Genomic DNA, 94,968 nt, shown 5'->3' with positions numbered 1-94,968 from the left:
AGCGGATGAACCGACCGGTAATTTAGACAGGAAAAATTCTAAGGAAATTATAGAAATCTTTAAATATTTCAATAGAAGCTTAAAACAGACGATTATCCTAATCACCCATGATGAAGAAATAGCCTTACAAGCAAATCGTATTATTACCATTGTCGATGGAAAAATTGTAGGAGATGAAAGAAATGAATAAGAAGAATTTTCCTATTTTTATTTCCTTATTTATTGTAAGTTTATTTTTTACTGTGGTTTTTTATTATAGTTATACAATTGTTAAATATAATAATGAAAGTTTCATGACCGTAAATTTTTATGATGCAGAACTTGAAGGGAACTTAACAAGTAATGATATTGAAAAAATAAAAGATGTTAATAATATAGAATTTGTAGGTGAAATGTCCATAAACCCTGAATCGGCAAAGTACAAGAATGATTTGATTGCCGTAAATTATCAAGATAATGATATAAATAAAATGAGAGAGCATTCAGATTTACTTGAAGGACACTTTGCTAAAAGTGATGGAGAAATAGTATTATCGAAAAGTCTAGTCGAAAAAAATAAGCTAAAATTAGGAGATAAAATACAGCTTGATTTTGGGCATAGACTAATAGAGGGTAAAGAGATAGATGCCATAAGTACTTTTACTGATAAGGAGTCTTACAATCTTAGTTTTAGTAAAGACTTTGAGGTGGTTGGAATTTATGAAGATGTCTATAATAAATACAGTAGAGTTAATTATGCTTTAGCACTGAAAAATGAAAATGATCCTGGCAAAGTAGCATTAAAGTTTAATTCTTTTGAAAAGGCTTATGATAACAAAGTAAATCTACAAAATGAAATCAATAAAAAATTAGGTAGAGATGTTCCCTTAACTTTCAATTCTAATTTAATAGATTATTACGGTGTTGAGTATGACTTTCCCCATAATATTTTAACTGAATTAGGAATTATTCTTTCTGTAATAGGTGCTATATTACTATTTGTATTTTTTGTAAAAAATATATTCAAGGTGTGGGCGTTTAGGAAAATCAAGGAACTTTCTGTATATAAGTCTATAGGTACTACAGATTTTCAGATATACTTGTTGTTATTAAAAGAAGGTATTTTCCTATCTGTTCTACCTATATTAATTGGACATATCTTTGGATACTGTCTTATCTTAAAATTGTTTAGGCATCTTGAGATTGATCAAGGGGTCGAAAACTTGGTATCTAGTTATTTTAGTCCTCTACTTAGCCTAGCAATTGTCATAGTAGCTCTTTTAGTAGTAGTATTTTCTATTATTCAACCAGCAAAGAAAGTTTCAAAAATATCTATTATTGAAGGTATAAAGGGAAATTTAGACTTTGATAGTTTTAAGAAAAAAAGAACTAGGGATTTATGGAAAGAATTAAAATTAAACAATCTTGATAGTATTAAATCGCAGCGTTATATTTCTGCTATTGGTGTCATAACTATTTCTGTTTTAGTCATTATTATTACAGTGACTAAATATAACAGAGATTTTTCTTACTATGATGCAGGCTACAATGTAATAGCTAGTTATTATAGTGAAAATAAGAGAGTTCCTAAAGTTTTTAAAGAAATTCAGCGAGAAATTCCAAATGATAAGTCCTATATTTCAAAAGAAAGTTATATTCAGATAGATAATGATTTAGATTTGTCCAAAGAATCTATTAGTAAGTCTTTGGATCAAAAGTTAGAGTATGATTTGAAAAAGAGTCATTCAAGCCAGTTGAATGGGATGCTTATAGCTTTAGAAGATGAAGACTTTAGTAAATTGGGGGCAAGTAAGGGAGAATTTATTCTTTATAATATGGTACAAGAAAATCCAAACACTCCAGTAGCTAAAGCAAATAAAATACCATATTTTAATAATCCGAAAGATATAAACTTACAGATAGGGGAGAATTTTCAAAAAAGTATAAAAATTTCTAAAACTATAGATGATTTGGGAAACTATGATTCAATAACTTTACCATTTTATGTAAAAATCTACACAGATTTCGATACCTTCTTCCAACTTATGGATGAGTCAAAAGATGAAGAATTTATTAATGCTCCGTATGTATTAAATATGAATGTAAAAGACTCTGAGGTGAGAAGTGTAAAGGATTATTTGGATAATAAGATAAGAGAATCGATAATGCCAAATGAAAAGTACGATATTAACACAAAAGCAGATATTGAAATGAATCGAAAAAGTGATCTAGAATCTTTAAAGAAAGTCGCATTTGCGATGGCTTTCATTATTTTTATTCTCAATGTGACAAATGGTTATTCATCCATTAATTTAAGTCTTATGAGTAGAAAGAAGGAAATTGGCAGCCTTTATTCATGCGGTATGGACGTAGATGAGTTAAAGAATATTTATCGAAAAGAGTTTATAGAAGAGCAAATAAAATCATTTATTGTTGCGGGAATAACCACATTAGGAGTCATGCTTGTAATATCTCGTATAGCTCCTAATTTAAGTCTTAATATATTAATAAGATATTATGACTATAAATTATTTCTTGGATTTTCTATTGTGGTATACGCAATCAACTTACTAATCTATAATTTTTCACTAAAGAGAATTTTAGACAGACCAACAATTGATTTGATTAGAACAGAATAATTTCAAAGAAAGAGGAGTATTTATTAAATAGAAATTAAGCAAGAAGATATTTCTACTTGGACTTGTAATATTTGTTATTTCTTACCTACTTACAGTAGAAATATTTGAAAGCTATACAAGTCTTAGACCAACTAGACTCACTTTAATGTTTGTCTGCCCAATTATTGGACTAATAGGTTTAATATTTTGGGTAAAGGAAAAGGATAAGTTTTTTATGGCGTTAAATGTCCTTTTGATCTTATTACTTCCTATAGTAATGTTTGCTAGTCATCTAGTAGGATAAGTTTAGAGTAAAATTTTGTAAATAATCTTAAAAAAGCTATAGGCTTATCCGCTTATAGCTTTTTATCTCTCCACCTCCTTTCCATAATAATTTTCATAGTTTTTCCTATACTTAACTAGGTCAGAAAATTGTTCTTTATTCAAAGAATACTCTTGCATAAGGGTGTTCTTTTTTTCTTGCAATTCATCAAGTTTGGATAGTATTTCTTTTGTATTTGGTAGCTTTTTATAGTTTTCTAAAATTTCTTTAGCGGCTATTTTATAGACGGAAAGTTCGCTATAATACTCATCTGCAAACTGCTTATCTTCAGGATTTTTCTTGTGGTATTTATATATTTCACGATACTTATTTATAGTATTTATATTTTCCATATCCTGAGATAAACTCTTCATTTCAGTTTCAATTTTCTTTATTTCATCTAACAAGTCTTGTCTATCATCTGCAGATTTTTTAATAAGATCATCGAGTTGTGTAATTGATTTAATTCCTTGTTCTCTAAGCTTAATTATCGAGTCAGCCATTGTTTTTATATTATGTTTTCTTGCCCAAACTTCATAACCTTTAGAAGATTGTACTTTTTCATTAGTAGATATATCAATAACATTTCCTACACGTTTTTTAATAGGATTAGCTTTATTATTAATAGCTAAATCTATTCTTTCTTTGATTTTTTCTTCGGTATAATCTTCTCCGATAGTCTTTGCTCTTGTAAATCTTTGCTTATCTTTATGACGAAAAGCAATGTGCTTACCAAACTTAATTTCATAATCAAGAGATTTCATATTTTCTAAAAACTCTTCCCAAGAGTTAGATTTATTAATCATTCTATCTATATCAAATTGAAGTTTAGACTTCCAAGAATTTCCTTTCTTGTTTTGTTCATATTCATACCAGGATTTACCAGAAGTTTTATATTTTCTTTTGTAAGCTTCATAATATTCATCAATGACTGAAAGTTTATTTTCTTTACATAATTCATCACTTTGATACCTGATTTTATGGTAAGTTTTTTTGTTAGACTGGTAGCATTTACCAGTCTTGTAATTAACATTATTAAAAATAACATGGTTATGAATATGTCCTCTATCTATATGAGTTGCAAGAACAAATTCATAATCTTCCTTTAAAATTTTCTTGCATAATTCCATTCCTATCTCGTGAGCTTTTATAGGATCAACCTCTCCTGGTAGAAAAGATTGAATTAAATGTCTAGCCAAAACTGTACCTTTAGTATCATTGTCTTCTCGTGTTTTCATAAATTGAATATGGGCAGTAGAAGGATGACATTTGAATGAAGATACCAAGATTTTCTCATCAGTTTTTTCACTCTTGGTTATATAATCTATTGCTAAATTTAGAGTTGATTTTATAGGATGTATTTTTGTAATTGCCATACTAATCACCAGAACTTTCTTTTGATTTATTAAGAAGTAGGGAATGGATCTGCCATATTTCTCTTGATAATTTTTCTATCTGATTATTCATAGATTCAATTTCATTTTTGTAAATAACACCAGTTGTATTAGTTGCTTTTGCAATCTGGTTTATATTATTTGTTGCATTTGAAAGTAACCATTGTAGGTTTCTGAATGGTTCTAAATCTACTACATAAATATCTTTTTCTAATACGCACTTTCTAAGAAAGTGAGACATAGTTTTGCAATTAGCAAGTTTCATTTTCTTTTCAAAAACTTCCTTTTCTTCTTTAGTAAGTTTTATTTCTATTCTTTCATTTCTAAATCTATTTGCCATTTTATTCTCCTTTATAAAATATATTTCGGGGTATTAGGGCTCTCCCTAACAAGGTAAAAAATAAAAAAATGGAGCATTCCGTAAAGGGCTGCTCCATTAATTTTTTCGTAAGTGTCCGTACACTTACTGTGCTTGCTACAAAAGTCAAGCAAGCATTAAGCATTTTTCTAAAATTGTAAATATATTATACCATAAAATTCAAGAGAAATGAGAAAACGCAATTGACAAAATGTCAGTTGCGTGATATCCTTTAAATAGGAGGTATAAAATGAGAGATGTAAAAGAACCTGAAATACGACGTGCAGAGATTATGGATGCTGCAATGATACTCTTTATGGAGAAAGGATATACTAATACAACAACTCAGGATATAGTTGATAAAGTAAATATATCAAGAGGGTTGTTATATTATCACTTTAAGAATAAAGAGGATATCTTATATTGTCTTGTAGAACAATATTCAGATAGACTACTGAAAGATATTTATATTATTGCTTATGATGAAGATAAAACTGCCATAGAAAAAATCAGATCATTTATAGATGTTACAATTATATCTTCAGAAAATATTTCAGCAGAGGGTACAGTGCTACAAAAAACAATTGACCTTAAAGAAAATCAATATATGATAGATAAGTTATCCCACAAGCTTGTTGAAAAACTGACAATATATTTTGAAAAGATTATAAATCAAGGAATAATGGAAAGAGTTTTTTCTGTAAAATATCCATTAGAAACAGCAGAGTTGCTTATGACAGCTTATGTTTTTGTTTCAAATAACATAAGTATAAGATATTTAAAGGAAGAACCTGTTGATAACTACTTAAATGCATTTAAGATAATGCTTGAACAAAGCTTAAATACGAAAAAGCTCTTTAGTAATTAAAAAAGAATAGAATGTTTGCAAGGAGAATAATTTGCCGATAGCTACTGATACACAAGTTATCGGTTTTATTTCAAGGAATAACTGACAAATTGTCAATGGAGGTGGAAATTATGTTAGAGATAAAGAATTTTAGTAAATTCTATGGGAACAAAAAGGCTGTTGAAAACTTATCCATTTCAGTACAGTCTGGAGATATTTATGGATTCATTGGTGCAAATGGAGCCGGAAAAACTACAACGATAAAAGCGGTAGTTGGAATTCATGATTTTGAGAATGGAAGTATAACGATTGACGGGCATTCTATTAAAGAAGAGCCTGTTATTTGTAAGAAAATAATGGCATACATTCCGGATAATCCGGATTTATATGAACATCTGACAGGATTTCAGTACATCAATTTTATTGCTGATTTATTTGAAGTTTCTACTGAAATACGCAGAGAAAGAATTCAGAGATACGGCGATTTGTTTGAAATGACGAAACATCTTTCGGGAATGATATCTTCGTATTCACATGGCATGAAGCAAAGAACGGCGATTATTTCTGCACTGGTGCATTCTCCAAAGTTACTAATTTTAGATGAACCTTTTGTTGGACTTGATCCGAAAGCAACTTTTCTACTAAAGAAAATAATGCACGAATGCGTATCAGATGGAGGAGCTATTTTCTTTTCAACACATGTATTGGATGTTGCAGAAAAATTATGTAATAAAATTGCAATTATAAAAAATGGAAAGTTAATTGCGAGCGGAAATACAGAAGAAGTCAAAGGCAATAAATCTTTGGAAACTTTTTTCATGGAGGTGCAGGATAATGAGCAAAATTTGGATACTAATTAGAGCACAATTGATAAATTTCTTTCCGATCAACGAAATGAAAGAGCCGGGAAATAAAAAACAAAGTTCGATTGTTATTGCAAGTTTTGGAATAATAACTCTTGCTATATTTTTCTTTGTTTATAATATCATAACAGCCAAAACATTGGTACAACTGGGACAGCAGAAGTTGATACCGGCATATATGGTATCGGTATCAAGCTTTGCAATATTATTTTTGACAATATTTTATTCGAATGGGATTTTATTTGGCAGTCGTGATATGGAAAATCTTTTGTCATTGCCTGTAAAAAGTTCGGATATTATAAGCAGCAAGTTTATGTTTATGTATTTATTGAATTTTTTAATAGGATTGATGTTTATGCTTCCGGGGGGAATTGTTTGGGTGTTAAACGGAAGTTTAAATGCATTACAGATTATATTGTATTTTACTTCCATAATTTTTGTTCCGTTGATACCTATGTGTATAGCAGCATGTATGGGAATCATTATTGTTGTTGCTTCATCTTTCTTTAAGAGAAAAAATGTTATTGCTTTAATTTTTTCATTTGCAATGATAGGGATAATTGGATATATTGCAGTGTCAGCTATGAAATCAGGTAATGAAAATAGTATTGCGATTATGCTTTCTAAGCAAATTACCGGATTGTACCCGTTATCTAAGCTATTTATGGAATACTATAATTTTCCAATTTACATTGGAGTAGGATTATTTATTGTTCTTTCAATAGTATTTTTTTATATATTTGCCAAAGTGGTTTCATTGAAGTATGGGTTGCTTAATACTCTTGCTAAAACAACAACAAGATATTCTGACAACAAAAATTCGAATAATAGAAAATCAGTATTTTTTGCCCTATATAAAAAAGAAATGGGACTGTTTCTAAATTCATATATGGCAGTATTGAATGCAGGTCTTGGTGTAATACTTTTATGTGTTTTCAGCATATTTCTTCTTTTTAATTCTTTACAACAAATAGGGGAATATTCGGGAATCGAAAATGTTAATGAATATCTTTCAAATTTTGCTCCGATGTGTATTGCTTCAATGTTTTTACTTAGTTGTCCGGCAGCATTTTCCATATCTTTAGAAGGTAAAAATGTTTGGATTTTGCAAAGTTCTCCTATTAGGGTAAAAACGATTTTAAATTCTAAGATTGCAGTAAATCTTACGCTTCATTTAATTGGATATATTGTTTCTGTGTTTATATTTTTGCTAAAGCTTGATATGGACATTATTCAAACCATCAGCTTAATAATTGTTCCTATTTGTTATTCCGTTTTTATAACAGTGATTGGAATTTCTTTGAATAAAAAATTTCCCAACTTTGAATGGGAAAGTGAGATGATGATAGTAAAACAGAGTATGCCTGTTATTGTATCTGCAATTATTGGAATGGCTGCATTAGTTATACCAATTCTTTTTCATTGGTTTTTGCATTTTTCTATAGTACCTACATTATTGGTAGTAGCACTTATTTTGCTCGTTATTGCGGGTGGCGTTTATATAAAAACTTGTAGATTAAATTTTTAGTTTAAGGAGGAGATGTTCTATGAAAAAAATTTTTAAAAGATATAATGGTGTTTATTTCAATATTAAGTTTATTTGCAATATTTCAGGAATAAAAGATGATAGATTTAGTTAGAATATTTGATTCCCTATCAAATCCCATTAGAATGGATATTTTATTAATTATTTCTAATAAAAATTTAACTGCTGGAGAAATAGCAAGTCATTTTAAATTAGAAAAAGCAACTATATCTTATCATCTATCTTTATTAAAAAAGAGTAAATTAATTACCGACAGTAGATATAAAAATTATATCTATTATTCAATTAATAGGGATACATTTGTAGAAGTTATAAGGTGGTTAGATAAATTTTAGGAAAATAGAAAGCTATTGACAAATAGAAAGGAGATTTGCCATGAAAAAAAGATTTTTGAAAGATGTATTAGTGCTGATAGGAATGATGTTTGTAATATTTATTATTTGCATATTTCTCCCAGAGAAAATTCCTATTCATTTCAATGCAAAAGGAATCCCCGATATGTTTGCTAATAAATATTATCTTCTGTTTACTACGGTTATTCCGTATTCTGCTTATTGGAAATTCGTACGAGGAAGAAAAAATAAAAATAAATGAATGTATATCTATATTTGCAAATTGCTTCAGCGTTAAGAGTGTCTATTTTAAGAGGCGATTATGTTCCGGGACAACAGATGCCACCTATAAGGGCTTTAGTACAGAGGGAGGGATGTAATCCTGCAACAGTTCAAAAAGCTTTAAAAGTTCTTGAGAAACAGGGACTAATTGTTAGTCGTGGAAGTAAAGGATATTTTGTTATTGAAAGTGAGAAGAAAATAATTGAGTTAAGAAATCAGCATTTGAACAGGCTAACAAAAATATTGTTTGAAAAACTATATGTCTTAGGATTTTCTGATTCTGAGATTATCAAACTATTTGATAGAATAGAAACTAAAAAAATGAATAAAAATCAATTATGTATAAAGAAGATAAAAATACTGACTATTTAGATTATTGATAAAATGGAGGAAACAAATATGAAAGAATCTAAACATCTAATGTTAGAAATACCAAAGAAACAAAACATTCCTCTTTTTTATAATCTTTATAGCAGATTATTGTTTCATATGCAAACTGAAACAATCAAGTGCAGTTAGTAAAATACTTTTAATTTTCTGTTTTAGAGGACTTCGTATGCCTAAGTGTAGAAGTCCTCCTTTTTTTTGCCTGAAAAACAGTCAGTCAAAAGAAACGGAGGACTTCAAAATGAAAAAAGAATATTATCTATATGTAGGCGGACAAAAGGTCAAAGTCAGTGAGGATATTTACAAAGTCTACTGGCGGGAAAGAGAACATGAAAAGTATTTAGAGCAGGTGGACAGAAAAAACCACTTGCTCTTTTTTTTCGTCTCTAAATCACGATGGGAATTTTGTAGATAATCTAGAAGATAAAAATGTTGATGTTGAAAAAGTTGTAGCTACACAAATGATGATTGAAGCACTAAGAAATGCAATGTCAAAGTTAAATAATGATGAACGAGAAATAATTGAAAGATTATATTTCAATGATGAAACACTTCGTGCAGTAGCAAAGACTCAAAATATATCACATCCTGCTTTAATAAAAAGGCGAGATAAGATTTTAGAAAAACTAAAGAAATTTATAGAAGAAATATAGTTTCTGGTTACCAAAGAGGGCAAATTTTCCTTTATAAAGTGAGGGGAGTTTTGTCCTCTTTCTATTTTAAAAGAAATTTAAACAATATTTGAACCTTAACAATTGAATAGACCAAGACAAGACATTAATCATTTTTGGAGCGTAATAACCTATCCGCCAAGATCTTTCTGCTGAATAATTCGGCAAAACAAGTACTGCTAAGCCAAAAGCAAGGGAAGAAGAAAGGGAGCGATAAGTAAGAGTTTGAATATAGGGAGGGATACCCTATTCGCTATGAAGAAAATGAGGATAATGATACTTCTAAGGTTGAAGCCGGCTCATCCTGAACAGAGGCGGAGGTGAGATTCCTATGTTGCTAATCCAAGGCACTTGTCAATGTCAAAAAACTTTAAAAATATTAAAATAAATATTTTAAATATATTATTTGGAGGATTTATGATTAACGAAAATATAAAAGGTGTTCGTGTTTCTGAGAAAGCATTTCTAACATTAAAAGAAGCATCTGAATATTTTAATATTGGTCAAGATAAAGTTAGACAATTAACGGATGAAAATGATTGCGATTTTGTATTATTTAATGGTAGTAAGCGTCTTATTAAGAAAAAGTTAATGGAAGAATATTTAAATAGACAGTTCTCTATTTAATCTAAAACTATATATAAAACACGCTTAATGCGGTATAATAATTATAGCGTGTCTTTTATCAAAAAAGGAGAATTTTTATGGTAAAAAGACGCAAAGATAGTAAAGGGGTTGTTTTAAAAGACGGTGAATATCAAAGGTCAAATGGCACTTATGAATTTAAGTGGCAAGACAAAATAGGTCGTAGAAAATCTATCTATGCGAAAACTCTAAAAGAATTAAGAGAAAAGGAATTAGATATTTTACGCAATACTATAGATGGAATCAACAACGAAGGAAGTAGCTTATCTGTAAATGATACTTTTAAGCTATGGACAAAGGTTAAAAGAGGTTTAAAGGATAATACCTTTAAAAATTACATCTATATGTATCAACAATTTGTAGAACCGACTTTTGGTCGTATTAAACTATCTGATATTAAAAGATCTGATGTTAGAAGTTTTTATAACAGATTAAAGGAAGATCAAGGATTAATGGTTTCTACTATAGATTGTGTTCATACTGTCTTACATCAGGTATTAGAATTAGCAGTGGATGACGAATATATAAGATTTAATCCGTCTGACAATGCTTTGAAGGAATTGAAAGTAGCTTATCGAAATGAATCTCCGAAGAAAAAAGCCATGACAATAGAAGAACAGGTGATATTTGAAGAATATTTATCTAATAGTGATGAATATAAAAAATGGTATCCAATATTCATTGTTATGCTTTGGACGGGAATGAGAGTTGGAGAAGTCACAGGATTGCAATGGGACGATCTAGATTTTGATAATGGTCTTATAAATGTAAACAGGACTTTGGTATATTATAGTAAAGGTAAAGGATTAAACAATAGGTATGCTATTAATACACCGAAGACAGAATCAGGTAAGCGAAGTATTCCTATGGTTCAAAAAGTAAAAGATGCTTTTCTTATGGAAAGAGAGTTACAAAAGACTTTTGGAATCGAATGTTGTGATTCAATCGATGGATTTAAAGACTTTGTATTTTTAAATAGATTCGGAAAGGTTCACAATAATGGAACACTTAATAAAGCTTTGAGAAGAATTGTTAGAGATTGCAATTTAAGTATAATGGATAAAAATAAATCGAACTCTAATGATATTCTATTAGTTCCACATTTAAGCAATCACATTTTCAGACACACCTTTACTACAAGACTTAATGAACAAAATATAAATACAAAAGCAATGCAGTCTATTCTAGGTCATTCTGATATTAGTACAACAATGGATATATATGTAGATGCAACAGAAGATTTTAAGATAGAACAGATGGGAGAATTTGAAAAAGCGATGAAATTTATATTTTAGAATTTACGACAGCTTACGACAAATTTACGACAATTTGCTAGAAATCTATAGGCACTTATAGAGAGTTAGCAAATTGTCGTAAATGGAGAAGTACCATAAAATAGACTTTTATAGAGATTTAGACAATTATCTAAGGTAGAGGGGATTTTCCCAACCATGAAGCCATTGGAAGCAAGTAAAGATGCAGAAGGACAAGAAATCCTAGAACCAGAGACAGAAACAATAAAGATCGATCTATCAAAGGTTAAGGTCGAACCATTATTCGAAGACTGTGTAGACTTCGAAACATTTTCAAAATCAGATTTCAGAGTTGTAAAAGTTAAGGCTTGTGAAGAAGTGCCAAAATCTAAAAAACTATTGAAATTTACATTAGACGATGGATCCGGTAAAGATAGAACAATTCTTTCAGGAATAAAAGAATACTATAGCGCAGAATCTTTAGTTGGCAAGACTCTACTAGCTATCACAAACCTACCACCACGTAAGATGATGGGCATAGAATCAGAAGGTATGCTCCTATCAGCAATCTGCGAGTATGATGGAGAAGAGATGTTAAATCTTATAATGCTAAACAAAAACATACCAGCGGGAGCAAAATTATATTAAAATTAAAAGATCTTAGCGATTTAATCATTGCTAAGATTTTTTTTATGGATTTAAAAAGTCTTTAAAAATTGAAATTATATTTTCTTAAACGTATAATAAGAATAACAATAACAATAACAATAAATATTAGTAGATTAGTAGGTGACAAATGATTGAAAAATTAAAAGTTCTATATGATAACAATAGAAATATTATTAGAATTACAAGATATATTTTCTTATCTTTTATTCTTTTGCTTATAACTTGGTTTTTTGACTACAAAAACCCAGATTTAAAATTAAAATTACCTAATATATTGCTACTGTCTCCAGAAGTTACATCATCATTTTTATCTAACTTAACTGGAACATTTTTAACTGTATCAACTTTTACATTTACAACAATTTTAACAGTCTTAAACAAATATTCTGATTCATTTACTCCTAGGATAGTTCAAGACTTTATAGATAAACCAAATGTCTTAAGTCTTTTTGGAGTATTCATCGGAGGTTTTTTCTATACGGTTCTTTCATTATTTATGATTCAAAATATAGAAAGTGAACAGCCATTAATTTCTGGGACAATTGGAATATTTTATGCAATTGCTACTATGATATCCTTTATCCTCTTTGTAAAAAGAGTCTTGAAAGACATTAAAGTAGGCAATGTAATTGAAAACTTATATACAAATGCGTTGAGTCTTATAGAAAAAGAATCTGAAAGGAGACGAGTAGCAGAAAGATTTTCTATTGATAAGTGGGAGTCTTATAAAATTTATGCTAACAAGTCTGGTTACCTATACAGTATTAATGCAGACAAAATGATAAATATCATTGAAGACTCAAAGTATGAGATAATTATCAATAAGAGAATAGGAGACTATGTCTTAGAAAACATGTATATAGGAGATTTGAATGTCTTAGAAAAATTAGATATTGACAAAGAAGAAAAAGAAAAACTTTTAAAAAAAATATCAGACAACATTATTATCAATGTAAGAAAAAATGACACAAGAGACTACCACCATGAAATTACAAATATTGTAGAAATTGCTTTAAGAGCCCTTAGTCCAGGGATAAACGATCCAAACACAGCTTCAGAGTCTATTAATAAAATAGGTATTTTGCTAGGGAAACTATTTTCGTCTAAAAATTTTTACCAAATATTAAAAGAAGATGAAAATAGTAAGATAATATATAATAACTATTCAGCAAAAGAAGAACTAAGTTTGTCTTACAATCAAATTCTTCACTATGGAAAAGATGATCCTGAAGTAGCTAAGGCAATTTTATCAAGTATATTTATGATCTATTATGTATCAGATCAGTCAGTCCATGAAGAAATAGAAAAATTCTTTGTATATTGCTACGAAGAATGTAAGGGTGCTATGACAAGTAATGCCTATATAGACCAACTTGAAGAAATTTACAAAGAATTTAAAGAAAAAAGAGATGACTCGATGAACAAAGATACGAATGAAAATAAATAAGACAATAGTCTTTGATATGAACCCCAAAATCCAAAAAAAGGATGGAGGGGTTTTTTTAATACAAAACTTTTAGGATTAGAAAATAGAAATTGTAAATTGCAAACAATCGGCGCCATTAAGTCACGGATATTAAAGATTCCTTTTGACCGCATAAAAAACCGGTTAAACCAGTGGTTCTGATTTTTGAAAGAATTGAAGAAAGTAAAATATAATTAATAATTATTATCACGCTATACGTATCATGGTAATAATTATTTTAAATTCTAAATAAGATATGAGTTTAATAGGCTTAAAGATCCTCGTTAAATAAAATAAATTTAAATGCTATCCAGATAGCATCAAAAAAATAATATAATTACTAATAAAAATTAAACTTTAGTTAACCTGAGTTAACTAGAAAAATTTTATAAAACCGCTAAATTTACAGAGAATTTAAAAAATTTACTTTTATATTGAATAATAATTAATATCAAAATACTTTACATAAAAAATATACTTTGATAGTATAAAACATATTAATAATATTAATTATCAGGAGGTAGTATTGAAGTACATATTTTTAATTTTAGGATTTATATTTTTAGGAATAGGAATAGTTGGGATTTACCTACCACTTTTACCTGCAACTCCTTTTTTACTTTTAGCAACTGCTTGTTTTGCAAAAGGATCGGAAAGATTCCACAAATGGTTTATCTCAACCAATATTTACAAGAACAATATAGAACCTATAAAAGAAAAGAAAGGTTTAACTATGAAGAAAAAGGTAAAAATTTTGTCGATGATTACATTTTTTATAGCAATATCTTTTTATGTAGTTAAAATATCCCACGCGAGGATTTGTCTTGTATTAGTATTAATTTTTCACTACATATACTTTTTCGCTAAGATTAAGACTGTGCCGGAGGTAGAAAATGCTGAATAAAAATCTTTTGAGAGAAATCGGTAGAGAAAAAAACTCGTTATTAATTTTGATATTACTCAAGGTTTTTGAGCTATTTACTAATATAGCTCTTATATTTTCAATTGGGAATTTCTTAAATGAAATTGTAAAGGGAAATTATTTAGTTAAAGGGTTTATATTTCAAATTTTCGCAATTATTCTTATAAAAATAATTATTATAAAGTATAACTTTTATATTTCACATAAGATTTCTAATAGAATCAAGAAATCACTTCGACAGCGACTTTTCAAAAAGGTCTATGGATTTAAAATGGAATATGGAGAAAAGATTTCTATATCAGAAGTTATAAATCTCAGTGTAGAAGGAATAGAGCAACTAAATATCTTCTATGGAGAGCTGCTACCACAGCTTGTATTCTCTCTAATAGGACCAATTATGTTATTTATAATTATGTCCTTTGTAAATTTAAAGATTGCTCTTGTAGGACTTGTATTCTTGCCATTTATTCCAATAGCAATTTTTATGGTGCAGAAGTTAGCTAAGAGGGTGGTTAAATCTTATTGGAAGTCCTATGCAAACCTAGGTGAAGTGTTTATAGATTTTCTATACGGACTTACCACTTTAAAGATTTTCAATGCGGATGAAAAGTACAATGATAAATTAAATGAGATGGCTGAGGATTTCCGAGTTAAGACTATGAAACTTCTCATGGTTCAGCTAAACAATATAACTGTTATGGACCTAGTCTCATATACTGGAAGTGCAACTGTAATCTACATGACTCTAAAATATTTTTCTATGGGACAAATTTCCATATTTACAGGTTTTGTATTTATTCTTCTATCTCAAGAATTTTTCAATCCTTTAAGAAGACTAGGAGCATTGTTCCACGTTGCGATGAATGGGATATCTGCTGCTACAACTTTATTTGAAGTTTTAGAAATAGAAGAGCCTGTGGACGGTTCACAAGTAATAGATGAAGATAGGGTTAATATCGAACTTAAAAATCTAGATTTTTCTTATGATAAGGAAAAAGTGTTAGAGAATATAAATCTTACATGCAAAGAAAATGAAATAACCTGTTTAGTTGGTAAGAGTGGCTGCGGAAAATCCACAATCGCTAAATTGATCTGCGGCATGCTAGGAAGTAGTGGAAAAAATATTTTTTATAATGGTAAGAACGATATAAAATCTGACAGTATAATAGAAAATATCTGTATGATTGACAACAATCCATTTATTTTCAGCAACAGTTTAAGATATAATCTGCTTTTTGCAAATCCTACTGCAAGTGATGAAGAACTTATGGATAATTTAAAAATTGTTGGATTATATGAATATTTTGAAAATCAAGATGGTCTGGATACAATTATAGAAAGTCAAGGTAACAACTTATCTGGTGGTCAAAAACAGAGAATTTCTATTGCTAGAGCACTACTTAGAAAGCCAAAAGTCTTGATACTTGATGAGGCTATATCAAATATAGATATAGAATCTGAAGAAATTATTCTAGATATTTTATCTAAATTAAAAAAAGATATGACCATAGTGCTAATAACTCACAGACTTAGAAATACAGAAAGCGCGGACTATATATACTTCCTTAAAAATAGAAAAGTAATAGAAGAAGGAAGTTTTGTAGAGATGAAGGAAAAGGAAAACTTTGGAAATCTTTATAATTCACAGATGGATTTAGAAATGTGGGGTGTCAAATGAAAAATTTAAGAGAGAGAAAAGAATTATTAATAGATCTTTTAAATCTTGTAAAGCCTCTTAGTTTACAGATGATTTTTGCTGTATCATTCGGGCTACTAGGACATGTTTTTGCAACTTTGATACCTGGTCTTGGGGCATATTATTTTGGAAAGATCTATATAGGAGAAATAATAAATCTAAAAACGGTTTTAATTATTTTAATAACACTTGCGATTTTAAGGTCCTTATTCAAATATACGGAGCAGCTTTTTAACCACTATGTAGCTTTTAAAACTTTGGCAATAATAAGAGATTTGGTTTTCAAAAGTCTTAGAAGACTCTGCCCTGCAAAGATGGATACGAAGAATAAAGGTCAGCTCATCTCTATAATAACAGCAGATATTGAGCTTTTAGAAGTGTTCTATGCACATACGATATCACCAGTTTTAATTGCGTTTTTCCACACTCTAATATTTTTTATAATTCTATATAAAATTCATTGGAAGTATGCGCTATGCCTGTTGGTATTTCATATTGTTCTCGGTATAATTATACCTACACTAACTCAAAAAATTGGCGAAAGACTAGGAGATGATCAAAGAAAAAATTTATCAAATCTAAATCTTTCGATTCTTGAAAGTTTAAAAGGGATTAAAGAAGTAATAAACTTTTCTATGCAAGATGAAAGAATGGAGGAAGTGGATAGTTTGACCAGAGATTTAAATAGATCTTCTAAGAAACTATCAAACAATATGGGAAATAATTTTGCCACATCTTCAACTATAATTCTTATAGCGAATATAGTTTTCATATTAGTTGGAGCAAGACTTTACATGGCAGGAGAAGTGAATTTTTTAAACTTAATATTTCCAATAGCCATATTTATTTCATCCTTTGGCCCTACATCAGCACTTGCATCACTTGGTAATAACTTGGTTTTAACCTTTGCTTGTGGCAAAAGAGTTATGTCACTTTTAAGAGAAGCTCCTGCAGTAGATGAAGTTACAAATAAAAATGAAGTTAGTTATGAAAAAATTGATCTTACAGATGTGGAATTTTCATACGATGACACAGAATTAATAAAAGACTTTAATTTATCCTCTAGATTAAATCAAGTTGTAGGCTTAGAAGGCAAGAGTGGATGTGGAAAATCTACGGTTCTTAAACTAATAATGAGATTTTTCGATCCTATAAAAGGAAGTATTTCCTTAAACGAAATAAATTTAAAAGATATAAATAGTCGAAACCTTAGGGATAATATTTCATATGTGGCACAGGAGAGCCATTTATTCAAAGGGACAATAAGAGAAAATCTTTTGGTGGCAAATGAAAGTGCAACAGAAATTGATTTAATAGAAGCAACAAAAAAAGCAAATATCTATGATTTTATCATGTCTTTAGATCATGGATTTGACACAGAAATAGTAAAGGATAAGGCACTACTTTCAACAGGACAGATACAAAGACTTGCCCTTGCTAGGATGTTTTTAAGAGATTCAAAACTATATATTTTAGATGAACCGACAGCGAATATCGACGCATATAACGAAGGAATAATCTTAAAGTCCCTATACGAAGAAAAAGATGATAAGACTATCTTTATATCTTCTCATAGGAAGAGTACACTTAGAATATGTGATAAAGTAATTAATATGCAAAGGAGCATCAACTCATAATGACAGAGATGAAATTAACTAAGATGCAAATTGAGTATCTATTATTTTTAAATAACAATCCGAGAAAAAGAACGATAACCGATGCAAGTAAGTACTTTGATTGTTCAAAAGTAAACGCAAAAAAAATAATGGACAGGATGTTGGTACTAGGACTTCTTTATAAAGATACTAACGATTTTCATTTGACGATGATAGGAGAAAAATTTGCAAATGAATACAATGAAATACTGGAAGATTCCAAAACAATATTAAGATATACACTAAAGATGGATGATGAAGCAGTTTTAAAAGTATCAGATGAACTCATTCATTTAGAAAACATAAGAGAAATAATAAAAGATTATTCATCCCATATAAAAAAGATTGAGAAATTAAAAAAGAAGGTAAAAAATGAAGAACTGCTAAAAGTATATTCCAATACTTCTAGTGATATATACCTGACAGTTTATAAAGTCAGCGAAAATAATAAAAATTCATTTGTAGAAAATTCCATGGCAATGATGGGATTTGAAAAAGAAGTAGAAATAATAGTAGAAGATGAAGAGTATCTATGTTTAAAGACCAAGATGATAGAAAAAATACAAAATGGATTTAAGAAAAAATCTATGCCTATATTTTTGTTGTATGAAGATGAACATGGAGAACATACCATAGATGTAAAGGAAGGAATGTTTAGAATTCCTTTAAAAATTATAAAATTTTGGAACAATTTAGGTAGCGGAATCCTGCAAACATCTGTAAATTTAAAAATAAAAACTCAAATAGGATTTGCAGCCCATATAGGGAAAGCAAATTTTGTATTTTCTGTTAACCTATATTAATATCAAAATTATGATGAATATAAAATATAACAATTGTTAGAAAATAAACAAAAAAGGATTAAATAGAAAACATTATCAATAACATTAATTGAAAGCATAAAAAAGTTAACGCAGGTTAACTTTTTTTTATTGCAACAAACCATAGAAAAAATAAAAATAAGTTATATGATATTGATATAGTTTATCATCATGACAAGGAGGTTTTTAAAATTAAAAATAAAATTTTAATATACATACTTTTATTGCTGTTGCTTATTCCAAATAAAAACTATTGCGAAGAAAGCAATATTAAAACTAACAAAGAAAATTTAATTAATTTAGAAGATGGCTACTACAAAATACATGTTAAATTATGGCATGCTCATGAGGATAAAGAAAGCATGGGAAATAAAGCAATGGTGCAAGTAGCAGAATTAGAAGTTAAAGATAGTGAGAAATACTTATACATAGGCACCGAAAAAATGGATTATTTAAATATTACAGCTTCTCTTGTAAGTATTTTTTTTCAAAAGAACGATGGAAATTTCTATCCAGGTGAAGGTGGAGATTATGAAATGGAAATCCCAAATGAAAATGAGAAGCGACCAACAGTATTTAGAATTAAATTAGAAAATGTTCGTGAACTTATAAATGTATATGTAGATCCAAAAGTGGGTCCAATGGGAGACGAGCCCATAAGAGCAAGGATAAAACTTGACTATGATTCTATTGAAAAAATAGATAAAAATCAGGCAGAACTCATAAAAAAAATTCGAAACAGGACCTAAAAAGCCCGAGTTTGATAGTTCATCTTCTGGAGAAGCTGAAAATAAAAGTTTAATTGTAAATTATGAACCAGGAACTTTTGATGAAGAGTTTTCTTTCTATGGCAATAAGCTATCCGGAAAAAATGCGGAAGAATATTCTAAAGATTTCGATAAATTAGATCAGGTAAATATATTTAAAATTGAATTTCTTGGACCTTTAGATGAGATTAAGGAAGAAGATAAGAAAATACAAGACAAAAGGAAGAAGATAATTCCAAAAAAAGAAATGGAGCTTAGACTTCCTCTTTTAAAATTTACAAAAGAGGATAATTTGGCTTTGTATGATTTTACCAATGGAGAAAAAAAGAAACTAGAATTTACTTTTGACAAGGACCACGTAAAAGCAAAGGTTAAAAATCCTGGCGTATATGTATTGGTTAAGAGTGGTGATGCTTTGGTTCCAAATGCAAATACCGAATCATCAGAGAACAAATTGCCAATAGAAAAGAAGAATGAAAAGGCGGAGAAATTTTTAAAAACTGTTAAAAAGACAAAACCAAAACCGATAGGCAATAAAACAAATAGAACAACAGTTAATACTGAAAATACAAATAATATTAAGCTATCAAATCCACAGTCGAATGCGTCCAGTTCATTACAAAAACAGATGGATTTAGCAAATAAAGAAAATAAAACTCAAAACCAAAATAATAAAGCTGACACAATACAAGAGAGAGAATACAGTGGACTCATAATATTCATATTAATGGTTTTTTTGACGTTTAATATTCTTTCAATATATTTCATTAGAAAAAATTTTGACGCAATTCGAGATATGAGAGAAGAAATACTATTTATAGGAGGACTTAGAAAAGATGAGAAATAAAATGACAGCTTTTATCCTAAGTCTAATAATAGGAATTTCAATAGTAAGTAATGTGTACGCTTATACACAAGAAATCGCTAAGACAACACCGTATTATAGTCATCCGGTTTCAGGCGTTATAGAAGATCCAGGTAACAATCCTGGTATAGGCCAAGGTATGACAGAAAATGTAGTTTCACCACAAGCTCTTGTAGAAACCACAGACGACGGAAGAATATTTTTAACTGTTAGATACAACCTTGCAAACTATATAAAGAACGAAACTTTTGCAGTTCAAAATTACGGAGACCAAGACTTCTATTCTGTATCGGCTGAAATAACGGGACAGACAGAAGAAACAAGAGATTATAGATTTGAAATTCCAAGTAAAAATGTAGTAGTTAGAACATCACTATATGTAGCTCCAATGGGTAGAGATGTAATATTTTACTTTAAAATTTCGGATTTTGTGGAAGGAAATACAGATTTTGCGACACTTGAAAATGTAAATTCATCTTCAGCAGGTGGGACTAATGAAAAGGTGGAAGCTAATCAAGAAACTCAAATAAACAATGTTCCGCCTAAAGAAGCGAGTGCCAATCAATCTACAATGCCAAACTTAAAAGGTTTAAAACCGGTAGAAAATAATAGTCAAGTCGGACAGGTGCTCGGTCCACAGACTGAGGGAGAAAAGATAGAACAACATGTCGTAAATTCAAAACTATCAGCAGGAGACCTCGGTTATTCCCATGGACTTTTAACGAAAGATTCTGAAATTATAAAAAAATTATTTTACTCAGAAGACATCGAAGAAGAAACAAAACAAATAACAAAGCCCGGCAAGATAACAATGGCGTGCATCTATGGTCTAGTAGGACTACTCGTTATTATGACTTCGGCTCTTTTGATTATGGCAATTCTATCATTTATTTATAAAGCAAAAGTTGAAGAGGAATTAAATCAAAAAAGGAGTGAAAACTATGAAGAATAAAAAACTCCTAGCCATGCTATTGGCATTATTAATACTTACATCATGCGTAGACCAAAAACAAAGTACAAACTCCCAAAAAGGACAGTTAAGAATAGCTGCAACCTCAATTGCAACAGTCGACATAATGGAAAAATTAAACATAGACTTAGTAGCAGTTCCTGATTCTGATATAGAAAATATTCCAGAAAGATACAAGGACGTACCCAAAGTAGGAATGGCGATGACACCGGACATAGAAAAATTAAAACAACTACATCCAGACTATGTATTCTCGCCAGTATCATTAATATCTGACCTACTTCCTAAGTACAAAGCGGCAAACTTAGACTATGGCTTTTTAAATTTAAACAATATAGATGGGATGTATAAGTCCATTGAAGATTTGGGCAACCTTCTCGATAGAAAAAAAGAAGCCAAAGAACTTATAGAAGACTACAAAAAATTTATGGAAGACTACAAGGCAAAACACAAGGATAAAAAAGCACCAAAAGTATTGGTGCTTATGGGACTTCCTGGCTCATATGTAGTTGCAACAGAAAATTCATATGCGGGTAGCCTTATTAAATTAGCAGGTGCAGAAAATGTATATGAAGGAACGGACCAACAATTTATCACAATTAACACAGAGGACATGCTTAAAAAGGATCCGGATATGATTCTTCGAACTGCCCATGCAATGCCAGATGATGTAAAGGAAATGTTTAAAAAAGATTTTGCTGAAAATGATATCTGGAAACATTTTAGAGCCGTCAAAGAAAACAAAGTATATGATTTAGATTATAAAAAATTCGGAATGAGCGCAAAGTTTAACTACAAAGAAGCGCTAGATGATTTAGAAGACCTATTCTATAAAAACAATGATAAACAAAGCGCAGGTATAGGAGAAAATTCCAATGAAAAAAAGTAGAGTAGTTTTCATTTATACAGTATCAATAATCATATTGCTAGCTCTTACACTCTATTCTGCCAAGACAGGTTCCATAGAAATGACTTTTAGCAAGCTATTAAGAGGACTATTTATAGAATACGATGCAGATGTAGCAACAATATACGATTTGAGATTTCCAAGGATAATAATTGCAATACTAGCAGGAGCAGCCTTAGCCACATCGGGAGTACTTCTCCAAGCTGTTATGCAAAATCCACTGACAGATCCAGGAATAATCGGTATCTCCTCGGCGGCGAGTCTATCTGCAAGTCTAGTAATGATACTATTTCCAAAACTTTATTATTTAACTCCAGCATTTTCAGTTTTAGGAGGACTCCTTGCATATATTCTAATATATTCACTTGCATGGAATGGAGGATCAAACCCTATAAAACTAATTCTAGTCGGTGTCGCACTTAACATGACACTTATGGGAATAAACGAAGCCATTAAATCCATGATGGGTGGAAATTTAACCAATGTACAGTCGATTATCGAAGGAAATGTAGCACAAAAAACCTGGGCAGATGTGAAGATAATGGCAGTCTATGGAATAGTCTTCCTTGTCATATCAATATTCACAATAAGAACTGCAAACCTCCTTCAATTAGAAGACCAAACAGCAAAGTCCTTAGGCGTCAATGTAAACAGAGACAGATTTATATTGGCACTGATAGCAATAATTTTGGCGTCAGTCTCCACAGCAATAGTAGGAGTAATAGGCTTCTTGGGATTGGTAGTGCCCCATATATCAAGAATAATCTTAGGCTCAAACCACAAGAGACTCATACCATATTCAATGATACTAGGCGCTATAACATTACTATTATCAGATACATTAGGTAGAATAATAGCCTATCCATACGAAATAAACCCTTCGGTAGTCATGACAGTGGTGGGCGGAATATTCTTTATAACACTACTAAAAATAGGAGGGAAAAATTATGGAAATTAAACATCTATTTTTCTCCTATGGAAAAAATATGGTAATAAAAGATTTAAATTTAAAAATTGAAAAGGGAAAAATAACGACATTACTCGGTGCAAACGGCTGCGGCAAATCAACACTATTTAAATTAATAACAAGAGTAGAAAAACCAAAGATGGGACTGATAACCTTAGATGGCAAAAATATAAAAAATATAGAGAGAAAAGAATTTGCCAAGAAGGTAGCCATAGTTAGACAAAAGAATCAAATCTCTGGAGATATAAGAGTAGAAGAATTAGTCTCATATGGGAGAAACCCGTATCTTGGATTTATGCAAAAGCCAAGTAAAGATGACAAGGACAAGATAGAACAGGCGATAGAAGTATGCGGTCTAGAAAAAATAAGAAATGAAAAAGTAAACTCTCTATCGGGAGGCCAGGTTCAAAGAGCTTGGATAGCAATGGCAATAGCTCAGGATAGTGAAATATTACTACTAGATGAGCCTACAACATATCTAGACATAAAGTATCAAGTAGAAATTTTAAAACTAGTAAAAGATTTAAATAGAAATCTTGGAAAAACAATAATCATGGTACTTCACGACATCAACCAGTCCATAGAATATTCGGACACAATAGTAGGAATGATGAAAGGAAAAATTGAATTTCAAGGAAAAGCAAAAGAAGTGCTTACTGGAGAAAAAATAAGTAAAATTTACGATACAAAATTAAAAATCATAGATATAGAAGATAGAAAGTATGTATTGGCTGAAGAATAAAGGAGGAATAATGAAAGGAATAATAATTTATTCATCAAAGACAGACAACACAAAAAGGATGGCAGAAAAAATATATGAAGCCTTGAAAGATAAATATGAAATGACGATCAAAAACGTAAGAGATTCACCAGACATAGAAAGTTATGACTTTGTCCTCTTGGGAGGATGGGTAGATAGGGGAACCTTAGAAACACAAACCCGTAAATATTTAGAAAAAATAAAAAATAAAAAGTTGGGACTATTTGCAACACTAGGCGCCATGCCCGACTCAGAACATGGAAGAAAAGTCATTAAGAATTTAGAAGGTTTACTAAGAGGAAAAGAATCACTGGGTCAATACATATGCCCTGGTCTAGTAGACCCAAAGATGATAGAAAAATTAAAAGGAATAAAAGGAGTGATAGTACCAAAGAAGATTAAAGATAAAATGATACAAACAGGTCTTGAATCTAGAAAAGCAACAGAAGAAGAACTAGAAGAAGCAGCAAACTATTTTGCGGATAAAATAAATCAAATAGCTTAAAAATCAAAAAAAAGATTTTTAATATAAATAAATTATCAGAAAGGAATGATAAAATGAACAATAAAAAAGAAAAGCTAAACATTATTAGCTTACACAAGAAGGTAGCCTTAGGCTTATCAATAATAACAATGTTAGGAAGTGCACAACCAGTTTTTGCTTTTACACCAGCTAAAGATACAACAAAGAAAGAAATTATAAAGAAGGCTGATGAAATATTAAAGAATAAAGACGTTTTAAAGCACTTGCTGGGAACAAACTACCTAAGCGATAAAAATCCAACAGACTATAGACCAGGAATTGGCTTGGAAGATTATGAAGAAAATGATCCAAAAGATTCTCAGATTTTAAATGAATATACCATCGAATCGACTCCATGGTACGCAATTTATTCCTTAGCGTCAAGAATAAAAGAAATTGCAAATTCTGTGGATGAAGACACTGCACAATATTTACTAAATCAACTAGACGATGTGCTTGCATTATATGCAATATCAAGTGACAACAGCCTTCAAGAAGATGGAGATTATAGTCTTAAAAATAACTTCAAAGCTGTCAAGGTACAATTTTTGAGCAACGGAGATGGAAATCAAAATAAGTATCAAATGACGGGAGAAGATATTCCAGAAATAACAGATCTTTTAGGTGAAGGTGAACTAACAAAGTGGGGAAATGAACTAGAGCTGTTATTTGTTGCAAATAAAAATAAGGTATCTAATATTAAATCAATGCTTATTAATAAAGTTGCAGGCAAAGACATTATTGCTTCATTAGAAAGCGCAACAAATGATGTAAATCAAAAAAGATTAATTGCTATACCTATACCAGCAGAATTAAATGGATCAAGACTTGTAGTTGAAAATATGACATATGTTGATATTACGGGTACAGAAAAAAGGACGGGTCCATTTGGAATAGACATTAATTATAAAAATTTAAAAAAGACAAATGACAATACAAAGCTATATGGCGAAAAGACAAAAAGAAGGATTAAGTATTGGATCAAAAGAGGAGAAATACTTTTATCTTCAACACTAGATGCTGATGCACCAAAAGACCAAGAAAGGGCAGCAAAGATAAAAGAAAGTATTAATAAGTTACAAGAACTTAGAAATTCTGATAAGCCTTCTATGACTGAGGCGTTAAAATATGCTTTACCTATTTATGAAACAGAAAATATCTTTACACTTCTTGAAATCTTAAATATGAAAATTGCTGAAGCTAGAGATAGTCTTGACAGTGGTTTCTATACAAGTGAAAAATATACTAAAGAAAGTATTGATAAATATAGAGAATATTTAGATGAGCTTGAAAGAACAGCTGCTGATAAAGAACTCGTTGACATTGTTTCAGCAATTAAAAAAATCGAAACAGCAAGTAATAACGGAACACTAAAGTACAACACAGAAAAACTAGAAAAACTTGTTAAACTAGCTGAAAAGTACGATTCTAAATATTATACAGATGTAACTTATGGGGAACTGTTAACAGCTAAGGGAAAGGCAAATGAATGGATTGAAAGAAACAAATTGTCTACACCTTCTATTGATGAGACTTTAACTTATTTATCCGAACTACAAAAGGCGATTGATGGACTTCAAGCAAAACCAGGCATGACACCTCCTGCAATTAATGAAGAAAATGGAAACAATAAAGAAAAGGAAGAAGTTTACGAAGTTCAAGTTACAGATGTAAGCAATGCTAATTTAAGACCTTTACTTGATACAAAAGTTAAATACTATCCAAAGGAAAAGAAGTTCATATTAGGATTTAAAAAGGTTAATAACAACTTTGTTTGTGGCGTATCTTTTAGTGATGAAAACTTTAATCCGAAAAAAGGAGAAATAATTTCCACAGACGGAAAAGAAGATAATCAAGATATTATTAAAGAAGTAGCTATACATGGTCCAAGTGTTTTTAGTAATTCTATATATATTAGTACAAAGTACTATAATGCAAGCATGATGGGGGTTGAAGACTTAAATAATATACAGATTTCTTTAGACCTAAACAATAAAAAACTTATTTCTGGAGAAGCTGAGGAAAAAGAAGAGTTTTCAAAGGAACCATATGAAGTTAGCTTTGAATGTAAAAATCAAAACTCAAATGAAAAAACTTATATGGAAAAATATATTTCTCCAAAAGCCATTTACGATCCAGTTAATAAGAAAATCAAGTTTTTAGCAACACCTGAAATGGAAGGAAATATGGTAAAGTCTTACGTGAAAGATATTCAATCTGCAATCAAGGGAATCCTCGATTCCATTCCAAATAAAAAGGAAGAAATGACTATTCTAAATCCACAAGGAAATCAAGAAGTAGGATTTGTTCCAAAGGAATTTGAAATACCATTTGACATTGATAAGGATGAAAAAATAGTTGTAACAGCTGATGTTTATGATTCTGGTAGCAGCAAAAAGGATAAAATGGAACATGACTCTATTTGGATTTATGTTAAAAATTCAAGGAGAAAGACAACTAAGGAAGAACTTGCAGAAATTAAAAATTTATTAAAAGTTAGGGTTGACTACCTAAGAGAAGACTACAATAAAGTAAAAGGAATTTTACCAGAAAAATTACTAATCAATAAAAATATAGTTAGGGGAAATGATGAGATACTAACTAAGGATCAAAAAAATAATCCTACACCACAAGAAGAAAAAACAGTAAATATTAAAAATACAATTGAAGACTTACTAAATAAGGTAGGTACAGTTGACGAAAACACAAATATAAAAGCAGAGGATGCTAAGGCAAAAATTAAAGAATTAAGCACTTACGCTAGAGCAATTGAACCATGGGTTGATTTTAAAAATGCACTTGAGTTTGAAGATAGTATAAGTAAGTACGAAGCAACTGGTAAATTTACAACTGAATCTATTAATGAAGCTAAACAAATATTAAACAATTTAAAAGCAGACAAGCCAATGACTCTTGAAGAAGTAAACAAGGCTAGGACAGAAATAAATAGAATTTATGATAAGTTGAGATTAAGCCCTGCAAAACTTCAAGGTCTAGTAAATGATGCAGAAGCAAAGTTAAAAGAAAAAGATAAGTATAGCTCTAATTCTTTAAAGGCATTAGATGAAACTCTTAATGGTTATAAAGAAAAAGAATTAATTTACAAGGGACCAAATGGAATAGTTAAATACAAGGTATATAAGAGTGCAAAAGCCTTTTTAACTGATATGACAAAGAGTCCTGACTTAAAAAAATATAAGGAAAGTAATCTAAAACCATTTGAAGGAAATTTTGTAGAAGAAAATAGTGGCTTAAATTTAGATATTGCTATTTATGACTACTGGTGTGGAAGATTAGAAAGCGATATTAAAAATCTAAAAGCTAAAAGTGATGAAAAAGTTAATAGAGATGAGTTATTAGCAAAGATTGAAGAAGCTGAAAAATTAGAAAAAGGAAAAAAATCTAAGCTAGCTTTCCAAGAATTAAAAGATGCAATTGAAGATGCTAAGACTAAACAATTTTCAGAAAATCAAACAGAAATCAACAAGGCAAAAGATAAACTAGCAGATGCTATAAATAAATTTAAGAATTCTCCAGAAATTAGCGTTGACGAACTACAAGCCGTAATAAGTAAGGCTGAAAAAATAAACAAGAATAAAAAATCACAAGAAAACTTCCAAAAATTAATTGATGAAATAAATAAGGCTAAGGGAGCTTTAAAGAGTGAAAGCCAAGAAACAATAGATAATGCAAAAAATGCTTTAGAAAAAGCGATAAAAGATTTTGAAAATTCAGACGATGAAATTGATGCATCAGAAAGTGATTTAAGAACAGTTAATATAAAACTTATGAATGCCAAGGAAGAAAAAGAATCTATGGCTAAAGACGTTCTTTGGAATAAGGCTAAGCTTTCCAAAATTAATGGAAGAGATTATGTAGAAATGAAGTTTGTACCTATGATGAACTTCCCAAATATGCCACAAAGAAGTGCAGAAAATCGTCAACAAAATCTTCCAAGAGTTTTTGGGGCAGTTACAGAAGTTAAGTACGATGATAATGGACAAATGAAATTGGCTGAAGTTATTAAGTCCGAAAAAATTACTGTAGGAACTCGTGAAGTTAATTCGCCAACTCTTGTTAGAATTCCTGTTACTGAAGGTCAAAGAGATATAAAGTTAAATCTTAGGTACTATGCTGATTTAATGGGAAATGGGCAAGGAGCTGGCGAACATAACCCAGATGCTAGATTGAGAATAGATTGGAATTCTATCGTGGAAGGATTTAACAAAAATGAATACAATGTTGACAAGGGACAACTAATTGAATTGATTGAATCCTTAAATCCAACAACAAGCCTAGAAGGAATAAGCGATGCCCTAAAGAATAAGATGCAAGAAGAAATCAACAAGGCAAAAGCTGTTGAAAAAAATGGAGCATCTAGTCAAGATGATGTTAAAAAAGCTTATGAAAATTTAGCTAAGGCAGCAGAAGCTATTGTTATAGCAAACAATCTTATAAAAACAGAAATCGTACAAGCAGAGTATAATCTAAAATCTGATACAGAATCAAAAAAATATACTCCTGAATCCTTAAAGAAAGTTAAGGAACTTATAGAAAACACAAAATCCGCTCTTAAAGTAGAAAGTGATGTAGAAAAAATTAAAGAATTAGATAAGGGAATTAAAAATATTTCTGATCTTTTAAGATATGATATGACAGAACTTAATAATAAGATTTCTGAAGCTGAAGAAATGATTAAGAATAATAAAGTCAAAGCTGAAGAAAAAGGTTCTTTACAAGCAGCTATAAATGAAGCTAAATCCTATATCAAAGATCACGATAGTAAGGGAACTAGAGCAGGAGATAAGAGAGCAGAATTAACTTCAAAGATTGACAAACTAATTGCTAAATCAAAGAAAAACGAAGGAGAAGAAGTTCTTGACAAGTCTTCTTTAGACAAGAAATTAGCTGAAGCTAAAAAAATTCAAAAGGCTAATAAAAAACAAGAAGCTTTCGATAAACTCCAAAAAGCAATTTCTGAAATAGAAAGTTCAAAAGATTCCATTAATAGTAAAGAAGCACTAGAAGCAGCTATTGCTAAACTTGATTCAGCAATTAGTGAATTTAATAATAGTGAAGATGAAGTTAAATTAAATAAAGATGCACTACAAGAAAAGATAAGAGAGGCAGAAGGACTATCTAAAGAAGGTAAATCAGAAGATGCTATTTCAAATCTTGAAGCAGCAGTTAATATTGCTAAAGCCAAGATGAATGCAGCAATTACTCAAGAAGATATAACAAAAGCTCTTGATGACCTTAATAATGCAATAGAATCCTTTAATAATTCAAAAGCACCAGAAGCAAAGGTTGAAAAAGCTATATATAAAGTGCCTGTTAAATTTATAAGAACAAATGGTGAAAATTTACCAATGGGTGGAGATACTCTTGTAGAAACAGCTACTCTTGAAGTTAATGGAGATGTTAAAAAACTTAGAATAAAATTACAAGTATCTCCAACTTTGGATGCATATATAGAAAAATTGTCTGTTAGTAAAGCAGATGATACTGAAATTGGAGAATCTGTTCTTTCACCAGAAGGAAATAGACCAGCTGAATATTTAATAGATGTAAGCCATAAAGATACAGATTCTATCGAAAATATTCTAGTTGGAATAAAAGTTAATAAAATGCCTATGAAAGTTGAGGCTTATATAAATGCTGATTTTGCTAACAAAACTTTAGTTGAAGGTAGTCAAGAAGAAAGCAAGCCTCAAATTGATAAGTCTCAATTAAGAAATTTAGTTGCAGAAATTGCAGGCATGGATTTAGGAAAATATACTCAAGAATCCAAGACCAATTTATTAACAGCTTTGGATGCTGCAAATCAAGTTTTATTAGATGACAATGCTAAGGACACAGATGTAAATAGAGTACTAGAACAATTAAAACAAGCTAAGAATGCTTTAGTTGAAAATAAAACTAATCCTCAAGTAGAAATAGCTAATAAAGATGAATTAAGAGCAAAAATTAAAGAAGCAGAAGCGAAGAATGCTCAAGAATTTACGGAAGATTCCTTCAACAATCTTAAGACTAAATTAAATGAAGCTAAAAACATCCTAAATAAGACAGATGCAAAACAAGCGGAAGTAGACACAGCAAAAACTAACTTAGAAAATGCAATAAATGGTCTTAAGAAGAAGCAAACACCGGCTCCAAATCAAGTTGATAAATCAGGTTTACAAGATTTAATAAGTAAAGCTAACAAAATATCAACAATCCAATATACAGATGACAGTGTTGTAGCCTTTAAAGAAGCATTAAAAAATGCAAATAGAATCAACAAAGATTCTAATGCTAAGCAAGATGATGTAAATGCAGCTAAGAATAGACTTGAACTTGCTATGAACAACTTGAAGAAAAAAGTAAATAAAGTTGATTTAGGAAATCTAATTGCAGAATGTAATCGTATAAAAGAAGATGATTTTGAATATGATTTTAACATGAGAGTATTTAAAAATGCTCTTAGTGATGCAAAAGATGTTTATAATTCTTCTAATTCTACTCAAGATCAAGTTGATAATGCTCTAAGAAATCTATCCAAAGCAAAATCAAACTTAGTTGCTAAGAAGAAGGGTCATATACTTTACGAAGTGCCAGTAAGTGTTCAAAAACCAAGTGGTGGAGAATCTATGGCTAATAAGGTCATAAATCCAAGAGCAACTGTTGAAGAAAACAATGGTAGGTTCACTTATACTGTTCAATTCGGAAAGTTAACTATTGGAGATAAGACAGCTGGTGTTGATAGTTTATATATCTACGATGGAGGATCTAAGTTTGCAGCATCTAGGGGAGCAAATGGAACATTCTCTTGGACAATCAACTCAAAGGTCACTAGTCAAAGAGTGTCATTTAAAGTTAGTGCCATGCCATCAGATCAAGACGCAATTCTTATGTTCTCCTGGGGTGGAGCTAAAGAAACAAAGAATGGAGCAGGAAAATATTTATTTGGAGAAGCTCCACATAAAAAGATTGAACTAGATAAAAAAGATGATGAAAATAAAAAGATAGAAGAAAAGAAAAATATTAAAAATAAATTAAATAATCCTGCACAATTTAGAGATACTAATGGTCATTGGGCAAAAGTTGCAATAGATTATGTAGTTAATAAAGGATATTTCTATGGAACAAGTGAAACATCATTTTCTCCAAATAAACCTATTACAAGAGGTCAATTTGTAACCGTACTTGGCAGGATGCTAAATGTAAATACAAGTATTTACAGTGCACAAAACTTCAATGACGTTAAGTCTAGTATGTACTACAGTTCTTATATCGCATGGGCGAATAAGATGGGTATAGTTTCTGGAGTTGGTCAAGGTAGATTCGCACCGGACAAAGAACTTACTAGAGAAGAAATGGCTGTTATAATGAGTAAATTCTTGAAGGTTTCTAATAAGAGTCTAAATGCTAAGGGAAATAGCAATGGTTTCAAGGATGATGGAAAAATTGAATCCTGGGCAAAAGAAGCTGTAAAAGAAATGGCAAAACTTGGTGTTGTAAATGGAATGAGTGATGGTAAATTTGCACCAAAATCACCATTTACTAGAGCGCAAGTTGCACAAGTTTTATTCAATATTGATCACAATTAATTATTTAATATGGGACAGTCTTTGGCTGTCCCTATCAAAGAGGTGTAAAATGAAAAAAATATTTTTATCAATAATTTTAGCTTTGGTTTTAATCCCAACATTTAGTTTTGCAGCAACTAAGTATGAAGTGCCTGTTAAACTTGAAAAATATGGTGAAGATGGAAAAGAATCAATGGGCAATTCAGCTTTGAAACAAGTGGCTGATGTTGAAGAAAAAAATGGAAAGACAGTTTATAAAGTCTATTTGAAAAAAATGAATTTTATGAATATGGAAGGTGAACTAACAAATCTATTTATTTATGAAGGCGATAAGGACTCTCCTAGAGTAGAAACTAAACAAACTACTATTTCAGGAGAATACAACAAAGTTCATGAATTTGTAAGAACTACCCCAAAAGAAAATAAAATTGTAGCTGCTGTTTGGATTGATGCTATGGATGCCATAGCTGGAGGTGGACCTGGATCAGGAGAACAAAAAGTTTACTTAGTATTCGATTGGGCAAACGCAAAAGCTACAGAAATTAAAGATTCAAAATCTGATAATAAAGCTAATGCATCATCAGAAATTAAAATCATGGTTTCTGGCAAAGAAATAAAACCTGAAACTCCTGCTTACATTGAAAATGGAAGAACTATGGTTCCTCTTAGATTTATATCTGAAGCGTTGGGAGAGAAAGTAGATTGGAATGCGGAAACTAAATCTGTAATCATTGGAGATAACAAGGCTGTTTTAGCAATCGGTTCTAAAGAAATCGATGCAAATGGTAAGAAGATCACCATCGATTCTCCAGCAGTAATTAAAAATTCTAGAACTTTCGTTCCATTAAGAGCAATCTCAGAAATTCTTGGAGCAAAAGTTGATTGGGATGGAGCTACTAAGACAGTAAGCATAACTAAGTAAAATTAAAGATTAAAGGTGGGTTAATTGGAACTCACCTTATTTTTTAATATGTAAAATAATTTTAATAATCATTATCTATATGATTTTACAATTATCATTTTTAGTAGTAAAATTAAAGAAGAAAATATTTTATAAAAGGAGATAATTATGGCTTGTACAACATTACTTGTAGGAAAAAATGCTTCCTATGATAATTCAACAATAGTTACTAGAAGCGAAGACTCTGGTTCAGGTTCTTACTGTGCCAAGAGATTCATTGTAGTTGAACCTAAAGATCAACCAAAGAGATATAAATCAGTGATTTCAGAATGTGAATTTGATCTACCTGAAAACCCACTTAGATATACTGCTCATCCGAATGCAGATCCTTTTGAAGGTATCTGGGGATGCAATGGAACCAATTCTAAAAATGTTTCCATGACAGCGACAGAAACTATAACTACTAATCCAAGAGTCCTTGGTGCAGATCCTCTTCTTGTAAATACAAAAGACAAGAAGGAAGGCGGTCTTGGTGAAGAAGATTTTGTAACTGTAGTTCTACCTTACATTTCTTCAGCTAGAGAAGGTGTTTTAAGACTTGGTAAACTTCTTGAAGAACATGGTACTTATGAATCAAATGGTATAGCATTCCAAGATGAAAATGAAATCTGGTGGCTTGAAACTATCGGTGGACATCATTGGATGGCAAGAAGAGTTCCTGACGATGCATATGTAGTTATGCCTAATCAACTTGGCATCGATAACTTTGACTTCGAAGACGCATATGGAAAGAAAGAAACATTTATGTGCTGCGAAGATTTAAGAGAATTTACTGAAAAGAATCATTTAGATTTAAATCTAGATGGAGATTTCAATCCAAGACTTGCTTATGGCTCAATAGATGATTCAGATAGAATCTACAACACTCCAAGAGCTTGGGCAATGCTTAGACATTTCAATCCAACTTCATTTATTTGGGACGGGGAAGACGCCGATTACAGACCTGAAGACTTAGATCTTCCATGGGCTATGGTTCCAGAAAGAAAGATTACTGTAGAAGATATGAAGTATGTGCTTTCATATTATTACCAAGGAACAGAATTCAATCCTTATGGTAAAGATGAAAAGAAGGGCAAGTACAGACCTATCGGAATTAATAGAAATAACATTACAGTATTTACTCAAATAAGACCATATAAAGAAGATGGACATAAGGTAGTAGAATGGCATGCACTTGGTTCAAATGCATTTAACTCTGCTGTTGCTCAATACGCAAATGTTACTAAGACCCCAGAATACTTTGCTGACGATTCTAAAATCGCAAATACAAAGAATTTCTATTGGACAAATAGAATTATAGCTGCTCTTGCAGATGCGCATTATCATGAATCCATAGTAGAAATTGAAAGATATGACCAAAAGATCATGTCTAAATCTCATGAAATTATAATTAAAACAGATGCTTATGTAGAAGAAAACAAACTTACTGGTGAAAAATTGCACGCTGCTCTTGAAAAAGCAAATCAAGAACTAGCTGACTTCACAGAAGAAGAAACAAATAAACTTCTCGACAAAGTTTTATATATTGCATCAAACCATATGAAGAATTCTTTCTCTAGAAGTGATAACTAATTAGATTTAATACCCAACTTTTATATTTATAGAAGTTGGGTATATATATTTGGTAAGCAAAAAAGAAAGGATGATTTTATGAGAAAATTAATTTTGGCGTTGGCATTTGTATTTTTACTAACAGGATGCCAAAGCGGACAAAACGCAAAGACAGAAGACAAGAAGAATGGCAATGTAGCAACAGAACAAAACAATAACGAGAAAGAAAATTCTAAGACAGATGAATCTAATAAAGATGATTTATCAGAATCTAAAGATAACAAGGCAGATGCAACTATCACAGTTTCACCAGAAGAGGCGGTTAAGAAATTTAACGATAAGTATCCAGGTGTAAAGATAGATGAATTTAGCTTTGGTAAGGAAAATATGACCTATTGTTATGAAATAAATGGGTTTGATGATGATTCAGAATATGAATTTGAAATCGATGCAACAGATGGAACTATTTTAAAAGATAACAAAGAACTTGATAACACTGCTGATAAAACTGCTATAAACTTAGACTTCATCAGTGAAATTCAACCACTTATCGATAAGTCTCTAAGCGAAGCAGGGTCTGAATATCACTTAGATTCTTACAGTATTGATTTTGAAAAAACTGGTAACTTCAATAAATTAGATATTGAATTAGAAAATTCAAAAGGTCAAGATATTGAGTTTGAGTATAATCTAGACACAAAAGAATTAATAAAAAAAGATATGTAAATAATTTTTACTCCCTATATAGGATTCCTATGTAGGGAGTTTTTTTATTAAAATTTATAAATGATGAATATGCAAATGATTTCAAAATTAATATAGAATAAATTTAAATATTTAAGAAACAATAAAACTTATAAAAATTTATAGGATAACTATTAAATGTTAGAGCTATAACATGCTTTAAAAATATAAAGTGTTATAATAAAGATGTAATTTAGGAAAAGGATTTGATAGCTTTGAAAGACAGATATATTGTAATTACAAATAATAGTATTTTTAAGGATAGAGAAGATACTATTTACATAGAGGGAGACTTTATAGACGTTCTAAAATCAGTAAGAGACTATATGCACAAAGGTTACTTGGCAATTAGTCATCCATTACCAGCATCAATTAGAATGATTTTATCTCCAGTGAGATCAGTCATTATGGTGGATAATTATTCTGATCAAGAATTATATAATAAGACTCTTGAAATAGTAGAAAGTTCAATAATCTCATATACAAATACCATGGGCATTAGAAAGCCTGATTATAAAAACACAGAAGATTATAAGATCATTGATAAGAATTTGCTTTATAGTTCATTTGATGAATTACATAAAGAGAAAAAATTAGTTTCACAATTATTAAAGGAGGTAGAAATATGAAGTTAGAACTTCAGAATGTTCTGATTTCAAACATTGATTTTGCAGATGAAACCAAGATCGTGGATGGAACTCTTTTTATAAATAAAGAAGAGATGAAAGCTACTATCTTGAAAGATAAAACTGTAAAGAGTGTTGAAATCGATCTTGCTAGACCTGGAGAAGAAATAAGAATAATTCCAGTTAAAGACGTAATTGAACCTAGATTTAGAGTTGGAAGAACCAATAAATTCCCAGGAGTTACAGGAGAAATTGAACAACTTGGTAACGGAGTTACAAAAGCTATGAAGAATGTAGCAGTTGTAACTACAGGAGATATCGTAGGTTTCCAAGAAGGAATTATCGATATGTGGGGAGAAGGAGCTAAATGGACTCCATTTTCTAAGACACTTAACGTAGTTGTAAATATTACACCTGTTGATGATTTAGAACCACATGAACATGAGAGAACTGCTAGACTCGCAGGACTTGCTTCAAGTGAGTACCTAGGAGAGGCACTTAAAGATATTGAACCAGATAATAGTGAAGTATTTGAAATAGAAGATTTTGTAACCAGTTCAGAAAAATTAAAAGATTTGCCAAGAGTAGTATACGCTGAGATGCTTATAGCTCAAGGACTTCTTCATGATGGATATATCTATGGAGTAGATGCAAAACAGATTTTGCCTACACTATTAAATCCACTTGAGGAATTAGACGGAGCAGTAATATCAGGCAACTGTGTTGCAGCTTGTGATAAGATAACTACTTATCAACATCAAAACAACGCCGTTATTTTAGAACTATTAAAAGAACATGGAAAGACGATTAACTTTCTAGGTCTTGTACTAGTTCCAGAACTTACTATACTTGATGGTAAACTTAGAACTTGTGATTATACAGTTAAGCTTTGTAAACAACTTGCAGCAGATGCAGTAATAGTTTCTGAAGAAGGATATGGTAACCCTGATTCAGACTTAGTAATGATTGCTGAAGGATTAGAAAAAGCAGGAATCAAATCTGTTCTTATTACTGATGAGTGTTCTGGATGGGGTGGAGATTCTCAACCACTTGCAGATACTAAGGACGAAGCAAAAGCAGTTATAAGTACAGGTAACGTTTCACATTTAGTACATCTTCCAAAAGCATCAAAAGTTCTTGGAGATGACAGAGCTATTGCAAACTTATCTGGTGGTTGGGACGGTTCACTAGATGAAGAAGGAAATATAACTTGTGAGTTAAACGCAATTATAGCTTCTACTTCTGAAATAGGAACACACAACCTTACAGTGAAATTATCATAGGAGGGTTTATGAAAAAAGTAATTTACTATCTAAACCAATTCTTTGGTCAAATAGGTGGAGAAGATAAAGCTGATTTCAAACCACAGGTTGTAGAGGGTCCAGTAGGCCCAGCGGTAGAATTTAATAAGAGATTAGAATCTGGAGAAGTTACCCACACAATTATCTGTGGAGACAATTTCTTCAATGAAAATGAAATCATAGCTAAAGAGTTCATTATGAAAACATACGATGAATTAAAACCTGATCTAGTAGTAGCAGGACCTGCATTTAACGCCGGAAGATATGGAATGGCGTGTGCGGGAGTTGCAAATACATTAAAGGATAAGACAACTGTTCTTACAGGAATGTATGAAGAAAACCCTGCAGTTGAACAATGCAGACTTCATTCATATATAGTTCCAACTGGGGACTCAGCAGCAACAATGAGAAAAGCCATAAAAAATATGGTTCCAATTGCTGAAAAACTTTTAAAAGGAGAAGAAGTATCACCTGATGTAGACGGATACTTCCATCAAGGAAGAAGACTTACCGTATTTAGTGAAAAAATTGGGGCTAGACGTGCAGTTGATATGATGCTTAAGCGTTTGAAAAACGAAGAGTATGAAACTGAACTACCAATGCCTAAGTTTGACAAAGTTGAACCAGCTCCTCCAATTACAAATATGAAGGAAGCGGTTATAGCTTTGGTAACTACAGGTGGAATCGTTCCAGAAGGAAACCCAGACAGACTTCAATCAGCATCAGCTCAAAAATGGGTTAAGTACGACATTTCAGATTTGGACGAATTAAAAGGAAAATTTGTTACAATTCACGGTGGATTTGACCCGGTATACTGTAATGCGAAGGCGGATAGAATAGCGCCACTAGATGAACTTACTAGACTTAAAAAAGAAGGTAAGATCGGTGGAGTTTATAAATATTTCTACTCAACCACAGGAACTGGAACTTCCGTAGCAAACTCAGAAAGATTTGGACAAGAAATTGGAAAAGAACTTTATGATGCTGGAGTAGATGGTGTTATTATGACATCGACCTGAGGCACCTGTACACGTTGCGGTGCAACAATGGTAAAAGAAATAGAAAAATACGGTATTCCGATAGTTCATATGGCAACTATCACAACAATTTCAGAATCTGTTGGAGCTAATAGAATTGTACCGACAGTAGCTATACCTTATCCTGTTGGAGATCCAGCATTAGGATCTAAGGAAGATCATCTAAGAGATGAGCTTGTAGAACGTGCTATAAGAGCATTATCTACAGATGTAGCTTCACCAACGATATTTAAAAAGCAATAAAATAATTTAAAAGGGAGATGAAACTATCTCCTTTTTTTATAGAAATTTTTTAAACGAATACATCGGATTAATATTTGCAATTCTATTAATAGTAAGATATATTAAAAGAAAAATTAAATAGAAGGCGAATTATGTTTTATGAAAAATTAAAAGATTTTTATCTTTTTCAAGAAATAGATGAAAGGTCTATAGAAAAGATAAACCGAATGCCAATAATAAAAAAAGAATATAAGTCTGGAGAGCTTATTAATGTAATGGGTGATAAGATTGATTATATCCATGTGATTTTAAAGGGTTCCTTAAAAACAAACGAATATAATTTAGAAGGAAACGAAATAGTGTCTTCATATTATTTTGAAAATGATGCCTTTCCGCTATACCTAATCTATGGAGGAGAAAGATACTATCCTTACAATATTTATTGCCACAAGAATGCGGTAGTATACCACATACCAGTAGAACCTCTTATGGAATGTATATCCGAGGATATAAAATTTATGGATAATGTACTCAGGTTTGTGTCAAAGTACACTTGCTACAATAAAAAAGTAATCAGAACCGTTAGAAGAGCCAAAGTATCTCAGAGACTCGCGGAATGGATTATTGAATCATCACCAGACAGTGATATATTTGTTCTTCCAGGAACTCAGGATGTATTTGCAAGGATGCTTTGCGTAAATAGATCTGTACTTAATCAAGAGATAAAAAAGCTCGAATCAGAAAATATAATAAGGCTAGAAGGTAGGAAAATGTATATTTTGAATAGAAATTACTTAAAAAATCTTTTAGAATCTTAAAAGAAGCTCATTAATAGGGCTTTTTTTTGTTCAACAGCTCTATCTTATTTCTTTTTCATAGGAAAATTTTAACGAAGAGTATATTTAAAACATTTTAAATGATTACAGTTATTATTTTACTAGACTTAGTAATAAAATAATGTTAAAATATTATCTGTTCGGAATTTTTAATTAGAATTCTTACTATAAATTAAATTAAATAAATTTATTTGGTTAAATTATAATTAAAATGAGAGATGATAACATCTCTTTTTTATTGAGAGGAGAATATTTTTTTGAAGGAAAAAGTAAGTTTTAAAAGAGTTATATCTTTTGGAGGAGCGTTTATTGCGCTTATTATAGGATCTGGATTTGCTACCGGTCAAGAGCTGATGCAATATTTTTCATCCTATGGGAAGTTAGGTGCACTTAGTTTAGTATTAGTTTTCGCCTTATTTTACATAGTTGGAACAGAACTTATAACTACAGGTTATGAAAAACATTTTGAAAATCCTAATGACATATATACAGAAGTAAGTGGTAAATATATAGGAAAATTTTATGATTACTTTTCGGTATTCTTTCTATTTTTATCATATACAGTTATGATTGCTGGTGCACAAGCCACAGCTATGGAACAATACAATGCTCCAGAATATGTGGGCGGAGTAATTCTTGCAATATTTGTAATGGCAACTGTATATTTTGGTTTGGATAAAATTGTAGATATAATTGGATCAATAGGACCGGTTATAGTTATTTTAGCAATAGGGGTAGGGACAGTTTCACTTATATTGAATTTTAAAAATATTCCAAACGCTGCAGGTGATTTGGAGATGGCATTAAATTCTGGTGATCTACATGTTGCTTCAACGAATCCAATCCTTGCAGCAGGTTCATACGTTGGCTTTAATCTTATATGGCTTGCAGGATTTTTATCTACTATTGGAAAAGAACTAAATAGTAAAAAAGAAGGAAGACTTTCTATTTTTACGGGATCTTTTGGATTCTCACTGGCTTCACTTCTAGTAAGCACGGCAATTTATATTTCTATTAGCAAAGTCTATTCATCACAAATACCAATGCTTATGTTAGCAAATGATATAAGTCCGACCCTTGCTCATATATTTTCAGTGGTAATCTTCTTTGGAATATATACTTCTGCGGTTCCGCTACTTTGGAATGTAGTTGCGAGATTTTCTGAAGATGGAACTAAGAGATATAAGATGCTCACTATTTGTTTAGGAATAATTGGAGCTATCATAGGACTTACCATTCATTTTAACAAACTTGTAAATGTAGTGTATGTTGTAAATGGATATATTGGTTTAGTATTTGGATTATTTTTAATAGTAAGACATTTTAAAAGAAAATTTAAAGCATAAACAAAAATACGGTTTGTATTACAAGCCGTATTTCTATTTTTTGTATTATTAAATTTTAATTTATTTTAGTGATTTTAAAAGTTCTTTTACAAATTCATATACTCTTTCTGTGGAATCTATTTCTAGAGATTCTTTTGGAGTGTGTGCTCCTGAAATATTAGGTCCTATAGAAATCATATCTAAGTCTCTATATTTTTCGTAGAATACTCCACATTCCAATCCGCCGTGGATAATTTCAGCCTTCATTTCCTTATTATAAAGTTTTTTATAAAGGTCCATTGCGTGATTTCTTAGTTCTGATTCTTCGCGATAAACCCAAGTAGGATATCCTTCAGAATATTTATATTCCACATTATGAGTTTTGGAAGCTAAATCTAATTTATTTTCCAATTCTTCTTTTCTTTCTTTTTTTGCAGATCTTACAGATACCGTTATTTCATAATAATTATCCATATTTTTAACTATTGCTAAGTTTGAAGATGATTCAAGAATAGTTTTTTCGCTGTCCATATAAGAGTTTTCTCCAGTAGGAAGAGCTAATAGATATTTTGAGAACACTGCTGAATCTATTGTACTCATTGCTTGATTTGCAGAAGTTTCATTATAGGTTATTTCCAATTCTCCATCGATATCTTTATACTTATCCATAATGGATTCGATCTTGTCGTCTAGACTTTCTTTAGTTGCTATTATTAAATCACCCATTCTAGGAATTGCATTTTGTTTAGTTCCACAGTCAAAATCAACAATCATAGCATCTTTTAATTTAGAAATCAAATCTGCCATTACTACAATCATATTTCCTTTATTCTTGTCGATCATCATACCTGAGTGACCACCTAAGAATCCTGAAAAGTTAATTTCATATACTTTATAATCTTTAGACACTGCAACAGGTTCGTAATTAAATTTACCTATATAGTTAACTCCGCCTGCAGATCCAACGGTCATGACACCTTCATCTTCAGAGTCAATATTCAGTAGATATGAACCAGTGAGAAGCTTATCTGAAAGGTTTAGAGCACCTTTCATAGTTGTTTCTTCAGATATAGTAAATAGACATTCAAGAGGTCCATGTTCAGCATCTTTATCGTCAATTAAAGCAAGCCCAAATGCAACGCCTATTCCATCATCAGCACCAAGGGTTGTATTATTTGCATGGAGAATATTTCCATCAACTATTAATTCAATTGGATCATTTAAGAAATCATGGTTTGAATCATCAGATTTTTCAGGAACCATATCTGTATGACCTTGTATGATTACTGTTTTAGAATTTTCATAGCCTTTAGTTGCAGGCACTCTTATAAGTACATTTCCGACTTCATCTACAATGGTTTCTAAATTTCTACTTTCTCCAAAATTTTTAAGGTATTCAGTCATCTTTTCTTCGTGACCAGATGGTCTTGGAATATTAGATATTTCTTTAAAGTATTTAAATACTAATTCAGGTTTTAAATTCATTATTTATTTTCCTCCGCTAAATTTTCAATTATTTTAACAACTAGTTCGCTTCCTTTAACCATAGAAGAGATTGGAATAAATTCATACTTACCGTGGAAATTATATCCTCCAGCGAAAAAGTTTGGACAAGGTAGACCCATGTAGGATAGTTGAGATCCGTCAGATCCTCCACGTATAGGTTCTATTATTGGTTTTATACCAACTTCTTCCATACTTTTTTTAGCAAGCATAATTTTATCCATATGAGGTAGAAGCTTTTCTTTCATGTTGAAGTAAGAATCTTCAAATTTTATATCAATTTTTACGCCGTGTTTTGTTTCTAGGAAATCAACAAGAGCTTTAATAATATTTTTCTTTTCGTTGAACTTATCCATTGAGTGATCTCTAATGATATATTCCATACTTGCATGGCTTACACCACCATTCATAGAAGATAACATGAAGAAGCCTTCGTAGTTTTCTGTAAACTGTGGTCTCATTTGGCATGGAAGGGATTCATTTAGTTCAGTTGCAATATCAAGTGCATTAATCATTATATTTTTTGCTGAACCTGGATGGACACTTTTACCTTCAATTTCTATGAAGCAACTAGCTGCGTTGAAGTTTTCATATTGAAGTTCACCGATTCTTCCTCCATCAACTGTAAAAGCAAAGTCGCAGTCGAATTTTTCAACATTGAAGTGGTGAGGTCCTCTTCCTATTTCTTCATCAGGAGTAAAACCGACTCTTATTTCACCGTGTTTTATGCTGCTATCATTAACTATTTTTTCTATTGCATCCATTATAATTGCTATACCTGATTTATCATCGGCTCCAAGAAGGGTAGTGCCATCAGTTACGATGATTTCTTCTCCAACCACATCATTAAGTCCTGGGAACTCTTCTTCACTCATAACAGATCCGTCTAATAATTTTATATCTCCGCCTTTATATTCAATTATTTGTGGATTTACATTTTTACCAGAGAAGTCTGGAGCAGTATCTAAATGAGCCAAGAATCCAATCTTAGGTAATGGGTAATCTACATTTGAAGGAATATATCCAAATAGGTAGCCTTTATCGTCCAAATTTGTTTTAATACCCATGTCCTTAAGCTCTTTTTCCAAATATTTTGCAAAAATCATTTGACCTTCTGTTGAAGGAACAGTTTCAGATTTTGCATCCGACTTAGTATCAAATTTAACATAGTTTAAAAATCTTTTTGTGATATCCATAAATACCTCCTAGAAAAGATTATACAATAATCGCTCTAAGTTTGCACAATTTCTATATATTTTCACAAAAGTTCTGTATAATATAATAGGTGATATTATGAAGGTTGCAATAATCGGTGGAGGCCCTGCAGGAATATTTTCTGCACTAGTAGCTTCTCAAAAACATGAAGTGACCATTTTCGAAAGAAATGATCGTATTGGTAAAAAATTGCTGGCAACTGGAAACGGAAGATGTAATCTTACCAATATATCTGTTGAAAAGAAAAATTTCCATGGAGATTCTGACTTCGCATATAAAATTTATAAAAAATTTGACAATAAAGATGTCATTAAATACTTTGAAGATCTTGGAATTTTAACAACAACTAAAGAAAGTGGAAAGATCTATCCTAGAAGCTTAACTGCAGCAAGCGTGTTAAATGTTTTTTTAGAAGAGCTTGATAATAGACAAGTAGAAGTCAAAACCGAAAAATATATAAATAAAATTGAAATGAAAAATGATAAATTTCACATATACACCAAAGAAGAATCATATATTTTTGACAAAATAGTAGTAGCCTTAGGCGGTATGAGTATGGCTAGCTCAGGCTCAGATGGCAATGGATACAAGCTTCTCACAGATTTAGGTCATAGAAAAATCGAAACTAAGCCAGCCCTTGTGCAACTAAAACTTAAGTCAAATTTTTTGAAACATCTTTCTGGAACTAAAGTAGAAGGAATTTGTTATCTTCTAAAAGATGGAAAAGTTATAAAAGAAAGATCTGGAGATATACTTTTTACTGACTATGGTATAAGTGGACCTCCGATTTTAGATCTATCAAGATATGTTTCAGAAGGGGATTATAAACTTAGATTTAGCATTGTAAATGACCTAATGACAGAAGAGGATAAAAATAAATTTTTAGAATACTTTTATAGGACTATTAGTTCAAAGGATATGACCTTAGAAAGATTTTTAATTGGGATACTTAATAAGAAATTTATTCATTATGTACTTAAAAATTTGGACTTAGATAGAAACATGAAGGTAATGGATCTAGATTCAAATAAATCCTATGAACTTTTAAAAATTTTAACTGAGAGCGAATTTGAAATTACTGGAAATAACGGTTATAAAAACTCTCAAGTAACAGTGGGTGGAATATCCACAGAAGATATAAATGACAATTTAGAATCTAAAATTGTAAAGGGTCTATTTATAGTAGGTGAAATTTTAAATATCGATGGTGACTGTGGAGGTTATAATCTTCAATGGGCATGGAGTAGCGCATATGTCGCCGCATCTTCTATTTGATGGAGGAAAAATGTTTTATTTAAATAAAAAAATGAAAGAATTCGGAACCATTAGAGTCTCAATAGTGGGACTTGGACTAATGGGTGGTTCTCTACTAGATCAGCTACTGGGATTAGAAGGATTTAGACCAACTATAGTAGCAGCTAGAGATAAAAATAGAATTATAAAAAAACTTGAAAGCTTAAATATAAGTGAAAACGACTATGTATTTACTGATGATATTGTTGAAGCTATCTCTGCATATGAAAGAAATCTTTTGGTGGCAACTACCAATATAGAACTTTCCACTATGAGAATATTTGCGGACTGTGTTTGCGATGCGACAGGTTCTGTTGAACTAGGATGTGATATTACTGTAAAGGCACTTAACAACAAGGTTCATGTGGTAAGTTTAAACGTTGAAATGGATGCGACTGTCGGTCCAATTTTAAATAAGATTGCAAAAGATAATAATGTGGTATATTCCGGAAGCTATGGAGATGAACCTGGATCTATAATAGAGCTTTTTGAATTTGCAAAGTTTTCAGGTTTTGAAGTACTTCATTTAGGAAAGGGCAAAAATAATAAATTAAATAACTATGCAACGAACGAAATGTTAAGAGATGAAGCTATTAGCAAGGGACTTAGTCCAAGGATGCTCACATCTTTTGTAGATGGCACAAACACCATGATAGAACTAAATGCTGTTTGTAATGCGACAGGATTTAAACCTGATGTAGATGGATGTCATTTTATTGAATCATCTCCAAAGGATTTAGTTGATAATTTTAAATTAAAAGAAGATGGTGGAGTATTTAATAAAACAGGAACAGTGGATTTCGTAAAAGGAATTCATCCTGGTGTGTTTGCAATAGTTAAACCATGCTCAGAAATAATGAATTACGAAATGAAATTTCTACAAATGGGAGAAGGACCAAACTATTCAATTTATAGACCATACCATTTGACATCTATAGAAACTCCAATTTCTATTGCAAAAGCAGTTGTTTTAGAAGAAAGTTCTATTGCGCCAATAGAAGGAGCGCCTTTTGCAGAAACAGTTGCTGTAGCTAAAAGAGACATAAAAAAGGGAGAAAAGATAGAAGGCATTGGATCTGATATGATTTTTGGAACACTTGTTGATGTAGATAAAAGTAGCTCGGAAGATTTAGTTCCAATTGGCTTAATTACAGAAAAAACAATTGCAAAAGAAGATATAAAAAAAGGTGTACTAATTTGCTATAATATGATAGAATTAGATTATAATAGTAGCGTCATAAAGTTAAAAAGTTTACAAAACAATTTGACGAAAGAATTATAATATATTAGAATGGATTGGTGAAGAACAAAAAATGAGAATAACTCAAGAAGTTGATTATGCATTTAGAATTTGTTCCTATTTAGCGTCAAAAAAAGGAGAAGTAGTAGCAGCTACTGAAATCTCAGAGACCCAGGCTATTCCTGAAAGATTTACACTTAGAATACTTAGAAAGCTTAACCTTGCTGGAATAACCGATGCTAAAAGAGGAGCATATGGAGGATACTATCTAGTAAGAGATAAGTATGATTTAAATTTATACGAGATTATTGAAGCTATAGATGGACCTATACAAATAAATAGGTGCCTTAGATCTGGAGACGCATATTGTTCTAAGAATAACACACAAAAAGAAAGAGAAATGTGCAAGTTCCATCAAAAGTTATCGTATATTCAAAACTCAATAATAAATATGTTTAAGCAAACGACCCTTGCGGAATTTGCAAAAACGAGCCATTGACAGAAGGTAAATAATAAAATTTACAGAGAGGTACATGATGGTGAGAAGTACCGCTAATTATTTCGATCACCTGTCAGCATGTAGGAGGAAATGCCTGCAGGGTAGCAACCTTATAGCTATTAAAGTGATAGGTAACTATAATTAGGGTGGTACCACGGAATTTCGTCCCTTGAGATTTTTCTCGGGGGGTTTTTTTTATAGGAGGATAAATGGAAAAATTTAAAGTGCTCTCAAAAGAGAGTGTAGACAAAAGAGAACATCATATTTCCGAATATTGGAATGATATAGATTTATTACATAAATCTGTAGAATCCAGATGTGGCTGTGAGAAATATGTATTTTATGAAGGCCCGCCAACAGCAAATGGTAGACCAGGAATACACCACGTTTTAGCTAGAACATTAAAAGATTTGACTTGTAGATACAAAACCATGAAGGGCTACCAAGTTAAGAGAAAAGCTGGTTGGGATACTCATGGACTTCCAGTAGAAATTGAAGTTGAAAAGAAGCTTGATCTTCACAATAAACAAGATATAGAAAAATATGGAATCGAAGATTTCAATAAAAAATGTAGAGAATCTGTATTTGAATATGAAAAAGAGTGGAGAGAGTTAACAGAAAGAATGGCTTATCTTGTAGATCTTGATAATCCTTATATAACTCTTGAAGACAATTACATTGAATCAGTTTGGCATATTTTAGACTCCATGTTTAAAGATGGGCTAATCTATGAAGGACATAAAATACTTCCATACTGTCCAAGATGTGGAACTGGACTTGCCTCCCATGAAGTAGCACAAGGATACCAAATGACAAAATCACAAACAGCTACTGTAAAATTTAAGCTAAAAGGTAAGGATGAATACTTCCTAGCATGGACAACAACTCCTTGGACACTTGCATCTAACGTATCACTTACAGTAAACCCAACTGTAACCTACGTTAAAGTTAAATACAATGGAGAAGTATACTATCTAGCAGAGGCTTTGATTTCTCAAGTGTTTGAAAAACCAGAAGAAGTTGAAGTGCTAGAAAAAATGACAGGAAAAGATTTGGAATATGTTGAATATGAACAACTACTTCCATTCATAAAAGCAGATAAAAAAGCATTCTTTGTAACTCTTGCGGATTATGTAACCATTGAAGACGGTACAGGTATAGTTCATACTGCACCAGCTTTTGGGGAAGATGACTATCAAACAGGGAGAAGATATGATTTACCGGTTTTAAATCCAGTAAACGAAGAAGGAAAATACACAGACACTCCATGGAAAGGTATGTTCGTAATAGATGCAGACGAAGATGTAATTAAGTATCTAAGAGAAAATGGACTTCTATTTAAGAAGCAAGCTATGGAACATAACTATCCTCACTGCTGGAGATGTGGAACACCTTTAATCTACTATGCACACCCATCATGGTATATCGAAGTTACAAAGTTCAAGGATAAATTAATAGAAAATAACAATGGAGTTAATTGGTTCCCTGACTTTGTAGGTGAAAAAAGATTTGGAAACTGGCTAGAAAACTTAAATGACTGGGCTATCTCTCGTTCAAGATATTGGGGTACACCACTTCCACTTTGGAGATGCTCCTGTGGAAATGTAAGATCTATTGGATCAAAAGAAGAATTAGTTAAAGAAGCTATAGAAGATATAGATGAAAGCGTGGAACTTCACAGACCTTACGTTGATAATGTACATCTAAAATGCGATAAATGTGGCAAAGAAATGACTAGAGAAAAAGATGTAATAGACGTTTGGTTTGACAGTGGGGCAATGCCTTTTGCTCAATGGCACTATCCATTTGAACATAAGGATGACTTTGATCAATTATTCCCAGCAGACTTTATTTGTGAAGGTATCGACCAAACTCGTGGGTGGTTCTACTCACTACTTGCAATTTCTACCTATGTAACAGGCAAGAGCCCATACAAGAACGTACTTGTAAATGATCTTATCCTAGATAAATATGGAAAGAAAATGAGTAAATCAAAAGGAAACACAGTAAATCCATTTGAATTATTCAATCAATATGGGGCAGATGTTGTAAGATGGTACTTAATCTATGTATCACCACCATGGGCACCAACTAAGTTTGATGAAGATGGTCTAAGAGAAGTAGAATCTAAATTCTTTAGATCACTTAGAAATATATATAATTTCTTTAGCCTATATGCAAATACCGATGGTATAGATCCAAGGGATATGAATGTAGATGAAAAGGATTATACTTTAATCGATAAATGGTTTATATCTAAGTACAACTCTCTAGTTAAGAGTGTAAATGAAGATATGGAAATATTTGAACTTACAAAAGTTGTAAGAGATATCCAAGACTTTGTAATAGAAGACTTCTCAAATTGGTATATCAGAAGAAATAGAAGAAGATTCTGGAAACCAGAGATGGATGCGGAAAAGATGGCGGTATATAAAGTTACCTACGATGTACTTCTAGGAATTTCAAAACTTATCGCACCAATAGCACCATTTATTTCAGAAGAACTATTCAAATCCCTAACTGATAAAGAATCTGTACACTTAGAAGACTATCCAACTGCAGATGAATCTAAGATAAACAAAGCACTAGAAGATAAGATGGAAAAGGTTAGACATATAGTTACCCTTGGACGTGCATCAAGAGAAGAAAAGAGAATCAAGATTCGTCAAGCATTAAAAGAAGTTGTTCTAGACGGTTCACTTAAAGAAGAAATAGGATCACTAAAAGATTTGATTAAGGAAGAGTTAAACGTAAAAGAAGTAATATTCGAAAATGATTTAACTAAATTTATGGAATATGAACTTAAACCTAACTTCAAAGTTGTAGGAAAAATACTTGGAAGCAAGATAAAAGAATTCCAAAACTATCTTCAAACTGTAGATGCAAAAGATTTCGTATCCAAACTAACGAAAGAACCAGTTATCTTAAAGTTAAACGGGGAAGACACAGAAATAAACGAAGAATTTATAGATATCAAAATAAATTCTAAAGAAGGATTCGACGTTACAATGGAAAATAATCAATTTGTAATTCTAGATACAGAACTTACCCCAGAGCTTATAGAAGAAGGTTTAGTAAGAGAATTTATTTCAAAGGTTCAACAACTAAGAAAGTCAAAAGATCTAGACATTCTTGACAATATTGAAATTATCTATTCTAGTGATGAAGAAGTAAAATCTGCAATAGATAAAAACATTGACTTCATAGGACAAGAAACTTTAGCTAAATCTGTAGTAAATGGAGCTGGAGAAGAAGAGTTTGATCTAAATGGTCATCCTACTACTATTGAAATTAGGGTTATTGACTAATTGCAATTTAAATTTAAAAAAGATATAATTAAATAAAACGAAGGAGGAGCTATGGATCAAAATACCGCAAAAGTAATCACTAGTTTTGCACCTCTAATAATTTTGATGATATTTTTCTACTTTTTCATGATAAAACCACAAAAGAAAAAAGAAAAAGAAATTCAAACCATGAGAGAAAACATCAAAGTTGGAGACAATATTATCACTATTGGTGGTATAGTTGGAAAGGTAATCCAAGTAAAAGAAGATGTAATATTTATAGAAACATCTGGAGACAAGACTAAGTTAGAACTAATGAAGTGGGGAATTAACTCAGTTCTTCAAGAAAGAAAAGATTTAAAATCAAACTAAAGGAGACATTATGAAATTAGTAAAGACACTTACAAAGAAAACTTTGAGAGACACTTATGCAAAAGGTGGATGTGGTGAATGCCAAACATCATGCCAATCAGCATGCAAAACTTCTTGTACAGTAGGAAACCAAAAGTGCGAAAATAAAGAAAATCACTAATCTCTACACAAAATTTTATAAAAATTAAGTAGAAAATCTAACCGTCTAAGTATTAATTAGGCGGTTTTTTATTTAGCTATTCTATTAGATTGTATAAATTTTTTAAACTAATAAATATTTTTACTGGTAACCAATGTTGTAAGTTTCAAATAATTAACAAATACAGCTTTATTTAAGTACATTTTCGTGATATCATAGTATAAAGATATAATTCAGTGGGAGGTAATTATGGATAAGAAAATCAAAAACTACATAATTTATGCTGTATTCATAGTTTTATTGTTTTTGTCCACACTTTTTAAGTCCTTTTCAACTGATGTTTTGTGGCCAAAGGATCAAAACTACAAAGGTAGTTTTGATGGTATAATATTTTCAGATCCACAGGATATTGCAGGACTAAATGTAACAAGAACCATTTTTAAAGAAAATAATAAAGATTTTGTAAAATATGATATAAGTTTTCTCTATGAAGGTGACTTTGGAAACTTAAGAATCTTAGGAAATCCAGTAGGTCAAATATTCTTGCCTAATAAGATGAACCCTGTATTTTCAGATGTAACTCTAAAAGGTGAATATAATAAAATTAATAACGCACTTTTCCAAGACAACTTAAAATTAAAAGATTTATACAAAAAAGTTCCAGAACACGACTTCTCTGCAGTCTCAAAAGTTAGAGTGCCTTTGGACAAGGAAGTACAAGAAGTTAAATTTAGTATTCTTTATGAACCTAGAGAAATAAACCATGGTTTAAAGGGTAATGTCGCTAAAAACGCAGTTTTTGTAACCAATGCAAGAGTTGAATCTTTTAGAGATACAACCAAACAAGAAAAAGGAATTAAAAACGAATCTAAAAACTTCCAAGAATCTGGATACTATGTAAATTCAATAGAAGTTATAAATGAAAGACAAGTTAAATCAATTTCATTTGAATCAACATTAAATTCAATAGTATTTATAATTTCAATAGCAGCTGCAATCCTTCTTATATGGTTAGATAGAAGTAAATCACAAGTTCCGTTACTAATATCTATGATGCTATCTGTTATGACAGTATCAAGATTTTTAGACAAGGGAGCAACAGCATTTGGAATTCTGTTTATCTGGACTATAACAGGATATATCGTATCACTATTAAGTTATGCTATAACAAATGAAGGAAATAAAATTAGAAACAATGACTTCAAGAGAAGTATAGCTTGGACACTTATATTTTTACTTGTAAATATAGTGATATTTATAATTCCAAGAACATTTTAAAACTAAAGGCTTCGTAATACGGAGCCTTTTTTAATGCAAAAAATTGTGGAAGAGTATATAAGAGTAGAGCTAATAAAACCTAAAAACTTTATAAAAACTAAATGTAACAAAATAAAATTTCACCTTATAATTCTTTAATAAAAAGTAAATTTAGTTTATAATATACTTAGATAAGGAGGTACCAATGAGTTCATTAGAAAAAATTTTTAAACTCAAAGAACACAACACCACTGTTAAGACAGAAATGGTGGCAGGAGTTACTACATTTATGACTATGGCTTATATTTTGGCAGTAAACCCAAATATTTTAGGAGCTACAGGCATGGATTCTGGAGCTGTATTCACTGCAACAGCTATAGCATCAATGATTGGTTGTGTTTTCATGGCGATTTTAGCTAACTATCCTTTTGCACTTGCACCAGGAATGGGACTAAACGCCTTTTTTGCTTATACGGTAGTATTAAAGATGGGCTACAGTTATGAAACTGCTCTTACTGCTGTATTTATTGAAGGAATAATCTTTATATTATTATCTATTACAAATGTACGTGAGGCCATTTTTAACGCGATCCCTATAAATTTAAAAGGGGCAGTAAGCGTTGGGATAGGTCTTTTTATTGCTTTTATAGGTCTTCAAAATTCAAAGATTGTTATTTCTGGACCTACTTTAGTCAGCATATTTTCATTAGATGGATTTAATGCGGTTAATCAAGTAGAAGGTGTAGTAGCAACATTTAACAATGTGGGAATCACAGTTCTTTTAGCAATTATAGGAGTGCTAATTACATCTATTTTAGTAATTAAAAATGTTAAGGGAAATATTTTAATAGGTATTCTTATTACTTGGATTCTTGGAATTATTTGCCAAGTAACTAGAGTATATGTTCCTGAACCAGCACTAGGTATGTTCAATTTAATTCCTGATTTTTCAAATGGTTTATCTATTCCTAGCCTTGCACCAACATTTTTTAAATTTAATTTCCATGAAATATTATCTTTAGAATTCTTTGTAGTAGTATTTTCATTCTTATTTGTAGATATGTTTGATACTATAGGAACTCTTATTGGAGTTTCAACAAAGGCTAAGATGTTAGATAAAGATGGCAAGCTAGAAAACATAAGAGGCGCTCTTCTTGCAGACTCATTTGCAACAGTAGCAGGAGCTATGCTTGGTACTTCCACAGTTACAACATTTGTTGAATCAGCTTCAGGAGTTTCAGAAGGTGGTAGAACTGGACTTACTGCTATAACAACAGGAGTTCTATTCTTACTTTCACTTTTCTTAGCGCCAATATTTTTAGCAATACCTGCATTTGCAACTGCGCCAGCTCTTATAGTAGTTGGATTCTATATGTTCACTAATGCGGTTCATATTGACTTTGACGATTTCTCAGAAGCTATTCCAAGCTATATCTGTATCGCGTCAATGCCATTTTTCTATAGTATTTCTGAAGGAATATCAATGGGAGTTATCTCATATGTATTTGTAAATCTTCTAACAGGAAAGACAAAGAAAATAACTCCACTTATGTATATTCTTGCAATACTATTTACGCTTAAGTATGTTTTCCTATAATTAGTTTTATTTAAAAGATTAGTGATTTAAATAAAATGAAAATTGAAAATAAGTACAATGTATAATATAATTAACTTATAATAAGGAGGTAGAAATGAAAAGAAAATCATTAGTAGCACTACTATTAGCATTCACTTTATTACTAACAGCTTGTGGTAATGGGGGAGCAAAAAATAACAAACCTGCAAACAATGCTGAAAAGAATAATAAAAATAGTAGTCAAGAAGAAGCACCAAAATCAGACCTAAAGGTTGGTTTTGTAACAGACGAAGGTGGAATTAACGACGAATCATTTAACCAAGGAGTTTGGGAAGGACTTCAAAAGGCAGCTAACGACTTCGGTCTAGATGCTTCTTACCAACAATCAAAGGATGAAAACGACTATAGACCAAACTTTGATACACTTCTAGATGATGAAAAAGATTTAATCATCGGTGCTGGATTTAAAATGGGTGGAACAATTATAAAAGAAGCTCAAGCTAATCCAGATGTTAAATTCGCTATAGTTGACGTTGATCCAACTAACGAAGGAAAAGACGAAGCTCCAGCAAACCTACTTGGAATTATGTTTAAGGCTCAAGAACCTTCATTCATGGTAGGATATATTGCAGGACAAATGACTAAGACTGACAAAGTAGGATTTGTTGGTGGTCAAGAAGGAACTATTATTTGGGGATTTGAATACGGATACAAAGCTGGTGTTGAATATGCAGCTAAAGAACTTGGAAAGAAGATTGAAATTCTTAGCCAATACGTAGGAGACTTCTCAGATGCTCAAAAAGGAAAAGTTATAGCTAACACTATGTACCAAAACGGTGCAGATATAGTATTCCAAGCAGCAGGTGGAGCAGGACTAGGTGTTATCGAATCTGCTAAAGAACAAGGTGAAGGTAAATGGGTTATCGGTGTTGATAAAGACCAATATGATCTTGCACCAGACAATGTACTAACATCTGCAATGAAAAATGCTAACGTAGCTATCTATGTAATTCTAAAAGACCTATCTGAAGGTAAGGAATTCCAAGGTGGAACTACAAGAGTATTCGGTCTTCAAGATGCAGAAGCTGTAGGTATTTCACCAAGTACAGATAAACACGTTCCACAAGAAATTATTGATAAAACTAATGCTTTAGTTGAAAAGATAGTTTCTGAAGAAATCAAAGTTCCATATAACGCTGAAACATACGAAGAATATGGATACGGAAAATAAAATATAATTTTAAGAGTGCTTAGGCACTCTTTTTTTTATACGTATTTTTTAATAGACAAATGAATTAATTTAATTAAAGATATTTAATTTTCATTAGACAATTGTATAAATATTTTATTTTATTTTTTTAGATTACAGTGTAAATAATTTTTAGATAATGTATAATTATAAGTAGTAAAATGAGGAGGTATGGATTTGGAAAATAATAATTTTGCAGTACAAATGAAAAATATTACAAAAAAATTTGGAGATTTTACTGCAAACGACAACATCGATCTTGATATAAAAAAAGGTGAAATCCACGCTCTTTTAGGCGAAAATGGTGCCGGTAAATCTACACTTATGAATATATTATATGGACTATATACTCAAACTGAAGGTGAGATTTATATAAATGGTAAGTTGGAACATATTAAAGATCCAAATGAAGCGATAAGACTTGGACTCGGTATGGTTCACCAACATTTTATGCTTATAGAGCCTTTTACAGTCGTTGAAAATATTATTTTAGGAATGGAACCTACAAAAGGTTTAACACTTAACATTAAAAAGGCGACTGAAGATATCATGAAAATATCTAATAAGTATGGACTTTCAATCGATCCTAAGGCAAAAGTTGAAGATATCACAGTTGGTATGCAACAGAGAATTGAAATAATAAAAGCCCTATATAGAGGGGCAGATATTTTAATATTTGATGAACCGACGGCAGTGTTAACTCCTCAAGAAATTGATGAATTTGTTGATATTATAAAGAGTCTTTCAGATCAAGGCAAAACCATTATCTTAATTACACATAAGTTGAAAGAGATTAAGGCAATGGCAGACAGATGTACAATAATCAGACGTGGTAAGAAGATAGATACGGTAGATGTAAATAGTGTAAGTGAGTCTGAACTTGCCGATATGATGGTTGGTAGATCTGTAAATTTAACTGTGAACAAAGAAGATAGAGAGCCTGGAGATGTTGTGCTAAGTATATCTAATCTTATAGTTAAAGATGCTAGAAAAATAAACAAAGTAAATGGACTTAATTTAGATCTTAAAGCTGGTGAGATTCATGGTATAGCTGGAGTCGATGGAAATGGACAATCTGAACTTTTAGAAGCTCTATCAGGATTAAGATACATTGAAAGCGGGTCTATTACTATAAACGGAAAAGACATTACAAACCACACTCCAAAGGAAATTCATGATAATGGTATTTACAATATCCCGGAAGATAGACAGAGAAGAGGATTGGTTCTAGATTTTTCTGTTGAAGATAACCTAATACTAGAAAATTTTCATAGTGAACCATTCTCTAAAAAGGGAATTTTAAATAGAAAAAAAATAAATGAGCATGCTACAGAACTTATGGAAAAGTTTGATATCAGACCTAGGGAACCTAAATATTTAGCTGGATCTCTTTCAGGTGGAAACCAACAAAAGGTTATAATTGCAAGAGAAATAACTAATAATCCTACGGTTCTAATAGCGGCACAACCAACAAGGGGACTGGATGTAGGTGCTATTGAGTATGTGCATGATTATCTAATAAAACAGAGAGATTCTGGAAAAGCAGTCCTTCTAATATCTTTTGAGCTTGATGAAATCATGGGTTTATCTGATAGAATTTCTGTTATTTATGGAGGAAAAATTCTTAAAACTCTAGATCCAAAGAATACAGATGAAAAAGAAATTGGTCTTCTAATGGCAGGAGGAAATAGAAATGAATAGTAAAAAGAAATTTATATTTACCATGCTTTCAATCTTTTTAGGATTTATTGTTGGAGGAATTATAATTCTTTCAATTGGTAAAAGTCCTATGCAAGCGTATAAGACAATAATTTTAGGAGTACTTGGCAAACCTCAATATATTTCATGGACTATTGTAAAAGCTATTCCAATAATCTTAACAGGTATTTCTGTTGCTTTTGCATTTAATACTGGATTATTTAATATCGGTGCAGAAGGACAATACATCGTTGGAGGAATTGGAGCTTTAATTGCTGGTTACTTTTTAGAACTACCTCCTATAATCCATCCAATAGTTGCACTTCTATTTGGAATGTTATTCGGTGCAATATGGGGAGCAGTAGTTGGATTTTTAAAAGCTAAATTCAATGTAAATGAAGTAATATCTTCTATAATGATGAACTGGATTGCATTTTACTCATCAAACTATTTATTAAGTTTTAATGCTTTTAGAAAACCTGAATCAGACCAATCATATGATGTACTAGAATCGGCTAAAACTATATTTTTAGGTAAATGGAAATTATCTGAAGCTGGTCAAGCGTTTTTAAAGACAAAACCTGTATTAAAACAATTTTTAAGACCTCCTTTAAACTGGGGATTTATTATAGCAATAATTGCAGCTATTGTAATTTGGTATATCTTAAATAGAACGACTTTGGGTTACCAATTAAAGGCTGTTGGATTTAATAAAGATGCTGCAGAATATGGTGGAATAGATGTTAAGAAAAACACTGTATATTCTATGACCATAGCTGGGCTTCTATCTGGACTTGCTGGAGCAGCGATGCTACTTGGAGTAAGTCATCATATAGGTGTAATGGCAAGCTTACAAGGTTATGGTTTTGACGGAATGGCTGTTTCTCTTATTGCTTCAAACAATCCAATTCTCTGCATACCTGCAGGGCTTCTATATGCTGGGTTAGAGTATGGTGGATCAAAATTAACATCCGCAATGAATACACCTACAGAAGTAGTAAATATATTAACTGGTGCAATAGTATTCTTTATTGCTATGCCTAAACTATTTGAAATGATTAGGCTATTATTTACAAAAAAAGGTACCAAGAAAGGAGAAAATAAATGATTGATATAGCTACAATAATAAGTATTACTCTTTTATATTCTGGACCTCTTATATATGTTGCACTAGGTGGTGTAATATCAGAAAACGGCGGAGTAGTAAATATAGGACTTGAAGGTATGATGACTATAGGTGCTCTTGTAGGGGCAACAGTTGGATACTATTCTGGAAATCCTTGGCTAGCATTTCTGTGTGGAGGACTTGCGGGAATGGGTCTTTCACTTTTACACGCAATTGCAACCATTAACTTTGCTGCAGATCATATAGTAAGTGGTATTGCTATAAACTTAATAGGTCCTGGGCTTTCATTATTCTTGGCAAAATTATTCTTCGATGGAGCCACACTTACAAAACCTATACCTCTAGATAACAAACTTCCAAAAATTATGGGAGGTCTTATTTCTAAGCTGCCAGAAGGGCAATTTAGACAAGTAATTAGAATAATATTTGAGCAACATGTCACGGTTTATTTAGCATTTTTATTGGTACTCTTAACTTATTTCTTGCTATATAAGACCAAATTAGGATTAAGAATTAGATCTGTAGGAGAACATCCACTAGCAGCAGAAACACTTGGAGTAAATGCCTATAGAGTTAAGTATATCTGTGTACTTCTATCTGGATTTTTATCAGGACTTGGAGGAGCATCAATGTCACTTGCAGTAGTAAGTTCATTTAGAGATACATTGGTCTCTGGACAAGGATTTATAGCTCTAGCAGCGATGATATTCGGTGGATGGAAGCCACAAGGGGCAATGTATGCCTGCCTACTATTTGGAGCTGCACAAGGGCTATCAGTGTTTTTAGGTTCAAAAGGATTTAATGTAGATCCAAACCTACTATCAATGCTTCCATATGTAATCACTCTTCTAGTGTTAGTAGCATTTGTCAAAGGTGTAAGAGCCCCTTCAGCAGATGGTAAACCTTACGAAAGATCAAAATAAAAATTAAATTATAAATTTATTTAAAAATCTTCTAGAAATTTCTAGGAGATTTTTTAAAAAAAGTGTTTGACATCTATGTACCAATTTAATATAATAACAACATAAATAATTTTATTAATAAAAATATTGGAAAAAACGAGTAGATTTATTGAAGTTTAAAGAGAGTAGGCGTTTGGTGGAAGCCTATAATGGAAATAGATTCGAAAATCATTTTTCTTATGCAAGTCTGAAATAATATTAAGATTTGCCGCTGTAGTAGGCGTTATCTATACTCGGCATTGATAGATGCTTGTTAAGAGTGCTTACATTTATGTAAGAAATAAGGTGGTAACGCGGTAATTCGTCCTTTGTCATATGACAGAGGACTTTTTTTATTATTAAAATTAAAAAAGGAGGAAAAAATGAAAAAATTAACTAGGAGTCAATTCACACAAATAAGTATAATGTTATTTGGACTATTCTTTGGAGCAGGAAATTTAATATTTCCACCATTTTTAGGAAATCAAGCAGGAAATCACACTATGATTTCACTTTTAGCTTTTTCAATCACCGCGGTATTATTCCCAATACTTGGTGCAATTGCAGTAGGAAAGACTGAAGGTTTAAAAAATTTATCTAATAGAGTTGGTAATGTATTTGCAATAGTATTTACTACTGCAATATATCTATCAATAGGACCTGGACTTGGTATTCCAAGAGCTGGATCAGTTCCATTTGAAATGGCAATAGCACCATACCTACCAGAAACATTAAATCTAACAATTGCTAGATTGATATATACATTTTTATTTTTCTCAGTAGCTTTATGGATATGTTTAAAACCAACTAAACTCGTATCAAGAGTTGGAAAGTATCTTACACCAGCACTTTTAATTTTAATAACCTACATGTTTGTAAGGGTTATGAGCTTACAAAAAGGCGTTGCTCTAGCTGTAGGAGATTATGCTAAAGCACCTTTAGTAAAGGGATTCTTAGCTGGATATGACACAATGGATGCAGTTGCTGCTCTTAACTTTGGATTTGTAATTACACTTGCTATTAGAAGGTTTGGAATAGAAGATAAGAAACAGGTGACAAGCTATACAGCAAAGGCTGGAATAATTGCAGGAACAGTATTATTTGTTGTATATCTAATGCTTTCAACAATTGGAATGGTAACATCTAGTGCATTTGTTGGTTCAGAAAACGGAGCAGTTGTTCTTGCAAAAGCTGTTGAACTTGTATTTGGAAAATCCGGACTAATACTTCTTGCATCTATATTTACACTCGCTTGCTTAACAACCTGTGTAGGACTTATATCAAGCGGATCAGAATACTTCTGTTCACTGTTTAACAATAGATTATCATATAGCGCCTGGGTAATTGTTTGGACATTATTTTCATTCGTAATGGCAAACTTTGGTCTAAACAATCTATTAGCATTTTCGGTCCCACTACTAACTATAATATATCCAGTTGCTTTAGTTTTAATATTACTGGGAGTTACTAATGATTTTATTAAGTATTCAAAATATTCATACAAATTTTCTGCATTTTTCGCTGTATCTCTACCATTAATATCAGTTGTTTCTTCAACATTTAAAACAAGTATTCCACTTTTAACAAAATTAGAAAGTGCACTACCATTATCTAAACAAGGTTTATCTTGGGTGCTACCAAGTTTTGCTGTTGTAGTATTAGTTGAACTTGCAATAAAATTATTTTTATCATCAAATGTAAAAGTTGAAGATGGAGTATATTTAAATTAATTTATTAAGCAGTCTAGTTAGGCTGCTTTTTTTTGTAAAAAGTTTTTTATACTTTTTTAAGCACTACCATAAATTATATTCTTATTTTTTATTTAAATTTAAACATTTAGTAGAATTGTTAAAAGTTTAATTTCTTGACTATTGGCGTAATACATTATAAAATAATTAATGAAAGTTTTATGAAAATATAAACTTTTTAGAAAAATGGAGGTGCTTTAGCTTGCCGCAAATAATTATAATTCTTTTGGCAATTGTCGTAAGTGCTTTAGCTGGCTATGTAGTTCGTAAGTATATTGGCGAACAAAAAGTCGGAAGAGCAGAAGAAGTTGCAAATAAAGTATTGATTGATGCAGAACATAATGCAGAATCAAAAAAGAAAGAACTACTAATTGAAGCTAAAGAAGAAATCCACAAAATGAGATCCGAGGCGGAACGCGAAAACAAAGCGAGACGTCAAGAATTATCACAACTTGAATCTAGAATTTTGGCAAGAGAAGAATCTATTGAAAAAAAATCTAATTCTCTAGATAAAAAAGAAGAGAAATTAGCAAAGAAGCTTGAAGAGGCAAAACAAAAAAGTGAAGAAGTAGATTCTCTAATCGAAAAGAGAAATGAAGAACTTCAAAGGATTGCAGGACTTAGTCAAGAAGAAGGTAAGAGAATCTTACTTTCAGAACTTGAAAAAGAAGTTGTCCATGAATCTGCTCAAATTATTCGTGAAGAAGAAGCGAGAATCAGAGACGAACAACAAAAGTATGCAAGAAATATTATAGTTCAAGCAATTCAAAGATTATCTGCTGAAACTGTAGCTGAAAACACAGTTTCTGTAGTTGCTCTTCCGACTGACGAAATGAAAGGAAGGATTATAGGTAGAGAAGGTAGAAATATAAGAGCAATTGAATCTCTTACAGGAGTTGATTTGATTATTGATGATACGCCTGAAGCAGTTGTACTTTCTTGCTTTGATCCTATAAGACGTGAAGTGGCTCGTGTTGCTCTTGAAAAACTAGTATCAGATGGTAGAATTCATCCTACTAGAATTGAAGAGACAGTTAATCGCGCAAGAAAAGAAGTTGAAACTATTATTAAAGAAGCTGGTGAACAAGCTGCATATGATGCAGGAGTTCATGGACTTCATCCAGAGGTTATCAAATATCTTGGAAGACTTAAGTTTAGAACTTCTTATGGACAAAATGTACTAAAACATTCAGTTGAGGTTAGCCATATAGCAGGTATTATCGCAGCTGAGCTTGGAGCAGATGTAAAGATTGCAAAGCGTGCAGGTTTGTTACATGATTTAGGAAAATCCATAGATCATGAAGTAGAAGGACCACACGTTGATATCGGTGTTGATCTTGCTCGTAAGTACAAAGAAAGTGAAGCGGTTATCCATGGTATCGAAGCACACCATGGCGATGTAGAGCCAAGGACAGTTGAAGCAATAATAGTTCAAGCAGCAGATGCAATATCAGCTGCAAGACCTGGTGCAAGACGTGAGACAGTAGAGTCTTATATTAAGCGCCTTGAAAAATTAGAAGAAATCGCCAACAGCTATGACGGAATAGAAAAATCTTATGCAGTTCAAGCTGGACGTGAAGTAAGAATTATTGTAAAACCAGATGTGATTTCTGAAGCAGAAATAGTAGTTACTGCTAGAAAAATAGCAAAAGAAGTAGAAGCAGAACTTGATTTCCCAGGACAAATTAAAATTAATGTCATAAGAGAAACAAGAGCTGTAGAATATGCAAAGTAATGTCTAAAAGACAAACTTATTTTAAATTTCAATTACCTGCCTTTTAGGCAGGTTTTTTTTAAAAGATAAAGGAATGGTTATGAATTTTACTTTATTAGATGATTTTTTAGGATATCTTGTATCTACAAGAGGATTATCAATGAATACAGTCAATGGTTATTACTATGACTTAAAAAACTTTTTAGTATACATCGTAGCTAGAAAATTAAATTTCGATACCAAAGAACTTGATGATAGATACTTAGAAAAGATGAGTTTAGATCTAATTAAGACTGTTAATAAGCAGGATATCTATGCCTATAACTCTTACTTGGTACATACAAAAAAGAATAAAATGAATGCAGTTTCTAGAAAAAACTCAGCTATTAGAACCTTTTTTAACTATTTAACCACGAAGATCAATGTGCTTGAAGTAGATCCATCAAGTGACCTAGATATGCCAAAGGTGAGAAGAACAATTCCTACAGCATTATCTCTTGATGAAGCAAAGAGGTTTTTAAAAACAATAGAGGATTTTAACTATAATGGTAAAAATAATGATTTCTTAAAAAGTAGAGACTTTTGTATTGCTACATTCTTTTTAAATTGTGGCATGCGTCTATCAGAACTTTGCGGAATCAATATGTTTGATTTAGAAGATGACAACACTATAAAAATTCTTGGAAAAGGAAATAAAGAAAGAAGTATCTATTTAAACAAAGCTTGCATTCATGCTCTTGATAATTATTTAGAATATAGACCGGAAGTAGAATCAAAAGCTCTATTTTTAAGTAGAAATAAAACTAGAATTACACCAAGGGCTGTTCAGATGATGATTGATAAATATATAGTAATGTCAGGGCTTGATCCCGATAAATACTCAGTTCACAAACTAAGACATACTGCAGCCACATTGATGTACCAATATGGAGATGTAGATATAAGATCACTACAGAAGGTACTAGGACATGAATCAGTGCAGACTACTGAAATATATACTCATGTAAGTGACGAGCAGGTAAAGCGTGCCATTGAAAAGAATCCATTGGGGGACCTATGAAAATAAAAGATTTTTTAAAATCCAATGATAAAAAATATCTACTTTCAGATACTTCCTTTTTATCTCTAAAAATAATCGAAGACTGTGCTAAAAAGGGAATCAATTCCTTTAATACTTATGAAACTGACATAAAAAAGTTGGTTAAGGAACTTACTAAAGACCGAATCTATGAAAGCGGTAAAAATTATTTAAATGAAGAGGATGCTACATTTACCATTCTTGAAATATTAAAAAGATTAAACTTAAGTTTTTACAAAAAGCATCAATTGGATTTTGCTTTAGCAACAGCCTTTTATGAAAAAATAACAGAGATAAAACTATCTAATGGCAAATTTGTTCCTGATAATTCTAGATTGATGGACTTAGATTTAGTTATGAAAGAATATGATAGAGTAAAAACAGGACTCGATTATGCTGATTCGGTAATTTTAGCTTTGAAAATTCCTCGAAATGTCAATATAGGATGTTTATCTGGGACATATCTACGCCCATTAGAAAAAGTTTTATTAGATAAATTAAACGCTATTTATTTAGAATATGATGAGGAAAAATTATATCTTGATAATGTGACGGTTGATAGATGCTATTCAAAACAAGATGAAATTATGAATCTAATTTATAAGATAAAGAATATAGAAGATATTAAAGATGCAGAAATTGTGTATACAGATTCTTCATACAAGGGTTTATTAAATAAATTTATATTTACAAATTACCCAATTGAGACAAATAATTCAAAGGATGTGGATAATACAATAAATTTCTTAAATAATTTAAGAGATTTTTATGAGTCATCCTACATGGTTAAATATTTTTTAAGACTCATAGAGGATAGAAACTTTAACTACTACATAGATTATGATATTGATTTTACTAAGGGATTAGAAAACTACAAAAGTCCGATAAATAAAAAATTGTATGAAGATAGAGATAGGATCGAGCTTCTATTATCTCTTGTAGAAAAAGATGAAATAGAATTCAGTAAGTTCAAGGATAATTTAATAAAATTTATTGAATTATATATGAATATTGATTTGAAAAATATCAAGTTTTCTTTGTCTAAACTTAGTTCTGACATTGTTTTATCATTAAGAGATATTTTAGATATATTAGTACATAACTTAGAAAGATATTCCGAGAAAAATTCAACCAACGATAAAATAAAAGTATATAGCATAGACGAAGAAACTATTTACGATAAAAAATATACATTTTTTCTTGGAATGAGTGAAAATTATTTTACTTACAGAGAATTAGAAAGCCCGGTTATATTAAATAGTGAACTTAAGAAAATAAATAAATCTTTACTAAGTTCAGACGAAAAGGAATTTAGAAAGAATACAAACAGAAAAAAGAGGGTAGAGACTGCACTACAAAATAATAGATTTGCATACTTTTCTTATCCAATGTATAACGAAAAAAACGAAGAAGAAACTTGTTCCTATTTTGTAGAACTTATGGGAAAAGATCATAACTATGTAAATTATCTAGAAAATTTAAGAGTTTATAAAGATTATAATACTAAACCTATTATGGATTTGAAGACAGTTTTGGATAAATTTATTTTTTCAGCAACATCTCTAGAAATATTTATGAATGATCCGAGACAGTTCTATTTTAAATATATATTACAAATTGAAGATGATTACTATGATGACTCTATTTTAAATTCAATTCCAGCATTTGAAATGGGATCTATAGTTCATTCTGCACTAGAATCATTCGTAATTGATTTTAAAAAAATAAATATTAATCAGAATATAAATGACAAATTAAATTTCTTTGATAGAGCTTTCCATGATTTATATAAAAAGTATTTAACTCCTAAATATTTACTAGCAAATTTTAAAGATAGATATAGAAGAATGCTTTTTAATAAGCTTATAAAGATACAAGAAAAGATAAAAGATTGCAAAGAAGTAAAGACTGAAGTTGGTTTTGGAGATAGATTTTCTAGAGAATCATTATCTGAAGAACCAATAGAATTAAAATTTGGAAACTATATATTAATGTTCAGAGGAAAGATTGATAGGGTAGATATCTATGATGATGAAATAGTAATTACAGATTATAAGACAGGAAGTAGAGCAAATATTGAAGAAAAAGATCTATCCTGTGAACTCTATCAACACCATGTCTATAAGAAAATAGCTAGTAAATTTTGGAATGAAAGAATAAAATTCGAGTACGATATTCTTTCTGATGAGAGCATTTATGAGCCTATAGAAAATCCTAATTTAGATTTAAAAATTGAAAAAATGCTTGAGTTTATAGATAAATTTGGATTTATAGATGGATTAAAACTTACAAATCTTCCAGAAGAATATAAAATTTTAGAGCGTACAAAAGAGAATATCGAGAAAACAAAACTCTACTCAACAACATTTTTGGTGGACGACTATGATTAATTTAAAAGATATAAATGAAATAGAAAATAATAACAGGGATAATTTAATAACTGGAGATAAGAATTTCTTAGTTGAGGCGGGAGCTGGGGCTGGTAAGACATTTCTATTAGTAAATAGGCTTGTAGATTTAATAATCAACAAAAATATTAAACCAAAAGAAATAGTAGCCATAACATTTACAGTTAAGGCAGCCACCGACTTAAAAAAAAGAATTTATGATGAATTTGCCAAAAGAGCTAAAACAGATAATAAAATAAAAAATATTTTGGAGTTTATTCCAGAGATTCAAATAGGAACCATCCATAGTTTTTGTAATTCTATAATATCTAGAAGACCATTTGATGCTGGACTTAGTATGAATTATAGATTGTTAGAAGATTCGGAATATGATAGATACCTTTCTATGATGTATGAAGAGTTTGAAGATAATATCTATAAATATGTGGATAAATATACTGCGGATATATTTTTACATTTAAATCATAGATCTAGAATCATCGAAAACTTTTCTAAATTTGCGATGAATGAATCTGTAGATTTTCCAGTTATTGAAGGTTTTGAAAATTTTACTGAAACAGTTTACTTAGAAGAAGTTAAAGAAATTTTTTCGCCTCTTGATCGTATAAATGATTTAGATTCAGCTACATTAAGAAAAGCATCTATTGAACCTTTAAGTAAAATAAAAGATGTCTTAGATTTAAAAGATAAAAATTCTATCTTAAAAACAGCTAATGATATTTATAAATTAGTCATAGAGAATCCAGAAAGTCCATTTATAAAGACTAGATTTCCAAAAGATATTTCGGATAAGGAAAAAGAAAAAGCTAAAGATTTAATTCCAGAAACATCTGATATTGGAGATAGATTAAAAAGTGTAACGGATCTTTGGAAAAACGTTGTTTATAGAACACATATTAGAGTAAGCCTTGCATTTGTAAAATATATAGATGAAAAAAATAAAGAAAATTCTGTTGTTTCAAATGATGATTTACTTAGATATTCTTTAGATATTTTAATGATTAAAGAAAATAGAGACTATTTTCAAAAAATTTATAGATATATATTTGTAGATGAGTCTCAAGATACGGATTTAGTTCAGATAAAAATTATACTTAGCTTAATTTCATCAGGAGATATAAATAAAAACACTCCTATTTCGGAATATAAAATGCTTCCAAATAGAATTTTCATGGTAGGTGATAGGAAGCAATCTATCTATAGATTTAGAGGTGCTGATCTAAATACTTATGAAATCGTTAAAAATCTCTTTGAAAATACTGATAACGCAGAATTTGTAAATTTAAAAAAGAGTTTTAGATTTCAAAAATATTTGGCATTTGATATTGAAAAATGTTTCGAAAATACAATGATTTCAAACTATGGAGAATATGATATTGGTGTAGGTCATATCCTTGTGGATGAAAAGAATAGTAGTGATTCAGGTATATATATTACAAAGTTAAATACGGATAACTTTCAAGATGTAGTAAATAGTTATAAAAAGGCTGATATAATTAAAAGTCTAGTAGAAACTGATAAAGATAAAGAAAATTTTATACTTAACTCATTAATTTCAAAAGAAAAAGTTGAAATAGAGCTTGAGTCATTAGAAGATAGCAAAAAAAGTAAAATTAAATTTTTAAAAGGCAATAGTGATACTTTATATTTAAAAGCTAAATTTCTCGTTATTGATCTTCTAAAAAGTGGTATAGAGCCAAATGATATACTAATTCTTACAATGGGAAATGAAGGAGCCAGAGCTGTTACAAATATTCTTAGGGATGAAGGATTAAAAGTAGACTCTACATCAGAAGAAAACTATTTTTCATATGAATCTGTTAAGAGATCCTATATTGCAATTAGATTTTTTGAAAATCCAATTCCAAGTAATTATTTTGAGTTTTTAATAAAAATATTAAATAAAGATCCTGTTAAGATAAAAAAAGAAAGCGAAGTTATAAATAATTTAGGATTTGAAGAATATTTAAAAAATAAACCCGAAATTTTAAATAAAGAAGAATTTGAATTTATAAGTAAATATCTAGTTTTATTTAAAGAAAATAGAGAAAGCGCACTAATGAGTCTGTACTACGAAGATATTTTTTTCGATGGAAATTACACAGAAAATGAATATGAAGTTTTTTATTCTTTCTTTAGAGAAGTATTAGATAGTGGATTAAACCTTGGAAATATAAAAGAAAAGAATGAAGTTACATTTAAACCAGGAATTAGTTCTGCGATAAAAGTAATGAATATTCATAAGGCAAAGGGTCTAGAAGGCAAACATGTCATATTGATTGAAGAAAGAAGTTTAAGAATTAATTCCGATGATTATTTTGACAGAATAAGTAACAAAGGATATTTAGAGTTCCGAACTGGTTATTCAAGAAATATTATTTTAGACCATGGTAATGAAGAAGCAAGAGAGAAGTCCATTCTAGAAAATTTCAAGGAATATATTAGACTTTTTTATGTTGCAATAACTAGGGCAAAAGAGGAAGTATACCTTATATCAAATGAAGGATTTTACGAAAAGCAGCTTTCTTTTTCTAAGACAAAAGAAATATTTAATTCAAGTTACAATAGTGTTGATTCTTCAAAGGAATATAAGTCTTTTAAAGATAGTATAATCTGTCCAAATTTATCAGAAAAATTAAAAACTAATGAAGAAATTAGTTTAGCATGTACAGATAATATCTACCACGGAACTTACTATGGTATAATTTTTCATAAGGTCATGGAAAAATCTATTGAAATCATAAAAAAAGATGGAGAAGTAGATATCGAAAAAATATTAAAAGTAGCAATCATGGACTTTATAAATGGTGAAGATGTAAATATTGAAAACATCACTTCTATAATTGAAATTAAAAATGATATAAATATAGAGAGAGTTATTTTTGAAAAATTAAAATCACAAGTTAAAAGAAACGCTACTAATAATTTAGACATTCTTAAAGATAAAGTGAAATCTTCTAAAAAGACATATACAGAACTTCCTTTTACTTATCTTAAAGATGGTCATATTCATTCCGGGAGAATGGATTTAATTCTATTATTTGATGATTTTATAGAAATATATGATTATAAGACTGATATAGATATTTCTGATAATTCAAAAAAATATATGATGCAACTGGAATCATATAGGGATGCGGCGTCAGAAATATTGGGAGTAGATAGAGATAAAATAAATACACATATATTAAGGAGTAATAATTGAGATTAGATAAATTTTTAAAAAATTCGAGAGTGATAAAGAGAAGAACATTGGCAAAAGAAGCTTGTGATGCAGGTAGAATAACTGTTAATGGAAGAGTTGCTAAGGCAAGTACAGAAGTAAACACTGGAGATATTTTAGAGATTTCTTTTGGTACAGGTATACTAAAGATAGAAGCTCTTGAATTAATCGATGGTGCAAAAAAGGTTGATACAGAAAACATGTACAAAATACTTGAAAACTAACGGTTTAAATGTAATAATAATATCATGGAGGGTGCCATGAAAGGGAAGAAAAAAAATTCTGCAATAATTTTTGCTTTAGTGATATTATTTTCAGTTATTTACGGCTCTATTGAACTTACAAACGCAAAATCATTAAAAGCAAAAAAGATAAGCGAATATAATGAAAATAAAATGAAAATAGAATCTTTAAAAGGCGACATAAGTAACCTTAAAGAAACTATTAACGAATCAGGTTCGGAAGAATTCATAGAAAAAGTCGCTAGGCAAGAATATAAAATGGTTAAGCCTAGAGAAGTTATCTATATAGATAAAGAGCAAAAGAATAATTGACATTAGGAGGACTATTTTGCTAGAAATTGGTGAGATTGTAGATGGAACTGTTAAATCAGTTATGAAGTTTGGAGCTTTTGTAGAATTGGAAGATGGAAGTACAGGACTTGTACATATTTCTGAAGTATCAAATAGTTTTGTAAAAGACATAAATGACTATGTAAAGACAGGAGATTCTGTAAAAGTTAAGGTGTTAGAAATTGAAGATGATAAAATTTCACTTTCTATGAAGCAAACAGAACCACCTAAGCCTAAGGAAAAAATCGAAGTTAAGTATGAAGATCTTTCCTTTGAAGATAAACTTCAAAAATTTATGAAAGAATCAAATACAAAGTACGAGCAAAAGAGATCTCGTCAAAATTCCAAGTATGGACGAAGCAAATCTAGGAGGTAGTGATAGAAATATTTCTATCACTTTTTTTCTATGTTTAAAAAATTTTTAGAAACAATAAAAAGTGAAAATTTAATAAAAAAAGGCGATAGGATTTTAGTTGGACTGTCCGGCGGTGCGGACTCTGTGTACTTGTTAAGAGCACTTTTATATATAAAAGATGATTATAATTTATGTATTTCTTGTGCCCATATAAATCACGGAATAAGAGAAACAGCATTAAGGGATGAAGATTTTGTAAAAAATCTTTGCGATAAATTTGATGTTCCTTTATATATTAATCATATTAATATGAATGAACTAGCAGCAAAGTATAAATTAACTTCTGAAGAAGCTGGAAGAAAAGCTCGTTATGATTTTTTCGATTCAATAGAAAATATTGATAAGATTGCTTTAGCTCATAATTTGGATGATAATGCGGAGACAGTTTTATTTAGAATAATTAGAGGAACAGGTTTACAGGGGCTTACAGGTATTCCAATTTCTAGGGATAAAATCATAAGACCGATTCTAAATACAAATAGATTAACCATAGAAAATGAACTAAAATCTATGGGACAAGAATATATGATTGATGAAACTAATCTTTCAAATGATTATACTAGGAATAAAATTAGAAACCTTTTAATTCCATTAATAGAAAGTGAATTTAATTCTAAATTCAAAGATGCACTAATAAGACTTAGAAATAATTCTTTAGACAGTATAGAAATAATTGACAATATAGAGTTAAATTTTAAAATAGAAAAGAGTTTGTCCGTAGATAAGTTATTAGAGCTTAGTAGACCAGAAAGGTACTTAATTTACCGAAAGTATCTTGAAAAATACTATTCTAATGTTGATCTATCAATGGTACATTTTGAAGCTATAGATTCGCTTATCTACCTTAAAAATAATTCTGGTGTAGATTTAGCTAGCAATTTGAGATTTGTTAGATACAATGATGAGTTATCTATTTTGAAAGATACTTATAAAAAGGGTATAATATTAAAAGAAACTTTTTTGAAAATGGGAATAAATAAAACTGATTTCGGAATCTTTTATATTTCTGATAAAGAAACAGAAAATTCATTTACATTACCGAAGTATTTTATAGACTATTTGAAAGTAAGATCTAGAAAACCCGGTGATAGATTTATTCCAAAGGGATTTAATGGGACAAAGAAATTAAAGGATTTTTTTAATGATATAAAAGTTCCTCCTTTTAAAAGGGATTTTGTTCCTATAATATTATTTAAAGAGAAAATAGTTTGTGTGGTACCATACAGAAAAGCAGAGTATGACGACACTAATGAAAAAATTTGGATCAGGTGGGAAAAATATGAGAGAAATGATTGATAAGATACTAATAACAGAAGATGAAATATCTAAAAGAGTTGCAGAACTTGGCAAGGAATTAGAAAAAGAATACGGCGATAGGGAATTAGTAGTTATAGGTATTCTAAAGGGAAGTGTAACATTTATGTCTGATCTTATTAGACATATTGATAAGCCGATTTTAGTTGACTATATGGCGGCATCTTCTTATGAAGGCAGTGAAAGCACAGGACATATAAAAATATCAAAAGACATAACGGTTCCAATAAAAGGAAAAGATGTGCTCATAGTTGAAGATATAATAGATACTGGCAATACACTCTCTCATATTATAGAACTTTTCAAAGAAAGGGAAGCTCGCTCAGTTAAAACTATAACTTTACTTACAAAACCTAGTAGGAGACAAAAAAATGTAGAAGTCGAATATATCGGTTTTGAAATACCGGATTATTTTGTAGTTGGTTATGGTCTTGACTACAATCAAATTGGAAGGAATCTTCCTTTTGTAGGAGTATTAAAAGAAGAATATTATAAATAAAATTTTTATTTGAGGTGATAAAATGAAGAAAGCCAGAGGTGCTTCCTTTTACCTGATGATTGTTTTACTAATCATCTTTGGTATTAGACTTTTCAATCCTCCATCAGGAGTAATTGAAACTAAGAATTTTTCAGAATTTTCTAAGGACTTGGAACAAGGTTCTAAGATTAAATCTGTAAATATAAATGAAGATTCAAGAATAGCCATTGTGACTTTAAATGACGACAAGACATATAAAGTAGTAGTACCATCTAAAGGTAATTCTGCAGAACTTTATATGGATAAATTATCTTCAGAAATTAAGTCAAAGGGAATTGAAGTTACATTCAATCAACCAGATACAAAGCCATTCTATTTAGAACTAATACCATCATTTTTGATGCTTATATTATTTGGATTTATATGGTTTAATTTTATACAAAATGCACAAGGTGGAGGGAAAATGAACAGCTTTGGCAAGAGTAAGGCCAGAGTTGTAAAACCTGAAGAAGGAGGACTTGTAACTTTTAGTCAAGTAGCAGGTCTAAAAGAAGAAAAAGAAGAGCTTCAAGAAATTGTAGACTTTTTAAAGAACCCTTCGAAATTCACAAAGATAGGTGCAAGAATTCCAAAGGGAGTTCTAATGGTAGGCCCTCCTGGAACTGGTAAAACATATCTTTCAAGAGCAGTTGCTGGTGAAGCGAAAGTACCATTCTTTTTAATGAGTGGTTCTGATTTTGTTGAGATGTTCGTTGGAGTTGGAGCTAGTAGAGTAAGAGATTTATTTGATACTGCAAAGAAAAATGCTCCATGCATTATTTTTATAGATGAAATAGATGCTGTTGGAAGAAGACGTGGAGCTGGCTTAGGGGGAGGACATGACGAAAGAGAACAGACCCTAAATCAACTTCTAATTGAAATGGATGGATTTGGTAAAAATGAAGGAGTCATAGTAATGGCTGCTACAAATAGGGCAGATATACTTGACCCTGCACTTTTGAGACCAGGAAGATTCGATAGAACAGTATATATTGGAAAACCTGATGTTAGAGGAAGAGAAGAAGTATTAAAAGTTCACGCCCATGATAAACCATTAGCTGAAGATATAGACTTTAAAGTTATCGCAAAACAAACACCAGGATTTTCTCCAGCAGATTTAGAAAACTTGATGAATGAAGCAGCTCTTTTAGCTGCGAGAAGAAACCAAAGTAGTATAAATATGGAAGATGTTGAGGAAGCAGCAATAAAAGTACAAGCTGGTCCAGCAAAGAAATCCAGAGTAATTTCTGATAAAGAAAGAAAATTAACTGCTGTACATGAATCTGGTCATGCTGTAGTTTCGCAGTTACTTCCAAACCACGATCCAGTTCATATGATTACAATTATACCTAGAGGAATGGCAGGAGGATTTACCGCATACATTCCAGAAGATGATGTTAATTATATGACCAAAAAAGAAATGGAAGATAATTTAGTTTCTCTACTTGGAGGTAGGGTAGCAGAGTCCCTTGTACTAGATGACATATCAACTGGAGCATCAAATGACATTGAGAGAGCCACTGCACTTGCAAGAGCAATGGTAACTAAGTATGGAATGAGTGAAAAGCTTGGAACTATCACATATGGTAGTGATGAAGATGAAGTCTTTGTTGGAAGGGATTTAAATAGATCTAAAAATTATTCTGATAAAACCGCATCAGAAATTGATGAAGAGATTTCAAGAATAATTTCTGAAGCATATAATAAAGCTAAAAATTTATTATCAGATAATTTAGATACGCTAATAAGGGTTTCAGATGTTCTACTAGAAAAAGAAACTATAGATAGAACAGAGTTCTTAAGAATATTTAATAATGAAGAAAACCCAAATGAAGATGCTGAGGATAAACATATAAAAGAAGAAGATCTATCCGAAGAAGCGAAATCAATAATTGAAAAAGAATAAAAATTAAGTGAAGTTTAGATTTTAAACTTCACTTTTTTATTGCCATAATTATAGCCATTATAAATACTTTTTTATAAATGGAATAAATCTTATTAAATAAACAAATATTGCCGTTAAGATGAATGTAGCTAATGCAAGAAAAGTAATCTGTATAAATAGATTTGAAAAATTAAGTATAGAAGTTAACTTTTCTAAAAATATTGGATGAAATAAATAAACTCCCAATGCCAGATTGCTAAATGAATTTAAACTATGATTTACATTTAAATTTTTAAATCCTAAGAAGATAAATATTGATTGTAAAAATATTAAAATTCCAAAATTATCAAAAATTATTCCCTTTACTTCTCCTAAATATATTAAAGAAATAGATTCTAAAGCTATTCCAAAAACTGAAACAATTAAATAAATGAAAAATAACTTAAAACTTGAAGTATTTATTTTCAAGTTTCCTAAATAATATCCTAAAAATAGATAGAGGGTAGTATCTGAATAACCATAAAGTGTAAACTTATCAAAAAGTTGCGATAGATTACTATTTTCAAAAATTGGTAGAATATTTTGAATATTATATTTTAAAATACCAAAAACTAAGAATAATAAAATCACATACTTGACGTAATAACCATCTTTATATTCTATAACAGATTTGTAAATAGGAATAAAAAGATATGCCCAAGCAAGATTTTTTAAAAACCAAAGATGGTAGTAACCATTTATAACACATTCAATAAAATTATTTATGGTATAATCTCCATTTAAATTTTTAATTGCATATAGAATCGTGAAAACTATATAAAGAATATATATTCTTGCAGCAGACTTTAATATTTTAGAAATACTAAGTTCTCTTTTAAACATAAAATATCCACTAATCATAAAAAAGACAGGAACTGAGCATCTGGTCAAAAAGTTTAGTCCACTCATAATAATAAAATTTTTAGAAAAATTTAAATATGTATTCCAATAACTTGCACTTGTGTGTAGTAGAACTACGTAAAAAGCCATACATATTCTCAGTAAATCGAAATTATTTTCTCTATTCATCTTTCACCTCTATAATATTATATCATTAATTAAAAACTTCATTTGTTTATTAAATAAAACAATAAATTAAATTTATTAAATACTGTTGACATAGAAAAAGTGTTGGTACATAATAAGTTTAGTAAATAAAACAAAGTGTTTAATATATGAGGTATAAAATGGATATAGGAAATAAATTAAAACTTATTAGAATTTCTCAAAATTTAACACAAGATGAGCTTGCGAAGAGATCTGAACTTACAAAAGGTTTTATCTCCCAAGTGGAAAGAAATTTAACTTCTCCATCTGTGACTACATTGATAGATATTCTAGAAGCGCTTGGAACTAGTCCAATTGAATTCTTTAAAGATGATGAAGCTAAGTTCTTCTTCTCTGAAGATGATTATTTTGAAAATACAAATGAAGAGTTAGGTCATTCTATTTCATGGATTGTTCCAAATGCGCAGAGATTCATGATGGAACCTATTATAATAACTATTAATCCTGATGGAAAATCGGAAGAGATACCACCTTTTGAAGGAGAAACTTTTGGATATGTTTTAAAAGGATTTGTGGATTTATACATTGGCGACAAAGTGCAAAAATTAAAAAGAGGAGAAACTTTTTACTTTGAAGCAAAAGCCAATCACCATCTTGAAAATAATTCTAGAACAGAGGCGAAGGTTCTTTGGATATCTTCTCCACCAAACTTTTAAAGGAGCATGACATGGGAAATATAATAGAAATTAAAAATTTAAGCAAATCTTACGGAGACAACACAGTTTTAAAAGATTTTAATTTATATATAAAACAAAATGAGTTTGTAACATTACTAGGTCCTTCTGGCTGTGGAAAGACAACACTCCTTAGAATAATAGGTGGATTTGAAACTGCAGATGAGGGAGATGTGATCTTTAATGGAAAAAGTATTGTAGATATTCCAGCTTATAAGAGAGAAATAAATACAGTTTTTCAAAAATATGCACTATTTCCTCACATGAATGTCTATGAGAATATTGCGTTTGGTTTAAAGATAAAAAAAGTAGAAAAGAAGATTATCGATGAAAAAGTAAAATTTGCCTTAGGCTTAGTTAGTCTTGAAGGATTTGAAAAGAGAAATATTGATTCTCTCTCTGGAGGGCAACAACAAAGAGTTGCTATAGCGAGAGCCTTGGTTAATGAACCTAAAGTTCTATTATTAGATGAACCATTAGGTGCACTAGATTTAAAGATTAGACAAAAGATGCAACTTGAGCTAAAGGCAATACAACAATCTGCTGGGATTACATTTATATTCGTTACCCATGATCAAGAAGAAGCTCTTACCATGAGTGACACCATTGTTGTGCTTAATAAAGGTGAAATTCAACAGATAGGAAGCCCAATTGATATATATAACGAACCTAAAAATTCATTTGTAGCTGACTTTATTGGGGAGTCTAATATAATAGATGGAGTTATGAACGATGACTATAGGGTTTCATTTCTTGGAGAAGAGTTTGTTTGTGTGGACAAGGGTTTTGAAAAGAATGAAAAGATTCATGTTGTAATTAGACCAGAAGATGTTGAATTAGTGCACGGTAAAGGGAAATTACAAGGAATAGTTGTCTCAGAAGTATTTAAAGGCGTACATTATGAAATGGTAGTTAGAACTAATGGTTATGACTTATTGGTTCAATCTACAGAGCTAAAAAAAGTAGACGAAGAAGTTGGAATAAATATTAAACCCGATTTAATTCATGTTATGAAGAGGTAGCTATGAAAAAATATTCGTATATGTACTTCATGTGGTCATTGGTCTTTATAGTTTTTCCAATTATTTTAGTATTAGTATATTCATTTAATAGTAGTAGTGGAATGAGCCTTGCAAACTTTTCACCTACATTTGATAATTTTAGAAGAGTATTCGAGCCACTTTATATAAAAATATTTTTAGTATCAATACTTTTAGCTATAGGATCTACACTACTATGCATAATTGTAGGTTATCCAGTTGCGTACTATATTTCCAGAATGAGCGATAAATGGCGAAACTCTCTGATGTTATTATTTGTTGTACCAATGTGGATGAATTTCCTACTTAGAACCTACGCTTGGCTTACCTTGCTTGGTAATAATGGTCTTATAAATAAATTTTTAGGATTATTTGGAATTGCACCGTTAAATCTTATGTACAATATAAATGCAATCATGCTTGGTATGGTTTATAACTTTTTGCCATTTATGGTACTTCCGATATATTCAACATTGGTTAAGATGGATAAATCTCTTATAGAAGCAGCAAAAGACTTAGGTGCTACAAATGCACAAATTTTTAAAAAAGTAATCTTTCCGCTTTCTTTGCCAGGAGTTTACACTGGAATAACCATGGTATTTATTCCTGCTATTTCTACATTTGTAATTCCTGATTTACTTGGAGGTAATAGATTTTATTTAATTGGTAATTTAATCGAAAAGCAATTTACTTTTACGGGAGATTGGGCATTTGGTTCGGCTATATCAATTGTGCTGATATTAATAATGTTTGTAATAATGATACTTCAAAATCTATTTGAAGATGACACAGAACAAGGAGGTATAAAATGATAAAAAAGTTTCTTGAAAAATTTTATGTTGCATTAATATTTATTTTTTTATACGCTCCTATAATAGTCCTTATGGTTTTTTCGTTTAATGATTCTAAACTAAGAGGACAGTGGGCTGGCTTTACCTTAGGTTGGTATACAGAGCTTATAAAAGATCCAATTATCTTACAAAGCCTTTATAATACCTTACTAGTTGCAATGGTTTCTACAATAGTTTCTACAATAATAGGAACTCTAACGGCTATAGGACTTAATGAGCTTAGAGGATTTAAAAAGAAAATAATTTTAGATGTAAACTATCTTCCGGTTTTAAATCCGGATATAGTTACTGCAGTAGGACTAATGGGATTATTTGGATTTTTTAATTTAAAATTCGGCTTTATGACAATGACACTTTCTCATATTGTTTTCTGTATACCATATGTAATTCTTTCTATCCTACCAAAACTTCAACAGATGGATAAAAACATGCTAGAAGCTGCACTTGATTTAGGAGCTACACCTTTTTATGCTATTAAAAATGTAGTTATACCTCAAATAATGCCTGCGATTTTTACAGGGGCTCTTATGGCATTTACACTGTCAATAGATGATTTTGTTATTTCATATTTTACGACAGGCCATGGATTTAACAATCTTTCAATAACTATTTATTCAATGGCTAGAAAGGGAATAAATCCATCTATAAATGCTATGAGTACACTTATGTTCTTGTCACTGTTGATTCTCTTAGTAGTTATTAATAAGAGAAGTAAGGGAACTGTGGAGGCTTTAAGTGAAGAAATTTAAAAATATAATTTTTATTTTAATATTAGTAATTTTCTCATCAATGATGACTTCTTGTAAGAAGGAATCTACTAGTGGTTCAACAATAAATGTATATAATGCTGGGGAATATATAGATCCTCAAGTCTTAAAAGATTTTGAAAAAGAAACAGGCATAAAAGTTATCTATGATACTTTTGCGTCAAATGAAGATTTATATATAAAGATTGCAAATGGTCATACACCGTACGATGTTATTGTTCCCTCTGATTATATGGTTGAAAGATTAATAAAAGAAAATAGACTTCAAAAGTTAGATTTTTCTAAAATACCAAATATGGACAATATTCTTCCAGAATTTAGATTTCCTAAATTCGATCCAACAGGAGAGTATATAGTACCATATTTTTCTGGAACAATGGGGATTGTATACAACAAGACAATGGTAAAGACACCACCAACTTCTTGGAAAGATTTGTGGAATCCAGAATACAAAAGACAAATAATAATGTATAACTCTCAAAGAGATTCCATAGCAATAGCGTTAAAGATGCTCGGTTATTCTATGAATTCTGTAGATCCATTTGAATTACAAGAAGCCAAGGAAGCTCTAATTGAGCAGAAGCCACTTGTATATGCTTACCTTACAGATGATGGTCGTGATGTGATGGTACAAGGCGACGGAGCTATGATGCCTATGTACTCTGGTGACGCCGCGTATATGATTTCTGAAAATAAAGACCTTGATTATGTTATTCCAAAAGAAGGAGCAAATATTTGGATGGATTCTATGTGTATTCCGAAAGATGCAAAGAATGTTGAAGGAGCACATGAATTTATAAATTATCTTTTAAGAAAAGATGTAGGGATATTAAATGCTGATTATTGTATGGGTTATACTTCACCAATAAAAGGAGTGAAGGAAGGTCTTCCGGAAGAACTTAGAAATTCAAAAGTTGCTTATCCAGATTATAATCATTTACCACCATTGGAATACTTCGAAGACTTGGGAGAAAATTCTAAACTTTATGATAGAATATGGACAGAAGTTTCCGCGACTTTTGTAGATTAATTAATAGGAAAATTGAATATAAATTTTATGAGATTGGTAAAAATATTGCTGATCTCTTTTTATTTTTAAGTTTACAAAATTATATAAAATACAACGTTATTAGGAAAATTCATAAATGTTTTATTTTCTTATGTTTTGTGATAAAATTTAAATTTAGAGAATGATTTTAGAAAGGATAATAATATGTCAGGACATTCAAAATGGAATAATATAAAAAATAAAAAAGGAAAAGAAGACGCAAGACGTGGTAAGATTTTTACTAAGCTTGGAAGATATATAATGGTTGCAGCCAAAGAAGGCGGACCAGATCCTGAATATAATGCTTCTTTGAAAGTAGCTATTGACAAAGCAAAAGCTGAAAATATGCCTAATGACAACATCGAAAGAGCTATTAAAAAAGGATGTGGTGAGCTTGGTCAAGATAACTTTGAAGAGATAACCTACGAAGGTTATGGACCATCTGGAATTGCAGTAATGGTTAAATGCCTTACAGACAATAGAAATAGAACTGCTCCAGAAGTAAGACACGCCTTTGATAAGAATGGTGGAAATCTTGGACAACCAGGTTGCGTTTCCTTTATGTTTGAAAAAAAGGGTCAACTTGGAGTTTTAAAACATGAAAATGTAGATGAAGAAGAATTTATGCTTTTAGCACTAGATCTTGGCGCTGAAGATGTAATCGATAGAGATGAGGCTTTTGAAATCATAACCAGTCCAGAATCATACGAAGAAGTGCGTGATGGGCTTGAAGAAAACGGATATGAATTTGTACAATCAGACATAACATTCCTTCCTTCAAACTACACAGAGCTAACCGATGAAAATGATATAAAATTAATGGAAAAATTAATTGACACTCTTGAAGATAATGATGATGTTCAAGATGTGTATACAAACTGGGACACCGATAATCTGGAGGACTAAATGAATTTAAATAAAATGATTGATCATACACTTTTGAAGCCAGAAGCTACAAAAGAAATGATAGAGAATCTATGTAAGGAAGCTAAAGAGTATGATTTTAAATCTGTATGTGTAAATCCATACTGGGTAAGTACTGCCTATGAAGAATTACGTGATAGCGATGTGCTTGTATGTACAGTGGTAGGCTTTCCTTTAGGGGCAACAACAAAAGAAACTAAATTTTTTGAAACTGATTTTGCAGTACAAGAAGGTGCTGACGAAATTGATATGGTTATAAATGTTGGAGCTTTAAAATCAAAACAATACGATGTAGTTTTAGAAGATATTAAATCAGTTGTACAAGCAGCAAATGGAAGAACAGTTAAAGTAATCATAGAAACATGTCTTCTAAGCGATGAAGAAAAAGTAAAAGCTTGCGAATTATCTATGGAAGCAGGAGCTAACTTTGTAAAGACATCTACAGGATTTTCTACCGCTGGAGCAAAAGTAGAAGATGTTGAGCTTATGAAAAACATAGTTGGAGATAATTTAGAAGTTAAGGCTTCTGGTGGAATTAGAGATTTAGATACTGCCCTTAAGATGATAGAAGCAGGTGCAACAAGACTGGGTGTCAGCGCTGGTGTTCAAATCATAAAGGAGTATCAGTCTAAATGAACCCAACAGCATTTACCATTTTTGGTATATCAATAAAATGGTATGGAATACTTATTGCAACAGGTGCGCTTCTAGGAGTGCTAATGGGAGATAAGCTTGCAAAGAAGCAGGGTCTCAAAGAAAATATTGTTTCCGATTTTATATTGATAGGAATAATTCCATCGGTAATTGGCGCTAGAATTTACTATGTTTTATTTGAATGGGAATACTACAAAGATCATTTAAGTGAAATATTTGCTATTAGAAATGGTGGACTTGCTATATATGGCGGAATAATAACAGGAATAATTTTTGCATATATTTATTCTAAGAAAAAGAAAGTTGATTTCCTTAAACTTTTAGACGTAATGTCACCTGGACTTGCTATTGGACAAGGAATAGGAAGATGGGGAAATTTTATAAACCAAGAAGCTCATGGTGGTCCGACAGATCTCCCTTGGGGGATTATGGTAGACGGAGTTAAGGTACATCCAACATTTCTTTATGAATCTATTGTAGACATAAGCCTTGCACTATTTTTATATTTTTATATTTCAAAACATAAGAAATTTGATGGGCAGATGCTAGCAATTTATGCAATAGTCTATGGAATTGGAAGATTCTTTATAGAGGGACTAAGAACAGACTCTTTATATATAGGACCTCTTAGAGTCTCTCAAATAGTAAGCATAGTTTTTATACTACTTGGAATTGGCATTTATCTAATAAAGGGTAAGAAAAGTGATACAAGTACACTCAAATAATGAAGGACTTAACCTTACGATTTATAACCTACTAAGAGAATGCTTTCCATCTAGAGAAAATTCAAAGGATAAAGATATTTTAGTAGATATAAATGATAAGTTAGAAATAAAAATAAATATTGATCAAGAGGAAATATTACTAAAAGATAAATTTTCTATAAAAGATAAGACTAAGATAAAAAAAGATATACTTCTTAGTCTTTTTTCGAATGTAGAAATATCAAACGAATATGGAGTGCTTACTGGAATTAGACCTACAAAACTAGTTAGAAAACTTCTTCAAGAAAAATCTATAGAAGAAACTAAAAAGATTTTGGAAGATGATTACTTGATGAAACCTAGTAAAATAGATGAGCTTATAGATATTGTAAAATTAGAAAATAATATTTTTTCACATAAGAGATCAAATATTTCTCTATATTTCCATATTCCATTCTGTCCTTCAATTTGTAGTTATTGTTCATTTACTACATATAAAACGGATAAGGAAAAAATGGATATCTACATAGATAATCTTATAAAAGAGTTTAAATCTGTGAATAAAGAAATTATTCCAACATCAATTTATATTGGTGGAGGCACACCGACTGCTTTAGATAATTATAATCTTGAAAGACTTCTATATGAAATTCAAAATAAGTTTGACATAAATTGTGAATACACTGTGGAGTGTGGAAGACCAGATACTATAGACGAAAAAAAGTTAGAAATACTTAAAAAATACGGTGTAAATAGAATATCTATAAATCCGCAAACGATGAAGGATGAGACTCTTAAAACGATTGGAAGAACACATTCAACAGAAGATATACTTAATGCTTATAATTTAGCAAAAGATAAAGGATTTATAATAAATATGGATTTAATCGCTGGTCTGCCAGATGAAACAATAGATGACGTAAATAATTCTCTAGAGAAAATAATCGGGCTAAATCCAGAAAATATAACTGTACATTCACTTTCAATTAAAAATGGCTCGAGATTATTTAAAGAAAATAAATTTTATTCTACAAGTGACTCCTTTGATTTGATTAAAACGATTATGGCAGAGAATAATTATTTTCCATACTATCTATATCGCCAAAAGAGGATGGTAGATTCAGGAGAAAATATAGGATTTTCTAAAAAGGGCTTTGAGTGCATCTACAACTCTATAATGATAGAAGAAGTGGAATCCATTTTAGGTTTCGGTGTAAGCGCAAGTACAAAGATTTTAAATAGAAAAAATTTAAAATTTAAACAACATTTGAACTTTAGGGATTTAATAACATATAATAGTAGGGTAGAAGAAGATATTTTAATGAAGAATAGTTTATTGGAGGAATTATGAAATTAAAAGCTTTGATAGATAGTATAGAATATTTAGAAATAAAAAACGGTGATGAAAAAACTCTAGAATCTGTAGAAATAAGTTCTGTAGAGTTTCATTCAAAAAAAGTCAAGAAAGGAACTCTTTTTGTAGCTATAAAAGGATATAGGGTTGATGGTCATGACTTTATAAAAGATGTAGTAGCATCTGGAGCAGTTGCAGTTATCGTAGAAAATTTTGTAGAGGAAGATATACTTCAAATAAAAGTTAAAAATTCAAGGATTGCTCTAGCTAAGGTTGCCTCTATTTTCTTTGGTGAGCCATCAAAAAAATTAAAAGTAACAGGAATAACAGCGTCAAACGGCAAGACATCTACAGCTTTTATGACAAAATGTATTTATGATAAAGCAGGTTACAATACAGGAATTTCTGGAACCGTATATACAAAGTATGCAGATGTTGAGATTCCTTCAATACTTACAACTCCAGAGAGCAAAGATCTTCAATACTATTTTTACGATATGGTAAATAAAGGAATAGATCATGTGATTATGGAAGTATCAAGTTCTGCTGGAGAATTAGCAAGAGCTTATGCTACAGATTTTGATATAGTAACATTTAACAATATAACTCCAGAACATATTGTAAACCACGGATCTTTCGAAAGGTACTACCATGTTAAGTCAAGATTAATTAGACACGCAAAAGAAGATTGTGTTGCAATATTGAATTCTGATTTTGAACTGATAAATGATCTTAGAAATAATACTAAAGCTCAGGTAGTAACATATTCTTTAAAAAATAATTTAGAAGATATTTCAATAGATAATTTAGATCTATCAACTGGTTTTGGAAAATTTAAGTTTATAGTAAACAGAGATATCAAGTTAAAAGGTATAACTATCAAGAAACAATCATTTGATGTAGAGCTAAAGGTTGCAGGATACTCATCTGTAATGAATGCTATAGTTGCTACAACAATAGGTCTAGTAAATGGAATAGATATAGATACAATCTTAGCAGGAATACAAGATTTCACGGGTGTAGAAAGAAGATTCGAAGTTATATTTGATGAAGGGTTTAAAATAGTAGACGACCATTTTGCAAATAAAAATAATATTGAAGTAACTTTAGACACCCTTTCCAAGATGGATTATAAAAATTTGGATATACTATATGCAATTAGAGGTAGTAGAGGAGCAGACTTAAATGAAGAAAATGCAGAGGTAATTGCAAGTTGGTACGATAGACTTAAACCAAGAGAATTTATTGTAACTTTGAGTAAAGATACTGTCACTTGGAAGGATGAAGTTACAGATGATGAACTTGAAGCCTTTAAGAAAGTTATGTCAAAACATAATATTAAATTTGTATTAGAAGATAATCTTAAAGAAGCAGTCGAAAAGGTAATAGATGGTACAAAAGATGATGATTTAGTATTGTTTGCTGGTTGTCAGGGAATGGATAAAGCAATGGGAATAGCATATGATCACATAATTGAAAAAAATCTTACAGAATATCCATCTAAATTATTAGAAAAAGCTAAAAATAGAGTTTGTTAGTTGCAAATTAATTAATTATAAATTATAATTAAGTTAATTTTAAAAAATAAAAGAAATTATCTGAAAGTGAGAAAAATGTTTATGGAAATTAGAGAAATGCTGGTTGGTGCAAAGCATTCAGAAGAAACTTTTAGTGACAGCTTTCGTAAAGGATAAACGCATGACCTGCGTTAAAACATTAAGTGAGGTTATCCTAATTAGGGTGGTACCGCGAGTAAACTCGTCCCTTTCTGTGGGCGAGTATTTTTTTTGGAGGTAATATGGAAAGTTTAGGAAATTTAAGAAGAACTGACTATGCAGGAGATTTAAGAGAAAAAGACATAGCTAGAGAAGTAGTACTAATGGGATGGGTTGCAAAGGAAAGAAACTTAGGCTCTCTTAATTTCGTGGATCTAAGAGACAGATCTGGAATTTGTCAAATCGTATTTAATGATAAACCGGATGAAGAATTATTTGAAAAATCAAAAAAATTAAGATCTGAATTTGTAATAGGTGTAAAAGGTAAAGTTAGAAAAAGATCTTCAGTTAATGAAAATATACCTACTGGATATATAGAAGTTTTAGCTGATGAACTTAAAATTTTAAATATATCTGATGTTCCACCAATCTATGTAAAAGATGACGACAATGTATCAGAAAACATGAGACTTAAAAATAGATCATTGGACTTAAGAAAGCCAAGCATGATTAATAATTTAATGGTTAGATCTAAATTCTATAAAGTTACAAGAGACTTTTTTGCTGAAAATGGTTTTATTGAAGTTGAAACTCCAATGCTTACTAAACCAACTCCAGAAGGAGCAAGAGACTACCTTGTACCAAGTAGAGTTAATCCTGGTAAGTTCTACGCACTTCCTCAATCACCACAGCTTTTAAAGCAACTTTTAATGGTATCTGGACTAGATAGATATATACAAATTACAAAATGCTTCAGAGATGAAGACTTAAGAGCTAACAGACAACCAGAATTTACACAAATAGACTTGGAAATGAGTTTTGTAGATGTGGAAGATGTCCTTGATATGAATGAAAAATTCTTAAAGGTAGCTTTTAAAGAGATGCTTGACATAGACATTGAACTTCCTATCAAGAGAATGAAGTATAAAGAAGCTATGGAAAGATATGGAATCGACAAGCCAGATTTAAGATTTGGAATGGAAATCCAAAATATAACAGACATCGTTAAAGATTGTGGATTTGGAGTATTTGAACAATCTGCAAAAGAATTCAATTCTGTAAGAGGCATCAATGTTAAAGGTGGAGCTAAGGCTTATTCTAGAAAAGGTATTTCTAAACTTGAAGATTTTGTAAAAGACTTTGGAGCTAAAGGTTTAGTAAATATCAAGATAGAAGAAGGTAAATCTATTACTGGAATAGATAAATTCTTAAAAGAAGGAATTCTTGATAAAATTACAAAAGCATTTAACGCAGAAGAAGGAGACCTAATCTTAATAGTTTCTGGTAAGGATAAAGTGGTATTTGATAGTCTTGGAAATTTAAGAAATAAAGTTGCCCGCGATATGAATCTAATAGATGATAGTAAATTCGAATTAGTTTGGATTACGGAATTCCCACTATTTGAATATTCAGAAGAAGAAAATAGATATGTTGCAGTTCACCATCCATTTACAGCTCCAATGGATGAAGATTTGGATAAAGTTGAATCAGACCCTGCAAATGCAAGAGCAAAAGCATATGATATCGTAATAAATGGAGATGAAATGGGTGGAGGATCCATCAGAATTAACGATAGAGAAATTCAAAAGAAGATGTTTAAAGCATTAGGCTTTACAGAAGAAGATGCAGAAAACAAATTTGGATTCTTGTTAGAAGCATTTAAATACGGAGCACCACCACATGGAGGATTAGCTTATGGTCTAGACAGACTTGTAATGCTATTTACAAACTCTTCAAACATTAGAGACGTAATTGCTTTTCCTAAGACACAATCAGCATCATGTCTACTTACAGGAGCACCAACAGAATTAAGCGAAGAACAATTAAGAGAAGTTCATATCAAACCTATAAAGGAGTGATATATTGAAACAGACAGGTATTGTTTTTGAATTAAATGATGATAAAGCAAAAATTATAGTAACAAGACTCGCTGCATGTGGCAGTTCATGTGAATCATGTTCTGCCCATTGTGGTGAAAATAAACAAGAATATATAAATGTTAAAAATGATATAGGACTTAAAATCGGCGATAGAGTTGAGATTACTACCGATTCAAAAGCTGTATTAAGATATATTTCTTTAGTCTATGGACTTCCTCTTATATTTCTTATATCTGGAGTAGTAATTGGAATGTTACTAAACTTAAAAGAGATGTATTCATTATTGGTCGGTTTTGTTTTTATGATAGTATCGTTTATTTTTATAAAAACTATTGATAATAAAAATGGGTCAAACCATGGAATTATAATTAAGAAGCTATGAAAACAACTTACAAGGTATTATTAGTAATATCAGCTATACTTCTAATAGGGTCTTCTGTTGCATACTATCTTTCAACAAATAGCAAATCTACTTACAATAAATTAGTTGAGGAAAATAAAGAGTTAGAGATAAAGCTTAATGAAAAGCAAAGTCAGAACGAAGAAATTTCTCAAGATATTTTAAAGTTAAATGAAGATTTAGAAGTTAGCTCTAAAGATTTTAAAACTAAATATGGATATGATTATTTTGAATCAGAAAATATGCTGACTAATAGAATAAAAGAATTTGAAGAAAAGAATAAAAGCATCGAATCTCAAGTTGTAAGTGAAGTATTAAAGTTTGAAAGATATTTTAAGTCAGGAATTTATTCTGATGAAAAATTAGAAAGCAAGATTTCTGACTTTATTGATGTTTCAGATATAAAAACTGAGCAGATTTCAAAAGATTTGTATGGGGTTCTAAATTTAAATCCTTTTGTAGATAAATACAGTAAGGATGGATTTATAAACTACATTTTAAAGAGAAATCCGAACATAGACAGCTCGAAATTAAAACTAGAACTATTTAATTTAGTCATTTACTCAAGGAATTTAAATGAAATAATAGAAACTAAAGAACTACCTAAAAATTTAAATTCACTTAGAAGCGATTTGTTTTCATTCTGTTCTTTGCTAAAAGAAATGGAGAAATCTGGAATAAGCACTGGAGAATTGAACTCTAAATCAATGGATAGCTTAAATTCAAAAATAACAAATCTAATATCAGATTACTTTATAAATAAAGGTCAGATTGAAGTTATTAATTTAGGAGGAACCAATGAAAAATAAAATTGCAATAATTTTTATATCGGTTTTTCTAATAGCTTCATCAGTTCTTTCATATTTTTGTTATAAAAACTATGAAGGTTTAGGATCGCTTATAAATACTGAAAAATCAAATAAAACTGCACATGAAAAGAAAATTGAAGAATTAGATAAAAAATTTTCTGATTTAAATAATGAAAAGGAAGCCATTTCGAATAAGATAAAAAGCATAAGTGAAGAAGCTTCCAAACTCTCACAGTATGAAAATTTTGTAGACACAAAGTCACTTATATTTGAGCTTGACGATTACTATCTATCTTTTATAAATCTAAAAATAGATAATGAAATACAGAAAAAATTAAAAGGGGATAGCTCTAATATTAAAAATATAGAGACCACATACTTCGATAATTCATCTGTAAATTCTAAAGTTATAGCTGAAAGAAATGAAACATATGTATCTTTAAAGACTAGTTATGATGCGACTAATAAAATAAATGAGAAAGTAGCTGAGCTATCCCACGTTTTAAAAAAGAGAGAAGGGATGATAAAATTACTAGATGATACAAATTTTTTCTTTAGAGACAGAGCTGTAAAAGGAATAGCTGAATATAAAAGCAAGTACGGTGCAAGTTTTAAACCAGAGGACTTCTCAAGTAGAGTTTCTAATATTTTAAATTTAAAAAGTAATGCAATTGGTCTATATGACAATATATTATATGCAGCTAATGAAAATTTGGAATTTGTAAATAATCTTAGAGAAAATCAAATAAGTGAAGTTTCAAGAATTGGAAAACTACCAACGATTGATTCAAAAAATAACAACGGTGGAGAAATAGAAAGTCAAAAGAATTCCATGATTTTTGCTTTAGATACAATATCTTCAAATATTAATTATTTAAATGGTTATAATATTCTAGACAGGACTGTGAGTGAAAATAATAAGAATATAGTGCTTAGATATCTTTTTGATAATAGAGGACGAATCCTTATTATTCAAGAAAAGTCAACTGGAGTAGCTAACCTGTATTATTTTGGTTCTGATGGAATGCCATTTGCTATGACTAATTTAAAACAGTTTGAAATAACATATTTGAATAAAAACAATAAAAAAGATTTAAATATTATTAATAAGGCTTTAAAATATAATAATCCTTTTAAAAATATCTTAAGTAATTAAACCGCGATAGCGGTTTTTTAATTTAAATTTAAAATTATGTTAAATAAATGGAATATATTATTTAATCTGAAGCTACAAACCTTTATTTTATAAGGTTCTTTTAATTGCAACTATATTTTTTAAATGATATAATTCTAATAGAATGGAGGTTATTATGGAAAAACCCATTGTATCGATTATTGGAAAACCAAATGTTGGTAAATCAACACTTTTTAATAAAATTGTAGGAAGAAAAATATCTATTACAGAAGACACACCAGGAGTTACTAGGGATAGAATTTATAGCGATGCATCTTGGCAAGGTAGGAAATTTTTATTAGTTGACACTGGAGGATTGGACTTAAAAGATGAAGATATCTTTATGTCTAGCATAAAAGGTCAAGCTGATTTAGCATTAGAGACTTCGGATGTAATTATATTTGTACTTGATGGTATTCACGGACTATCTCCAACAGACGTAGATATTGCAAAATACCTTAGAAGATCTAATAAAAAAATTGTCCTATGTATAAACAAATATGACTCTAAGTCAGCTAAAGATAATTACTATGATTTTTTTGAACTAGGATTAGGGATTCCTGTTTTAATATCAGCAGAACAAGGAACTGGAGTAGGAGACCTTTTAGATATAGTAACTTCAGAATTTGAAATAGATACAAGTGATGAATATGACGAAACTGTAAGAGTAACTCTTATTGGTAAGCCAAATGTAGGTAAAAGTTCACTTATCAATTTTATTTTAGGAGAAGAAAGATCAATAGTTACTGATATTCCAGGAACTACAAGAGACTCTATTGACTCTCATTTTATCTACAAGGACACTGAGCTAACTCTTGTGGACACTGCAGGGCTAAGAAAAAAGAAAAAAATTAACGAAGCAGTTGAAAGATATTCAGTTATAAGAACACTTACTGCTATTGAAAGATCTAATGTATGCGTTCTACTAATTGACGCTGAAGAAGGAGTAAGTGAACAAGACTCTAAAATTGTTGGTTATGCCCATGATAATAATAAAGCGATAGTTGTAGCAGTAAACAAATGGGATGCGGTTACAAAAGACAACGATTCAATTAAAAAATATGAAAAATCTATAAGGGAAAGATTGCCATTTATAAACTATGCACCTATTATATTTATATCAGCACTAACAGGACAAAGAGTTGATAAACTACTAGATACTGTATTAATTGCAAATAACAATTACAATCACAGAATAAAGACATCAGTGTTAAATGAAATACTAAATAAAGCCGTTCTTATGAACCAACCTCCTTCTGATAAAGGAAAGAGAGGAAGACTTTACTTCGGACAACAAGTTGCTACTAGACCTCCTAGATTTTTATTAAGTGTAAATGATAAAGAATTGTTTCATTTTTCTTATATAAGATATATAGAAAACCAAATTAGAGAATCCTATTCATTTATTGGAACACCAATTAAAATTGATCTTAAAAATAGGAGTGGTGATTGATGAATGTATTTCTCACTCTTATAATTTCATATTTAGTGGGATCTATCTCCGGTTCTTTTATTTTAGGTAAATATTATCTACACAAAGATGTTCGTAAATATGGTTCAGGAAATGCAGGAACAACCAATGCGATTAGAGTTTTTGGCAAGAAGATTGGTATTTTAACATTTATAATTGATATGTTAAAAGGATCTCTAGTCGCTTATATGCTTATGAAATATAATAGGGAATTTCTCTTTCTAGGAATTTTATTTGCAATCTTAGGACACGATTATCCATTTTATATGAAGTTTAAGGGCGGAAAGGGAATTGCCACTACTTTTGGAGCATTTTTTATAATTAATCCATTGTGGTCATCAATTGCTTTTCTAATCCTATTATTGATAGGGAGATTTACTGGCTATGTATCAGTAGGCTCATTGGTGTTTTTATTTTTAAACTTTGTGTTCCAAATTTTAACAACTAGTTTAAATAAAAATGAAATAATAATACTTTTGTTAATTACAATATTAGGAATTGTAAGACATAGATCAAACATCAAAAGACTAATAAATAGAAACGAACTTAAAAGCAGGAGGAAACAATGAAGATTTCAATAGTAGGAGGCGGAAGCTGGGGAACTGCTATTTGTTACTTGATTTCAAAAAAATATAAACCAATTTTTTATATTAGAGATAAAGAAGTTTGTGAAACCCTAGCTAAAACAGGAGAAAATAAAAAATACTTACCAGGAACTTTTATTGAAAATGCAAACTTTACAAACTCTCTAGAAGATATCAAGGATTCCGATATAATTATCCTAGCAACACCTTCATCCTCAATAAAAGAAATGCTTTCTAAAATAAATAAATATACAAAAAAAGAAACGATAATTGCAAGTTTAGCAAAAGGGTTTGAAGAAGAAACCCATAAAAGACTTTCTGAAGTTGCGAAAGAGTACACATCTAATCCTTTTGTAGTTGTATCTGGTCCTTCTCATGCGGAAGAAGTTGGAAAAGATATTCCCACTGCAATAGTTGCATCTTCAGCTGATTTAGAAGCTATGAATAAGGTTCAAGAAGTATTTTCTTCGCCTGTATTTAGAGTATATACAAATCCTGATTTAATAGGAGTTGAAATAGGCGGCGCTCTTAAAAATATAATAGCTCTTGCAGCTGGAATGAGTGATGGGCTAGGATACGGAGACAACACAAAAGCAGCTCTTATGACTAGAGGAATGTATGAAATGAGCAAACTTGGCTTAAAGTTAGGAGCAAATCCTCACACATTTAACGGATTATCTGGAATGGGCGACCTTATAGTAACTTGTACATCTATGCATTCTAGAAATAGAAGGTGTGGAATATTAATAGGTGAAGGACATTCAATCGAAGAATCCGTTAAAGAAGTAGGACAAGTTGTAGAAGGAATAAAGACGACAAAAGCTGCGTATCTTCTATCTAAAGATTATAGTGTGGAGATGCCAATAGTAAAAATTTTGTATGAAGTACTTTACAATAATCTAGATCCAAGAGAAGCGGTTGAGTCACTTATGACTAGAAAACATAAAGAAGAAATCGAAGAGGTTTTCTTTGAATAGAATGAATATTAAAAATTTTAACTTAAAAAACAGACGACTATTCTTAACAATCATAATAGTATTCTCTATTTTTATTATAGGTAGAGTGATATCAAGAAGATCTTACCTAAGCCACAGCACCGTTTTTCCTGTACAGACAGTTTACAAGGTTAATACACGTGCAACGTCTTACTTAGTATATAATGAAAATGTTGTAGATGCATCAATGAACGGGATTGCTGTTTACAATGCTTCAGAAGGACAAAAAGTAAAGGCAGGTTATGAAATAGCTTCTATTAATTTGATGGATGATGTTAGTGACCTAAAAGATGAACTGATAAAGATAAATGCTGCGATAAATGACAGTGAAAAGACTAAAGAAAAATCTAATAATTCATTTGAAATTTCGTCAGAAGACATCGCGACTATAAATAGAATTCAAAATTATTTAAAAGACAAATCATTTCAAGAAGCGATATTAGAAATAAATAGTTTAGACTTAAGTTCAAACCACAATGTGGTCATAACAGATTATAAGAAATATCAAAATTACTCAAAAGAGGAACTAGAAAAAATGAGAGATGAGCTAATAAAGCAAATCTCTAAATCTAATATAGAATATAGAGCTTCAGACTCTGGAATCGTATCATACCTTGTAGATGGATTAGAGGATAAGTATAAATATTCACAGGACAATGATTCCTATACCTATGAATATTTAGAAAAAAACAAAAATATGAGGTATAAAGAAACGAGAAATCAGGTTGAAAAAAATGAGCATTTGTTTAAACTCATTAATAATTTTGAATATAAGATTTTGTTAAAAACTAATAATATAAATCCTATTGAATCCTTAAAAGAAGGCTCTGAAGTAAAGGTAATTTATAACGATGTGACAGTAGATGCAACAATTTTAACCATCAATAAATCAAAGAATGGTGTTGTTTATGTACTTAAATCAGATAAATTCCTAGAAAGAATATATGATAAACGAATAAAAGATGTTATATTGAGTGTAAACAGAGAAAAATCATATAAAATTCCGAGCTCTTCACTTGTAAAAAGAGGAAGTATACATGGAGTTTATGTAGAGGAAATACACGGACTAGTAAGGTTTGTGCCTGTTAATATACTTTCTAGAGTAGGAGATGACGTATTTATTTCTAGAGGTAATAGAGATTATAAGATTCAGGTAGATAAGGAACTTGAAAGAACAGTCAATGCAAATGATGCAGTTGTAATATATCCAGATACAGTTGAAGATTCTCAAATACTAAATTAGGGGGAATAAATAGTGGATATAAAAAGAAATTTAGAAGATGTTTTAAAAAAAATAGAAATCGCTGAAAAAAAATCAATTTCTGGCGAAAAAGTTGAGCTGATAGCGGTTACAAAAACACATGGAATTGATATAATAAAAGAAGCAATAGAATTAGGAATCACCGATATAGGTGAAAATAAAGTTCAAGAATTTACAACAAAGTATGAAAAATTAGGTAATGATGTTAATTTTCATATGATTGGTACTTTACAATCAAATAAGGTAAAATATATATATGACAAAGCTAAACTAATACATTCCTTAGACAGAATGTCACTTGCTAAGGAAATTGAAAGAAAAGCACAAGCTTCAAATATAATTGTAAATTGTTTGGTTCAAGTAAATATATCCAATGAAGAATCTAAAGGTGGAGTATCTTTTTCCGAAACTGAAAAATTCATAGAATCACTTCTAGATTTTAAAAATTTAAAAATTGTTGGACTAATGGGAATTGCAAAGAATACTGATGATCTATCAGAAATTAGAGACTCATTTAGAAGACTTTATAACCTAAAGGAAAAAATAAAAAAACAAAACATAGAAGAATTAGAAATGAAATATCTATCTATGGGAATGAGCTCGGATTTTGAAATGGCTATTGAAGAAGGATCCAATATGGTTAGAATAGGTTCTAGCATATTTGGAAAGAGAGATTATTAAGGAGGATTAAAATGGCAGAAATGTGGGGAAAGTTTAAAAGATTAATTGGTTTTGGTGACGATGAGTATTATGAAGATGATGATTATTCAAACGAAAGTGAAAGTTATGCTCTAGAAACAGAAGTTAAGCCAGACAAAGCACAAGAATCAAGCAGAATAACTAGACCATCAAGAGTGAGTCACTCAGAACTTGTAATAACTGTTCACGAACCATTAACTTATGATGAATCAGCTAAAGTAGTTGATGATTTGAGAGAAAATAAAGCAGTTGTTTTGAATTTTGAACAACTTGAAGTAGATGTAAAAAAAGCTATTTTTGATTTCGTAAGTGGGGCAGTTTATGCTCTAGACGGCAAGCTACAAAAAGTAAATAAAGATATTTTCGTAATAGCACCAAGCAAAGTTGAAATTGATGGTCTAAAAGAAGAACTTAAAAATCAAGGAATGTTTCCTTGGTAAACCTTGACTTTATCCAAGATAATAGTTTAAAGGAAAAGTTAAAACAAACGATTGAAAAAATTGAAATAGCCGATAAATCAAATAGGTCAATAGATACAGATTTTTTAGATCCATATGAAAGATCTATTATTAGACCAATCATTGGTCATAATTTAGAGTACTATGAAGATGGCGGATATGATGAAGCTGAGAGAAAAATAATTCAGATTTATCCACCATATATAGAACGCACAGAAAAACTTAGTATAATAAAAATAATTTCAAAAAACAAGATAAGCCATAGAGAAATTTTAGGTTCTGTGCTAGGGCTTGGTTTAGTGCGTGAAAAAATTGGTGATATAGTTTCAGATGGAGACTTTGAACACTATTTGATTGTGAAAAATGAACTCGCGAATTATATTCATTCTAATTTAGAAAAAGTAGGAAATTATAAAATAAATATATCTTTTTCAGATAAAGTTGTATGTTCTGAAAAGAAATTTATCTCAAGGGAATTTGTTGTAAAATCAAAAAGACTTGATTTATTCATATCAAAAGCTTTTGCAATAAGAAGAGATCTTGCAAAATCCTACATAGAAAATGGTTTTTGTAAAGTAAATTTTGCACCTATTAAATCAGCATCAAGTTTAATTAACGAAGGTGACTTAGTTTCACTAAGAGGCTATGGAAGAGTTTTTTATGCAGAAGATCTTGGAATGAGTAAAAAAGATAATTATTTTATACGAGCTAAGTTTCCGGTTTAGGAGGTAGTATGCCTATATTTTTCTTTGTAGTTTTGCTAGTTATGATGGATCAGCTATCAAAATTTTTTGTAGTTAGTTTTTTAAAAGGACAAAGTCCTTATATCTTAATAGATGGTTTTTTAAGTTTTTATTATATAGAAAATAGAGGAGCTGCATTTGGCATTCTTCAGAATTCGCAACTTCTCTTTTCAATCATTACAATTGTAGTTTTACTAGGATTAATGATTTATTTAATAAAAAATTATAAGAGCTCATCTTTAGCTACAAAAATCTCTTTAACACTTATAATAGCTGGGGCAATTGGTAATTTTATAGACAGATTAAGACTTAAATATGTGATTGACTTTATAAGCTTCAGAATGTTTGGTCATGATTTTGCAGTATTTAATCTAGCTGATAGTTTCATTGTAATTGGCACAATTATTGTAATGATTCTGGTAATTCTTCATGAAAATCCAAAAAGGAAGAAAAATGAATAAAACATTAGTAGTCCAGTCACAACATGAGGGTATGAGACTGGATATTTTTTTGAAAGATGTTTTAGATTATTCAAGATCTAAAATTAATAAAGAAATTAAAAATAAATCTGTACTTGTAAATGGGGTTTCTGTTAAATCAGGATATATTATTAAGGAAAATGATATTATTACTTTAGAAATTCTTGAAGATCAAGTTAATCTAGAACCCCAAAAGATTGATTTTAAAATTTTATTTGAAGATGAATATATAATGGTAATATCTAAACCAGAA

The 94,968-nt window shown here is 30.5% G+C and carries 82 protein-coding genes, 3 pseudogenes and 1 other annotated feature (1 of these 86 cut by a window edge); of the genes and pseudogenes, 80 read left to right on the top strand and 5 right to left on the bottom strand.

Annotated features, from left to right (window positions below):
• The 3 genes and pseudogenes from HMPREF1252_RS06655 to HMPREF1252_RS09930 all read left to right on the top strand — a co-directional run.
• Positions 1 to 190, top strand: a pseudogene (locus HMPREF1252_RS06655) (ABC transporter ATP-binding protein); the annotation flags it as partial.
• Complete coding sequence (locus HMPREF1252_RS06650) at positions 183 to 2,618, top strand: FtsX-like permease family protein (RefSeq protein WP_023059759.1); 2,436 nt, start codon at positions 183 to 185, stop codon at positions 2,616 to 2,618. The pseudogene HMPREF1252_RS06655 and the gene HMPREF1252_RS06650, both read left to right, overlap by 8 nt.
• Before the next feature lie 46 nt (positions 2,619 to 2,664).
• The gene (locus tag HMPREF1252_RS09930) at positions 2,665 to 2,901 is read left to right on the top strand and encodes a hypothetical protein (protein WP_081695939.1); all 237 of its coding nucleotides are present in this window, start codon (positions 2,665 to 2,667) and stop codon (positions 2,899 to 2,901) included.
• 62 nt (positions 2,902 to 2,963) lie between these two features.
• Here the strand turns inward: HMPREF1252_RS09930 and HMPREF1252_RS06645 are convergent, their stop codons facing one another.
• Together HMPREF1252_RS06645 and HMPREF1252_RS06640 are read right to left on the bottom strand one after the other, a co-directional pair.
• Entirely contained in the window at positions 2,964 to 4,295 is a 1,332-nt protein-coding gene (locus tag HMPREF1252_RS06645) for a relaxase/mobilization nuclease domain-containing protein (protein WP_023059934.1), read from the bottom strand.
• A gap of 1 nt (position 4,296) precedes the next feature.
• Entirely contained in the window at positions 4,297 to 4,653 is a 357-nt protein-coding gene (locus HMPREF1252_RS06640) for a plasmid mobilization relaxosome protein MobC (RefSeq protein ID WP_023059854.1), read from the bottom strand.
• Positions 4,654 to 4,921: 268 nt separating this feature from the next.
• Here HMPREF1252_RS06640 and HMPREF1252_RS06635 point away from each other — a divergent pair, with 268 nt between their 5' ends.
• From HMPREF1252_RS06635 to HMPREF1252_RS06485, 31 genes and pseudogenes are all read left to right on the top strand, one after another.
• Positions 4,922 to 5,539 carry a TetR/AcrR family transcriptional regulator gene (locus HMPREF1252_RS06635; RefSeq protein WP_002838505.1) on the top strand — a complete coding sequence of 206 codons (618 nt, stop codon included), beginning with the start codon at positions 4,922 to 4,924 and terminating at the stop codon, positions 5,537 to 5,539.
• A 110-nt stretch (positions 5,540 to 5,649) separates the two neighbouring features.
• Positions 5,650 to 6,378 carry an ABC transporter ATP-binding protein gene (locus HMPREF1252_RS06630; RefSeq protein WP_000889773.1) on the top strand — a complete coding sequence of 243 codons (729 nt, stop codon included), beginning with the start codon at positions 5,650 to 5,652 and terminating at the stop codon, positions 6,376 to 6,378.
• Positions 6,353 to 7,909 carry a hypothetical protein gene (locus HMPREF1252_RS06625; RefSeq protein ID WP_023059822.1) on the top strand — a complete coding sequence of 519 codons (1,557 nt, stop codon included), beginning with the start codon at positions 6,353 to 6,355 and terminating at the stop codon, positions 7,907 to 7,909. Before HMPREF1252_RS06630 ends, HMPREF1252_RS06625 begins: the two co-directional genes overlap by 26 nt.
• A gap of 95 nt (positions 7,910 to 8,004) precedes the next feature.
• A complete protein-coding gene (locus tag HMPREF1252_RS06620) occupies positions 8,005 to 8,262 on the top strand; it encodes a metalloregulator ArsR/SmtB family transcription factor (RefSeq protein WP_023056444.1) in 258 nt (85 codons plus the stop codon).
• A 40-nt stretch (positions 8,263 to 8,302) separates the two neighbouring features.
• Positions 8,303 to 8,521, top strand: a complete 219-nt coding sequence (locus HMPREF1252_RS06615) for a DUF1648 domain-containing protein (protein ID WP_036739994.1) — start codon at positions 8,303 to 8,305, stop codon at positions 8,519 to 8,521.
• Positions 8,518 to 8,913: a GntR family transcriptional regulator gene (locus HMPREF1252_RS06610; protein ID WP_023059891.1), complete on the top strand. Its 396-nt coding sequence runs from the start codon at positions 8,518 to 8,520 to the stop codon at positions 8,911 to 8,913. Before HMPREF1252_RS06615 ends, HMPREF1252_RS06610 begins: the two co-directional genes overlap by 4 nt.
• A 256-nt stretch (positions 8,914 to 9,169) precedes the next feature.
• Positions 9,170 to 9,581 (top strand): annotated as a pseudogene (locus HMPREF1252_RS06605) (sigma-70 family RNA polymerase sigma factor).
• 435 nt (positions 9,582 to 10,016) lie between these two features.
• A complete protein-coding gene (locus HMPREF1252_RS06600; RefSeq protein ID WP_009345237.1) occupies positions 10,017 to 10,226 on the top strand; it encodes an excisionase in 210 nt (69 codons plus the stop codon).
• A gap of 77 nt (positions 10,227 to 10,303) precedes the next feature.
• A complete protein-coding gene (locus tag HMPREF1252_RS06595) occupies positions 10,304 to 11,539 on the top strand; it encodes a tyrosine-type recombinase/integrase (RefSeq protein WP_023059810.1) in 1,236 nt (411 codons plus the stop codon).
• Positions 11,540 to 11,758: 219 nt separating this feature from the next.
• Positions 11,759 to 12,145, top strand: a pseudogene (locus tag HMPREF1252_RS06590) (methionine--tRNA ligase subunit beta); the annotation flags it as partial.
• A gap of 148 nt (positions 12,146 to 12,293) precedes the next feature.
• A complete protein-coding gene (locus HMPREF1252_RS06585; protein WP_023059892.1) occupies positions 12,294 to 13,613 on the top strand; it encodes a DUF2254 domain-containing protein in 1,320 nt (439 codons plus the stop codon).
• Between the two features lie 544 nt (positions 13,614 to 14,157).
• The gene (locus tag HMPREF1252_RS06580) at positions 14,158 to 14,535 is read left to right on the top strand and encodes a YbaN family protein (protein ID WP_023059906.1); all 378 of its coding nucleotides are present in this window, start codon (positions 14,158 to 14,160) and stop codon (positions 14,533 to 14,535) included.
• Positions 14,525 to 16,231, top strand: a complete 1,707-nt coding sequence (locus tag HMPREF1252_RS06575; protein WP_023059798.1) for an ABC transporter ATP-binding protein/permease — start codon at positions 14,525 to 14,527, stop codon at positions 16,229 to 16,231. Before HMPREF1252_RS06580 ends, HMPREF1252_RS06575 begins: the two co-directional genes overlap by 11 nt.
• Positions 16,228 to 17,886: an ABC transporter ATP-binding protein gene (locus HMPREF1252_RS06570; RefSeq protein WP_023059756.1), complete on the top strand. Its 1,659-nt coding sequence runs from the start codon at positions 16,228 to 16,230 to the stop codon at positions 17,884 to 17,886. The genes HMPREF1252_RS06575 and HMPREF1252_RS06570 overlap by 4 nt, the downstream gene beginning before the upstream one ends.
• Positions 17,886 to 18,707, top strand: a complete 822-nt coding sequence (locus HMPREF1252_RS06565; protein WP_023059879.1) for a MarR family transcriptional regulator — start codon at positions 17,886 to 17,888, stop codon at positions 18,705 to 18,707. The genes HMPREF1252_RS06570 and HMPREF1252_RS06565 overlap by 1 nt, the downstream gene beginning before the upstream one ends.
• A 242-nt stretch (positions 18,708 to 18,949) precedes the next feature.
• Positions 18,950 to 19,474 (top strand): NEAT domain-containing protein, encoded by a 525-nt coding sequence (locus HMPREF1252_RS09925; RefSeq protein WP_369756369.1) that lies wholly within the window; start codon positions 18,950 to 18,952, stop codon positions 19,472 to 19,474.
• 310 nt (positions 19,475 to 19,784) lie between these two features.
• A complete protein-coding gene (locus HMPREF1252_RS09920; protein ID WP_238318192.1) occupies positions 19,785 to 20,339 on the top strand; it encodes a hypothetical protein in 555 nt (184 codons plus the stop codon).
• Positions 20,329 to 21,309, top strand: a complete 981-nt coding sequence (locus HMPREF1252_RS06555) for a heme-binding Shp domain-containing protein (protein WP_023059905.1) — start codon at positions 20,329 to 20,331, stop codon at positions 21,307 to 21,309. Before HMPREF1252_RS09920 ends, HMPREF1252_RS06555 begins: the two co-directional genes overlap by 11 nt.
• Positions 21,299 to 22,216, top strand: coding sequence for a heme ABC transporter substrate-binding protein IsdE (isdE, locus tag HMPREF1252_RS06550; protein ID WP_023059826.1), 918 nt, complete (start codon positions 21,299 to 21,301; stop codon positions 22,214 to 22,216). Before HMPREF1252_RS06555 ends, isdE begins: the two co-directional genes overlap by 11 nt.
• Positions 22,203 to 23,192: an iron ABC transporter permease gene (locus HMPREF1252_RS06545; RefSeq protein WP_023059806.1), complete on the top strand. Its 990-nt coding sequence runs from the start codon at positions 22,203 to 22,205 to the stop codon at positions 23,190 to 23,192. Before isdE ends, HMPREF1252_RS06545 begins: the two co-directional genes overlap by 14 nt.
• On the top strand, positions 23,182 to 23,943 hold the full coding sequence (locus tag HMPREF1252_RS06540; protein ID WP_023059893.1) for an ABC transporter ATP-binding protein: 762 nt from the start codon (positions 23,182 to 23,184) through the stop codon (positions 23,941 to 23,943). The genes HMPREF1252_RS06545 and HMPREF1252_RS06540 overlap by 11 nt, the downstream gene beginning before the upstream one ends.
• Positions 23,944 to 23,953: 10 nt before the next feature.
• Positions 23,954 to 24,466, top strand: a complete 513-nt coding sequence (locus HMPREF1252_RS06535; RefSeq protein WP_023059779.1) for a flavodoxin family protein — start codon at positions 23,954 to 23,956, stop codon at positions 24,464 to 24,466.
• A 53-nt stretch (positions 24,467 to 24,519) separates the two neighbouring features.
• Entirely contained in the window at positions 24,520 to 32,073 is a 7,554-nt protein-coding gene (locus HMPREF1252_RS09810) for an S-layer homology domain-containing protein (protein WP_023059898.1), read from the top strand.
• A 49-nt stretch (positions 32,074 to 32,122) separates the two neighbouring features.
• Positions 32,123 to 32,974, top strand: a complete 852-nt coding sequence (locus HMPREF1252_RS06525) for a stalk domain-containing protein (RefSeq protein ID WP_023059765.1) — start codon at positions 32,123 to 32,125, stop codon at positions 32,972 to 32,974.
• A 147-nt stretch (positions 32,975 to 33,121) separates the two neighbouring features.
• Positions 33,122 to 34,585: a C69 family dipeptidase gene (locus HMPREF1252_RS06520; RefSeq protein ID WP_023059847.1), complete on the top strand. Its 1,464-nt coding sequence runs from the start codon at positions 33,122 to 33,124 to the stop codon at positions 34,583 to 34,585.
• A 78-nt stretch (positions 34,586 to 34,663) separates the two neighbouring features.
• Positions 34,664 to 35,290, top strand: a complete 627-nt coding sequence (locus HMPREF1252_RS09330; RefSeq protein WP_023059827.1) for a PepSY domain-containing protein — start codon at positions 34,664 to 34,666, stop codon at positions 35,288 to 35,290.
• A gap of 224 nt (positions 35,291 to 35,514) precedes the next feature.
• Positions 35,515 to 35,937 carry a GrdX family protein gene (locus tag HMPREF1252_RS06510; RefSeq protein WP_023059799.1) on the top strand — a complete coding sequence of 141 codons (423 nt, stop codon included), beginning with the start codon at positions 35,515 to 35,517 and terminating at the stop codon, positions 35,935 to 35,937.
• Positions 35,934 to 37,217: a glycine/sarcosine/betaine reductase component B subunit gene (locus HMPREF1252_RS06505; protein WP_023059889.1), complete on the top strand. Its 1,284-nt coding sequence runs from the start codon at positions 35,934 to 35,936 to the stop codon at positions 37,215 to 37,217. Before HMPREF1252_RS06510 ends, HMPREF1252_RS06505 begins: the two co-directional genes overlap by 4 nt.
• An 8-nt stretch (positions 37,218 to 37,225) precedes the next feature.
• Positions 37,226 to 38,515, top strand: a complete 1,290-nt coding sequence (locus tag HMPREF1252_RS06500) for a glycine/betaine/sarcosine/D-proline family reductase selenoprotein B (protein WP_023059836.1) — start codon at positions 37,226 to 37,228, stop codon at positions 38,513 to 38,515.
• Between the two features lie 131 nt (positions 38,516 to 38,646).
• Positions 38,647 to 39,312, top strand: coding sequence for a Crp/Fnr family transcriptional regulator (locus tag HMPREF1252_RS06490; RefSeq protein ID WP_023059833.1), 666 nt, complete (start codon positions 38,647 to 38,649; stop codon positions 39,310 to 39,312).
• A gap of 275 nt (positions 39,313 to 39,587) precedes the next feature.
• Positions 39,588 to 40,676 carry a membrane protein gene (locus HMPREF1252_RS06485; protein WP_023059915.1) on the top strand — a complete coding sequence of 363 codons (1,089 nt, stop codon included), beginning with the start codon at positions 39,588 to 39,590 and terminating at the stop codon, positions 40,674 to 40,676.
• A gap of 60 nt (positions 40,677 to 40,736) precedes the next feature.
• Here HMPREF1252_RS06485 and HMPREF1252_RS06480 read toward each other — a convergent pair whose 3' ends face one another.
• Positions 40,737 to 42,140: an aminoacyl-histidine dipeptidase gene (locus HMPREF1252_RS06480; protein ID WP_023059863.1), complete on the bottom strand. Its 1,404-nt coding sequence runs from the start codon at positions 42,138 to 42,140 to the stop codon at positions 40,737 to 40,739.
• Positions 42,140 to 43,354, bottom strand: coding sequence for a peptidase T (gene pepT, locus HMPREF1252_RS06475; RefSeq protein WP_023059844.1), 1,215 nt, complete (start codon positions 43,352 to 43,354; stop codon positions 42,140 to 42,142). The genes HMPREF1252_RS06480 and pepT overlap by 1 nt, the downstream gene beginning before the upstream one ends.
• A 97-nt stretch (positions 43,355 to 43,451) precedes the next feature.
• On the opposite strand from pepT, the gene HMPREF1252_RS06470 reads away from it, so the two are divergent.
• The 23 genes from HMPREF1252_RS06470 (at position 43,452) to ftsH (ending at position 72,945) form a co-directional block, all read left to right on the top strand.
• Positions 43,452 to 44,648, top strand: coding sequence for an NAD(P)/FAD-dependent oxidoreductase (locus HMPREF1252_RS06470; protein WP_023059816.1), 1,197 nt, complete (start codon positions 43,452 to 43,454; stop codon positions 44,646 to 44,648).
• Between the two features lie 10 nt (positions 44,649 to 44,658).
• Positions 44,659 to 45,948, top strand: a complete 1,290-nt coding sequence (locus HMPREF1252_RS06465) for an NAD(P)H-dependent oxidoreductase (protein ID WP_023059843.1) — start codon at positions 44,659 to 44,661, stop codon at positions 45,946 to 45,948.
• Between the two features lie 31 nt (positions 45,949 to 45,979).
• Positions 45,980 to 46,405, top strand: coding sequence for an Rrf2 family transcriptional regulator (locus HMPREF1252_RS06460; protein ID WP_036746986.1), 426 nt, complete (start codon positions 45,980 to 45,982; stop codon positions 46,403 to 46,405).
• A 209-nt stretch (positions 46,406 to 46,614) separates the two neighbouring features.
• Positions 46,615 to 49,713 (top strand): isoleucine--tRNA ligase, encoded by a 3,099-nt coding sequence (ileS, locus tag HMPREF1252_RS06455; RefSeq protein ID WP_023059761.1) that lies wholly within the window; start codon positions 46,615 to 46,617, stop codon positions 49,711 to 49,713.
• Between the two features lie 51 nt (positions 49,714 to 49,764).
• Entirely contained in the window at positions 49,765 to 50,064 is a 300-nt protein-coding gene (yajC, locus tag HMPREF1252_RS06450) for a preprotein translocase subunit YajC (RefSeq protein ID WP_008902195.1), read from the top strand.
• A 10-nt stretch (positions 50,065 to 50,074) separates the two neighbouring features.
• Complete coding sequence (gene scfA / locus HMPREF1252_RS06445; RefSeq protein WP_008902196.1) at positions 50,075 to 50,224, top strand: six-cysteine ranthipeptide SCIFF; 150 nt, start codon at positions 50,075 to 50,077, stop codon at positions 50,222 to 50,224.
• Between the two features lie 228 nt (positions 50,225 to 50,452).
• On the top strand, positions 50,453 to 51,481 hold the full coding sequence (locus HMPREF1252_RS06440; protein WP_023059817.1) for a hypothetical protein: 1,029 nt from the start codon (positions 50,453 to 50,455) through the stop codon (positions 51,479 to 51,481).
• A 184-nt stretch (positions 51,482 to 51,665) separates the two neighbouring features.
• Positions 51,666 to 53,057, top strand: coding sequence for an NCS2 family permease (locus HMPREF1252_RS06435; protein WP_023059911.1), 1,392 nt, complete (start codon positions 51,666 to 51,668; stop codon positions 53,055 to 53,057).
• A gap of 94 nt (positions 53,058 to 53,151) precedes the next feature.
• Positions 53,152 to 54,267: a BMP family protein gene (locus HMPREF1252_RS06430; RefSeq protein ID WP_023059834.1), complete on the top strand. Its 1,116-nt coding sequence runs from the start codon at positions 53,152 to 53,154 to the stop codon at positions 54,265 to 54,267.
• A gap of 189 nt (positions 54,268 to 54,456) precedes the next feature.
• Positions 54,457 to 55,986 (top strand): ABC transporter ATP-binding protein, encoded by a 1,530-nt coding sequence (locus tag HMPREF1252_RS06425; protein ID WP_036746984.1) that lies wholly within the window; start codon positions 54,457 to 54,459, stop codon positions 55,984 to 55,986.
• A complete protein-coding gene (locus HMPREF1252_RS06420; protein WP_023059853.1) occupies positions 55,979 to 57,091 on the top strand; it encodes an ABC transporter permease in 1,113 nt (370 codons plus the stop codon). Before HMPREF1252_RS06425 ends, HMPREF1252_RS06420 begins: the two co-directional genes overlap by 8 nt.
• Positions 57,088 to 58,032, top strand: a complete 945-nt coding sequence (locus HMPREF1252_RS06415; protein ID WP_023059921.1) for an ABC transporter permease — start codon at positions 57,088 to 57,090, stop codon at positions 58,030 to 58,032. Before HMPREF1252_RS06420 ends, HMPREF1252_RS06415 begins: the two co-directional genes overlap by 4 nt.
• A 117-nt stretch (positions 58,033 to 58,149) precedes the next feature.
• Positions 58,150 to 58,383: a binding site (T-box leader), on the top strand.
• 50 nt (positions 58,384 to 58,433) lie between these two features.
• Entirely contained in the window at positions 58,434 to 59,780 is a 1,347-nt protein-coding gene (brnQ, locus tag HMPREF1252_RS06410; RefSeq protein WP_023059870.1) for a branched-chain amino acid transport system II carrier protein, read from the top strand.
• Positions 59,781 to 60,000: 220 nt separating this feature from the next.
• Positions 60,001 to 61,533, top strand: a complete 1,533-nt coding sequence (gene rny, locus HMPREF1252_RS06405; protein ID WP_023059772.1) for a ribonuclease Y — start codon at positions 60,001 to 60,003, stop codon at positions 61,531 to 61,533.
• A gap of 79 nt (positions 61,534 to 61,612) precedes the next feature.
• Entirely contained in the window at positions 61,613 to 62,572 is a 960-nt protein-coding gene (locus HMPREF1252_RS06400; protein ID WP_023059886.1) for a tyrosine recombinase XerC, read from the top strand.
• On the top strand, positions 62,569 to 64,980 hold the full coding sequence (locus tag HMPREF1252_RS06395) for a PD-(D/E)XK nuclease family protein (RefSeq protein WP_023059763.1): 2,412 nt from the start codon (positions 62,569 to 62,571) through the stop codon (positions 64,978 to 64,980). Before HMPREF1252_RS06400 ends, HMPREF1252_RS06395 begins: the two co-directional genes overlap by 4 nt.
• On the top strand, positions 64,973 to 68,203 hold the full coding sequence (locus tag HMPREF1252_RS06390) for an exodeoxyribonuclease V subunit beta (RefSeq protein ID WP_023059831.1): 3,231 nt from the start codon (positions 64,973 to 64,975) through the stop codon (positions 68,201 to 68,203). The genes HMPREF1252_RS06395 and HMPREF1252_RS06390 overlap by 8 nt, the downstream gene beginning before the upstream one ends.
• Positions 68,200 to 68,445: an RNA-binding S4 domain-containing protein gene (locus tag HMPREF1252_RS06385; RefSeq protein WP_008902208.1), complete on the top strand. Its 246-nt coding sequence runs from the start codon at positions 68,200 to 68,202 to the stop codon at positions 68,443 to 68,445. The genes HMPREF1252_RS06390 and HMPREF1252_RS06385 overlap by 4 nt, the downstream gene beginning before the upstream one ends.
• A 36-nt stretch (positions 68,446 to 68,481) precedes the next feature.
• Positions 68,482 to 68,775, top strand: a complete 294-nt coding sequence (locus HMPREF1252_RS06380) for a septum formation initiator family protein (protein WP_023059837.1) — start codon at positions 68,482 to 68,484, stop codon at positions 68,773 to 68,775.
• Between the two features lie 16 nt (positions 68,776 to 68,791).
• Positions 68,792 to 69,169 (top strand): S1 RNA-binding domain-containing protein, encoded by a 378-nt coding sequence (locus tag HMPREF1252_RS06375; RefSeq protein WP_023059925.1) that lies wholly within the window; start codon positions 68,792 to 68,794, stop codon positions 69,167 to 69,169.
• A gap of 30 nt (positions 69,170 to 69,199) precedes the next feature.
• Complete coding sequence (tilS, locus tag HMPREF1252_RS06370; protein ID WP_023059829.1) at positions 69,200 to 70,504, top strand: tRNA lysidine(34) synthetase TilS; 1,305 nt, start codon at positions 69,200 to 69,202, stop codon at positions 70,502 to 70,504.
• Complete coding sequence (gene hpt / locus HMPREF1252_RS06365; protein WP_023059916.1) at positions 70,488 to 71,021, top strand: hypoxanthine phosphoribosyltransferase; 534 nt, start codon at positions 70,488 to 70,490, stop codon at positions 71,019 to 71,021. Before tilS ends, hpt begins: the two co-directional genes overlap by 17 nt.
• Before the next feature lie 22 nt (positions 71,022 to 71,043).
• Entirely contained in the window at positions 71,044 to 72,945 is a 1,902-nt protein-coding gene (gene ftsH, locus HMPREF1252_RS06360) for an ATP-dependent zinc metalloprotease FtsH (RefSeq protein ID WP_023059812.1), read from the top strand.
• A gap of 57 nt (positions 72,946 to 73,002) precedes the next feature.
• Here the strand turns inward: ftsH and HMPREF1252_RS06355 are convergent, their stop codons facing one another.
• Entirely contained in the window at positions 73,003 to 73,992 is a 990-nt protein-coding gene (locus tag HMPREF1252_RS06355) for an acyltransferase (protein WP_023059922.1), read from the bottom strand.
• A gap of 158 nt (positions 73,993 to 74,150) precedes the next feature.
• Between HMPREF1252_RS06355 and HMPREF1252_RS06350 the strand changes: the two genes are divergently transcribed.
• From HMPREF1252_RS06350 to HMPREF1252_RS06240, 23 genes are all read left to right on the top strand, one after another.
• Positions 74,151 to 74,687 (top strand): helix-turn-helix domain-containing protein, encoded by a 537-nt coding sequence (locus HMPREF1252_RS06350; RefSeq protein WP_023059866.1) that lies wholly within the window; start codon positions 74,151 to 74,153, stop codon positions 74,685 to 74,687.
• Between the two features lie 11 nt (positions 74,688 to 74,698).
• Positions 74,699 to 75,727, top strand: a complete 1,029-nt coding sequence (gene potA, locus HMPREF1252_RS06345; protein WP_023059918.1) for a spermidine/putrescine ABC transporter ATP-binding protein — start codon at positions 74,699 to 74,701, stop codon at positions 75,725 to 75,727.
• Positions 75,728 to 75,729: 2 nt separating this feature from the next.
• A complete protein-coding gene (locus HMPREF1252_RS06340; protein WP_023059841.1) occupies positions 75,730 to 76,557 on the top strand; it encodes an ABC transporter permease in 828 nt (275 codons plus the stop codon).
• Entirely contained in the window at positions 76,554 to 77,345 is a 792-nt protein-coding gene (locus HMPREF1252_RS06335) for an ABC transporter permease (RefSeq protein WP_023059760.1), read from the top strand. Before HMPREF1252_RS06340 ends, HMPREF1252_RS06335 begins: the two co-directional genes overlap by 4 nt.
• On the top strand, positions 77,332 to 78,393 hold the full coding sequence (locus tag HMPREF1252_RS06330) for a PotD/PotF family extracellular solute-binding protein (protein ID WP_023059848.1): 1,062 nt from the start codon (positions 77,332 to 77,334) through the stop codon (positions 78,391 to 78,393). Before HMPREF1252_RS06335 ends, HMPREF1252_RS06330 begins: the two co-directional genes overlap by 14 nt.
• A 183-nt stretch (positions 78,394 to 78,576) precedes the next feature.
• Positions 78,577 to 79,317: a YebC/PmpR family DNA-binding transcriptional regulator gene (locus HMPREF1252_RS06325; protein ID WP_008902220.1), complete on the top strand. Its 741-nt coding sequence runs from the start codon at positions 78,577 to 78,579 to the stop codon at positions 79,315 to 79,317.
• Positions 79,318 to 79,971, top strand: a complete 654-nt coding sequence (gene deoC / locus HMPREF1252_RS06320) for a deoxyribose-phosphate aldolase (RefSeq protein WP_023059859.1) — start codon at positions 79,318 to 79,320, stop codon at positions 79,969 to 79,971. It begins immediately after the preceding gene.
• Positions 79,968 to 80,714, top strand: a complete 747-nt coding sequence (gene lgt, locus HMPREF1252_RS06315) for a prolipoprotein diacylglyceryl transferase (protein ID WP_023059860.1) — start codon at positions 79,968 to 79,970, stop codon at positions 80,712 to 80,714. The genes deoC and lgt overlap by 4 nt, the downstream gene beginning before the upstream one ends.
• Positions 80,692 to 82,044: a coproporphyrinogen dehydrogenase HemZ gene (gene hemZ / locus HMPREF1252_RS06310; protein WP_023059877.1), complete on the top strand. Its 1,353-nt coding sequence runs from the start codon at positions 80,692 to 80,694 to the stop codon at positions 82,042 to 82,044. Before lgt ends, hemZ begins: the two co-directional genes overlap by 23 nt.
• Positions 82,041 to 83,585 carry a Mur ligase family protein gene (locus tag HMPREF1252_RS06305; protein WP_023059792.1) on the top strand — a complete coding sequence of 515 codons (1,545 nt, stop codon included), beginning with the start codon at positions 82,041 to 82,043 and terminating at the stop codon, positions 83,583 to 83,585. The genes hemZ and HMPREF1252_RS06305 overlap by 4 nt, the downstream gene beginning before the upstream one ends.
• 260 nt (positions 83,586 to 83,845) lie before the next feature.
• Positions 83,846 to 85,621 (top strand): aspartate--tRNA ligase, encoded by a 1,776-nt coding sequence (gene aspS, locus HMPREF1252_RS06300; protein ID WP_023059803.1) that lies wholly within the window; start codon positions 83,846 to 83,848, stop codon positions 85,619 to 85,621.
• A 4-nt stretch (positions 85,622 to 85,625) separates the two neighbouring features.
• On the top strand, positions 85,626 to 86,024 hold the full coding sequence (locus HMPREF1252_RS06295; RefSeq protein ID WP_023059931.1) for a SoxR reducing system RseC family protein: 399 nt from the start codon (positions 85,626 to 85,628) through the stop codon (positions 86,022 to 86,024).
• Positions 86,021 to 86,851 carry a hypothetical protein gene (locus HMPREF1252_RS06290; RefSeq protein WP_023059819.1) on the top strand — a complete coding sequence of 277 codons (831 nt, stop codon included), beginning with the start codon at positions 86,021 to 86,023 and terminating at the stop codon, positions 86,849 to 86,851. The genes HMPREF1252_RS06295 and HMPREF1252_RS06290 overlap by 4 nt, the downstream gene beginning before the upstream one ends.
• Positions 86,841 to 88,007: a hypothetical protein gene (locus HMPREF1252_RS06285; RefSeq protein ID WP_023059932.1), complete on the top strand. Its 1,167-nt coding sequence runs from the start codon at positions 86,841 to 86,843 to the stop codon at positions 88,005 to 88,007. The genes HMPREF1252_RS06290 and HMPREF1252_RS06285 overlap by 11 nt, the downstream gene beginning before the upstream one ends.
• A 154-nt stretch (positions 88,008 to 88,161) precedes the next feature.
• Positions 88,162 to 89,478, top strand: a complete 1,317-nt coding sequence (gene der / locus HMPREF1252_RS06280; protein ID WP_023059804.1) for a ribosome biogenesis GTPase Der — start codon at positions 88,162 to 88,164, stop codon at positions 89,476 to 89,478.
• Entirely contained in the window at positions 89,478 to 90,065 is a 588-nt protein-coding gene (gene plsY / locus HMPREF1252_RS06275; protein ID WP_023059910.1) for a glycerol-3-phosphate 1-O-acyltransferase PlsY, read from the top strand. Before der ends, plsY begins: the two co-directional genes overlap by 1 nt.
• The gene (locus tag HMPREF1252_RS06270) at positions 90,062 to 91,057 is read left to right on the top strand and encodes an NAD(P)H-dependent glycerol-3-phosphate dehydrogenase (RefSeq protein WP_023059768.1); all 996 of its coding nucleotides are present in this window, start codon (positions 90,062 to 90,064) and stop codon (positions 91,055 to 91,057) included. Before plsY ends, HMPREF1252_RS06270 begins: the two co-directional genes overlap by 4 nt.
• Position 91,058: 1 nt before the next feature.
• Entirely contained in the window at positions 91,059 to 92,318 is a 1,260-nt protein-coding gene (locus tag HMPREF1252_RS06265) for an HlyD family efflux transporter periplasmic adaptor subunit (protein WP_238318193.1), read from the top strand.
• A 12-nt stretch (positions 92,319 to 92,330) separates the two neighbouring features.
• Entirely contained in the window at positions 92,331 to 93,017 is a 687-nt protein-coding gene (locus HMPREF1252_RS06260; RefSeq protein ID WP_023059758.1) for a YggS family pyridoxal phosphate-dependent enzyme, read from the top strand.
• A gap of 11 nt (positions 93,018 to 93,028) precedes the next feature.
• Positions 93,029 to 93,475, top strand: a complete 447-nt coding sequence (locus HMPREF1252_RS06255) for a cell division protein SepF (RefSeq protein ID WP_023059933.1) — start codon at positions 93,029 to 93,031, stop codon at positions 93,473 to 93,475.
• On the top strand, positions 93,469 to 94,218 hold the full coding sequence (locus tag HMPREF1252_RS06250; protein ID WP_023059875.1) for a YlmH/Sll1252 family protein: 750 nt from the start codon (positions 93,469 to 93,471) through the stop codon (positions 94,216 to 94,218). Before HMPREF1252_RS06255 ends, HMPREF1252_RS06250 begins: the two co-directional genes overlap by 7 nt.
• 8 nt (positions 94,219 to 94,226) lie before the next feature.
• Entirely contained in the window at positions 94,227 to 94,697 is a 471-nt protein-coding gene (gene lspA / locus HMPREF1252_RS06245) for a signal peptidase II (RefSeq protein ID WP_023059793.1), read from the top strand.
• On the top strand, positions 94,690 to 94,968 hold the start of the coding sequence (locus HMPREF1252_RS06240; RefSeq protein WP_036746978.1) for an RluA family pseudouridine synthase. It continues 621 nt past the right edge of the window; 279 of the gene's 900 nt are visible here — the first part of the coding sequence; the start codon lies at positions 94,690 to 94,692; its stop codon lies off the right edge, out of view. Before lspA ends, HMPREF1252_RS06240 begins: the two co-directional genes overlap by 8 nt.

The organism is Peptoniphilus sp. BV3AC2, from assembly GCF_000478945.1.
Classification (GTDB): domain Bacteria; phylum Bacillota; class Clostridia; order Tissierellales; family Peptoniphilaceae; genus Peptoniphilus_B; species Peptoniphilus_B duerdenii.
This window is presented reverse-complemented; position numbering and strand designations above follow the sequence as displayed.

Coding starts and splice junctions, on each gene's coding strand:
- HMPREF1252_RS06400 (WP_023059886.1), top strand. CDS start 61,613: ATGAATTTTACTTTATTAGATGATTTTTTAGGATATCTTGTATCTACA.
- lspA (WP_023059793.1), top strand. CDS start 94,227: ATGCCTATATTTTTCTTTGTAGTTTTGCTAGTTATGATGGATCAGCTA.
- deoC (WP_023059859.1), top strand. CDS start 79,318: ATGAATTTAAATAAAATGATTGATCATACACTTTTGAAGCCAGAAGCT.
- hpt (WP_023059916.1), top strand. CDS start 70,488: ATGAGAGAAATGATTGATAAGATACTAATAACAGAAGATGAAATATCT.
- HMPREF1252_RS06570 (WP_023059756.1), top strand. CDS start 16,228: ATGAAAAATTTAAGAGAGAGAAAAGAATTATTAATAGATCTTTTAAAT.
- HMPREF1252_RS06540 (WP_023059893.1), top strand. CDS start 23,182: ATGGAAATTAAACATCTATTTTTCTCCTATGGAAAAAATATGGTAATA.
- HMPREF1252_RS06395 (WP_023059763.1), top strand. CDS start 62,569: ATGAAAATAAAAGATTTTTTAAAATCCAATGATAAAAAATATCTACTT.
- plsY (WP_023059910.1), top strand. CDS start 89,478: ATGAATGTATTTCTCACTCTTATAATTTCATATTTAGTGGGATCTATC.
- HMPREF1252_RS06325 (WP_008902220.1), top strand. CDS start 78,577: ATGTCAGGACATTCAAAATGGAATAATATAAAAAATAAAAAAGGAAAA.
- HMPREF1252_RS06505 (WP_023059889.1), top strand. CDS start 35,934: ATGAAGTTAGAACTTCAGAATGTTCTGATTTCAAACATTGATTTTGCA.
- HMPREF1252_RS06465 (WP_023059843.1), top strand. CDS start 44,659: ATGTTTTATTTAAATAAAAAAATGAAAGAATTCGGAACCATTAGAGTC.
- HMPREF1252_RS06615 (WP_036739994.1), top strand. CDS start 8,303: ATGAAAAAAAGATTTTTGAAAGATGTATTAGTGCTGATAGGAATGATG.
- HMPREF1252_RS06270 (WP_023059768.1), top strand. CDS start 90,062: ATGAAGATTTCAATAGTAGGAGGCGGAAGCTGGGGAACTGCTATTTGT.
- ileS (WP_023059761.1), top strand. CDS start 46,615: ATGGAAAAATTTAAAGTGCTCTCAAAAGAGAGTGTAGACAAAAGAGAA.
- HMPREF1252_RS06565 (WP_023059879.1), top strand. CDS start 17,886: ATGACAGAGATGAAATTAACTAAGATGCAAATTGAGTATCTATTATTT.
- HMPREF1252_RS06355 (WP_023059922.1), bottom strand. CDS start 73,992: ATGAATAGAGAAAATAATTTCGATTTACTGAGAATATGTATGGCTTTT.
- HMPREF1252_RS09330 (WP_023059827.1), top strand. CDS start 34,664: ATGAGAAAATTAATTTTGGCGTTGGCATTTGTATTTTTACTAACAGGA.
- HMPREF1252_RS06555 (WP_023059905.1), top strand. CDS start 20,329: ATGAGAAATAAAATGACAGCTTTTATCCTAAGTCTAATAATAGGAATT.
- HMPREF1252_RS06390 (WP_023059831.1), top strand. CDS start 64,973: ATGATTAATTTAAAAGATATAAATGAAATAGAAAATAATAACAGGGAT.
- HMPREF1252_RS06625 (WP_023059822.1), top strand. CDS start 6,353: ATGAGCAAAATTTGGATACTAATTAGAGCACAATTGATAAATTTCTTT.
- brnQ (WP_023059870.1), top strand. CDS start 58,434: ATGAAAAAATTAACTAGGAGTCAATTCACACAAATAAGTATAATGTTA.
- HMPREF1252_RS06255 (WP_023059933.1), top strand. CDS start 93,029: ATGGCAGAAATGTGGGGAAAGTTTAAAAGATTAATTGGTTTTGGTGAC.
- HMPREF1252_RS06265 (WP_238318193.1), top strand. CDS start 91,059: ATGAATATTAAAAATTTTAACTTAAAAAACAGACGACTATTCTTAACA.
- HMPREF1252_RS09810 (WP_023059898.1), top strand. CDS start 24,520: ATGAACAATAAAAAAGAAAAGCTAAACATTATTAGCTTACACAAGAAG.
- HMPREF1252_RS06430 (WP_023059834.1), top strand. CDS start 53,152: ATGAAAAGAAAATCATTAGTAGCACTACTATTAGCATTCACTTTATTA.
- HMPREF1252_RS06380 (WP_023059837.1), top strand. CDS start 68,482: ATGAAAGGGAAGAAAAAAAATTCTGCAATAATTTTTGCTTTAGTGATA.
- HMPREF1252_RS06305 (WP_023059792.1), top strand. CDS start 82,041: ATGAAATTAAAAGCTTTGATAGATAGTATAGAATATTTAGAAATAAAA.
- HMPREF1252_RS06290 (WP_023059819.1), top strand. CDS start 86,021: ATGAAAACAACTTACAAGGTATTATTAGTAATATCAGCTATACTTCTA.
- potA (WP_023059918.1), top strand. CDS start 74,699: ATGGGAAATATAATAGAAATTAAAAATTTAAGCAAATCTTACGGAGAC.
- HMPREF1252_RS06470 (WP_023059816.1), top strand. CDS start 43,452: ATGAAGGTTGCAATAATCGGTGGAGGCCCTGCAGGAATATTTTCTGCA.
- HMPREF1252_RS06440 (WP_023059817.1), top strand. CDS start 50,453: ATGGATAAGAAAATCAAAAACTACATAATTTATGCTGTATTCATAGTT.
- HMPREF1252_RS06435 (WP_023059911.1), top strand. CDS start 51,666: ATGAGTTCATTAGAAAAAATTTTTAAACTCAAAGAACACAACACCACT.
- tilS (WP_023059829.1), top strand. CDS start 69,200: ATGTTTAAAAAATTTTTAGAAACAATAAAAAGTGAAAATTTAATAAAA.
- HMPREF1252_RS06525 (WP_023059765.1), top strand. CDS start 32,123: ATGAAAAAAATATTTTTATCAATAATTTTAGCTTTGGTTTTAATCCCA.
- HMPREF1252_RS06520 (WP_023059847.1), top strand. CDS start 33,122: ATGGCTTGTACAACATTACTTGTAGGAAAAAATGCTTCCTATGATAAT.
- HMPREF1252_RS06535 (WP_023059779.1), top strand. CDS start 23,954: ATGAAAGGAATAATAATTTATTCATCAAAGACAGACAACACAAAAAGG.
- HMPREF1252_RS06350 (WP_023059866.1), top strand. CDS start 74,151: ATGGATATAGGAAATAAATTAAAACTTATTAGAATTTCTCAAAATTTA.
- HMPREF1252_RS06420 (WP_023059853.1), top strand. CDS start 55,979: ATGAATAGTAAAAAGAAATTTATATTTACCATGCTTTCAATCTTTTTA.
- HMPREF1252_RS06460 (WP_036746986.1), top strand. CDS start 45,980: ATGAGAATAACTCAAGAAGTTGATTATGCATTTAGAATTTGTTCCTAT.
- der (WP_023059804.1), top strand. CDS start 88,162: ATGGAAAAACCCATTGTATCGATTATTGGAAAACCAAATGTTGGTAAA.
- HMPREF1252_RS06640 (WP_023059854.1), bottom strand. CDS start 4,653: ATGGCAAATAGATTTAGAAATGAAAGAATAGAAATAAAACTTACTAAA.
- ftsH (WP_023059812.1), top strand. CDS start 71,044: ATGAAGAAAGCCAGAGGTGCTTCCTTTTACCTGATGATTGTTTTACTA.
- HMPREF1252_RS06600 (WP_009345237.1), top strand. CDS start 10,017: ATGATTAACGAAAATATAAAAGGTGTTCGTGTTTCTGAGAAAGCATTT.
- HMPREF1252_RS06630 (WP_000889773.1), top strand. CDS start 5,650: ATGTTAGAGATAAAGAATTTTAGTAAATTCTATGGGAACAAAAAGGCT.
- HMPREF1252_RS06425 (WP_036746984.1), top strand. CDS start 54,457: ATGGATTTGGAAAATAATAATTTTGCAGTACAAATGAAAAATATTACA.
- HMPREF1252_RS06585 (WP_023059892.1), top strand. CDS start 12,294: ATGATTGAAAAATTAAAAGTTCTATATGATAACAATAGAAATATTATT.
- scfA (WP_008902196.1), top strand. CDS start 50,075: ATGAAATTAGTAAAGACACTTACAAAGAAAACTTTGAGAGACACTTAT.
- HMPREF1252_RS06595 (WP_023059810.1), top strand. CDS start 10,304: ATGGTAAAAAGACGCAAAGATAGTAAAGGGGTTGTTTTAAAAGACGGT.
- isdE (WP_023059826.1), top strand. CDS start 21,299: ATGAAGAATAAAAAACTCCTAGCCATGCTATTGGCATTATTAATACTT.
- pepT (WP_023059844.1), bottom strand. CDS start 43,354: ATGGATATCACAAAAAGATTTTTAAACTATGTTAAATTTGATACTAAG.
- HMPREF1252_RS06635 (WP_002838505.1), top strand. CDS start 4,922: ATGAGAGATGTAAAAGAACCTGAAATACGACGTGCAGAGATTATGGAT.
- HMPREF1252_RS06645 (WP_023059934.1), bottom strand. CDS start 4,295: ATGGCAATTACAAAAATACATCCTATAAAATCAACTCTAAATTTAGCA.
- HMPREF1252_RS06490 (WP_023059833.1), top strand. CDS start 38,647: ATGTTTTATGAAAAATTAAAAGATTTTTATCTTTTTCAAGAAATAGAT.
- HMPREF1252_RS06610 (WP_023059891.1), top strand. CDS start 8,518: ATGAATGTATATCTATATTTGCAAATTGCTTCAGCGTTAAGAGTGTCT.
- HMPREF1252_RS06335 (WP_023059760.1), top strand. CDS start 76,554: ATGATAAAAAAGTTTCTTGAAAAATTTTATGTTGCATTAATATTTATT.
- HMPREF1252_RS06415 (WP_023059921.1), top strand. CDS start 57,088: ATGATTGATATAGCTACAATAATAAGTATTACTCTTTTATATTCTGGA.
- HMPREF1252_RS06620 (WP_023056444.1), top strand. CDS start 8,005: ATGATAGATTTAGTTAGAATATTTGATTCCCTATCAAATCCCATTAGA.
- HMPREF1252_RS06285 (WP_023059932.1), top strand. CDS start 86,841: ATGAAAAATAAAATTGCAATAATTTTTATATCGGTTTTTCTAATAGCT.
- HMPREF1252_RS06545 (WP_023059806.1), top strand. CDS start 22,203: ATGAAAAAAAGTAGAGTAGTTTTCATTTATACAGTATCAATAATCATA.
- HMPREF1252_RS06650 (WP_023059759.1), top strand. CDS start 183: ATGAATAAGAAGAATTTTCCTATTTTTATTTCCTTATTTATTGTAAGT.
- HMPREF1252_RS06480 (WP_023059863.1), bottom strand. CDS start 42,140: ATGAATTTAAAACCTGAATTAGTATTTAAATACTTTAAAGAAATATCT.
- lgt (WP_023059860.1), top strand. CDS start 79,968: ATGAACCCAACAGCATTTACCATTTTTGGTATATCAATAAAATGGTAT.
- aspS (WP_023059803.1), top strand. CDS start 83,846: ATGGAAAGTTTAGGAAATTTAAGAAGAACTGACTATGCAGGAGATTTA.
- yajC (WP_008902195.1), top strand. CDS start 49,765: ATGGATCAAAATACCGCAAAAGTAATCACTAGTTTTGCACCTCTAATA.
- HMPREF1252_RS06575 (WP_023059798.1), top strand. CDS start 14,525: ATGCTGAATAAAAATCTTTTGAGAGAAATCGGTAGAGAAAAAAACTCG.
- HMPREF1252_RS06340 (WP_023059841.1), top strand. CDS start 75,730: ATGAAAAAATATTCGTATATGTACTTCATGTGGTCATTGGTCTTTATA.